Annotated in this window: 105 protein-coding genes, 3 pseudogenes and 2 riboswitches (1 of these 110 running past the window's edge); of the genes and pseudogenes, 18 read left to right on the top strand and 90 right to left on the bottom strand. The window is 33.8% G+C overall.

Translation table 11 applies throughout. The features are described 5' to 3' along the window. The 7 genes from carB to BUB32_RS07330 all read right to left on the bottom strand — a co-directional run. Positions 1 to 1,893: the 5' portion of a carbamoyl-phosphate synthase (glutamine-hydrolyzing) large subunit gene (carB, locus tag BUB32_RS07360; RefSeq protein WP_072968754.1), read on the bottom strand. It extends 1,326 nt beyond the left edge of the window; only the first 1,893 of its 3,219 coding nucleotides appear in the window; it begins with the start codon at positions 1,891 to 1,893; the stop codon falls past the left edge of the window. Continuing rightward, positions 1,880 to 2,950 carry a glutamine-hydrolyzing carbamoyl-phosphate synthase small subunit gene (gene carA / locus BUB32_RS07355; protein ID WP_072968890.1) on the bottom strand — a complete coding sequence of 357 codons (1,071 nt, stop codon included), beginning with the start codon at positions 2,948 to 2,950 and terminating at the stop codon, positions 1,880 to 1,882. The genes carB and carA overlap by 14 nt, the downstream gene beginning before the upstream one ends. Position 2,951: 1 nt before the next feature. After that, positions 2,952 to 4,136, bottom strand: a complete 1,185-nt coding sequence (locus BUB32_RS07350; RefSeq protein ID WP_072968751.1) for an acetylornithine transaminase — start codon at positions 4,134 to 4,136, stop codon at positions 2,952 to 2,954. Next, positions 4,123 to 5,022: an acetylglutamate kinase gene (gene argB / locus BUB32_RS07345; RefSeq protein ID WP_072968749.1), complete on the bottom strand. Its 900-nt coding sequence runs from the start codon at positions 5,020 to 5,022 to the stop codon at positions 4,123 to 4,125. Before argB ends, BUB32_RS07350 begins: the two co-directional genes overlap by 14 nt. Beyond that, the gene (gene argJ / locus BUB32_RS07340; RefSeq protein WP_072968746.1) at positions 5,019 to 6,239 is read right to left on the bottom strand and encodes a bifunctional glutamate N-acetyltransferase/amino-acid acetyltransferase ArgJ; all 1,221 of its coding nucleotides are present in this window, start codon (positions 6,237 to 6,239) and stop codon (positions 5,019 to 5,021) included. Before argJ ends, argB begins: the two co-directional genes overlap by 4 nt. Before the next feature lie 44 nt (positions 6,240 to 6,283). Beyond that, a complete protein-coding gene (argC, locus tag BUB32_RS07335) occupies positions 6,284 to 7,318 on the bottom strand; it encodes an N-acetyl-gamma-glutamyl-phosphate reductase (RefSeq protein ID WP_072968744.1) in 1,035 nt (344 codons plus the stop codon). A gap of 212 nt (positions 7,319 to 7,530) precedes the next feature. Further along, positions 7,531 to 8,679, bottom strand: a complete 1,149-nt coding sequence (locus tag BUB32_RS07330; protein ID WP_072968742.1) for an MFS transporter — start codon at positions 8,677 to 8,679, stop codon at positions 7,531 to 7,533. A gap of 146 nt (positions 8,680 to 8,825) precedes the next feature. On the opposite strand from BUB32_RS07330, the gene BUB32_RS07325 reads away from it, so the two are divergent. From BUB32_RS07325 to BUB32_RS07315, 3 genes are read left to right on the top strand one after another with little or no spacing between them, the layout of a single operon-like run. Continuing rightward, positions 8,826 to 9,020, top strand: a complete 195-nt coding sequence (locus BUB32_RS07325; protein WP_042834607.1) for a hypothetical protein — start codon at positions 8,826 to 8,828, stop codon at positions 9,018 to 9,020. Between the two features lie 14 nt (positions 9,021 to 9,034). Then, positions 9,035 to 9,259, top strand: a complete 225-nt coding sequence (locus tag BUB32_RS07320; protein ID WP_072968739.1) for a hypothetical protein — start codon at positions 9,035 to 9,037, stop codon at positions 9,257 to 9,259. Position 9,260: 1 nt separating this feature from the next. Beyond that, positions 9,261 to 9,605: an ArsR/SmtB family transcription factor gene (locus tag BUB32_RS07315; protein ID WP_072968737.1), complete on the top strand. Its 345-nt coding sequence runs from the start codon at positions 9,261 to 9,263 to the stop codon at positions 9,603 to 9,605. A 96-nt stretch (positions 9,606 to 9,701) separates the two neighbouring features. Here the strand turns inward: BUB32_RS07315 and BUB32_RS07310 are convergent, their stop codons facing one another. From BUB32_RS07310 to sigY, 9 genes and pseudogenes are all read right to left on the bottom strand, one after another. Further along, positions 9,702 to 10,325, bottom strand: coding sequence for a hypothetical protein (locus BUB32_RS07310; protein ID WP_072968735.1), 624 nt, complete (start codon positions 10,323 to 10,325; stop codon positions 9,702 to 9,704). Between the two features lie 29 nt (positions 10,326 to 10,354). Beyond that, the gene (locus BUB32_RS07305) at positions 10,355 to 10,918 is read right to left on the bottom strand and encodes a hypothetical protein (protein ID WP_234949246.1); all 564 of its coding nucleotides are present in this window, start codon (positions 10,916 to 10,918) and stop codon (positions 10,355 to 10,357) included. Between the two features lie 308 nt (positions 10,919 to 11,226). Continuing rightward, a pseudogene (locus BUB32_RS07300) lies at positions 11,227 to 11,563 on the bottom strand (group II intron reverse transcriptase/maturase); the annotation flags it as partial. A 90-nt stretch (positions 11,564 to 11,653) separates the two neighbouring features. Then, the gene (locus BUB32_RS07295) at positions 11,654 to 12,409 is read right to left on the bottom strand and encodes an ABC transporter permease (RefSeq protein WP_072968733.1); all 756 of its coding nucleotides are present in this window, start codon (positions 12,407 to 12,409) and stop codon (positions 11,654 to 11,656) included. Then, a complete protein-coding gene (locus BUB32_RS07290) occupies positions 12,396 to 13,322 on the bottom strand; it encodes an ABC transporter ATP-binding protein (protein ID WP_072968731.1) in 927 nt (308 codons plus the stop codon). The genes BUB32_RS07295 and BUB32_RS07290 overlap by 14 nt, the downstream gene beginning before the upstream one ends. Before the next feature lies 1 nt (position 13,323). Beyond that, positions 13,324 to 13,530 (bottom strand): PLDc N-terminal domain-containing protein, encoded by a 207-nt coding sequence (locus tag BUB32_RS07285; RefSeq protein ID WP_003868125.1) that lies wholly within the window; start codon positions 13,528 to 13,530, stop codon positions 13,324 to 13,326. A 19-nt stretch (positions 13,531 to 13,549) separates the two neighbouring features. Next, positions 13,550 to 13,882: a zinc ribbon domain-containing protein gene (locus BUB32_RS07280; RefSeq protein ID WP_003868124.1), complete on the bottom strand. Its 333-nt coding sequence runs from the start codon at positions 13,880 to 13,882 to the stop codon at positions 13,550 to 13,552. A gap of 4 nt (positions 13,883 to 13,886) precedes the next feature. Next, positions 13,887 to 14,303 (bottom strand): zf-HC2 domain-containing protein, encoded by a 417-nt coding sequence (locus BUB32_RS07275; protein WP_072968730.1) that lies wholly within the window; start codon positions 14,301 to 14,303, stop codon positions 13,887 to 13,889. Continuing rightward, positions 14,300 to 14,830 carry an RNA polymerase sigma factor SigY gene (gene sigY, locus BUB32_RS07270; protein ID WP_072968727.1) on the bottom strand — a complete coding sequence of 177 codons (531 nt, stop codon included), beginning with the start codon at positions 14,828 to 14,830 and terminating at the stop codon, positions 14,300 to 14,302. Before sigY ends, BUB32_RS07275 begins: the two co-directional genes overlap by 4 nt. Before the next feature lie 175 nt (positions 14,831 to 15,005). Between sigY and BUB32_RS07265 the strand changes: the two genes are divergently transcribed. Further along, positions 15,006 to 15,584: a YdcF family protein gene (locus BUB32_RS07265; protein WP_072968725.1), complete on the top strand. Its 579-nt coding sequence runs from the start codon at positions 15,006 to 15,008 to the stop codon at positions 15,582 to 15,584. Between the two features lie 46 nt (positions 15,585 to 15,630). Here BUB32_RS07265 and BUB32_RS07260 read toward each other — a convergent pair whose 3' ends face one another. From BUB32_RS07260 to BUB32_RS07210, 10 genes are all read right to left on the bottom strand, one after another. Further along, positions 15,631 to 16,815 carry a hypothetical protein gene (locus BUB32_RS07260; RefSeq protein WP_072968723.1) on the bottom strand — a complete coding sequence of 395 codons (1,185 nt, stop codon included), beginning with the start codon at positions 16,813 to 16,815 and terminating at the stop codon, positions 15,631 to 15,633. Between the two features lie 308 nt (positions 16,816 to 17,123). Further along, positions 17,124 to 19,811 (bottom strand): magnesium-translocating P-type ATPase, encoded by a 2,688-nt coding sequence (gene mgtA / locus BUB32_RS07255; protein ID WP_072968721.1) that lies wholly within the window; start codon positions 19,809 to 19,811, stop codon positions 17,124 to 17,126. Between the two features lie 380 nt (positions 19,812 to 20,191). Continuing rightward, a riboswitch (M-box (ykoK) riboswitch) is annotated at positions 20,192 to 20,354 on the bottom strand. Positions 20,355 to 20,417: 63 nt separating this feature from the next. Beyond that, complete coding sequence (locus tag BUB32_RS07245) at positions 20,418 to 20,954, bottom strand: phosphatase PAP2 family protein (RefSeq protein ID WP_072968888.1); 537 nt, start codon at positions 20,952 to 20,954, stop codon at positions 20,418 to 20,420. Between the two features lie 410 nt (positions 20,955 to 21,364). Next, complete coding sequence (gene thiT / locus BUB32_RS07240) at positions 21,365 to 22,003, bottom strand: energy-coupled thiamine transporter ThiT (protein WP_072968717.1); 639 nt, start codon at positions 22,001 to 22,003, stop codon at positions 21,365 to 21,367. Positions 22,004 to 22,065: 62 nt separating this feature from the next. Beyond that, positions 22,066 to 22,168: riboswitch (TPP riboswitch) on the bottom strand. A 122-nt stretch (positions 22,169 to 22,290) separates the two neighbouring features. Then, entirely contained in the window at positions 22,291 to 24,174 is a 1,884-nt protein-coding gene (locus tag BUB32_RS07235; RefSeq protein ID WP_072968714.1) for an ABC transporter ATP-binding protein, read from the bottom strand. Beyond that, positions 24,171 to 26,396 (bottom strand): ABC transporter ATP-binding protein, encoded by a 2,226-nt coding sequence (locus tag BUB32_RS07230; RefSeq protein ID WP_072968712.1) that lies wholly within the window; start codon positions 26,394 to 26,396, stop codon positions 24,171 to 24,173. The genes BUB32_RS07235 and BUB32_RS07230 overlap by 4 nt, the downstream gene beginning before the upstream one ends. 130 nt (positions 26,397 to 26,526) lie before the next feature. After that, on the bottom strand, positions 26,527 to 26,967 hold the full coding sequence (locus tag BUB32_RS07225) for a MarR family winged helix-turn-helix transcriptional regulator (protein WP_072968709.1): 441 nt from the start codon (positions 26,965 to 26,967) through the stop codon (positions 26,527 to 26,529). A gap of 359 nt (positions 26,968 to 27,326) precedes the next feature. Then, a complete protein-coding gene (locus BUB32_RS13110) occupies positions 27,327 to 27,560 on the bottom strand; it encodes a nucleotidyltransferase domain-containing protein (RefSeq protein ID WP_234949245.1) in 234 nt (77 codons plus the stop codon). A gap of 46 nt (positions 27,561 to 27,606) precedes the next feature. After that, positions 27,607 to 28,302 carry a hypothetical protein gene (locus tag BUB32_RS07215; protein WP_234949244.1) on the bottom strand — a complete coding sequence of 232 codons (696 nt, stop codon included), beginning with the start codon at positions 28,300 to 28,302 and terminating at the stop codon, positions 27,607 to 27,609. Between the two features lie 14 nt (positions 28,303 to 28,316). Continuing rightward, entirely contained in the window at positions 28,317 to 28,919 is a 603-nt protein-coding gene (locus tag BUB32_RS07210) for an amidase domain-containing protein (RefSeq protein WP_084726997.1), read from the bottom strand. A gap of 199 nt (positions 28,920 to 29,118) precedes the next feature. On the opposite strand from BUB32_RS07210, the pseudogene BUB32_RS12555 reads away from it, so the two are divergent. Further along, positions 29,119 to 29,511, top strand: a pseudogene (locus BUB32_RS12555) (bifunctional acetaldehyde-CoA/alcohol dehydrogenase); the annotation flags it as partial. Positions 29,512 to 29,824: 313 nt separating this feature from the next. On the opposite strand, the gene polX reads toward BUB32_RS12555, so the two are convergent. From polX to BUB32_RS07175, 4 genes are all read right to left on the bottom strand, one after another. Then, positions 29,825 to 31,537 (bottom strand): DNA polymerase/3'-5' exonuclease PolX, encoded by a 1,713-nt coding sequence (gene polX / locus BUB32_RS07190; RefSeq protein WP_072968703.1) that lies wholly within the window; start codon positions 31,535 to 31,537, stop codon positions 29,825 to 29,827. 17 nt (positions 31,538 to 31,554) lie between these two features. Continuing rightward, on the bottom strand, positions 31,555 to 31,983 hold the full coding sequence (hepT, locus tag BUB32_RS07185; RefSeq protein ID WP_072968701.1) for a type VII toxin-antitoxin system HepT family RNase toxin: 429 nt from the start codon (positions 31,981 to 31,983) through the stop codon (positions 31,555 to 31,557). Next, positions 31,976 to 32,365: a type VII toxin-antitoxin system MntA family adenylyltransferase antitoxin gene (mntA, locus tag BUB32_RS07180; protein ID WP_003869665.1), complete on the bottom strand. Its 390-nt coding sequence runs from the start codon at positions 32,363 to 32,365 to the stop codon at positions 31,976 to 31,978. Before mntA ends, hepT begins: the two co-directional genes overlap by 8 nt. A gap of 96 nt (positions 32,366 to 32,461) precedes the next feature. Beyond that, a complete protein-coding gene (locus BUB32_RS07175; RefSeq protein WP_072968699.1) occupies positions 32,462 to 32,929 on the bottom strand; it encodes a methylated-DNA--[protein]-cysteine S-methyltransferase in 468 nt (155 codons plus the stop codon). Between the two features lie 310 nt (positions 32,930 to 33,239). Here BUB32_RS07175 and adhE point away from each other — a divergent pair, with 310 nt between their 5' ends. Next, the gene (gene adhE, locus BUB32_RS07170; RefSeq protein WP_072968697.1) at positions 33,240 to 35,858 is read left to right on the top strand and encodes a bifunctional acetaldehyde-CoA/alcohol dehydrogenase; all 2,619 of its coding nucleotides are present in this window, start codon (positions 33,240 to 33,242) and stop codon (positions 35,856 to 35,858) included. A 21-nt stretch (positions 35,859 to 35,879) separates the two neighbouring features. On the opposite strand, the gene BUB32_RS07165 is transcribed toward adhE, so the two are convergent. Further along, positions 35,880 to 37,163: an SH3 domain-containing protein gene (locus BUB32_RS07165; RefSeq protein WP_072968695.1), complete on the bottom strand. Its 1,284-nt coding sequence runs from the start codon at positions 37,161 to 37,163 to the stop codon at positions 35,880 to 35,882. Between the two features lie 277 nt (positions 37,164 to 37,440). Beyond that, entirely contained in the window at positions 37,441 to 38,574 is a 1,134-nt protein-coding gene (locus BUB32_RS07160) for an aldo/keto reductase (RefSeq protein ID WP_072968693.1), read from the bottom strand. Between the two features lie 201 nt (positions 38,575 to 38,775). Here BUB32_RS07160 and BUB32_RS07155 point away from each other — a divergent pair, with 201 nt between their 5' ends. The 3 genes from BUB32_RS07155 to BUB32_RS07145 are packed head-to-tail and all read left to right on the top strand — an operon-like array spanning position 38,776 to position 40,609. Next, positions 38,776 to 39,147: a GntR family transcriptional regulator gene (locus BUB32_RS07155; RefSeq protein WP_084726995.1), complete on the top strand. Its 372-nt coding sequence runs from the start codon at positions 38,776 to 38,778 to the stop codon at positions 39,145 to 39,147. Further along, complete coding sequence (locus BUB32_RS07150) at positions 39,148 to 39,849, top strand: ABC transporter ATP-binding protein (protein ID WP_072968691.1); 702 nt, start codon at positions 39,148 to 39,150, stop codon at positions 39,847 to 39,849. Next, positions 39,842 to 40,609, top strand: a complete 768-nt coding sequence (locus BUB32_RS07145; RefSeq protein WP_072968689.1) for an ABC transporter permease — start codon at positions 39,842 to 39,844, stop codon at positions 40,607 to 40,609. Before BUB32_RS07150 ends, BUB32_RS07145 begins: the two co-directional genes overlap by 8 nt. Before the next feature lie 29 nt (positions 40,610 to 40,638). Here the strand turns inward: BUB32_RS07145 and BUB32_RS07140 are convergent, their stop codons facing one another. After that, the gene (locus tag BUB32_RS07140; protein WP_042834584.1) at positions 40,639 to 41,313 is read right to left on the bottom strand and encodes a beta/alpha barrel domain-containing protein; all 675 of its coding nucleotides are present in this window, start codon (positions 41,311 to 41,313) and stop codon (positions 40,639 to 40,641) included. Positions 41,314 to 41,968: 655 nt separating this feature from the next. Between BUB32_RS07140 and BUB32_RS07135 the strand changes: the two genes are divergently transcribed. The 5 genes from BUB32_RS07135 to BUB32_RS07115 are packed head-to-tail and all read left to right on the top strand — an operon-like array spanning position 41,969 to position 47,630. Further along, positions 41,969 to 43,711 (top strand): ABC transporter substrate-binding protein, encoded by a 1,743-nt coding sequence (locus tag BUB32_RS07135; RefSeq protein ID WP_072968687.1) that lies wholly within the window; start codon positions 41,969 to 41,971, stop codon positions 43,709 to 43,711. A gap of 60 nt (positions 43,712 to 43,771) precedes the next feature. Further along, on the top strand, positions 43,772 to 44,737 hold the full coding sequence (locus BUB32_RS07130) for an ABC transporter permease (RefSeq protein WP_072968685.1): 966 nt from the start codon (positions 43,772 to 43,774) through the stop codon (positions 44,735 to 44,737). A 12-nt stretch (positions 44,738 to 44,749) separates the two neighbouring features. Then, a complete protein-coding gene (gene opp4C / locus BUB32_RS07125; RefSeq protein WP_072968683.1) occupies positions 44,750 to 45,673 on the top strand; it encodes an oligopeptide ABC transporter permease in 924 nt (307 codons plus the stop codon). Positions 45,674 to 45,684: 11 nt separating this feature from the next. Next, a complete protein-coding gene (locus BUB32_RS07120; RefSeq protein ID WP_072968681.1) occupies positions 45,685 to 46,659 on the top strand; it encodes an ABC transporter ATP-binding protein in 975 nt (324 codons plus the stop codon). A 5-nt stretch (positions 46,660 to 46,664) separates the two neighbouring features. Further along, complete coding sequence (locus tag BUB32_RS07115) at positions 46,665 to 47,630, top strand: ABC transporter ATP-binding protein (RefSeq protein ID WP_072968679.1); 966 nt, start codon at positions 46,665 to 46,667, stop codon at positions 47,628 to 47,630. Here BUB32_RS07115 and BUB32_RS07110 read toward each other — a convergent pair whose 3' ends face one another. The 36 genes from BUB32_RS07110 to purR all read right to left on the bottom strand — a co-directional run bounded on the left by BUB32_RS07110 (position 47,631) and on the right by purR (position 87,291). Next, positions 47,631 to 48,902, bottom strand: a complete 1,272-nt coding sequence (locus BUB32_RS07110) for an MFS transporter (protein ID WP_072968677.1) — start codon at positions 48,900 to 48,902, stop codon at positions 47,631 to 47,633. 78 nt (positions 48,903 to 48,980) lie between these two features. Further along, positions 48,981 to 51,410, bottom strand: a complete 2,430-nt coding sequence (locus tag BUB32_RS07105; protein ID WP_072968675.1) for a plasma-membrane proton-efflux P-type ATPase — start codon at positions 51,408 to 51,410, stop codon at positions 48,981 to 48,983. Between the two features lie 139 nt (positions 51,411 to 51,549). Continuing rightward, positions 51,550 to 51,738: a response regulator transcription factor gene (locus BUB32_RS07100; protein WP_268807553.1), complete on the bottom strand. Its 189-nt coding sequence runs from the start codon at positions 51,736 to 51,738 to the stop codon at positions 51,550 to 51,552. A 236-nt stretch (positions 51,739 to 51,974) separates the two neighbouring features. Further along, the gene (locus BUB32_RS07095; protein ID WP_072968674.1) at positions 51,975 to 53,432 is read right to left on the bottom strand and encodes a TolB family protein; all 1,458 of its coding nucleotides are present in this window, start codon (positions 53,430 to 53,432) and stop codon (positions 51,975 to 51,977) included. Positions 53,433 to 54,117: 685 nt separating this feature from the next. Beyond that, positions 54,118 to 54,762, bottom strand: coding sequence for an MBL fold metallo-hydrolase (locus BUB32_RS07090; RefSeq protein ID WP_014063676.1), 645 nt, complete (start codon positions 54,760 to 54,762; stop codon positions 54,118 to 54,120). Positions 54,763 to 54,817: 55 nt separating this feature from the next. Next, on the bottom strand, positions 54,818 to 56,506 hold the full coding sequence (gene argS / locus BUB32_RS07085; RefSeq protein WP_072968672.1) for an arginine--tRNA ligase: 1,689 nt from the start codon (positions 56,504 to 56,506) through the stop codon (positions 54,818 to 54,820). Between the two features lies 1 nt (position 56,507). Continuing rightward, positions 56,508 to 56,930: a YwiB family protein gene (locus BUB32_RS07080; protein WP_072968670.1), complete on the bottom strand. Its 423-nt coding sequence runs from the start codon at positions 56,928 to 56,930 to the stop codon at positions 56,508 to 56,510. A gap of 27 nt (positions 56,931 to 56,957) precedes the next feature. Beyond that, on the bottom strand, positions 56,958 to 58,037 hold the full coding sequence (locus BUB32_RS07075) for a D-alanine--D-alanine ligase family protein (protein WP_072968668.1): 1,080 nt from the start codon (positions 58,035 to 58,037) through the stop codon (positions 56,958 to 56,960). Between the two features lie 135 nt (positions 58,038 to 58,172). Beyond that, positions 58,173 to 58,370 (bottom strand): small, acid-soluble spore protein, alpha/beta type, encoded by a 198-nt coding sequence (locus BUB32_RS07070; RefSeq protein WP_072968666.1) that lies wholly within the window; start codon positions 58,368 to 58,370, stop codon positions 58,173 to 58,175. A gap of 67 nt (positions 58,371 to 58,437) precedes the next feature. After that, a complete protein-coding gene (gene ypeB, locus BUB32_RS07065; protein ID WP_072968664.1) occupies positions 58,438 to 59,772 on the bottom strand; it encodes a germination protein YpeB in 1,335 nt (444 codons plus the stop codon). 9 nt (positions 59,773 to 59,781) lie between these two features. Then, positions 59,782 to 60,492 carry a spore cortex-lytic enzyme gene (gene sleB / locus BUB32_RS07060; RefSeq protein WP_072968662.1) on the bottom strand — a complete coding sequence of 237 codons (711 nt, stop codon included), beginning with the start codon at positions 60,490 to 60,492 and terminating at the stop codon, positions 59,782 to 59,784. A 92-nt stretch (positions 60,493 to 60,584) separates the two neighbouring features. Continuing rightward, positions 60,585 to 61,220 carry a stage II sporulation protein R gene (gene spoIIR, locus BUB32_RS07055; RefSeq protein WP_072968660.1) on the bottom strand — a complete coding sequence of 212 codons (636 nt, stop codon included), beginning with the start codon at positions 61,218 to 61,220 and terminating at the stop codon, positions 60,585 to 60,587. Positions 61,221 to 61,290: 70 nt separating this feature from the next. Further along, positions 61,291 to 62,442, bottom strand: coding sequence for a Ger(x)C family spore germination protein (locus BUB32_RS07050; protein WP_072968658.1), 1,152 nt, complete (start codon positions 62,440 to 62,442; stop codon positions 61,291 to 61,293). Next, complete coding sequence (locus BUB32_RS07045) at positions 62,426 to 63,535, bottom strand: GerAB/ArcD/ProY family transporter (RefSeq protein WP_072968656.1); 1,110 nt, start codon at positions 63,533 to 63,535, stop codon at positions 62,426 to 62,428. The genes BUB32_RS07050 and BUB32_RS07045 overlap by 17 nt, the downstream gene beginning before the upstream one ends. Continuing rightward, on the bottom strand, positions 63,519 to 65,123 hold the full coding sequence (locus BUB32_RS07040) for a spore germination protein (protein ID WP_072968654.1): 1,605 nt from the start codon (positions 65,121 to 65,123) through the stop codon (positions 63,519 to 63,521). Before BUB32_RS07040 ends, BUB32_RS07045 begins: the two co-directional genes overlap by 17 nt. 10 nt (positions 65,124 to 65,133) lie before the next feature. Beyond that, positions 65,134 to 65,346: a CLC_0170 family protein gene (locus BUB32_RS07035; RefSeq protein WP_072968652.1), complete on the bottom strand. Its 213-nt coding sequence runs from the start codon at positions 65,344 to 65,346 to the stop codon at positions 65,134 to 65,136. Positions 65,347 to 65,412: 66 nt separating this feature from the next. Next, positions 65,413 to 66,141, bottom strand: a complete 729-nt coding sequence (locus BUB32_RS07030) for a nucleotidyltransferase family protein (protein ID WP_042834559.1) — start codon at positions 66,139 to 66,141, stop codon at positions 65,413 to 65,415. 5 nt (positions 66,142 to 66,146) lie between these two features. After that, the gene (locus tag BUB32_RS07025; RefSeq protein WP_072968650.1) at positions 66,147 to 66,824 is read right to left on the bottom strand and encodes a GntR family transcriptional regulator; all 678 of its coding nucleotides are present in this window, start codon (positions 66,822 to 66,824) and stop codon (positions 66,147 to 66,149) included. Further along, entirely contained in the window at positions 66,817 to 67,686 is an 870-nt protein-coding gene (ispE, locus tag BUB32_RS07020; protein ID WP_072968648.1) for a 4-(cytidine 5'-diphospho)-2-C-methyl-D-erythritol kinase, read from the bottom strand. Before ispE ends, BUB32_RS07025 begins: the two co-directional genes overlap by 8 nt. A 95-nt stretch (positions 67,687 to 67,781) precedes the next feature. Further along, complete coding sequence (locus BUB32_RS07015) at positions 67,782 to 69,308, bottom strand: DUF3794 and LysM peptidoglycan-binding domain-containing protein (protein ID WP_072968646.1); 1,527 nt, start codon at positions 69,306 to 69,308, stop codon at positions 67,782 to 67,784. 106 nt (positions 69,309 to 69,414) lie between these two features. After that, a complete protein-coding gene (locus BUB32_RS07010) occupies positions 69,415 to 69,684 on the bottom strand; it encodes a Veg family protein (protein ID WP_003867615.1) in 270 nt (89 codons plus the stop codon). A 188-nt stretch (positions 69,685 to 69,872) separates the two neighbouring features. Continuing rightward, positions 69,873 to 70,727 carry a sporulation peptidase YabG gene (gene yabG / locus BUB32_RS07005; RefSeq protein WP_072968644.1) on the bottom strand — a complete coding sequence of 285 codons (855 nt, stop codon included), beginning with the start codon at positions 70,725 to 70,727 and terminating at the stop codon, positions 69,873 to 69,875. A gap of 72 nt (positions 70,728 to 70,799) precedes the next feature. After that, entirely contained in the window at positions 70,800 to 71,351 is a 552-nt protein-coding gene (gene spoVT / locus BUB32_RS07000; protein ID WP_072968641.1) for a stage V sporulation protein T, read from the bottom strand. Between the two features lie 101 nt (positions 71,352 to 71,452). After that, positions 71,453 to 72,358 (bottom strand): peptidylprolyl isomerase, encoded by a 906-nt coding sequence (locus tag BUB32_RS06995; protein ID WP_072968639.1) that lies wholly within the window; start codon positions 72,356 to 72,358, stop codon positions 71,453 to 71,455. A gap of 53 nt (positions 72,359 to 72,411) precedes the next feature. Then, positions 72,412 to 75,921, bottom strand: a complete 3,510-nt coding sequence (mfd, locus tag BUB32_RS06990; RefSeq protein ID WP_072968637.1) for a transcription-repair coupling factor — start codon at positions 75,919 to 75,921, stop codon at positions 72,412 to 72,414. 5 nt (positions 75,922 to 75,926) lie between these two features. Continuing rightward, entirely contained in the window at positions 75,927 to 76,295 is a 369-nt protein-coding gene (locus tag BUB32_RS06985) for a hypothetical protein (RefSeq protein WP_072968635.1), read from the bottom strand. 31 nt (positions 76,296 to 76,326) lie between these two features. Beyond that, positions 76,327 to 76,881 (bottom strand): aminoacyl-tRNA hydrolase, encoded by a 555-nt coding sequence (gene pth / locus BUB32_RS06980; protein ID WP_072968633.1) that lies wholly within the window; start codon positions 76,879 to 76,881, stop codon positions 76,327 to 76,329. Positions 76,882 to 77,008: 127 nt separating this feature from the next. Next, on the bottom strand, positions 77,009 to 78,382 hold the full coding sequence (locus BUB32_RS06975) for a S1C family serine protease (RefSeq protein ID WP_072968631.1): 1,374 nt from the start codon (positions 78,380 to 78,382) through the stop codon (positions 77,009 to 77,011). 264 nt (positions 78,383 to 78,646) lie between these two features. Continuing rightward, positions 78,647 to 80,059: a sensor histidine kinase gene (locus BUB32_RS06970; RefSeq protein ID WP_072968628.1), complete on the bottom strand. Its 1,413-nt coding sequence runs from the start codon at positions 80,057 to 80,059 to the stop codon at positions 78,647 to 78,649. Between the two features lie 2 nt (positions 80,060 to 80,061). Continuing rightward, positions 80,062 to 80,745 carry a response regulator transcription factor gene (locus BUB32_RS06965; protein WP_072968626.1) on the bottom strand — a complete coding sequence of 228 codons (684 nt, stop codon included), beginning with the start codon at positions 80,743 to 80,745 and terminating at the stop codon, positions 80,062 to 80,064. Positions 80,746 to 80,913: 168 nt separating this feature from the next. After that, complete coding sequence (locus BUB32_RS06960) at positions 80,914 to 82,923, bottom strand: GGDEF domain-containing response regulator (RefSeq protein WP_072968624.1); 2,010 nt, start codon at positions 82,921 to 82,923, stop codon at positions 80,914 to 80,916. 115 nt (positions 82,924 to 83,038) lie between these two features. Further along, positions 83,039 to 83,254, bottom strand: a complete 216-nt coding sequence (locus tag BUB32_RS06955; protein WP_072968621.1) for a DUF3006 domain-containing protein — start codon at positions 83,252 to 83,254, stop codon at positions 83,039 to 83,041. 359 nt (positions 83,255 to 83,613) lie between these two features. Next, on the bottom strand, positions 83,614 to 84,564 hold the full coding sequence (locus BUB32_RS06950; RefSeq protein WP_072968619.1) for a ribose-phosphate diphosphokinase: 951 nt from the start codon (positions 84,562 to 84,564) through the stop codon (positions 83,614 to 83,616). Between the two features lie 5 nt (positions 84,565 to 84,569). Further along, positions 84,570 to 85,943 carry a bifunctional UDP-N-acetylglucosamine diphosphorylase/glucosamine-1-phosphate N-acetyltransferase GlmU gene (gene glmU, locus BUB32_RS06945; protein ID WP_072968618.1) on the bottom strand — a complete coding sequence of 458 codons (1,374 nt, stop codon included), beginning with the start codon at positions 85,941 to 85,943 and terminating at the stop codon, positions 84,570 to 84,572. 105 nt (positions 85,944 to 86,048) lie between these two features. After that, on the bottom strand, positions 86,049 to 86,327 hold the full coding sequence (gene spoVG / locus BUB32_RS06940) for a septation regulator SpoVG (protein ID WP_042834540.1): 279 nt from the start codon (positions 86,325 to 86,327) through the stop codon (positions 86,049 to 86,051). 139 nt (positions 86,328 to 86,466) lie between these two features. After that, positions 86,467 to 87,291: a pur operon repressor gene (gene purR / locus BUB32_RS06935; RefSeq protein ID WP_042834539.1), complete on the bottom strand. Its 825-nt coding sequence runs from the start codon at positions 87,289 to 87,291 to the stop codon at positions 86,467 to 86,469. Positions 87,292 to 87,465: 174 nt separating this feature from the next. On the opposite strand from purR, the gene murC reads away from it, so the two are divergent. Then, the gene (murC, locus tag BUB32_RS06930) at positions 87,466 to 88,860 is read left to right on the top strand and encodes a UDP-N-acetylmuramate--L-alanine ligase (protein ID WP_072968616.1); all 1,395 of its coding nucleotides are present in this window, start codon (positions 87,466 to 87,468) and stop codon (positions 88,858 to 88,860) included. A gap of 14 nt (positions 88,861 to 88,874) precedes the next feature. Here the strand turns inward: murC and BUB32_RS06925 are convergent, their stop codons facing one another. After that, complete coding sequence (locus BUB32_RS06925) at positions 88,875 to 89,888, bottom strand: LacI family DNA-binding transcriptional regulator (RefSeq protein WP_072968613.1); 1,014 nt, start codon at positions 89,886 to 89,888, stop codon at positions 88,875 to 88,877. A gap of 105 nt (positions 89,889 to 89,993) precedes the next feature. Continuing rightward, positions 89,994 to 90,902 carry a CPBP family intramembrane glutamic endopeptidase gene (locus BUB32_RS06920; RefSeq protein ID WP_072968611.1) on the bottom strand — a complete coding sequence of 303 codons (909 nt, stop codon included), beginning with the start codon at positions 90,900 to 90,902 and terminating at the stop codon, positions 89,994 to 89,996. A gap of 163 nt (positions 90,903 to 91,065) precedes the next feature. Here BUB32_RS06920 and BUB32_RS06915 point away from each other — a divergent pair, with 163 nt between their 5' ends. Then, a complete protein-coding gene (locus BUB32_RS06915) occupies positions 91,066 to 91,503 on the top strand; it encodes an Hsp20/alpha crystallin family protein (protein ID WP_072968609.1) in 438 nt (145 codons plus the stop codon). 49 nt (positions 91,504 to 91,552) lie between these two features. Here BUB32_RS06915 and BUB32_RS06910 read toward each other — a convergent pair whose 3' ends face one another. From BUB32_RS06910 to BUB32_RS06875, 8 genes are all read right to left on the bottom strand, one after another. After that, on the bottom strand, positions 91,553 to 91,921 hold the full coding sequence (locus BUB32_RS06910; RefSeq protein ID WP_072968607.1) for a PIN domain-containing protein: 369 nt from the start codon (positions 91,919 to 91,921) through the stop codon (positions 91,553 to 91,555). Beyond that, positions 91,908 to 92,132: a hypothetical protein gene (locus BUB32_RS06905; protein ID WP_003870452.1), complete on the bottom strand. Its 225-nt coding sequence runs from the start codon at positions 92,130 to 92,132 to the stop codon at positions 91,908 to 91,910. Before BUB32_RS06905 ends, BUB32_RS06910 begins: the two co-directional genes overlap by 14 nt. Before the next feature lie 165 nt (positions 92,133 to 92,297). Continuing rightward, positions 92,298 to 93,656 carry a PTS fructose transporter subunit IIC gene (locus BUB32_RS06900; protein ID WP_072968605.1) on the bottom strand — a complete coding sequence of 453 codons (1,359 nt, stop codon included), beginning with the start codon at positions 93,654 to 93,656 and terminating at the stop codon, positions 92,298 to 92,300. A 23-nt stretch (positions 93,657 to 93,679) separates the two neighbouring features. Further along, positions 93,680 to 94,126 (bottom strand): PTS sugar transporter subunit IIA, encoded by a 447-nt coding sequence (locus tag BUB32_RS06895; protein WP_072968603.1) that lies wholly within the window; start codon positions 94,124 to 94,126, stop codon positions 93,680 to 93,682. A 5-nt stretch (positions 94,127 to 94,131) separates the two neighbouring features. Further along, positions 94,132 to 95,073 (bottom strand): 1-phosphofructokinase, encoded by a 942-nt coding sequence (pfkB, locus tag BUB32_RS06890; RefSeq protein ID WP_072968600.1) that lies wholly within the window; start codon positions 95,071 to 95,073, stop codon positions 94,132 to 94,134. Further along, positions 95,039 to 95,869, bottom strand: a complete 831-nt coding sequence (locus BUB32_RS06885) for a DeoR/GlpR family DNA-binding transcription regulator (RefSeq protein WP_072968598.1) — start codon at positions 95,867 to 95,869, stop codon at positions 95,039 to 95,041. Before BUB32_RS06885 ends, pfkB begins: the two co-directional genes overlap by 35 nt. A 170-nt stretch (positions 95,870 to 96,039) precedes the next feature. Continuing rightward, complete coding sequence (locus BUB32_RS06880) at positions 96,040 to 98,457, bottom strand: S-layer homology domain-containing protein (protein WP_072968596.1); 2,418 nt, start codon at positions 98,455 to 98,457, stop codon at positions 96,040 to 96,042. A gap of 212 nt (positions 98,458 to 98,669) precedes the next feature. Further along, positions 98,670 to 100,256, bottom strand: a complete 1,587-nt coding sequence (locus BUB32_RS06875) for a DUF4127 family protein (protein ID WP_072968594.1) — start codon at positions 100,254 to 100,256, stop codon at positions 98,670 to 98,672. A gap of 253 nt (positions 100,257 to 100,509) precedes the next feature. Between BUB32_RS06875 and BUB32_RS06870 the strand changes: the two genes are divergently transcribed. Beyond that, complete coding sequence (locus BUB32_RS06870; RefSeq protein WP_072968592.1) at positions 100,510 to 101,943, top strand: S-layer homology domain-containing protein; 1,434 nt, start codon at positions 100,510 to 100,512, stop codon at positions 101,941 to 101,943. A gap of 22 nt (positions 101,944 to 101,965) precedes the next feature. On the opposite strand, the gene BUB32_RS06865 is transcribed toward BUB32_RS06870, so the two are convergent. From BUB32_RS06865 to BUB32_RS06850, 4 genes are all read right to left on the bottom strand, one after another. Further along, positions 101,966 to 103,936 (bottom strand): stalk domain-containing protein, encoded by a 1,971-nt coding sequence (locus tag BUB32_RS06865; RefSeq protein ID WP_072968590.1) that lies wholly within the window; start codon positions 103,934 to 103,936, stop codon positions 101,966 to 101,968. An 80-nt stretch (positions 103,937 to 104,016) separates the two neighbouring features. Continuing rightward, positions 104,017 to 104,430: a putative toxin-antitoxin system toxin component, PIN family gene (locus tag BUB32_RS06860; protein ID WP_072968588.1), complete on the bottom strand. Its 414-nt coding sequence runs from the start codon at positions 104,428 to 104,430 to the stop codon at positions 104,017 to 104,019. Beyond that, the gene (locus BUB32_RS06855; RefSeq protein ID WP_003870462.1) at positions 104,418 to 104,699 is read right to left on the bottom strand and encodes a type II toxin-antitoxin system Phd/YefM family antitoxin; all 282 of its coding nucleotides are present in this window, start codon (positions 104,697 to 104,699) and stop codon (positions 104,418 to 104,420) included. The genes BUB32_RS06860 and BUB32_RS06855 overlap by 13 nt, the downstream gene beginning before the upstream one ends. A 105-nt stretch (positions 104,700 to 104,804) precedes the next feature. Next, entirely contained in the window at positions 104,805 to 106,406 is a 1,602-nt protein-coding gene (locus tag BUB32_RS06850) for a CTP synthase (RefSeq protein ID WP_072968586.1), read from the bottom strand. A 355-nt stretch (positions 106,407 to 106,761) separates the two neighbouring features. On the opposite strand from BUB32_RS06850, the gene BUB32_RS06845 reads away from it, so the two are divergent. Continuing rightward, on the top strand, positions 106,762 to 107,580 hold the full coding sequence (locus BUB32_RS06845) for a histidinol-phosphatase (RefSeq protein WP_072968584.1): 819 nt from the start codon (positions 106,762 to 106,764) through the stop codon (positions 107,578 to 107,580). Positions 107,581 to 107,613: 33 nt separating this feature from the next. Here the strand turns inward: BUB32_RS06845 and BUB32_RS06840 are convergent, their stop codons facing one another. The 7 genes and pseudogenes from BUB32_RS06840 to BUB32_RS06805 form a co-directional block, all read right to left on the bottom strand. Then, complete coding sequence (locus tag BUB32_RS06840; protein ID WP_072968582.1) at positions 107,614 to 107,868, bottom strand: type II toxin-antitoxin system RelE family toxin; 255 nt, start codon at positions 107,866 to 107,868, stop codon at positions 107,614 to 107,616. After that, positions 107,858 to 108,124: a hypothetical protein gene (locus BUB32_RS12695; protein ID WP_143152795.1), complete on the bottom strand. Its 267-nt coding sequence runs from the start codon at positions 108,122 to 108,124 to the stop codon at positions 107,858 to 107,860. The genes BUB32_RS06840 and BUB32_RS12695 overlap by 11 nt, the downstream gene beginning before the upstream one ends. 74 nt (positions 108,125 to 108,198) lie before the next feature. After that, positions 108,199 to 109,800, bottom strand: a complete 1,602-nt coding sequence (serA, locus tag BUB32_RS06835) for a phosphoglycerate dehydrogenase (protein ID WP_072968580.1) — start codon at positions 109,798 to 109,800, stop codon at positions 108,199 to 108,201. A 13-nt stretch (positions 109,801 to 109,813) separates the two neighbouring features. Next, positions 109,814 to 110,896, bottom strand: coding sequence for a pyridoxal-phosphate-dependent aminotransferase family protein (locus tag BUB32_RS06830; protein WP_072968577.1), 1,083 nt, complete (start codon positions 110,894 to 110,896; stop codon positions 109,814 to 109,816). Positions 110,897 to 111,292: 396 nt separating this feature from the next. Next, positions 111,293 to 112,150 (bottom strand): SH3 domain-containing protein, encoded by an 858-nt coding sequence (locus BUB32_RS13355; protein ID WP_407702964.1) that lies wholly within the window; start codon positions 112,148 to 112,150, stop codon positions 111,293 to 111,295. A gap of 657 nt (positions 112,151 to 112,807) precedes the next feature. After that, positions 112,808 to 113,851, bottom strand: a pseudogene (locus BUB32_RS13350) (tyrosine-protein phosphatase); the annotation flags it as partial. 1,372 nt (positions 113,852 to 115,223) lie between these two features. Then, the coding region (locus BUB32_RS06805) for an S-layer homology domain-containing protein (RefSeq protein ID WP_143152794.1) at positions 115,224 to 115,343 on the bottom strand (120 nt) is incomplete at its 5' end.

The following is a 115,343-nucleotide window of genomic DNA, read 5'->3' as shown; positions in this document are numbered from 1 at the left end:
CATTACACCAAGTGGCTTTTCTTTTTCATATATGTTTAAAACATCCTCCAATGTAATAGGCTCAAAGTACAACCTGTCTCCCGTGTCAAAGTCTGTGCTGACAGTTTCAGGGTTGTTGTTTATTATGATAGATTTAATTCCAGCTTCTCTTAAAGCCCACAAGGCTTTAACAGAACAGTAATCAAACTCAATTCCCTGACCAATTCTTATAGGACCAGAACCTATTACAATTACTTTTGGTATGTCATGGATCTCAACTTCGTCTTCTTCGCCATAAGTTGAATATATATATTGTGTAACTGATTCAAATTCCGCTGCACAAGTATCTACCATTTTATAGGAAGGATATATGCTATATTCTTTTCTTAAGGCTCTCACATCTTCTTCTTTAATTCCCTTTATTGTTGCAATTTCTCTGTCTGAAAATCCCATTCTCTTTGCTTTTTTAAGAATCTCTTCCCTTAACTCATTTTTCTCTATTTCCCTCTCCATATTTATAATATTTAAAAGCTTGTTCAAAAACCATTTGTCTATTTTTGTAACGTCATTAATATAATCAATGTCTATATCGCGGCGAAGAGCTTCTGCTATATAAAATAGTCTCATGTCATTAGGCACTGATATGCTCTTTAGTATTTCTTCTGTTTTCATGCCTTTTATATTGTTTAATTGAAGGCCGTAAGCTTTTATCTCTAATGACCTTACGGCCTTCAAAAGGGAGGCTTCAAAAGACCTTTCTATTGCCATTACTTCTCCTGTCGCCTTCATCTGTGTACCTATTTTTCTATCAGTAGTATAAAATTTGTCAAAAGGCCATCTCGGTATTTTTGTCACAACATAATCCAGTGCAGGTTCAAAAAATGCAGTAGTTTTACCTGTTACAGGATTTTTTATTTCATCAAGTCTAAGCCCTATTGCAATTTTTGCAGCAATCTTTGCAATAGGATATCCCGTTGCTTTTGATGCCAGTGCACTTGAACGACTAACCCTTGGGTTTACTTCTATAACATAGTATTTGTGGCTTTGGGGATCTAAAGCAAATTGGATATTACATCCTCCCTCAATTTCTAAAGCCTTGATTATTTTAATGCTTGCACTTCTTAACATTTGATATTCGTAATCTGACAAAGTTTGCACTGGCGCTACAACTATACTATCTCCTGTATGAACTCCTACTGGATCAAAATTTTCCATGCTGCAAATAGTAATACAATTATCATCAGCATCTCTCATTACCTCAAACTCTATTTCTTTCCATCCGTACAGAGATTTTTCAACAAGCACTTCTTGAGCCATGCTTTTTTTAAGGCCTAAATCTACAATCGATATAAGTTCCTCATCATTGTTGGCTATACCACCGCCTGTACCTCCGAGTGTATATGCAGGCCTTATTATCAAAGGATAACCGCAATTTTTAGCAAATTTTAAGGCATCCTCTACATTTGTGACTGTGATACTTTCAGCAACTGGCTCCCCTATTTCCTGCATTTTTCTTTTAAAAAGTTCTCTGTCTTCTGCAGTTTTTATTGACTCAAAAGAAGTTCCCAAAAGTTTTACATTGTATTTGTCTAAAATTCCTTCTTCTTTAAGTTTAACAGCAAGATTAAGCCCTGTCTGTCCTCCTAAGGTAGCAAGAATTCCATCGGGTTTTTCTTTAGCTATTATTTTTTCAACTACAGAAACAGTAGGATTTTCAATATAAACAATATCTGCTATATCAGTATCAGTCATTATGGTAGCTGGATTGTTGTTTACCAGAACAACTTGTACGCCTTCTTCTTTTAGGGATTTACAGGCTTGGGTTCCTGAATAATCAAACTCCGCTGCTTGCCCTATTATAATAGGGCCCGAGCCTATTACCAGAACCTTACTAATATCCTTATACTTCGGCAAAATAAGACCTCCTTTTGTAAACCATGACTATATCCATGAATTTATCAAAAATCTCTGTTGAATCACGGGGTCCAGGACATGCCTCAGGATGATACTGTACAGAAAAAACTGGCAGAAATTTATGCATAATGCCTTCTACTGTTCCATCGTTTAAGTTTATGTGGGTTACAGTTATCTTGTCTTTATCTATTGACTCCTCTTCAACAGCGTATCCGTGGTTTTGAGAAGTTATATAGTCTTTATTTGTCAGCAAATCTTTAACAGGTTGATTTGCACCTCTGTGGCCAAATTTCATCTTTACTGTATTGCATCCAAGAGCAAGGGCTATTATTTGATGCCCTAAGCATATTCCAAGCACAGGTTTTATACCCATAAAGTGTTTAGTAAGTTCTATTGCATAAACTGCATCTTTAGGGTCACCCGGTCCATTTGAAAGAAATATTGCATTGGGATTTATTTGCATAACATCATCATAACTTGCATTATAAGGAAACACATAAATGTCAAATCCAACTGAATTTAGCATTTTTAAAATGCTCTTTTTTGTACCAAGGTCAATAAAAGCAAGTTTTGGACCAATACCTGCTATACGATACGGCTTTTTCGTAGAAACTTCTTCTAAAAGATTTGCTTGGTCAAATTCTATGTTGTCATCAGGGCTACAAGTTATAATCCCTCTCATAGTTCCATTTTCTCTAAGCTTTTTTGTCAAAGCCCTTGTATCAATTCCCGATAATACTGGTATGTTGTGCTTATCAAGATAGCTCAAAAGTGACTCCTCACTTTGAAAATTGCTAGGCTTATCGCAATATTCCCGTATCACAAATCCCCTTATATGAGGCTTTTCTGATTGAAAGTCGTATTTGTTGATGCCATAATTTCCTATTAAAGGATATGTCATGACAACTATTTGGCCTGCGTAGGAAGGATCTGTTATGGCTTCTTGATAGCCTGTCATCCCTGTGGTAAAAACAACTTCTCCATATCCTTTTTGGTTTTTGCTTATTAACTCACCTTCAAATATGCTTCCATCCTCAAGTTTCAAATAACCTTTCATGCTAAAACCCCATTTCACAAAGTACATCCTCCAGTATTATTAACGCCGTATCTATTTCCTCTTCTGTCACAGTAAGAGGAGGAACAAACCTTAAAACATTGTGGCTGATACAATTTATAAGTAAGCCTTTTTCCATTGCCTTTGTCACCATATTCGAAGCCTCTTCCATATCCATTTCGCAGCCTATCATAAGGCCCTTTCCTCTCACTTCTTTTATGACACTGTATTTCTCCTTTAAATTTTCAAGTTTCTCCTTAAAATACTCACCTTTTTGAGCCACACTATCTAAAAAACCTTCCTTTGTTATTTCATTCATCACTGCAATTCCTGCGGCGCAAGCTAAAGGACTTCCGCCAAATGTGGAGGCATGGTCTCCCGGTTGAAAAACAGCTTTATCCTCTTTTGCGACAATAGCTCCTATTGGGAAGCCTCCTCCCAATCCCTTTGCCAAAGTCATAATGTCAGGAGTTATGCCATAATGCTCATATCCAAAAAGTTTTCCCGTCCTTCCTATACCTGTCTGCACTTCGTCTATTATAAAGAGAATGTCATTTTTATCACATATTTCTCTTGCCGCCTTTATATATTCCGGTGTGGCTTCATGGATACCACCTTCGCCTTGCACTACTTCCAGCATAATTGCACATACTTCATCATCAATTGCATTATAAAGAGCATCAATATCATTAAAAGGTACATATTTAAAACCAGAAAGAAGTGGGCCAAAACCTTTGTGATATTTCTCTTGACCTGTCGCAGTAAGTGCCCCAAAAGTTCTTCCATGAAAAGAATTTTGGGCAGATATAACTTTGTACCTTTTACTACCGTATTTTAAGGATGCATATTTTCTGGTAAGTTTTATTGCGCCTTCATTTGCTTCTGCACCGCTATTTGCAAAAAATACCTTATCCCCAAAGGAGTTTTCTGCGATTATCTTTGCAAGTTCTATCTGGTTCTCATTCCAATAAAGATTAGAACAGTGTATAAGTTTTTCGGATTGGTTCTTTATGGCATTAACTAATGCCTGATGACAATGCCCCAGTGAATTTACTGCAATGCCTGCAACAAAATCGAGATAAACATTCCCTTTGTCATCCCACACTTTTGTCCCTTTTCCCTCTGCTAGGGTAATAGGGTATCTGCTGTAAGTATTCATTAGATATTTCTTATCCTCAGAGGTTATCATCGTCAAAACATTCCTTTCCTATCATAGTACCTATTCCTTCATCAGTAAAAATTTCAAGAAGCAGTGAATGAGTAAGTCTTCCATCGATAATATGAGCTCTTTTTACACCATTTTCAACAGCTTTTATGCAACATTCAAGTTTTGGTATCATTCCACCGTTTATCCGTCCCGAATTCATAAATTCTTTTGCATGCTCTAAGTCCATTCGGGATATTAGGCTGCTTTTATCATTTATATTTGATAGAATTCCTTCAACATCTGTAAGTAAAATTAGTTTTTCAGCCTTTAATGCTTCTGCGATTTTTCCTGCTGCAGTATCCGCATTTACATTGTATGTTTTGCCGTCATCTCCGAAAGAAACTGGTGCAATAACAGGTATATAGCCTTTTTCCAGCATCATCGTTATTACATCTATGTTTACATCTACAATTTTTCCGACGTATCCTATGTCCCCATTCGATATGTCCTTTTCCGCCTTTAAAAGTTTGCCATCTTTTCCACTTATGCCAATCGCCTGGCCACCTAGTTCATTAATTAAAGACACAATTTCTTTATTAATGCGACCCATCAGTACCATTTCAACAATTTCCATAGTGGCTTCGTCAGTAACTCGCAGTCCATTTACAAATTTTGACTCTATCCCTAACTTTTCTAACATCTTATTTATTTCTGGTCCACCGCCATGTACAATTACAGGATTTAATCCTACAAATTTCATCAATACAATGTCCTGCATTACCATTCTTTTTAAATTGCAGTCTAACATTGCGCTTCCACCGTATTTTATTACAACTGTCTTGCCGGAGAACTTTTTAATATAAGGGAGTGCTTCTATTAAAACATGGGCTTTTGCGATTTCGTCACCATATTTTTGCTTTCTAATCATGTTCTATAACTCCCGTTAATTTTTACATAATCATAACTTAAGTCGCACCCCCACGAAGTCGCACTATATTCCCCGGCCTTCATATCTACGGTTATAGTAATTTCTTTTTCTTTTAAAATTTCTTTGGCTAAAGCCTCATCAAAAAAGATGTAACCTCCATTTTCACAAACTTTAATTTCTCCTTTCACGCTTTTTAAATATATATCTACTTCATTTACGTCAAAATCTGCCCCTGAATACCCCACTGCCGCGAGAATCCTTCCCCAGTTGGCATCTTCACCAAATATAGCTGTTTTTACAAGATTTGAGTTTACGATAGACTTTGCAGCTAATCTTGCATCTTCTTCAGTTTTTGCATTTACAATATTTACTTCCATGAACTTAGTTGCTCCTTCTCCATCCTTCACAATAAGTTTTGCAAGGGTTTTATTCACATACTCTAAGGCTTTATAAAACACATCAAATTCATGAGCCCCTTCTTCTATTGTTTTGTTTTGCGCTTCCCCATTTGCAAGTATTATCGCTGTATCATTTGTGCTCATATCCCCATCAACAGAAATCATGTTATAAGTTTTGTCTACAGTTTCTTTAAAAGCTTTATTTAATGCAACCTTAGTTATATTAGCATCTGTAAGTATAAAAGAAAGCATTGTGGCCATATTTGGATGTATCATACCTGATCCTTTTGCAAACCCTGTCATTGTAACAATTTTGCCTTCTATTACAAACTTAGTTGTCACACCTTTTAAAAAAGTATCTGTTGTCATTATAGCTTCAGCCGCCTGGTACCCACCCTCTGTTGAAAGATTTTCTGCCGCAGTCTCAATCCCTTTTAAAACTTTTTCCATAGGAAGAGGTGCACCAATAACCCCTGTAGAACATACCAGCACATTTTCTTCATCTATTTTAAGAAGTTGTGACACTTTTTTTGCCATGTTAACAGCATCCCCAAAACCTTTTTCTCCTGTGCAGGCATTGGCATTGCCACTGTTTATAATGATCGCCTGTGTTGTACCTTTTTCTATTCTTTTCATATCAAGAAGGACTGGCGCCGCTTTAACCTTATTCGTTGTAAATACTGCTGCTGCATTTGCCACTTTTTCTGAATATATTAATGCAATATCCTTTTTACTTTTTTTTATCCCTGCAAAAATGCCTGAAGCTAAAAAGCCTTTTGGCAGTTCAATGCTTCCTTCTAAAATCTCCAACTCTTCCATTATCAAATCCTCCAAATCCCTTTATTTTTTATTTGTGTTTTTATCTAAGGATATATTGGAACTATATCAAGTCCAGTATTTTCATTTATTCCAAACATAATATTCATATTTTGCACTGCCTGGCCTGACGCCCCTTTAACAAGATTATCAATTGCAGACATCACTATTAAAGTATTAGTATGTTTATCAACTTCAAACCCTATGTGACAAAAATTCGACCCATAAACATTTTTTGTTGCGGGGTAATTACCAGGTTGTAACACTTTTACAAAATACTCATTTTTATAAAAATCTGTGTAAACATTATAAACAGTGTTTATATCCATATCTTTTTTTAGTTTGCAATACATAGTACTTAAAATTCCTCTTGTCATTGGCGTAAGGTGGGGAGTAAACACAACAGATACTTTTTCTCCGAAAGCTTTTGAAAGTTCTTGCTCCATTTCTGGAACATGTCTATGCTTTGCAACATTATACGCTTTTATGTTTTCATTGCATTCTGCATACATATTGTTATGGGAGGGATTGTGACCTGCCCCTGATACACCTGACTTTGAATCAACAATTACCTCCCCCTCTATTATGCCATTTTTCAAAAGAGGCATAAGCCCTAATATAACGCTTGTAGGATAACATCCCGGATTTCCTACTACTTCAGCCTCTTTTATAGTTTCTCTGTAAACTTCCGGAAGACCATATACCCTTTTAATACCTTCATAATTTTCATAATCTCCGCCATACCATTTTTTGTAGACGGAATAATCGTCAAATCTAAAGTCAGCTCCTAAGTCAATCACCTTTACTCCTTTTTTCACAGCTTCTCTGGCAATTTTTGAAGCATGACCTGAAGGCAAAGCCGTAAATATGACATCGCATTCTGACATTGCCTTTTCTAGGTTTAAATCTTCCAACTCTTTGTCGCAAAAACCAATGAGAGATGAATAAACATCCGAAATTGCTTTGGTATTATAACTTTGAGAAGAAAGATATTTTATTTCTACTTTTTCATGCTTTGAAAGTATTCTTATAAGTTCGACCCCCGTATAACCCGTTGCCCCAAATATTCCTACCCTCACCATTTAAAGTGCCTCCCTCTTTTACATCCTCTGTCATTTATTAATATATATACGATTTAATTTATATTTATGCATAGAACGTTAAAAAAATATTTCTGCGCATAAATACAATATTTAATTTATAATTATACAACTTTTATTTTACATTATACCACCATACAAAATTTTTTCAAGAGTTTTTCATAAAAAAATTTTGCCTTTTTAAATTCACAAAATTATCTTCCTATCTTCCTAAAAAAGATATACCCAAAGATTAAACCTATGGCAAAAGCCAAAAGAGAATTATAAAAAAACACTGCCTTTATTCCATAAGCGTCACTCAAAAATCCCCCCAGTAAGCTTCCCACAATCCTTGAAATACCCATACCTATTAAATTATTCATGGTCTGTCCCGACGCCCTTAATTCTTTTGGAACTTCTTGATTAATATAAGTTGCCATAGAGTAATATAAAACTATAAAAATTAAACCGTGCAAAAGTTGAAATGGCAAAACCAAATATGCGTTTTGAAAAAGCGATATGATAAGCCATCTTATTGCTGCCACAAAGCTTGCTCCTATAAGCGCTCCTCTTGTGCCTATTTTCTCAAGTATCTTATCGGCATACAGCAAAAAAGGTATCTCGCTCATTGCAGAAATAAAATAAGCCCAGCCCAAAAGCTCATTGTTTCCACCTATTTGTCTAAAATAAATAGGAAAATAAGTATAGTAAAATCCTAACGTAATCTGTACTAAAAAATTGAATACCATCAGCAAAACGAGATTTTTATCTGAAAAAAGCTTCCATATAGAAACCTTTTCCTTTCCAAATTGATGACCTTTTACAACAGGAAGTTTAAATACAATCATAAAGGCTAAAAACAATACTACAATGTTTAAAATAAAAATGCTTCCGATATACCTTTGCACAAACCAGCCAGCTATAACTGACATCACTGCGTATCCAATTGTTCCTGCCATTCTTATTGGACCAAATTTTTGATTTGTTTCACTTAAATACTCTAGTGTTATGGCATCACTTATCGGACCAGTAGAAGTTTGAAAAAATGTGAAAAGAGTTATAACTGCTATGAGATAATAAAAATTGCGGGACAAAGGAAACAATGCCATAGTAAAAATGCTAGCTAAAAATAAAATTTGCAAAACAAAATTTTTAGACCTCGCTCTATCGCTTGTAATCCCCCAAAACGGCTGAGCTATTATAGCGACAAAAGGACCTAAAGACATCAAAATTCCAATTTCACTCTTACTATAACCTATGTAGTCCAGATAAACCGGCACAAAAGTGCCATAAATCGCTCCCCCCATAAAAAATACTGCGTAAAAGATTATAAAAAAATAATAGATAATAGTTGCATATCCCATTTATCTCCCTCTTTCTTTTGTGGATGAAATTTGATTTTACATAATTATAAAAGAACTTACTCCAAATAGCAAATGCATATTGACAAATTATTTCATATGTAATATAATTATTACATGTGAAATAAAAAAATGAGGAGGCTTTTAAAATGGGATTTGTTTATCTTATACTCGCCCTTTCTATCACTTCAATAATTTTTTTAACAGCAATTGTTCTTGAAATAACAAAGCTTCAAGCGCAATATAAGGCTTTTTCTAAATTAACTCAAGAGACACAAGAAAAACTGTCATCTTTACGTCAAAAAGCAGAATCTATTGAGAAATTACTTGAAAATATAGAATAAAAAGGAGGATTAATATGAATACATCGGGCATATACTTATTTGCAATTATCACACTTTTTACGCCTTTTATTTTAGCAGTTATCTTTGCCGTTTTCTCAATATTCGTCTTTGTAAAAGTATCAAATATGCGAAAACAAAATGAGTTGTATATAAAAATGTCAAACGATCTATTAAATGAAATAGATGGAGTAAAAAGTGCACTGGAGAAAATAGAAAAGCTGTTAAAGGAAGTTGATTAAAATGGCTGAACACAACCCCTCACCAGAATATTTAGATCCGGCAAAGATTATAAAAATTTTTGATGCTCTATCCCACCCTGTAAGAATAAAAATATTAGGCATTCTGTATGAAAATAGGCAGTATATAAGCGAACTTGCAAGAATAATGGGCATAAGCAGACCTCTTCTATACATCCATCTTCGCAAATTAGAAGAAGCAGGGCTTGTAAAATCGAGTATGGAAATCTCCAGTGATGGAAAAGCCACAAAATATTATGAATTAACTCATTTTGATATGAGACTAACACCTCAAATGCTTCATGAAATCTCTAAAGAAATTAATTTAGAAGATGAAAAATCTCAATAACGAAAACCCTCAGACAAAAGGAACCGTCCCCTTTGTCTGAGGGTTTTTACTCGTTTCTACATACTGATCTAAAATAGAAATTTAGCCTTAACAGTTTTAAGTTCGCACCATAATAAATCTTTTACTCAAAATAGCAGCTAAATAAATTATTATAACCAGCATACTAACTTTTTCTAATACTCCGAAATATGAAGCGAAAAATACCAATATTATGACAGACATGCTGCCAAATATATTCACCCATGTATCTTTTATGACTTCATATATACTATTCTTTTCTATCGGTATATCAAAGGCTACGTTGTACATACCTATTTCTATTTCTATAATGCTTCGCAACACCTTAGAAAATTTTTCGCCTTTCAAAGATTTTTTATACTTATAGAAGTAAATTTGCTTTAAAACATTTGTGAACATTACAGTTGTAAAAATTACATAAGTTCCAATCTCACCGCCTCTTCCTTTAGCATGAACATAAAATAATATCCCAACTATAAACCACACAAATGTCCTAACTTTTGACCTGCCAATCATTTTATATATAATCCCATCGTCTAGAGGAACTTTGCGCCATCTACTAAAAAACATTTTTCGCTTTTCTACAAAATTGATTGTTAAAGGAGGAATTTTATCTCTATCAGACAATTTGTAAATATAAAGTACCACTTGATATAAAGATTCGAGTAGAATTAAAATGGCATTAAACCATACCACTAACATAATAATAATCTCCTCATAGATATTCTCCTTTAGTAATAATATTCAACTGTAGTCCCGTATTCCCTTCCAATCTCTAATGTTTGGACTTTTATAGGTTTTGTATAAGTTCCATCAGAATAATGTACTAATGTCACATAAATTACATAAACATTCTCATAATTGCTCCAGGCTTTCCACATCCACGCTCCCGTATAAGTATCTTGTAAATAGTTATTATTAAACCATGATATTAATGTGTTTGTAAAGCGATCTATAACAAAGCTCGTAGGGAATCCTAATTTATATTGATAAGCCAGAGAAGCTACAATAAAATCAACTGATAATTTAGCTACATATCTTGCCAATTCATTATTGTTGTGCCTTTTTATTTCTTCCGAAAGTAAAATACCTCCACCAATGTCAGCATTATAATTAGGTAAATAAATAAAATCCATACTAGAAAGTTTAGTATTTTCTACCACACTCATTTCGATGCTACTACCTTCAAAAATCGCAGCTGGTTCATTTTCTAATACGTTATCCGTCGCTCCAAATACAACTGTTGTTGAAAATATTAATATCAAAGTAAGTAATACTGTCACTATCCTTTTCATTTAATTCCATCAACCTACCTTAAAATTAGTCGTAAGCAAAAAGCATTTCTCAAATTCCTTCTCTCTCTTAACATTTTCACTCCTTCCCCAATAATTCTAAGGACTACCGGTAATTCCTTCTATATCCATGGTATCTTATTTCCAGCATCTTGTCAATTGACAAAAGTATAAATTTTCACTAAAATAGCCTTTTCTTTTGCATTTTAGTATAAAAACCGAGTTTCTTTCCTTATATGCTCCTTATTGTAATATTTCTCCATTAACCTCCAAATTCCTTCTTTGATTGCCAAATTGTAATATTTCTGTAAAAAGAACTTTTCTAAGTCCATATCTACAACCCACGCGTATACTTTATTTATATATGCTTCTGCGGCTTTTATTGCGTCTTTTGCACTGCGTCCTGGTCTGAATCCATAACTGCTATCAGAAAATGTATGTTGTGGTTTGTATTTCCCCTCCAGCAGTTGTTGTTTTATGGTTTAAAGTTTTCTTTGAGATACGGTAGAAGTTCATCTACTTCCATCCCATCTACTCCATGGCTTCCTTTATTTGCAACAACGCGCTTGTATGCTTCTTCCATGTTCCCTCCTTCTACTATCATTTCAAGCTCTTGCTGGTATATCTTTGTACTTCGTTTCTTCCATCTATAACATTTCTTTATAAAAGACAAGGGGACGGTTCTTTTGTCTCATTCCAATATGAAACAAAAAAACCGTCTCCTTGTTCGGGAAGAAGTTATATTATTTCAATTTTGTTCATTATTTTCATTGTAAATATGGACAATATTATGCAATATAGTATTGCCGATATAATTGTAGTTAAAATATTTTCTGTACTAAAGGAATTCGCAAGTGAAATTAAGTTGTAGGGAATAAATTTAGCTATTTTATCAATATTTACTAATATTGATGAGACTATATGAAGTATTAATACTAATAATGCAGCTATTATACCTTTTTTCAAAATGCTACTCAAAAATATAAGCAATGTTATTATGAAAATATAATAAATTGACATTAAGATAGATGATATTAATATTTTATTGAAAGCTATGACGTTGTTATGGAAAAGTGTTGTTGCGTAATAGTAATTAATAGCAAATCCAGTTATTATGAAAATTGACAAAGTAACAGAATAATGAAGTATTTTTGATATGACAATAGCTGAAAGGTTAGCACCTTTAGAATAAGGAAACACTAATTTTTGTGAAGACACTTCTTCACTTAGGATTCCCATGAGTGTTAAAAGCACTATAAGTAATGATATTTGATTTAAATCCTTTATATAATTTTGTACTGCAGATTTCATATCAATTTGTATTAAAGAAGCTAAATCACCATTTATTTTATTTTTAAGCATTTCTGGAAGCAATTTAAGGATTATAGGATCAAGTATAGCAAATAGAACAATGCCAATTAGAAGTATTAGATATTTATATTGCCTCCACGATTCTATTATTTCTTTTTTCAAATATGCTTTAAAGGTGTTCATTTTGCTTCACCATCCTTATAAATATGTCCTCTAGAGTATTTTCTCTTCTTTGCAGTGATATAACAGGTATACCAAGTTTTGATATTTCATTGAGGATATTCTTTTTTGCTGCTTCAATGTCATTTACGTAAATACTTATAATATCATTCTCTATTTTAATATCATCAATCCATTTTACATTATTAAGTTTTTCTTCGGCATTGGTAGGTAAATTTTCAAAGACAACATCATACACAGGCTGAATATATTTTTGCTTTAATTCTTTTAATCTTCCTGAAAAGATAATTTTACCTTTATCAAGTATGCCAACATAGTCGCAAACTCTCTCAGCATCACTTAATATATGGGTAGATAAGAATATAGTTTTCCCATTTTTCTTCATTTCCAATATTTGGTTAAGTATATCATATCTGCTTTCTGGATCTAAAGCAGATGTAGGTTCATCTAAAAAAATTATTTCAGGGTTATCTAAAAGAGCCACTGCCAGTCCTAATTTTTGCTTCATTCCTCTTGAATAACCTTGTATTTTTTTGTTGGCAACTTCTTTTAACTTTACTATATTAAGGAGTTCTTCCACTTCTGTGTTAGCTTTTTGATGAGGAATACCTCTTATTTTGCTTATAAAATACAGGTATTCGCTGCCAGTCATGTAGTTATAAAAAGTAGGATTTTCAGGAAGGTATCCTATTTCGTCAATTAGTTTCCTATTATTTCTATTTAACATTTTACCATTTATATATATTTCTCCCTCATCATAATCAATAAGCCCTGTTAAAATGTTCATTGTGGTAGTTTTACCAGCACCATTTCGCCCTAATAAGCCGTAAATATTCCCTTTTTCAATCTCAAAACTTATCCCTTTTAAAACTTCATGTTTACCGTATTTTTTTGTTAGATTAAAAACTTTTATCATGTTATTCTCTCTCCCTGCCTATAGTTAAAAATATCAAGCAACCTAATATTTCTCCAAAGATTATAATTAAAAACCATGCCCATTTTGGAAGATATTTAACTTTGTCTTTTGAAAGTCTGTAAATTGAAAATACAGTAAGTCCTAACTGGATTATAGCTAAAGGAAGAAGTAGTTTTATTAATTCAGGATTGCTTAATTTATCAATCATTAATTTAAACCTCCTCAGATTATTTTAATTTTGTTGAACATTCAGGGCAGTATTTCCAATCATCTTTTATTTCGGCTCCACATTTTGGACATGTTTTCTTTAAAGAAGTACCACAATAAGGACAGAATTTGTAATCATTTCTTACTGTTTTTCCACAATTAGGACATTTAAGATATCCATACCTTGTTACAAAAAGGTATATGATTAAAGAGGTAGGTATATTTAGGAGTCCAAAAATCCCCCATGCCCAGTAGTATTTTTCACCACGTTTTTTTGCATCCATAAAAATCCATAAAGCTTGAAGAAATAATAGGGGTATTACAATTATTAAAATTAATGTGTTTTTGGACATTTTATCATCTCCTTGAAGTCTTTAATTTGTAAAAGGGTATTAAGATTAATGGCAGATTGAAATAAAGGAAAATTTGCGTGTATAGGAGAAACCTAACATCCAAATTTGCCATAAATAATACTGATGATATTAAGAAAATTATTGATGTGGTTATAAAAATAAGCAATTCAAGCCTATCTTTTCGTTTATTTCTTATTTGCTCTGCCTTTTCTATAATTTCTGCGATATTTACTTGCAAGTCTGACATATCAATTTTAACTTCTAAGGTATCCATGTAACTTAATGTTAGTTTTAAATTTTTTTTGAATGTATAACAGTCACTGCAATTTTCAATATGTGAAATTACTTCTGTATTGTCAGTAAGTTCATTGTAGTGAATATCAATTATTTTGTCTTGTATTTTTTTACATTCTCTTTTCACAATATACCCCTTCTTCCCATTTCTGACATTATTTCTTTTATAGCGTTGTGTAAACGTGACCGTACTGTGCCAACAGGGCAGTCCATTATTTTCGCAATTTCTTGGTATTTATATCCATAATAGTGTTTTAAAATGAATACTGCTCTTTTCTCATAAGGCAGTTTCATTAAAATATTCATTAGTTCGCTGTATTGAATATTTGTCATAGCGGTCTCTTCTACATCTTCTTCAGTATTTGAAAATATTTCTTCTACAAGTTCAATATTTTTGTGTTTTCTTAAATAATCTTTAAATGTATTAGTTGCGATTTTTAAAAGCCATGTTGAGAACTTGACTTCAGGAGTAAAATTTTTAATATTTAAAATAGCTTTGAGCATTGTTTCCTGTACTATATCCTGGGCAAGTATCGGATTACCTGTTATTTTCATGCAATATCCTAATAAAGTATTATAGTTTTGGGAGAGTAATTCATTTAGAGCATATTTATTACCATTTTTTGCTTTATATATTAGTTCTTTCTCTTCCATCACCTGCCCACCCTTCTACAAATTAAACGCGTAACTAAGTAAAAAGTTCATAATTTCATTTTATCAAACATTGGTTATTTATAAGTGTATTGTTAAGAATTGTTTTAATAATATAATATATGTTGTATAATGATATAAAGGGTTTTATTATAATAATTTTCTGGAGGAAATTTTAATGAAATTATTATTGAGGTTTATAGGGGTTTTAATAGTAATTTTTGTTACAGTGGTAATAACATTAGAATATCAGATAATTTCTTTTGCACTTTATGAAAAACCAAAAAAATCTGATGTGATAATAGTTTTAGGCTGTGCAGTATATGGAAAGACGCCAAGTCCTTTTTTCAAAGAAAGGCTTGATGAGGCTTTGAGACTTTATAAAGAAGGGTATGGTAAGTATATAATAGTATCTGGAGGGAAAGGTCCTGGAGAGAATATTTCGGAAGCTGAGGCAGGGAAAGAATATCTTTTAAAAAATGGCATACCTGAAAAGATTATTTTAACTGATAATAAATCTTTTTCTACATATGAAAATTTACTTTTTTCCAAGGAAATTATGGATAAAAATTTATTAAAAACAGCGATAATTATTTCAAATAAATTTCATTTAAAAAGAGCAAGTGTAATAGCAAAGCGTGTTGGAATAGATGCAAGTTATTCTGGCGTCTTCTTAAAAAAATATATGTTAAGTGATGAAGCTTATGGTTTTTTACGTGAAATACCTGCACTTTTATATACATATTTAAAGAAATGAGGGATATATTTGTCTTTTATTGCATCAAAATTAACCGCTAATTAGATTACTTTAGCTGCTGCTCAGCAATTGTTTTTAAAACTTTGTTATCCGCATCCACTAATATAAGCTTTACACTATTTTCTTGTTTTTTAAGCTGTACAATTTTGTTAAAACCAATGATTTGATTCTCGTAAATGTTAAAGCCAAATTCCATATTTGAATTGGGAAACACATATTTTTCAAAATTTTTTAAAGCCATTCTATTTCCGTTTTTTGTATCAATCATTTCGGCTTTCCCTTCTTTGTAGAAAATTACGGCAATATTGCCTCTCTTATAAAAGAGCGGAATGTCATAATTTAAGTTTTCCGAAGCATTTGATATTACGGTGTGCTTTGACGTTTTCAAATTGATTAAATCCATATCATATGACTTAAACTCTTTATCGTTGGCCGTGATAAAAGCAGCCACATCCCCGTTTTTCCTCACCAATAAGCTGGGCTTATCTAATGAAGCTATCTCTTTTTCATTATTATTTTTATCTATTTTATATACTTTTGTCGTCTTTATATTTATGTTCCTGTACAAATATATATTTCCATTTTCATCCACATATAGCAAATACCCATTTGCGATGAAGGTGGGTTTTCCCTCATTAAGCTTTTTGTATACTTTTCCTAAGCTTTCAAAATATATCTGATAACCACTATCATTTTTTACTGCTATAACATTTGTAACAGGCATATCTACTTTCACATCATAAGTTTTAAAAGCAGTCAAATCCACCATCTTGATCGTCATATCGCTGTCCTTTTCATCTTTATTAACATATGCAAAATATTGCTCATTTGGCAGCAGCGAATATTGGCTTGAAATCATATACTTAACAGCTGAATACTCTACTTCCAGCTTATTCCCTTTTATTAAATTTACAATGTTTACGTCATAAAACTTGTTTTTGTCAATTTTCCCTGTCAAAGCATAATTCCCTTCTGTGCTTAACAATATTATGATTTCACCTTTTTTTAAATCAAGTTTTGTGGGAAGTTTGTAAAAATTCCCTTTTGACTCTAAAACTAGGTTTTCTCCATCTTCAATGATGACTTTCTTCTCATCTGCATAAACCAACTTGAGGTCAGAATTTTTAGTGAATTGATACTTCTCCAAATTTGCGTATTCATTAGAGCAGGATGCCAAAATCAATGACCCTACCATTAACACTGTCAATAAAAAATACCTCATCCTTTTCATAACCTCACCTCATCAAAATACTTTGCAGACAAAGGGGATGGTTCCTTTTGTTTGATAATTTTTGTAATTATTTTTTCTCCTCATCAATTTTCATTCCATTGTTTTAACTTTTGTGCGCTATTAATTCTAAGGACTACCGATAGTTCCTTCTATATCCATGGTAGAACATTTCCATAATCATGTCAAGCACCTAAAAGAAAATCTCAATTCACTTAAAAACAAAAGCCCAGACATTGTTTTTTGTCCGGGCTTTTTACAGGCTTTTTATAATTTCAGACAAAGGGAACCGTCCCCTTTGTCTGATAAAATTACAGCAAACTTCCAAATTTTTTTACAAATCTTGTTTTAACGTATTGTGCCAAAGTCAAGTATGCAAGAAGCGTAGCCATTAAGAATAAGAAATATATAGGCGGTAGAGGCATCATTCCAATGTCTTTTCCAAATGAAGTAAATGGAATAATTGTCCCTACTGTAACGGCTGCTGATGTAAAAAGTAATAGCGGCCATGAAGCAATGCTTTGTATAAAAGGAATCTTCTCGGTTCTAAGCATATGAACTACCATTGTTTGCGTCCACAAGCTTTCTACAAACCAGCCTGTTTGGAAAAGCGAAACAAATTGAAGTTTAGATGCTTCAGGCAACAAGAAGTAAGAGCCACCTATAACTATTGGACCAATTACAAAAAACATCAAGGCATAAGTTGTAATATCAAAAATAGAACTTGTAGGTCCAAACCATACCATAAAATTGCCTATATTTGTGGCATCCCATTTTCTTGGCTTTTGTATATACTCTTTATCCATTGTATCCCAAGGCACTGATGTCATAGATAAATCATAAGTCAAGTTAAGGAAGAGAAGTTGCAATGGTTGCATTGGTAAAAATGGCAAAAATGCGCTTGCCACTAAAACAGAAAATACATTTCCAAAATTAGAGCTTGATGTAATTGCAATATATTTCATAATATTTCCAAAAATTCTACGCCCTTCTACAACTCCTTCCTCTAAGACCGTAAGGCTTTTTTCTAAAAGTATTATATCCGCAGATTCTTTAGCGATATCTACTGCAGAGTCAACAGAAATTCCAACGTCTGCTTCTCTTAAAGCAGGAGCATCATTAATTCCATCCCCCATATATCCAACAATGTGGCCTTTACTTTGTAAAGCCTTTATTATTCTTGATTTTTGCATAGGAGAAAGTTTTGCAAAAATTGTCGTTTTTTCTGCTACTTCTGCTAATTCTTCATCTGTCATATTTTCTATTTCATTACCTAATAGAATGTTCTCTATAGAAAGTCCAACTTCTTTACAGATTTTCTTTGTCACTATTTCATTGTCACCAGTGAGAATTTTTACATCCACACCATGCTCTTTAAGTGCTTTTATCGCATAAGGTGCAGATTCTTTTGGCGGGTCAAGAAAACCTATATAACCCATAAGAACCATTTTAGTCTCATCTGCTACACCAAAAACTCCTTCTGGTGGAACATCATTTTTTTGTGCTACTGCCAGCACTCTCATTCCATCTTCATTTAACTTCCTTACCATTTCTTTTACTTCCTGGCGTATTTCATCTGTTAAAGGAACTACTTCACCTTTGTATTCAGCGTATTCACAGATAGAAAGCACCTCTTCAACGGCACCTTTCGTTACAAGCTGTCTCTTCCCACCTTCGCTTTCTAAAACTACAGACATTCTCCGCCTTACAAAATCAAAAGGTATCTCATCAATTTTTTTATATATTTTTTCTAAGCCATTAAAACCCTTTTCAGCTCCATACTCTAAAATAGCTACATCCATCAAGTTTCTTAAACCTGTTTGATAGAAACTATTTAAATACGCATGCCTTAAAACTCTGTCATCTTCATTCCCATGTATGTCAAGATGTTTTTCTACGACTATTTTGTTTAATGTCAAAGTGCCAGTCTTATCAGTACATAGCACATCCATCGCTCCAAAATTTTGGATAGCATCTAATCTCTTAACAATTGTTTTGCGCTTTGCCATTGTCACAGCACCTTTAGCAAGGTTGGTAGTGACTATCATTGGAAGCATTTCGGGAGTAAGTCCAACAGCCACAGCCAAGGCAAAAAGCAATGCATCCAACCAATTACCCTTTGTAAGACCATTTATCACAAACACAATCGGAAACATTACTGCCATAAATTTGATAAGTACTTTGCTTACATTGTTAATACCTTTTTCAAAACTTGTCATTGCCCTATGCCCTACAAGGGATTTTGCCATTGAACCAAAATAAGTACGGTCACCGGTTGAAAGAACTACAGCAATTGCAGACCCACTTACTACATTGGTACCCATAAAGCATATATTTTCTAAATCTGAAAGGTTTAAATCCTTAGCTTTTCTTTTTTCTTCTTTCAAATCTGGATATTTCTCCACAGGTTCGGATTCTCCCGTCAAAGTTGCTTGGTTTATAAATAGGTCTTTAGAAGTAATAACCCTAACATCCGCAGGTACCATGTCACCTGCTGCCAAATGTATCATGTCACCCGGCACTATTTCTTCTATTTTAATTTCTCTTTCACCTGTATCTTTGCGAATAACTGCAGCAGTTGTGTGAACAAGAGCTTTTAGTTTTTCTGCCTCTGCATTAGAACGATACTCTTGAACAAAACGAAGTAGTCCACTAACCGTTACCATTATAGAAATAATAATTATAGTGCTCCAATCTCTGTCTTGAGGTGCAGTAAAAAGTACATCAGTTATATACGACACAATTGCTAAAAATACTAATATACCTATAAAGGGATTGATAAAAGCTTTAATCAATTGAATATACCAAGGAGCCGACTTTTCATGAGCTACCTCATTTAACCCATACATTTCAAGCCTATCTTCTGCTTCCTCAGAAGTCAGCCCTTCTCTATCTGTACCTAATTGTGCCAAAATTTCATCAACATCTTTTCTGGCAAAATCAATTAATTGAGCAAGTATCGTATCTGTGAAACCATTTTTCTTTGCAATTTTGATCATTACCATACACCTCCAAAACACAATAATAGACTAGGGATGCTGAGTCTTTTGCAACCTTACAGTTACAGTATTTGTTTTTTTGTGAAAAACTTTCGCGTTTAGACGATGGAATTAAATGGAGTTAGTCTAAAAATTGTTTTGGAGGCATATGTAATAGGACATCAAAAGAAGGGATAAATGGGCAATCATACCAAGAACAAAATTTATAGAAAGGCCACGTGTGAGAAGAATGGACACGGCCTCAAACTATGCCCATCCTTCTTCAATGTCATATTACATATACCTTTATAGTTTTTACTACTACCTCCACCGTCCATTCTTCTCACCTCCGTTTTTCTCAAATTAAAAAACCTCTCAACGAATGAAAGAGGTTTTTTAGACATTTCAATTCGTTGAGCTTTGGCACTATACAGCTTTGGAACATCCTCCAGCTGCATTAAGTAAAACCTTAATTCGGTAATACTTGTTGACCCGTTAGCATCTCTCGATGTTTCCGGGCAGCAGCGTATATCTGTATAGGAGCCTCACCTAACGATTGTATTAACTTGTGTCCTTCTACATTATATTCTTCTATTTACAATCTGTCAATCTATTTTGAAAAATTTTTTACAAAAACAACTTTGTAGCCATAAAATGGGTTAGATAAGAAAAAGTAATACCTATCGTTGAGCCCATTAATACATCTGAAGGATAATGCAGTCCAATGTATATCCTTGAAATCCCTACAAGCATTGCCAGCGAAATAAAGAACACTGCAAGGCTTGGAAAAAACATCGAAAAAGTCATAGCAAGTGAAAAACTGGCAGTAGCATGACCTGAAGGAAAAGAATAATCTTTTAAAAGATGTTTAAAAGTGTTCGTATTAGTTAATACCATATAAGGCCTTGGTCTTGTATATTTTCTTTTTAAGAGCTGAACAAACAAATGGCTGCTTGTAAGCGCAGTTAAAGCTTCTAAAGCCGAGGCTTTTACATCGTTTTTTCCAAAAAAAATTAAAAATAAACAAGAAAATATTGTAAAAAAAGGACCGCCTATATGAGTTATTTTGGGCATTATTTTGTCCAATATATTACATTTTATCCTTTCGTTTATATAGAAAAAAATGTTTTTGTCTTTGTCAAGAAGCACTCTTTTTATTTGCATCTGCAAAATTTCCCTCCCTACAATTCCTCACGAATGCTTTTTATTGAAATATTTAAGTACAAATTCACACACTTTATTAACAGGATTTTTGTAAACAAATTTTTCTATTCTTTTTTTCATTGCCTTAAGTTTATCAAGGTCTTCAAACAACAATTCTCTTGATTTTAAATTTTATATTCTTTATATATTATCGTACTTTTCAAAAGCTTTTTCAACAGCCTTTGCTACTCTTTTATGGCATATTCCTATTTATCCACGGGCTTTCACATAACCTTTGATTAAATTATCTTATGATAACATTAAAAAAACATTATAAGGAAGTTAATTTTATGTTAAATTTTTTCTTACAAAATATTATACCATTAATTTTAGCTATCCATTGAAAAAAATAAAAAAGGGGAAATACCCCTTTAAGCAATTGCTTTCTTTTTAATTTCCTCGATAGCATTTCTAACTTGTGGAATTAATGAAACTGCAAAACATATTGCCACTTCTACACCTACTATACTTCCGTTAACTAGAAGTGAATAAACTATGGGACTCATTCCTTTTGGCGCATAGCTTGCAAAAAAGAATACTCCGGATAAAAAGTGAGAAAAAAATCGTCCAAATCCACCAACTAAAATTCCCAAACTCAGGTTTTTTCTAAAAAAGCCAGCAAGTCCTAAAGCACCAAAGGCCAACGGATAGTCGAGAAGTACTTGCACCCATTGGACTATAAATGGATCTTGAATAAGTTGTAAAAGTCCATACGCCATTCCTACAATCACACCAGGACCTGGTCCATAATAATAAGCAAAGATAAAAAGCGGCAACATGCTGGCAGGTGTAATAGAACCACCTTGAGGCCAGTGGTAAAATCTTATATAAGACAGCACGAAAGAAATAGCGATTGAAAGTGCTCCGTAGACAAGCATTTTTGTGTCAAATTTGACACTTCTTCGCATCAGATATAAGAGAAAAGCTGCCAATAAAATTGCCAATATAACCGATAACGTCACTGGCTTTATTTTGGCAAAATCAGAAAAAACACTTAAAAGGTAGGACATAAACAAAAACACCTCCATTTTTCAAGGAGGCTATGTTCGCTGAAAAAAATACCGCGAAATGCGGTATTTTTGAGCCGCATTCCCTACGGAGGCATTACCCTCATCAGGTTCCAAGGGTTTGGCATCAATGCCATCTCAGCCGTTAAAGCTCCCCCAGCGGACATAACCACCTATTTTGTTTTCACCTTTAATTTATCATTTTCTGTAATCTGTGTCAAGAATAATTATCAAATGCGGATGGTCAAGCTTTGTAGGTTGCTTATGTTTTGCACACACATCAAATGGTATTAACTTGCCATCTCTTCCTCTTTTTCAAACTGGCTGTTATAGAGGCTTGCATAAAAACCGCCTTTTTTAAGAAGTTCTTCATGGGTACCTTGCTCTACAATATCTCCATGGTTCATAACAAGTATCAAGTCAGCATCCCGTATTGTAGAAAGCCTATGAGCGATTATAAAGCTTGTGCGCCCTTTCATGAGATAATCCATCGCTTTTTGTATTTGTATTTCTGTAAGGGTATCTACAGAGCTTGTAGCCTCATCGAGTATGAGAATTTTTGGATCTTTCAAAATAGCTCTTGCTATAGTTAGTAACTGTTTTTGCCCTTGAGAAATATTTGTGGTCTCTTCATTTAATACCATGTTATAGCCCCCTGGCAATGTCCTTACAAAACTGTCAACATGAGCTGCCTTAGCAGCTTTTATAACTTCCTCATCAGTAGCATCAAGACGACCATATCTGATATTGTCCATAATAGTACCATTGTAAAGCCATGTATCCTGAAGCACCATGCCAAAAAGTGAACGCAAATCCTCCCTCGTAAAATCTCTTATATCATGGCCGTCAATCAAAATAGCTCCTTCATTCACATCGTAAAAGCGCATTAAAAGTTTCACTATAGTGGTTTTTCCAGCACCAGTAGGACCAACAATTGCAACTTTTTGTCCTGCCTTAATAGAAGCTGAAAAGTTATTTATCACCATTTTATCAGGTCTATATCCAAAACGAACATTTCTAAATTCAACATTGCCTTTTATATCTTCAACTTTTACAGGCTGTGGATTATCTGAAACTTCCTCTTCTTCCTCCAAAAACTCAAATACTCTTTCTGCACAGGCAGCAGTTTGTTGCAGTATATTGGAAATATTTGCAATCTGGGCAATAGGCTGTGTAAAAGATCGGATGTACTGTATAAATGCCTGAATATCCCCTACTTCTATTGCATTTTTTATGACCAACCAACTGCCCAAAACTGTAACCGCCACATAACCCAAGTTTCCTATTACATTCATAAGTGGCATCATAATGCCTGTTAAAAACTGTGACTTCCAAGCTGTTCCGTACAAAGTGTTATTTAATACGTCAAACTTTTCAATGCTCTTTTTCTCTCCATTAAAAGCCTTTACTATATTATGGCCTCCATACATTTCCTCTACATGACCATTTACATGCCCTAAATAATCCTGCTGCTCTCTAAAATACCTTTGTGAATGTTTGACAATAAAGGCAATTACCAAAGAAGATAAAGGAATTATCAAAAGCGCTACTAAAGTCATAAGCCAGTTTATGGTAAACATCATAATCAAAACGCCAACTACTGTCGTCACAGAAGTAATTATCTGAGTCAAGCTTTGATTGAGAGTCTGAGTAATTGTATCCACGTCATTTGTAATACGAGACAATATTTCCCCTTGATTTGTACTTTCAAAATATTTCAAAGGCAGGCGGTTAATTTTTTCAGAAATTTCTTTTCTAAACCTATAGGTAACTTTCATCGCAACCCCAGACATTATCCATCCTTGCAAGTATCCAAATAAAGCACTTAAACCATATAAGCCTATGAGAATTAGAATTATCTTTCCTACATATTCAAAGTCTATGCCACTGCCTTGCCCTGTTATTTTATTCATTACACCTTCAAATATTTTGGTTATGGCTTTACTGAGTATTTTAGGACCCGCAATGGAGAAGGAAGCACTGAGCGCTGCTAATATAAATACACTTATTATAGAAAATTTATAAGCTGATAAATATTTTATCAACTTTTTCATTGTGCCTTTAAAATCTCGCGCTTTTTCTCCACCGCGAACCATGCCATGGGGACCGCCTCCCATTCCTGGCCGGCGAAGTCTGGGAATCTGTTTGGGGTCTATTCTTCTATTTTCACTCATGCCAATTCCTCCTCCGACAGCTGTGATAAAGCTATTTCTCTGTAAGTTTGACAGTTTGCAAGTAGATCTTTGTGTTTTCCTATGCCTACAATTTTACCTTCTTCAAGCACTATTATTTGGTCTACATTTAAAAGTGTTGACACCCTTTGTGACACCATTATAACAGTGCTTGATTTTAACCTTTCTCTTAAGGCTTTCCTTAAAATTGACTCTGTTTTAAAGTCAAGAGCTGAAAAACTTTCATCAAAAATGTATATTTCAGGTTTTTTAACAAGAGCACGGGCAATAGAAAGCCTCTGTTTTTGTCCTCCTGATACATTGGTTCCTCCTTGTGCAATCTCAGAATCAAATTTCTTGGTCTTTTCATTTATAAATTCTATTGCCTGTGCAATTTCTGCCGCTTCTTTTACTTCTTCGTCTGTAGCCTGATCATTCCCATATTTTAAATTTGATTTAATTGTACCGCTGAAAAGCCAACTTTTTTGAGGTACATATCCTATTCTTCTACGTAAATCTTCCTGCCTTACTTCTCTTACATCTACACCATCAACCAAAACCTGTCCTTCTGTCACATCGTAAAATCTCAAGATCAAATTCACTAAGGTACTCTTTCCAGAACCTGTTCTTCCTATTATGCCTACTGTCTGACCTGGCAAAACCTTGAAGTTTATATCCTTTAAAGCGTATTCTTCAGCACCTGGATATTTAAAAGATACATTCCTAAATTCTACAGTTCCAGCCATATTTTCATTAAATTGTTTTGGATTTTCTGGGTCTTTTATAGAAGGCTCTGTAGCCAAAACCTCAGCAATACGCTCTGCCGATACTGATGCTCTTGGTATCATTATAAACAGCATTGAGAACATCAAAAATGCAAAGATAATCTGTATAGCGTATTGCATAAATGCCATCATGTCTCCAACTTGCATGCTGGAATTTTGGATTTGGTGAGCTCCTACCCATACTATCAAAAGAGTAATACCATTCATTACAAGCATCATAGATGGAAACATAACTGCCATTGCTCGATTTACAAAAAGTCCTACTTTTGTAATATCTTGATTGGCTTTGTCAAAGCGTTCTTCTTCAAATTTTTGATTATTAAAAGCTCTTACCACCATTATTCCTGACAAATTTTCACGAGTAACTAAGTTCAATCTATCAATCAATTTTTGCATTAGCATAAACTTGGGCATCGCAATAGAGTACAATATTGATATTATGCCTAAAAGTACTATTACTGCTAAAGCTATAATCCAAGACATTGAAACACTTTTACTAAGTGCTCTAAATACTCCACCTATACCCATTATAGGAGCATAGAAAACCATTCTTATCATAATTACAAGAAGCATCTGTATTTGTGTAATATCGTTTGTAGTTCTTGTTATCAAAGAAGCCGTAGAAAATTTGTCAAATTCAGCATTAGAGAAGTTCTCTACTTGTGTAAATAAATCTTTTCTCAAATCTCTCGCTACTCCGGCTGCTATTCTTGAGCCAAAAAATGCTACCATAATAGTGCTTAAGGCACTAAGTCCTGTTATCAATAGCATTATAAGGCCAGTATGAAGAATGTACCTAGTTTGAATCCTGTCAGTATTAATTCCAATTGCCTTATACTCATTTTTTACAGCCATTGTAGCAGCCTGTATAATCATGTTATCTCCTAAAGAAGCAAATTTTTTATTCATTTCATCTCTTATTTGAATAAGCTGCTCTTCTGGCAGTTGAGACATCATAGCAAAGAGGTCTACATTTGCCGGTATTTTCTTCCCATTAAATTCTATACTTCCGTTTTTTGCACTGGCTTTAGCTTTTTCTACACCTGTAACAGCTAAAAAGGCTTTTCCCAGAGGTAAATTTATTTTGTCAATTTCCGATTTATCTACGCTTTTAAGGACATATACAGGCTCTTTTGAAAGAATAGGATATTTCTTTACATATTTATCATAATCAGTACTGGATTTGTCTACTAATGTATAACCCTTTAAAATCTCTTCCCTTTCTTCAGGTGTAACAAATAGTAAAAGTTTATCCATTTCCCTTTTTCTTATAGCCTCAGGCACTGCATTTACTATGCCACCTTGTTGTATTCCATTATTAACTATTTTTGACATATAGTCAGGCAATGACAAATCACTCATTGCTTGAACAAATATGAAAAACACTGCTAAAAAAAGCAACAGAATATAGGGTTTTAAATATTTCGCCAGTTTTACCATACCAACACCTTCTCCTCCTAAAAATTTGCCTTGATTTCTTCTGTAATAGTTACTTCTTTTTAAATTTTTATTTTTTGGCTCTATCTATTTAATTTAATTCTTTTATTTATTTTTACTTAGATTCCCAGTGTTAATTATCTTGTTTTTCCAATATTTCCTTAAGTGCTTCTAATCCTTCAATTATTTTATTAAGGTCTTGTGGGCTTGCTCTTTCTATTAATTTTTCAAACTTCTCTTCAGCTTCTTTGAAATGTTTTTGAAAAGTATCTTTAAACTTAGGAGTCACACTGACATAAACAACTCTTCTATCTTCAGTGCTTCTCGTCCTCTCTACCAAACCTTGCTTTTCTAATCTGTCAATAATGCCAGAAACAGTGCTATTGGAAAGCCCTAATCTCTGACTTAAGTCACTTACTTTCATTTCACCATAACGGGCTAAAATACCCATAAGCATTCCTTGTGGTCCTGTAATGTCAAAATCTTTACACTCGTATTTCATAGAATGCTTTATAATATTCATTATTTGTTTTAAAAGCTTAAGTATTTTCAATCCACTGTTTATCTCTTCCATTTTCACCACCGCATTTTAAATTATTTCGCATGCGAATATTTTGTATTCAAATATTTCTGATACAAAATATATTGTACTCTTCTCATAATAGTATGTCAAGATTTCTTAAAGCTTTTCAAAAAAATAAAATAAAAAAACCGCTCAAATTTTTATAGCGGCTTAAATCTCTAATTAACCTCTATATATGAATTAACAGCCTTTTTCCCTTTTCTCTTACCTGAGTTTATATATATCAAAAACTATTTCTCTAAAATTCTCAGCTTCCATAGAGACTTCAAGCATGTAGTTTATATAAAAAATTCTGATCATTGATTATAATTTCTTCCCTCTCAATGCTTCCCATACAACGGTAGCATTCGCTATATACAAAACAACAAGGTCAACATCTCTTTTAGACAAATCTTCCAATTCGTTCCATAAAGTATAAACAAACTTTTCATCATATTATTTAATGTATACTGCAATATCAATATCTGATTCCTTTGTTTTTTCCCTTTAGCAACAGAGCCAAATAAAAAAGCTATCACTATATTGTCCTTACCTTTAAAAAACTCTTTTAAAATTTTCAAACAATCATTTTTATGAATCTTCATAAAACACACTTCCAAAATGGTTTGATCATCTTTTGTCTATCATTGTCTATGGCCCTTGCCCGGGTAAATAGTCGCCTCTTCTTGAAGTTATTTTCCATACTCCATCTTCTTTTGCTAAATTATAGTAAAATCTCATTGTACCTTGTGGAGTAAATGTAACCAATTTTTGGGGAGCATTCTTTATGTCTTCTTCCAATTTTGCTTTCATTTCTGGTTTCATTTCTTCTTTTTTATTATTGGTCTTATATTTATTTATATCAATACCTTGTGGAACTAATCCTACAGCTGTTACTTGCTCCGTTACATCAGCTATTACAGTTGCTGTATCACCATTTACATCTATAGTAATAAAATCAATTTTTTTAATTATACTACTCTTATCTCTATAGTTCTTACTATTTATTTCGGCTTTGACACCTTTTTGTAAAATCTGAATTCTATCAGCTAAAATCCCAGATTTCGCACTATAGTATTTTTTCGCTTCTTCAACAATCCTTTTATACATTGCATCTTCAACTTCTGGTGGAACATCTTTATCTGGTGAAGAGGTGTATGCTTCCGGCAAAATACATACAGTAGCTTCCATTTCTTCAACATTCCAAATTAACTTTTTTATTTCATTTATCTCATCATTTTTATTTTTGCTTTGCAAGCCCATTAAAGATATAACTGCAATAACTGCAATCAACAATATTACTAAACTTATAAGTATACTTTCTTTAGTTACTAACTTTTTATTCATCAATTTAGCCCCCTTTAATTCGGTCTTATTACCCCTATAGTAGTTGTCTTCCAATTTTTATTATAAGGCTTTAGATGCCAAATTGCCCATTTTCTATCAGTTGTATGCTGATCCTGTAAATTACCATAATAAGTGGAGTTTGGATCTTGTCCAAAATCGGCAACTATAGCAGCGTGTGACCAGCCATCCCCCGTACCCCAGTCATAGATTAGTACATCTCCAAAACGTATCATATTATTATTGTCAGGTTGATAATCTGGTCCCCAATTGCCAACATATGTTGCTCCTTGATAATTTTCTCCCTCATAATATAGTAACCATGACCTCAATTCACTAGCTACTGACCACGCTCTACCCCAGTAAAATCCAGTTAAATTTTTGTAAACATACCAATCATGTATATCGTCAAATGGTAATCCTCCACCTTCATGGAGACATTGTGAAACAAAGTTTGCACAATCTGAGGTAAAATTCGGATAATTACTATTTCTGCTTAATGCCCAATTGTCAGCGTAAACTGTCGCACTAATATAACTATAAGAAGCATATGCATTATAAGTCATGACTGATAATATTAGCATTATAATAAAAGAAACTAAAATTCTAACACGAATCATTTTTTCACCTTCTTTTTTATTTGTGGTCAAAAATTATGTGCACTGCTAGCAATTCTAAAGCCCCAAGCTAAAATTGAAAAATATTATACAACATTTTCACCTCCTACTTTTTTATTTCCCTTCTACAATATATAAAAGCTAAAATTTCAAAAAAATATTCCGCAAGTTAAAATTTATTTTTATTCATTTTTGAATAAAACAATTCATCTTACAATATGGAAGAGCAAATACGATACTTCTGCCATATGTCATAGAATACAACGCTGAATTACCTAAGAAATTTGCAGCATTTCCACAATATGAATATCCAAAAGCGGCCGAGAAATATGCAGAAATTGCAAAATTCTTAGGACTTCCTGCATCAACCATTGAAGAAGGAGTAAAAAGCCTCATTGAAGCAATAAAAAATCTTATGAAAGAGCTTAATCTTCCTTTGACACTTAAAGAGGCAGGCATAAATAAAGAAGAATTCGAAAAACAAATAATGGAAATGTCTGATATAGCCTTTAATGACCAGTGTACCGGTTCAAACCCAAGAATGCCATTGGTATCTGAAATTGCAGAAATATATAGAAAAGCCTACAGAGAATAAGGGTTAAATTTTTAGTTTACCCTCAAACTGTAGGCAAACTTTCGTAAAGGAGATATTTTGCATAAGGAGCGACTTGTTACAAAGTGGTAACAAAACTTAGCAAGACCGAGGGTGGAGGCAGGGCCGAAGCCAAGGATGGCGGATGCGGGCACTAAGACAAGGAGGTCGAATGTGCCCGGTACCCTGCCGGAGCTCGAAGGGGAAGCTTATGTTTTGTCGCTTTGGAACATCGGAACGACGATGCAAAATATCTCCTTTGAAAATTTTTTGACTTTGTCAACAAACTGAACCGCTAATAAAATTAAAAGCGGTTTTACATATTAGAAAAAATCTCTAACACTGCCTCCAGTTTATAAGTATTTACAACATCTTTTGCTTCAAGCCACCCCTTTCTTGCAATACCAATGCCATATTTTACATCTTCCAACCCTTCTACACTGTGGGCATCTGGACAGATGGCAAATTTTACACCTTTATCTTTTGCATATTTTATATATCTCCAGTCGAGGTCTAATCTATAGGGACTGGCATTTATCTCAATTATTTTGCCGTATTCTTTTGCCGCCTCAATTACCTGATAGACGTCAATTTCATAGCTGTCTCTTGCCAGTAAAAGCCTTCCAGTCAAATGGCCTATTATCTTTGTGTATTTATTTTTAATAGCGTTTATCACTCTTTTTGTCATCTCTTCTTTAGTCATTCTAAAATGAGAATGTATAGAAGCTATAACCAAATCGAATCTTTTTAAAATTTCTTCATCGTAGTCCAATGACCCATCCGGCAAAATATCCGATTCAATACCTTTTAATATGACTATATCATTGTATTTTTTGTTTAACTCTTCTATTTCTTCCCACTGTTTTAATAGCATTTCCTCTGCCAATCCACCGGCATAAAAAGCAGATTTACTGTGGTCAGTAATCGCTATGTATTTATATCCTAGCTTTCTCGCTCTCTCTACCATATCAATAAGAGAATTTCTACCGTCGCTATAAGTAGTGTGTACATGAAATATGCCTTTTAAATCTTTTTCTTCTATCAAGACAGGTATTTCTCCTCTTTCTGCCGCCTCAATTTCTCCCATGTTCTCTCTAAGTTCTGGAGGAATATAAGACAAATTAAGTTTATTAAAAATTTCCTCTTCAGAGTTGCATTTAATAAGGACATCCCCTTTAAAAAGCCCGTATTCGTTCATTTTTATGCCCATCTCTTTTGCTCTATGCCTCATAGCTGTGTTGTGCTCTTTACTTCCTGTAAAATGGTGAAGAGCATAAGGGAATTCCTCATCTTTTACTACTCTTAAATCTGCATTTATTCCCGAGTTTAGTGTTACGCTTGTCTTTGTATCCCCTTTTGCTATCACATCCTGTACCTCTTCATAGGAAGCAAACAAGTCCATAAGTTTTTCGGGATTATCAGAAGTAGCCAGTATGTCAATGTCTTTTACGATTTCCTTTTTGCGCCTTAGACTTCCCGCAATCTCACATCTTATAGTAAGCCCTGTCCCTTCCAAATACTTTTTAAGTTTGACTGCTTCTTGATAGGCTTCAAAATATAGGTGCTGTCCTGTAAACTGCTTTATAAACTGTATTCCTTCAAAAATCTTCTTCTGTGTTTTTTCACCAAAACCAGGAAGGTCCACAAGCCTATTTTCAACACAGGCGTATTCTAATTCACCAATTGTCGTAATCCCCAGTTTTTCATGCAATGTCTTTATCTTTTTAGGCCCTAATCCCGGGATTTTTAACATCTCTATGAGGCCAGGAGGCACTGATTCCTTTAATTTTTCGTAATACTCAAGTCTTCCTGTTGTTATAAACTCTGTAAGTTTTTTACTCAACGCTTCTCCTATGCCTTTTACATCTTTTAACCTATCTTCTTTCACAAGAGTCTCTATATCTTCATCAAGAACTTCTATAGTGCGAGCCGCATTGTAATAAGCCCTTGCCTTAAAGGGATTTTCTCCTTTCAACTCGAGTAAAAGCCCAATCTCATTCAATATATCCACAACCGTTTTTTTATCCATAATTCACCACTTCTTTTTTAGTTATTGATATATAACTCAATAGCCCTCAAAAATTCATAAACACCGTCAATTTTCTTTGTCAAAAAATTTCTTATATAACTCCACTTTATATCAAGATATTGATAGGCAAGGACATTTCTAAGTCTTGCTATTTCTGCTATGGATTTGGCAAGCTCTATATCTATTACTTTTATTTCCCCTAATTTTAATATTATCTCTCTATAAGAATCGGGTATTTCAACATTTTCATTGGCAATCAAAATTTTTGAAATGTCAATAAGTGCATTGGCTATATTTTCAATCATCCTTTCAACATTTCTTCTAACTATCCTATTGGCATTGTATTCTTGAAAGCTCAACTCTTTATGCTCTTTTAAATCTTCCAATTCAATTTGTATAAATTCAATCCTTTTTATCACATTAATTTTATCAGAATCTTTAAGCATTTTTCTCCCTTCTTTCCTGTCTGTATCTATATATATCAAGAACAGTTTTTCTAAAATCTTCTGCCTCCATAGACACTTCAAGCATGTAGTTTATATAAAAATCATGGTCATTTATTATAATCTTTTTTCCTCTCAAAGCTTCCCAAGCAACAGTAGCATTGGCTATATTCAAAACAATAAGGTCAACATCTCTTTTAAGCAAATCCTCCAATTCATTCCATAAGCCATAGACAAATTTCTCATCATATTCTTTAAGGTAAACTGCTATGTCAATGTCTGATTCCTTTGTAGCTTTTCCTTTGGCAACAGAGCCAAACAAAAAAGCCATAACTATATTTTCTTTATTTTTAAAAAACTCTTTTAAAGTTTCCAAATAATCCATTCTATCACCTGCTCTTTATCTCCATTATACCATAAAAAGTTAAAAAAATAATGGCACAATTGACAAAATTACTACCAATTGCACCATTGTAGCTAGTTAAATCTTTACCCCCTCAAGACTTAATAAAAACTTTTTTATCTCAATTCCCCCTCCAAAGCCTGTCAAATTGCCATCCTTTCCTATAACTCTGTGACAAGGAATTATAATAGGAATAGGATTTTTATTAAGAGCCTGCCCTACCGCTCTTGCTGCCTTTGGCTTGCCAATCAATTTAGCAATTTCTCCATATGTTTTAACTTTCCCATAGGGAATTTTTGAAATTTCACGCCACACAGCTTTTTGAAAATTTGTACCTTGCAAATCCAACCGCACATCAAAATTTTTTAATTTCTTTTGAAAATATAGGTCAAGCTGCTTAATACACTCTTCAATATAAAAATCGCTGTCTTCTTTAAAGCCTTCTAATGAAGATTTCTTATTTTCAAAGTCAATACGACATATGCCTTTACCCGAAGAAAATATTGTAAGCATGCCAATAGGCGATAAGAATTTTTTATACAGCACCTTCTCATCTCCTTAAAAATTTAAAAACTGGTAATTTGATTATATCACAATATAATCTGCAAAAACATAATGTAAAATTTTTTGAGTAATCGTTTCAGGCTATTTTAACTCTATTGACAAGATTCAATCGTTGTTGTACTATAAAAGTGTAGAGAGATTGTTAAATGAATAACAATTAGAATATAGAGCAAACTATTGTTAACTTCTAATTTTTATAGAAAAATACTTAAATTTTTCGAAGTACACTTTGACAATCTCTTTATTTAAATAAAATATTTTGTTAAATTATTATCAATATGGAGGTGTTCTTATGCCTAACTTATTACAAGAAAGAAGAGAAGTAAAAGAAAAAACAGAAGTGAAAGAAACGCTGGATGTTAAAAGACAAATAGACCAATTAGTAGAAAAAGCACAAAGAGCACAGGAAAAATTCATGTCTTATACCCAAGAACAAATAGATAAAATAGTTAAAGCTATGGCTTTGGCTGGTATTGAAAATCATGTGAGATTGGCAAAATTAGCCCATGAAGAAACAAAAATGGGTGTTTATGAAGACAAAATAACGAAAAATCTTTTTGCAGTAGAATATGTGTACAATTATATAAAAGACAAAAAGACTGTCGGCGTCCTTAGTAAAAACTTAGAAGAAAATTATATGGAAGTGGCAGAGCCTATAGGAGTTATAGCCGGTGTAACACCTGTCACAAACCCTACTTCTACAACAATGTTCAAATGCTTAATCGCTATTAAAACAAGAAATCCAATAATTTTTAGTTTCCACCCAAAAGCATTAAAATGTAGTATAGAAACAGCAAAGACCATGTATGAGGCAGCATTAAAAGCAGGTGCACCAGAAGGATGCATAGGATGGATTGAGACACCCTCAATTGAAGCAACACAACTTCTCATGACACATCCCGGCGTCTCCCTTATCCTCGCAACAGGCGGCGCTGGAATGGTAAAAGCCGCTTACAGCTCAGGAAAACCCGCCCTTGGCGTAGGTCCTGGCAATGTCCCCTGCTACATTGAAAAAACTGCAAATATTAAAAGAGCAGTCTCAGACCTAATACTTAGCAAAACTTTTGACAATGGTACAGTATGTGCCTCGGAGCAAGCCGTAATAATAGATGAAGAAATAACCGATGAAGTGAAAAAATTAATGAAAGAATATGGTTGCTATTTTCTCAATAAAGAAGAGACTAAAATGCTAGAAGAATTCGCTATAGACAAAAACACCGGTTTAATGAATCCAGCAGTTGTAGGTCAACCGGCAACAAAAATTGCTGAAATGGCTGGATTTAAAGTACCTGAAAACACAAAAATACTTGTAGCTGAATATCCTGCTGTAGGACCAGAATATCCCCTCTCCAGAGAAAAGCTAAGTCCAATACTTGCTTTATACACAGTCAAAGATTACAACGAAGGCATAAAAAGATGTGAAGAAATGACAGAATTCGGCGGACTCGGTCACTCTGCTGTAATACATTCTGAAAACCAACAAATTATTAATGAATTTGCAAAGAGAGTACAAGCAGGAAGAATCCTCGTAAACGCCCCTGCCTCACAAGGAGCTATTGGAGATATTTATAACACAGCTATCCCATCTTTGACTTTGGGTTGCGGTACAATGGGTGGAAATTCAACAACAGATAATGTAAGTGTTTATAACCTTATAAACATAAAACGAGTTTTTATAAGAAAAGAGAGAATGAAATGGTTCAGAGTTCCACCACAAATTTATTTTGAAAGAGGATCAATACAATATCTGTCACAAGTAAAAGGTAAAAAAGCCTTCATTGTAACAGACACTGTGATGGTTAAATTAGGTTTCGTAGATAAAGTGACGTATCAATTAGACAAAGCAAATATTAAATATGAAGTATTCTCTGAAGTAGAACCAGACCCATCAGTTGACACTGTAGAAAAAGGGATAAAAATAATGAAAGAGTTCGAGCCTGATTTAATAATAGCAGTGGGCGGTGGCTCTGCAATAGATGCAGCAAAGGGAATGTGGCTTTTCTACGAATACCCTGACGCAAAATTCGAAGACTTAAGGTTAAAATTTATGGACATAAGAAAAAGAACTTATAGATTCCCTGAACTCGGCAAAAAAGCTCTATTTATCGCAGTACCAACCACCAGCGGTACAGGTTCTGAAGTTACAGCCTTTGCAGTCATAACTGACAAAAAGAAAAATATAAAGTACCCTCTGGCAGATTACGAATTGACACCAGATATTGCTATAATAGACCCTGACTTTGTCATGACAATTCCACCCTCTGTCACAGCAGACACTGGTATGGACGCTTTAACCCATGCTATTGAAGCCTATGTATCTGTAATGGCATCAGACTATACAGACGCTCTCGCCGAAAAAGCCATAAAACTGATATTTGAATATCTACCCAAAGCGTACAAAAACGGACAAGACAAAGTCGCCCGCGAAAAGATGCACAACGCCTCAACCATAGCAGGAATGGCCTTCACAAACGCATTTTTAGGAATAAATCACAGCATGGCTCATATACTTGGCGCTAAATTCCACCTTCCCCATGGAAGAGCAAACGCGATACTTCTGCCATATGTCATAGAATACAACGCTGAATTACCTAAGAAATTTGCAGCATTTCCACAATATGAATATCCAAAAGCGGCCGAGAAATATGCAGAAATTGCAAAATTCTTAGGACTTCCTGCATCAACCATTGAAGAAGGAGTAAAAAGCCTCATTGAAGCAATAAAAAATCTTATGAAAGAGCTTAATCTTCCTTTGACACTTAAAGAGGCAGGCATAAATAAAGAAGAATTCGAAAAACAAATAATGGAAATGTCTGATATAGCCTTTAATGACCAGTGCACCGGTTCAAACCCAAGAATGCCATTGGTATCCGAAATTGCAGAAATATATAGAAAAGCCTATGGAGAATAAGGGTAAATTTTTAGTTTACCCTTATTCTATTTCCAAAACAGAAGTGAATTTTTCTATATAAGATACTCCTGAAGTTGTCGGCAGAAAAGTAGAGGTTACCATAACTTCATTTATAGGAACAAATTCATATTTATCTTCCTTTTTCTCTCCATACCCATGAAAATTATGTATTATATAAGGAATGCCTTTTTCTTTTCCAATGTAAATCATAGCATGCCCTGGCATATAGACTAATGCTCCTGGCTTTACATTGTCGAACACTTTTATTCTTTCTCCATTTGACATTTCCTCAATAAATTTATAGGATTTGTCCGCTACTGCTTCTTGCTCATTAGCATTCCTAGGAAGCCTTATGCCAAAAGTTTTAAAAACATACATTATATAGCTTGAACAATCTCTTCCTCCTAAACTATCCCCCCAACCGTATCTATCACCTATAAGTTTGAAAGCCTGCTTCAAAATGTTTTCTCTTGTATAGGGAAGATATCCAACATTTACATCTTCTTTTTTTGAAATTAAAGCATATCTAAAATCAAGATTTCCCTCTTCATTTCTAACAGGCAACTTTACAAGATAATTCCCAATAACTGATTGATTGCCAATTTGATGTAAAATATTTTCTTTTTCTAGATATATTTTCGTACCCATTGTAAATTCCAATTTAGAAACATTTTTATCAAAGGGATTGCTTTGAGTCTTTATATAGTTTCCTGTGACCAGTAAAAAACTTAGTGAGTTTATATAGTCAAATAACTCTTTTTTGTCTTTCGCAATTGCAATATCTTCTGCTTTAATCCATCCTCTGTAATTGTACATCTGTATAAAAAACCATTTTCTATCTTTACTTCTGTGTAAAATAACTACAGGCTCTAAAGCTTGACATCCCGTCTCTTGAAACCTATCAAATTCTATATCTCCTTGTTTGTCAAAAACAGCTTCCTCCGTGGGAAAACTTCTTATATAAGTATTTCGAATTGTTATACCGTATTTTACTGGCGTTACATCCTCAATTTTTTCTAAATTTGTATTTTCTATTACATCGTCATAAAAGTCTTCTTCTATGAGGTTGCCGTACCTATTGTACATAGGCTTTTTGGGTATCTCATAACTTTTGATTAACTTAATAAGCTCGTCTTTTTTTAAACTTTTTTTGTATGTCTCAAGGTCATATATTGTAGCTACCTTATTTATTACCTTTCTGTTAAAGTTTTCAATCTCTTGTGGTGTCATAATAACTCTGTCGGCACTGTCTATTTTCCTAATCCAATATTCTGGACTTAACATATCTTCAAAAACTTCAAACATGAAAATTCTCCCCTCATAAACAATAAAAGTAGACAAAAATTTATAGAAAGAATTTTAAAAAAATGAAACTAAAAGTGAAGTTTTTCGTCTATACTATAGAGATATGTTTTTAAAAGGGGCGGTATACTAAATGGAGAAAAAATTTTATTTAGTCATCATTTTAATACTAAGTCTGATATGTCTTCTTCTTGGAATAACAATATTTTTAACTGCTTTTCATCATGGTATTACATAAAAATGAGAAGGAGCGAAATGTAAAACTCCTTCTCATTTTTCGTTATACTCTTTCAAAATAATCTGCAACTTCTTTAAGATAATCAATTATTGTAAGATGTTGTGGACATACGCTCTCACAGGTACCACATTCAATGCAGGAACTCGCTTTTGCATCTCCCAAGTTTTCATAATCCCTGCGGTTAGCTTCATAGGTGTTATACATATGAGCTTCGTTGTAAAGTTCAAAGTTCCTTGGTATATTTACACCATTTGGACAAGGCATACAATAGTTACACCCTGTACACGCAATTGGCGAAAGCTCTTTGTATTTGTTTCTAACTTTACTCACAATCTCAAGTTCTTCTTTCGTTAAGGTATTTATTCCTGACATTTTTGCGCTTTCAATATTTTCTTTTAACTGTTCAAACGTGCTCATGCCACTTAAAACAACCGAAACTTCCGGCTGATTCCACAGCCATTGAAGTGCCCACTCTGCAGGGGTACGCTTAACCTTTGCAGTACCCCATATATCCATCACAGCTTTTGGAGGATTAGCAAGTCTGCCTCCCCTTATAGGCTCCATTATTACAACCCCTAAACCTTTTGAAGCTGCGTATTTTAGTCCCTTTTCTCCTGCTTGTACGTCTATGTCCATATAGTTGTACTGTATTTGACAGAAATCCCATTTGTCATAATAATCTACAATCTCTTGGAATACAGGATACTCATCGTGAAAAGAAAATCCTATGTATCTTATCTTCCCTTCTTGCTTTTTCTTTTCAGCCCAGCTTAAAGCATCAACCCTTTTCATGTTTTCCCATTTGCTTTTATCTAAAGCATGTAAAAGATAAAAATCTATGTGGTCTGTCTGAAGTTTTTTAAGCTGTTCATTTAAATATTTGTCCATGTCTTCTTTTTCGTTGATTAGCCATGTAGGAAGCTTTGTGGCAAGAAAGGTCTTCTCTCTGTATCCATCTTTTAAAGCTTTACCTGCAACTATCTCGCTGTTACCTCCATGATATGGCCATGCTGTATCAATATAATTCACGCCATTGTCAATGGCATACCTTATCATCTTTATTGCTTCAGCTTCATCTATTTTATTGTTGTCCTTATCAATAACAGGAAGTCTCATTAAGCCAAATCCCAGTGCAGATACTGCAATATCTAATTTACCAAATTTTCTATATTGCATTTCAATCTCTCCCCTTTATAAAATGTTTTAAGTTAATTATAACATAGAAAATTTTATAAACAAAAATTACTTTAAACTATTGACATTAAGAAAAAATAGTGTATTATATAATTAGTACACTAATACAATAATAACTATTGAACAGCCACGGAAACGCTTCTCGGCACGAATTTTAATCGATTTCCATATGGAGGTGTTGCTTTGAAAATTGAATTTGATGAAAAAAGGCCCATTTACCTACAAATAATGAAAGCAATAAAGCAAGAGATAGCTACAGCAAACTTAAAGAAAGGGGATAAATTACCTTCTGTCAGAGAAATGGCAGAGATTTTAAAAGTAAATCCCAATACAGTCCAAAGAGCATATCAGGAACTTGAAAGAGAACAAATCACCTATACACAAAGAGGAATGGGAACATTTATTACAAACGATGTGCAAAAACTAAAGTCATTGAAAAAAGAAATGGCAATAGAATTAGTTACATTCTTTGTAAATGAAATCAAAAATTTGGGTTTTAAAACAGAAGAAATAATAGAAATTGTAAAAGAATCTTTAGAAAGGGAGGTTAAGTAATTGGAAACAATTTTAAAAATCTCTAATTTAACAAAAAATTATTACACTACCCAAGCCTTGAAAGGCATAGACTTAGAAGTTGAAAGAGGAAAAATCTTAGGACTTTTAGGTCCTAATGGCAGTGGTAAAACTACATTAATGAAAATCATAGCTGGAATCCTAAAACCTACTTCAGGAGAAGTTCTAATTGAAGGTAAAAATCCGGGAATTTATACGAAGAAAATTATATCTTATTTGCCTGATGTAAATCCTATTTATAAGTGGATGAGGGTAAAAGATGCTGTAAATTTTTTTAAAGATTTTTACAATGATTTTGATGAAGAAAAGGCTAAATCAAATTTAGGTTTTATGGAGCTCAAAGAAAACCAAAAAGTTTCTTCTCTTTCAAAAGGTATGTTAGAAAGGCTTCTTTTAACACTTTACTTGTCAAGAAATGCAAAACTTTATATTTTAGACGAACCTTTAGGCGGTGTAGACCCCAGTGCAAGAGACAAAATAATAGATACCATAATAAAAAACATTAATGAAGATAGCTCAATTGTTATTTCTACTCATATTATAAGTGATATAGAAAAAGTTTTTGATGAAGTTGTTTTTATCTCTGAAGGAAAAATAATTTTAAAAGAAAATGCAGAAGAATTAAGAGCCAAAAAGGGAAAATCAATTGATGAAATTTTTAGGGAGGTATATGCCAATGTTTAAACTCATAAAATATGAATTACAGGGAAAATCCAAATATTACATTGCAGCTTTAATAGGCATGCTTTTTATGTTTTTTTATATAAATACAAGAGTTACTCCCAATGATTTTACAGTTTCGTTAGCTTTTTCATTTTTAGAAACTTACTTAATCTATATTGTTCTAATAATATCAGGTATAATACTCTATGCTAAAGATGTTTTTAGAAACTCTGGATATTTAATTTTTACAATTCCCAAAAAAGGAGAAATAATATTGGGGGCAAAATTAATAGTTGCTATTGTTGAATTCCTAATATTTATGTTCACTGTTATTTTTCTATCCTATTTGAATCTATCAGTAAATTACCCTGTGGAAACAGTAAACAATTTTATTTTAGAATATAAAAATATTCTAATAACAGCTTTTACACTTATAACATTTTTCTTTATCTATTTAATTCTTCTGTCATATTTTAGCATAACTCTTACAAAAACAATTTTTTACTCAAACAAATACGCCATATTGATTTCTTTCATGTTGATGTGGTTAATTTATTTCATAACAAATAAACTTATTACCCTTATATTAAAATTATTCCCTTATTCCATTCATATTGGAACTGGCAGTATAATCACAAAAGCTGCTAACACTAATTCTAATATAACATTTAATCTTATACCAGGAGATTTAAATATCGCTGCTTTGACTTTTGAAACATTTATGCTCTTTATTCTCTTTTTTATAACCTCATATCTGATTGACAACAAAATGAACTTATAATAACTAAAAGGGCTTAAAAGCCCTTTTAGTTATTCCCTTTCTTTTCTGTATTTGTCCATTATTTCTGAGAAAATCTCTGCATTTGTAGGAGGAGTATAGGATATGGCATTAGCACCCGCTTCTATCGTCTTTAAAATAGTCTCCTCAGTGGGACCTCCTGTCGCAATAATAGGTATTTCAGGACAAATGTCTCTTACCCGTTTCACCAAATCAGGGGTCTTTTGCGCACCAGATATGTTAAGTATTGTAGCACCAGCTTCTACTCTGCCTTTTATGTCCTCTTTCTCCGACACTATAGTTACAACAATAGGTATATCTATTGTCGCTCTCATTTTTTTGATTATATCATTGGCAGTAGGGGCATTTACAACAACTCCCATTGCTCCAGAAAATTCCGCATCAAGAGCTAGGTTTACAACTCTCTTCCCTTGTGTAAGTCCTCCACCTACACCGCAAAATACCGGAATATCTGCTGCCATCATAAGAGCATGGGTAATAACCGGTTGAGGAGTAAAAGGATATACAGCTAAAACAGCATGAGCATTAGTATTTCTAATAAGCGCAATATCTGTAGTAAAAACAAGAGACTTTATTAATTTTCCATAAACTTTTATGCCTGAAGCTTTTTGATGAATGACTTCAGGAACTAAAACCATCTTTTGTCTTAAAGGTGAAGTTATCTCGGGAACAAAATTACTTGACATTTTATCACCATCTTTTACTCTTATTTTATAAAAATATTATACCAATAATTGCTTATAAATCAACACCCATATTTTTCAAAATCTATTTTTTCGCGATTAAATTATCTAGCTACATACCTTCCACATCTTTTTGAATTTCTTCTTCAAAAGAAAATTTGCCATTCTTTAGCTTCTCAAGAAAAATAGGCTTAATGAATACAAACAAATAGATAAAAGGGGCTGTTCTCTTTGTTTGATCTAAAAGCTTTTGAAAAATTCAGTCGTATGGAATCGTTCCTTTCTTTTTTAGTTTAATATATTTAAATTATAATTTCTAAAAACTATTTTTATAGTAATAAAAATACAAAAAACTCGATTAATACACAGGAGTTACTTTTTAAAAGTATCATTCTTTATAAATTTATAAAATTTATATCAAAGAGTACTAAACTTCCATGATACAACATAAAAATTTAAATAAATAATTTAAAAATTGTCAGAATTACTCCTCATTTTTATGTTTCTAATTCTATGTTCTAAAAAAATAAATCAATTCACAAATCTTTTACATTTTTAACAACTATATTGCCAGTCAATATTAAATATGCTATAATAGTAATCGTCTACAATATAAAATAATTATAGTCAAAAATAAAAGATAAGGGGGATTTAAAAAATGCTAAGAAAAAAATGGCTTCCTCTAGTTGTGACCCTAATTTTTATCCTATCTGTTTTTTTAACCTCCTGTGGTAAGACAGAAACTCAAACGCCACAACAATCTCAAGAACAAAAAACAACACCTACAGCTTCAGTTCAAGATAGTAGCAACTGGATTAAAGCAAAAGACACTTCAAAAATACCAGAAGCATCTAAAACTCGCACCGACACAATTATAATAGGTCTGTATGAACCGAAAGGAGTTTTTAATCCTCTCTATTCTGAAACATCATATGACAATTATGTAAATAGTGCCATGTTTGATAATTTACTAGATGTTGACTTCGATGGAACATACATTCCATCTCTTGCAAAGAGTTGGGATATAGACAAAGATAACAATACTATCACCTTCCATTTACGCGATGATGTAAAATTTAGTGATGGAACACCTTTGACGAGTAAGGATGTAGAATTTTCTTATTATATACTATCTGATCCTACTTATGATGGTCCAATTGCTTTATCTTCAGCAGGAATTAAAGGATTCAAAGAATATAATGAAGGAAATGCAGATAAGATTGAAGGAATAAAAATAATAGATGACCATACAATACAGATTCAATTAGAAAAAGTTTTAGGGACTTCTTTATCAGACCTTAATATCCCAGTTATCCCACAACATTATTATGGAAAAGACTTTGCTAAAGGCAAATTAGACGGGGTAAAGGCTTTAGAACAGCAGCCACTTGGCTCAGGTCCTTATGTATTTGAAAAATTTGTTCCTGGTCAAGAAGTTCGTTTAGTAGCAAATGAGAATTACTGGAAAGGTACTCCAAAAATTAAACACTTAATTTACAAAACTACAACAGATGAAACAGCTGTTCAAATGTTACAAACCGGTGAAACAGATTATGAAACCTCAAATATCTCAGCAAAGAAAGATAACGTAGAGTTATTGGAAAATCTTGGATTTGTTGATTATAGTCTGCTTCCAACTAATGGTTATGGTTATATAGCTTTTAATCACAAACTTCCAAAATTTCAGGATGTAAGAGTTCGTAAAGCATTAGCTTATGGTCTTAACCGTAAAGCTATAGTTGATGCTGTATATCAGGGTTTAGCAGAAGTAAGAGATGTACCCCAGTCCAAAGTATCATGGGCATATCCTGATGAAAAAGACATAATACATTATGACTATAATCCAGAAAAAGCAAAGCAGCTTTTAGATGAAGCTGGTTGGAAGCTGGGACCAGATGGCTATCGTTATAAAGATGGCCAAAAATTTACAATACACTTTTTAGCTTCGTCACCTAATGCAGTAAACGACGCTTTGGTGCCAATGGCAGTAGAAAACTACAAAGACTTAGGTATAGAATTCGTTGCAGAGCCTCTTGATTTTAATGCGATAATTGACAAGGTCAACAAAGGTGATTTTGAAATGTATTTCATGGCTTGGTCATTAACTCCCGAACCAGATCCTTATACCATATTCTTCTCAAAAGGTTCCCAGAATAGAATAGGATATGCAACTCCAAAAGTTGATGAACTCATACTAAAGGGCCGTGAAGAATTAGATATGAACAAACGCAAAGAAATTTATCATGAACTTTACAAAGTATTAAATGACGACTTACCATATATCTTCCTGTACCAAAGAAATGACCTTAATGCAAAAAATGCGAGGGTAGTGGGATTCCAAATTTCATCTTTTAGAGATTTTACTTATTCACTGTATCAAGCAGAAATTCTTGCGTATTAATTTAAATTTAAAAGCCCGGACTCAATAGGGCCGGGCTTTTCATCTATTAGGAGGGATAGAATGACACAGTTTATTATACGCAGACTACTACAGAGTATTCCTACATTAATCGGGGCATCCATTATAATATTTCTAATTTTTGCATTAGCACCTGGTGACTACGTCACCTCTCAACTTCAAAACCCTAAGATGACCGAGGAAAGGGCAGCACAATTGAGATCACTTTATGGATTGGACAAACCACTTCCTGAAAGGTATATTTCTTGGGCAAACGGTGTCCTAAAGGGTGATTTGGGCGACTCTTTAATGTTTAAAAAACCTGTTATACAAGTAATAAACGATTTTATATGGAATTCATTTATATTAGGAGTTGCCATAATGTTCTTTGAATGGTTAATTGCCTCTATAGTCGGTATCTATTCTGCTGTACGGCAGTATTCCGTATTCGATACCATAGCTACCTTGCTTGTGTTTATCCTTTACTCTTTACCCTCTTTCTTCTTAGGCCTTGTTATGCTTAAAGTTTTTGCAGTAGACCTCAAATGGTTTCCATTAGGTGGAATGATAACGACAGCATCCAATTATACTGGTTGGGTCCATATAGTTGATGTTGCAAAGCACATGGTGCTTCCTGTTGCTACTTTAACTTTAATAAGTGTAGGGGGCTTAAGCCGCTATTTTAGGGCAAATATGCTAGAAGTCATAAAGCAAGACTATATAAGGACTGCCAGAGCTAAAGGCTTAAAGGAAAGAACTGTTATTTTTAAACATGCTTTAAGAAATGCTCTTCTACCTTTGATCACTTTATTTACTTTAGAATTACCTAGCTTATTTGCAGGTGCAATGATAACTGAGAGGATATTCAACTGGCCAGGCATTGGTAAAGTCGTTCTAGAAGGAATTTATATAAGAGATTATCCCTTATTTTTGGGATACACGATGCTCATCACTGTTCTTACAATTTTAGCAAATATTTTAGCTGACGTTTTGTATGGCGTTGCTGATCCGCGTGTAAGACTTAAATAGGGGGGATAAAGATTGGATCAACTTAGTCAACCTCTTGATCATAAAAAGAAAAATAATCAGAAAAAAGCACCTTCAATTTGGAGAGACGCTTTTCATCGATTTTTAAAAAATAAATACGCTATATTGGGATTGGTAATTTTGATTTTTATGCTCCTTTTCTCTTTTATAGGGCCTTATTTTTCACCTTACATGGATGCAAAAATAGATGTATCAAATGGAAATCAACCACCAAGTAGGGATCACTGGCTTGGTACAGATAATCTAGGAAGAGATGTACTTTTAAGACTGATGCTTGCAGGTAGAATCTCCCTTACAGTAGGAATTGCAGCTACTTTAATAATCATTTTAATCGGTGGTGCATTAGGTTCTATCGCAGGATATTACGGTGGCTGGTTAGATGTCATAATAATGAGGTTAGCAGATATCATTTACGCTATGCCTGGTCTTCCTATCCTAATCATGTTAGGTGCAATAATGTCTGATTTAAAAATTCCTCCACCTCAAAGGATATATTATGTCATGTTTATCTTAGGGTTTATATCTTGGGTAGGTCTTGCTAGACTTGTAAGAAGCCAGATATTAAGTTTAAAAGAACAGGAATTCATGCTGGCAACAGAAGTCTTAGGTTTAAGAGATAGTAAAAAAATCATAAAACACCTTTTCCCCAACGTATTACCCACTGTCATAGTTTCCGCAACTTTGGGAGTTGCTGGTGCAATATTATCAGAATCTGCTTTAAGCTTTTTAGGATTAGGTGTGATCCCTCCAACACCTTCTTGGGGATATATGCTGTCTGCTGCAAATAATATGATCGATTTTACAAAGCGTCCATGGCTTTGGATTCCGCCAGGTGTCGCCATAATGTTAACTGTTGTAGCTATCAATTTCATTGGTGATGCTTTAAGAGACGCTTTTGATCCTAGGCAAAAAATTTAGGAGGAATCAAAATGGCAAGAAATCTTGTGGAATTTCGCAACTTAAAGACCTATTTTTATACAGAAGAAGGTGTTGTAAAAGCAGTAAATGATGTAAGTTTCTCTATACGAGAAGGGGAAACAGTGTGTGTAGTTGGTGAATCAGGTTGTGGCAAAAGCGTAACTGCTTTATCCCTAATGAGATTAATTCAGTCTCCTCCTGGGAAAATTGAAGGTGGCGAAATAATCTTTGATGGGCGAGATATCCTTAAATTAAGTGAGGCAGAAATGAGAAGAATACGAGGCAATGAAATAGGTATGATATTTCAGGAACCAATGACTTCTTTAAATCCTGTTTTAACAATTGGTGATCAACTAATGGAACCCTTAATGGTACACAAACTTATGACAAAAAAAGAAGCCTGGAATAAAGCAATTGAACTTATAAAGCAGGTAGGTATACCAAGAGCAGAGCAAATAATGACAAGCTATCCCCATGAACTAAGTGGTGGAATGAGGCAGCGTATAATGATTGCAATTGCTCTAAGTTGCGATCCAAAACTTTTAATAGCAGATGAACCAACAACGGCCTTGGATGTAACAATTCAAGCTCAAATTCTTGACCTTTTAAAAAAAATAAAACAGGAAAGAAACATGGCTTTAATGCTTATAACCCATGACCTTGGAATTGTTGCTGAAATGGCAGATTATGTAATAGTAATGTATGCTGGAAAAGTAATTGAAGAAGCTCCTGTAAAAGAACTTTTTAAAAATCCTAAGCACCCGTACACAAGAGGTCTTTTGAAGGCAAAACCAATAATTGGGCAAAGACAAGAAAGACTATACACAATCCCAGGGCAAGTACCTAACCCTATTGGTTTGGGAAACTATTGTTATTTTAGCGATAGGTGTGAATATGCAATGGACATTTGCCGCCAAAAAATGCCTCAGCTTACTGCTGACAAAAGTGGACACAAAGCTGCCTGTTGGCTCTATGAAGGAGAGTGAAAAAAATGAGTGAACCTTTAATAGAAGTAAAAAACCTAAAAAAATATTTTCCAATACGAGGCGGTGTCCTACAAAGAACAATAGGATATGTAAAAGCAGTAGATGGAGTAACATTCACTATAAATAAAGGTGAAACTTTAAGTCTTGTTGGCGAATCTGGTTGTGGAAAAAGCACAGTCGGACGCACTATAATAAGGTTGTATGATAAAACTGACGGAGAAGTTTTTTATAAATCTATTCCTATTCACAGTCTCAAAAAAAGCGAGCTTAGAAAATTAAGACCTAAAATACAATTAGTTTTCCAGGACCCCTTTAGCTCTTTAAATCCCCGCCTTAGGGTAGGAGATGCCATAGGAGAAGCTCTTTTGGATCATGGTCTTATTTCTAAAAATGAATTGCGGGATAAAGTTATAGAAACAATGGAAATATGCGGATTAGCTCCGTATCATATAGACCGCTATCCTCATGAATTTTCTGGTGGTCAGCGGCAAAGAATAGGAATAGCTCGTGCACTCATTTTAGATCCTGAATTTATTGTATTAGACGAACCTGTATCTTCTCTTGACGTATCAATACAAGCCCAAATAATCAACCTGCTTATGGATTTGCAAGAGCAAAAAGGATTAACTTATTTGTTTATTTCTCACGATTTAAGTGTAGTAGAACACATAAGTACAAGAGTTGCAGTAATGTATCTTGGATCTATAGTTGAAATGGCAGCACGAGATGAGCTTTTTGCTCATCCACTTCACCCCTATACACAAGCCCTTTTGTCTGCCGTTCCAATTCCAGATCCAGATTTAAAAAGAGAAAGAATAATCTTAGAAGGAGACATACCAAGCCCTGCAAATCCACCAAAAGGATGTAAATTCCACACAAGATGCCCACTTGCTAAAGACATTTGTAGAGAACAAATACCAGAATACAAAGATATAGGAGGAAGGCATTTCGTAGCTTGCCATTTGGTATAGCTACATACCTTCCACATCTTTTTGAATTTCTTCTTCAAAAGAAAATTTGCCATTCTTTATCTTCTCAAGAAAAATAGGCTTAATGAATACAACAAAGTACAAAAGGCTTACTAAAAGTATTATAAAAGTAATCAAGAAAGGATATGTATAATTCTTGTTTTCCAATATATAGCCAGCTAAATAGCTGGCTATTGCTGATCCTATGCTCCTTAAAAGCGATTTTACTCCAGCAAAAAAATCCCTTTTTTCTTCCTCTACAACAGACATTGTTTGACTTTCCATCATATTATTTAAAAGCGTAAAACTACCACTTCTTAGTAAAAATATTGTTGAAAACATCATTACAGAAATATTATTAAAGGCTAATATAAATGCAAACAATAAATTCATCCCATATACATAGTAATAAGCTTTAATGGTTCCAAATTTATTTATTATCCATGGCATTATCATGGAAGCAAAAAACAAAATTAACCCATTTACTGTTAGCAAATAGGAAACATACTCATCGCTCCAACCCATTCGAAATTTCACAATCACGTTTTGAAAAGGAACTATTGTAGAAAAAGCCATTCCAGCCAAAAAAAGATAAAAAGTAATTAAAAGAATTTTTTTATCAAAAACTTGGTAAATTCTAATATTTAACAATAACAACTTACTCTTACCCTTATCAAAACTATTATTTACGCATGGCAACAAAATCCCTCTCAATAAAGCCGCCACTAAAATTAACGTGGCTGATATATACACAGAACTTTGATATTTTGTATTTCCATATGGAAACCAATTGGGTATAAAGCCTCCCAAAAGCGTACCTATTCCACTAAATAGAGTAAAAATAGCAAATAAAAGGCTATAACTTACAGTTTCCAATTCATTTGTTTTAGCATAGGAAAAAAGAAGCTGTACTTCTGTTGTAATCAAAAAGGAAATTCCTATAAATTGTATAATCTGTGCCAAATAAAAAACTCCTATAGATTTCCCTAATCCAAAAAGCCAATATCCTATCCCTGTAAGAGTTATTCCTGATATAAAAATTCGTTTTCTCCCAATATAATTAGCAAAAAAACCTGCCGGAATAGCAGCTGCCCCCATCACTAAAGTTCCTACAGAATTAAGAGCTCCTATTTGTTCAGGAGAAACGTTTAAAGCAAGCAAGTGCAAATTCAATACCAAGCCAAAAATCCCCATTCCTATACCCAATAAAGCTTCAGTTGCTATAAAACGTTTTACTTCCTTAGGCAAAAACTTAATCTGGTCGATGAACAACATATATGTTCTCCTTTCCTCCCATACATATCCTCCAAAAAAGCCGCTTTAAAAGGCGGCTTTAAAATATTATGCGTCCTTTCATTTTTTCCCTTTTAACAAAAGGTACTTGAACCAATCATTTATTCCAAAGGAAAATATGGCGGATAATCCAATCACAACCATAGTATCAACAATTGGAATTGGCTTCACACCTGGTATGCCCAAAGTCACTAAAAGAGTAACTATAACTATATCTGCTAATACAATATAAAGCAAAGATTTGCTAGGTACTGATTCCCAAAAATGTCCTCTTTCTCTTACAACAAATACCGTAAACATTCCAAAATAGAATAATATTGAGAAAGAGTAAGTCCTAATCAAATTGTAATCGCTTTTAAGTCCTAAAGGCCCTAACCCTATATACAAAATAGCAAGGGACTCTAAAACCACTAATATCCCCAATATCATAGAAGACTTTACAATGCCACTTACATTCCAAGTGTCTGGCTCTTTTGACCATCTTGCATTATCTGTAGAAATGGATAGCGTAACAAAATCTACCACAAACAAGAGTAAAACCACATCAAATGCTGATACTATAAATTTTTTTGTAAGCAAAAACGCCACAACTACAAATACGACAATTTGAAAGGTCTTCACAACCTTATTAAATATCCATGTCAATAACCTTTGGTATATCATTCTACCTACTTTTACTAAATCTACAATGTTAGAAAGCCCTTCTCCTGTCAAAACAACACTGGCAGCTCCTTTAGCCACATCTGTTGCAGTGCTTACAGCTATGCCTACCTCTGCTTGTTTAAGTGACGGTGCATCATTTACTCCATCCCCTGTCATGCCCACAATATGCCCTTTTTTCTGCAAACTTTTAACAATAGAATATTTGTCCTGTGGATACACTTCTGCAAAACCATCACTTTGTTCTGCAATTTCAGCTGCTTTATCAAGGTCTTTCCCAACTATATCCCTAAACTGCGATGCATCAGTTATTTTCTCCCCTATTCCTACTTGCCTTGCTGTCTCCTTGGCAATAGGTAGTGCGTCTCCCGTTAGCATTTTGACTGCTACTCCAAGGTTCTTTAACTCTTCTATAAACTTTTTTGCATCGGGTCTTGGCATATCATAAAGAGCAGCTAATCCAACGACTCTTAAAGAATTATCATCTTCTCCCACCGCTACTGCAAGAGTTCTATATCCCTTTTCTGCAAAATCCATTGCCTTTTCGTTAAAAATATTTTCATCTTCTTTTGTAAGGTCTGCTATTACATTTACAGCACCCTTTACAACTTTAAAAGTCTTTCCATCCTTTTCTACAATAGCTTCTGTTCTTCTTGTCTTAGGGTCAAAGGGATAAAAAGCCTTTTGCACATAATCCTCTAAAAAAATATTTTTTTCTTGTGCTGCAGATAAAAAAGCTAAATCTATAGGGTCATGGTTAGCCTCTTGAGAAGCCAAAGCACCATATAATAAAACGTCATTTTCACTAAAACCTTTTAAGGGGATGACATCTGTTAAAGAAAGTTTATTCATTGTAATTGTCCCCGTTTTATCTAAGCAAATTGTATTCATAGTAGCTGCATCTTCTGCTGCACTTAACCTTGTTACCAAAACTCCCTTTTTTACTAATTCCATAGATCCTATTGCCATGCTTATTGTGAACATAGCTGGAAGTGCAACAGGAACAGAAGATGCCAAAAGCACAAGAGCAAGTGGTACAACTTCTATAAGCTTTATGCCTATGAAATAAGACACCATAAAAGCCGAAACCAATGCAACCCCTACTATTATAAGAAGCCATTTTATAACTTGCGATGTAACTTCTTCAGCATGAAGCTTAGGTCGTGCTAATTGTACCAATTCAGTGGTTTTTCCAAAATATGTTTGATTGCCTGTTAAAACGACTACAGCATTTGCTTCCCCGGATTTTATAATAGAACCCGAAAAAAGCATATTTGATTTTTCTTTTGATACAGTCAAAGACTCACCTGTAAGGGCTGACTGGTCAACTTCTAATTGTCCTTCTAACAGTTTTAAATCAGCAGGTACAAAATCTCCTGCCCTTATCCTTACTACGTCTCCTGGTACCAATTCTCTTGCCGGTATCATCTGCCATTTTCCATCTCTCAAAGTTCTAGCATTTATTCTAAGTTTTTGCTTTAAAGTTTCAACAGCTTGAGAAGCTCTTTCCTCCTGTAAAAATCCTATAACAGCATTTAAAATTAAAAGGGCTAAAATAATATACATATCAAGATATTTATGAAGTATATAAGAAAGAACAATCACAGCTTCTAACATCCATGCTGTAAGTCCCCAAAACTTTTTTGCAAACTTCAAATAGGGATTTTCTTTCTTTTCAGGTATTTCATTATAGCCATAGGTTTTTAATCTTTTTGCAACTTCTTCTCTTGTTAAACCATTGTCTACATCAACTTTTAAATTGTGTATCACTTCTTCAATACTCATCTTTTCATAAATAATTTTTTTTACTTCATCCTCTTTGCCTTCCATCATTTATCCCCTTCCATATGACTTTGCCCTACTTTTTACTCCAACTCTTTCTTTATACTTTCATTATACTTTTAGTTTTTATAAATTTCAATCAATCTAAACAATCCAGACAAAGGGGACGGTTCCTTTTGTCTGATCCTTATGTAAGTCCACTTTTTGAAAAATAAACAGCAATTTGAGTTCTGTGTTTAAAACCTGTTTTATTAAGAATAGAAGTGACATAATTTTTTACCGTTCCCTCAGAAATAAATAACTTTTCAGCTATCTCTCTATTAGATAATCCTTCACATATAAGTTTAATTATTTCTTTTTCTCTCTCGGAAAAAATTGAAAGCTCTATTTGCCTTTCCCTATCTGGCTATAACATCACCAAACCTTTTTATTACATCCTTCATTTTAACTATCTTCATGAAATACCCTCCCCTTACAAAATAAATTTTCAGACGAAAGGGAAATTCCCCTTTGTATCTTTGTCTGAAATTAATTTGTCTTTCTTAAGAATATAATAAAGGAAATGGTGGAAATTTTGTAGTATACAAAGTCACCATTTCCTCATGACTAAAGTCACATTGTATTTAAATTTTTCATAATGTATTCCATATCCCTTAAAGCATCATTTATAGCTTTTACATCATCTTTAAATGGTCCAAGCCATATGCAGTAAGCTAAATCACTGTCCGCAATTGGAATAATCCCAAAAATCTCAATATATGTTTTATGGTCATTAGAAGCAGCAGGAGGGCTTCTCCTCAAAACGGCAACTTTCCCTTCTCCAATAGGTGTTTTTATATTTTCTTCTTTTAAAACTTCACTGTGATTTGGAAGAAAGCCCCCAAAATATTGATCTTTGTAATAACTTATAACATATATTTCACCTTTAACCTCATCTTTTGTATTTAAAATACAAATTTCATTTCCGCCTGTAAATTTCTCCTTCCACCCATTTGGCAGAGCAATTTTGAGTTTTTTTAAATAACCAATTTCGTTATAGCGGCAAAGCACCATCTCCATATATGGCATGTCTTGAGGTCTATTTAAATCATAAAAAAATACTTTCTCATCTCCAGTCACACCAGCCAGTTTGCTTTCACAAACAAATTTTACTGAATTCCATTCTAACTTATTGCTTTCCTTTAATTCTTTCACATTCCCATTTAAGTCAAAACTTACTATAGGAGCATCTATAAAATTACCTTTATCATCATATTTATAAATCTTGAATATAACATGTTCACCAGCCGGAAATGTCATACTATCAAGAGAATAAAATTTGTATTTTAAAATGTCTTTATAGCTTTTTATTATTTTAAAGTTATCTCCATCCAAAACATCTAAGCTGTTTTTCTCATCATTTAGAACAAATATAGTTCTACTTTTATCTAAACTCTCATACGTTACATTTTCCTTAAAACTGTAAACCGGTTTCACGACCTTGTTTTCAAAATTTAGATAGTTTATTTTGCTATCACAAATAAACAGCACACCTTTATTATCAAAATACGGCTTAATTTTGCCACAAGAATTTATTTTACCTTCTAAAGGATACTTTTCAAATGTCCCCTTATCCACATCATAAGAAAATATATACCCACTTTTAGCATTTAAAGAATCCGGTGAAATGCCATAGATATACTCCCCATCATTACTCCACACTGGATTTATTCCATCTATTACAGGAAGAGTAAGTCTTTTTGGGTCACTGCCATCAATGTTTATCACATAGTATTCAAATGAAGCAGCATCATAATGGATTCCCACAATAATTCTATCTTGTTTTGGTGATAATTTATAATATCCAATGCGTTTATTTTTTAAAAATTCACCTGCTATTTTGTTAGAATTGCCATCGTATAAAAGGACTGTATAAAGGGTATTATCAAAATCTTCTCCTGAATTAGGAAGAGAAAATACCAGCCTTATAGGTTGTTCTTGCCTAGTTGTGGATGATTCTTTTAGTTTTACTACATCACAGGAAGTTAAAACAAACATCACTAAAGCAAGAAGTAAAAATAATCTTTTCATTTGCTATCCCTCAATTTTATATTTTTTTCTTCTTTAAAACAATTATATAATAATAAAATAAAAATCTCCACATAATATATTTTTATAAATTTAAACAAATAAAATAAAAACAAGACAAAGGGGACGGTTCCTCTTGTCCGTTTATTTTGATTTTCAGACAAAAGGAACCGTCCCCAGTGTTTGAAAAAAGTAAGGCTCGTAATGGTCTTCGCTTCAGCCAGTACAAATCTCTTTATACCTCACTTAAAAGGTAAAGTATTGCAAAACCTGTACTGACCTATGCTCGACTATTATAGATACCTTAGAAACCTTATGCACTTTGCATAAGACCTCCAGTCTAAGTACATGACGTACTTCGACCTGCGGCACCTATAATAGTCTTAGCTCGACTATAATACATCCTTTTTAGCCTTAAAATTAAGGCTCTACATGGACATATTATAATCTGCCCGCCGACTAGCATCCGACCTTTTGGTCGAATACCAATCTTTGGCCGGCCATTACAGAACTTGCGTCCTGTGATGACCTTGGCTCGACCATTACGAACCTTACACTATTATATTGCCCTTTTTGTCTTTTTATATTCATTTGTTTTTAAAAAAATTTAAAAAGGAATGAGATACCCACTTTTTTGGTTTAAGCTAAAGCTCTTAGTGAAAACAAAGGAACTGTACTTCATTTTAAATTATACAGAATATTGATAATTTAAAGCAATTACTTTTGGCTCACTTTCTAGATCTTTCTTAGTAATACCCATTTCTGTGGATAAAATCTTTTTGCCACCTGTCATATCCAAAAAGTTATCCACAGTATCAATAGGGAAATTAATAAACTCCGTTTTATAGTGCATTGGTATGGTTATTTTAGGCTTTAACTGGTTCATCACTTCTACCGCTTGTTTTGCATCAATTGTATAATAGCCTCCAACAGGAATGAGTAGAACATCAACTGGTCCTATTTCTTCAACTTGCTTTTCTGTTAAAACATGTCCCAAATCTCCCATGTGACAGACTCTGATTCCATCAATATCAAAAACAAAAACTATATTTTTACCTCTTTTTGCACCATGTTCGTCATCGTGAAATGTATTTACACCTTTTATGTTGATACCTTTTATATTATGTTCTCCTACTGTGTCAACAATATCAAAGTTTCCCTTTACTGCTTTAAAATAATTGTGGTCAAAATGGGAATGAGAAGATGTCACAATGTCTGCCTTCACATTTGGCATAGGGTACCCAACTGATTCATCAAAAGGGTCTGTAACAATAACCGTGCCTTTTTCAGATGTCAACTTAAAGCTCGAATGTCCCAACCATTTTATATTCATAATAAACACCTCCTAACCATATTATACCACAAAATAAAGGCGGAAAAACCGCCTTTTACATTCTCTCTGGTGATGTTATTTTCAATATATCTAAAGCGTTCTTTATAACAGTCTTTACTGCTAATATGAGCACATACCTTGCTTTCATCAAATCTTCTTTTACGCCTTTTACTCTGTGACTGTTATAAAAAGAATGGAAAAGCGATGCTACATCAAGTACATATCTCGTAATCCTATGGGGTGCCAATGTCTTTGCTGCAATGGTAATTTCTTCAGGGAAATATGCCAATTTTTTAATTAATTCTTTTTCCTCTTCTTCTTTTAAAAGGCTTAAATCTACTTCATCTATATTATCTATCTTTACTCCAGTTTCTTCCAACTGTCTAATAATTGAGCAAATCCTTGCATGGGCATACTGGACATAAAAGACAGGGTTTTCATTTGACTGTTCTTTAGCTAGGTCAAGGTCAAAATCAATGGGACTGTCTGCAGACCTCATGTTGAAGAAAAACCGCGCTGCATCTTTCCCTACTTCATCTATCAGGTCTCGTAGTGTCACCATTCTGCCTGTCCTTTTGGACATTCTGACAACTTGACCGCCTTCTATAAGTTTCACAAGCTGCATTAAAACAACGTCAAGCCTGTCAGGATCTATGCCAAGTGCTTGCATCGCTCCTTTCATAGGAGCAACATGACCATGGTGATCCGCACCCCAAACATTTATAACCCAATCAAATCCGCGAGTTATAAATTTATTTTTGTGATAGGCTATGTCAGAAGCCAAATAGGTAGGAAACCCATTGGCCCTTACTAATACATCGTCTTTTTCCGCGCCGAATAATGTCATTTTAAACCACAAAGCTCCGTCTTTTTCATAAGTGTATCCTTTTTGCTTAAGTTCTTCAATTACTTTATATACTTCTCCACTGTCATAAAGAGATTGCTCAGAAAACCACACGTCATATTCTATACCGTAAAGAGCTAAATCCTCTTTTATTTTTTCTAAATTCTTCTTAAGTCCATATTCTATGAGTGCTTTTCTTCTCTCTTCTGATGGCACATCTTTATATTTATCTCCGTATATTTCTAAAAACTCTCTCGCTCTATCTATTATGTCCTCCCCGTGGTAGCCGCCTTCAGGCACTTCAGCAGGTATACCCAATAATTGCAGGTATCTTGCCTCAAGGGAATATCCAAATTTTTCTATTTGATTTCCTGCGTCGTTTATATAAAATTCCCTTGTAACATCGTATCCTGCATAGTCAAGTACTGACGCCAAGGCATCTCCCAAAGCACCGCCTCTTGCATTTCCCATATGCATAGGACCCGTCGGATTTGCCGATACAAATTCCACTTGCACTTTCTTATCATTCCCAATGTTTACTCGTCCATAATCTTTCCCTCGTTCATAAACGAGCTTTAAAGTTTCTTCCAAAAATTTATCCTTCAAAAAGAAATTGATAAAGCCAGGTCCTGCGATTTCAATTCTTTCTATAAAAGTATTTGAAGTGTCCATTTTTGAAACAATAATTTCTGCAATTTTTTTAGGAGGCATTTTAGCCCGCTTTGCCATCACCATCGCCGTGTTTATTGCAAGGTCCCCGTGCTGCCTTTCCTTTGGTTCTTCTATTTCTATTTCTGGAATAACCTCTATATTTATCAAACCTTCTTTTAGAGAATTCTTAATAGCGGTAGTCACCATGTCTTTTATTTCATCTTTTACCTTTTGTATAATGTTCTCCAAGTCAATTTACCTCCCGCACTTTTAAGTATAGTTCATTATTGCTCACAGTCTTGTTATTAAGGTCAAGAGCATATTTTATAGTAATCTCACCGCCAGTTTCCGACATAGTTACTTTTACGTCTTTCGGCAGTATTCCTAAAAGAATTTTTCCATAAGGGGTATCATAGCCAGACTCGTATCTTTTGTTTTTCTCAAAAACCATTTTAGATTTGTTAGTACCAAATCGCAATAATGTAACTTTGTCTTCTGTAATTTTTAAAGTAGTAGTAGTTCCATCCATTCCTGATAGTTCACTTTCTTCATATACTACATAAAAGGTATTGCCTTTAATATAGAAACTGCCCTCTGTAATAAGTTCTATTGTATCAGATTCATTTTGATCGTTTTTTTGAGTACCTTTTACAGATATAATCGCTTTTTTCAATTACCTCTCCCCTTCTTCCCTTATTTCTCACCATTCTCTACATTTTTCATTATAGCTCTCTATCGCTAAGTTTATAAGTTCGTCCAATAATATTGAATACGGCTTCCCACTTACTTCCCACAGTTTAGGATACATGCTTATTTTCGTAAACCCGGGAATGGTATTAACTTCATTTAGATAAATGGTACCTGTGTTTCTATCCATCAAAAAGTCTACTCTCGCCATACCTCTCAAATCCAACGCCTTATATGCTTTTATAGCCAATTGTCTTACTTCTTCCATTTTTTCATCTGGAAGTGGTGCAGGTATTAAGAGAAGAGATTTACCCCCATCAAAATATTTAGCATTATAATCATAGAATTCATTAGAAGGAACAATTTCTCCTGCAATAGAAGATTGCGGATTTTCGTTACCTAGCACAGAACATTCAATTTCCCTAGCATCTATTCCTCTTTCTATCAACAATTTTCTATCATATTTTGCAGCTAATTTCAAGGCCCCAGGAAGTTCTTCCTCATTGTGGACTTTGGTAATACCAACACTAGAGCCTAAATTAGCAGGTTTTACAAAGCATGGATATCCCAAGTGTTCAACTTTTTTCTTTATAACTTCTAAGTCTTCAATCTCTTTTCTATATACTACCACAAAATCAGGTGTAGGTAGCCCCTCTTCCTTAAAAATCCTTTTTGTAAAAACTTTATCCATGCATAAAGCAGAAGAAAGCACATTAGCTCCTACATAAGGTATATCTAATAATTCTAAAAGCCCTTGTATAGTTCCATCTTCTCCATTCGGTCCATGCAAAACAGGAAATACCACGTCTATAGGATAAAAACCATTTTTTCCGTCTTCGAAAGTTATTATTCCTCTATACTTCGTAGAAGCTCCCATAGTTGCAGGAATTCCTTCTTCTTCCCATTCTCCGGTTTCTATTTTTTCTACATCTCCTCTATGTAAATACCATTCTCCTTTTTTTGTAATACCTATCATGTAAATCTCATATTTATCTTTATCAAGGTTGTTTATTATAGACTTTGCAGACATTAAAGAGACTTCATGTTCTCCTGATTGTCCACCAAATAAAACAGCTATTTTCTTCTTCGCCATTCTCTCACACTCCACAAATTTTTCTTACATTATCTTTATTCTACTCTTTTAAGAATATGTATTCAAGAAAAATTTTATTTTATAGATTTAAAGCCGGGAAAGAAGAAGATGTTCCTTTCCCGGCTTGGTGGGCATTTAGAAGGTGGTATTTCCGTTGTTATAATTTTCTACAAGCATTTTTTCTGCTTTTTCGATTGCAAGTTTTACAAGATTACCGCAATTTCTAGAAGAAACACTTCCCCAACCTTCCCTCATGACTGTATCGTAAACGCCGAGTTCTTTAGCCAACTCATATTTAAGCTGGTCTGACATCAAGCCTCTGCGTCTACCCATTTTTTATCCCCTCCTTCTTTTGCCCTACACTTATTTTGCGCCTTTAAAAGCACTTTTATGTTATGGACTACATGGTCAAATCTCCATGTTCTGTTTTTATAACCTTTAAAATTTTTTCTTCATTTCCATTTAATGCATTTATATACACGTAAAATGTATCACCTCTGTATGTTCCTTTAAATTCGTAAGCCAATACTTCTTTCCCGCCCTCCAAAGGAATGAGTGTTAATTTTGTTCCTTCTATTTTTAAGTTTTTATTTACTTTTTGCTCCGCTTCTTTTTCCGTAAGTTTTGGCTTTTCTAATTTTCTTTCCGTATGATTCATGTAGTAAGCTGTAGCGTCGAATCCGATTATATCACCATTGTCAAGTGCCACTTTAACTTTGACAATGTCCGGATACAAATATACCTCATCTTGTACAGGAACAAAATTAAGCTGTACATTACCATCCGCCTTCATAGAATAAGTGCTTTCCACGTTTTTGAAACCGTGTTTTTCTAAAAATTTTTTAGCATACTGCAAAGCTTGTGATTGAGAAATATTTATTTTATTCACACTTCTCTGGTCCATCATCCATACAACATATCCACCTTTTTGACTGACATTTATATAAACAGGTAATTTACCTGGAGATTTTAATTCTATCCCATAGGCTTTTATTTTTCCATTGTTAGGACTATACTTGTTTTGCGATTCTACAGGCTTTCCATAAAAATCTTTTGCTATTTGTAAAGCTCTATCGTAAGAAACTTCTTTCCCAACTAAACCTTTAGGTGTAGTTTTTGCTAAACTTTCAGAAAAAGGGCCGTCATATATCAAAGTAGGGTAATTTGTCATAGTCTGATTGACACTACTCATTTTTACATTTAAAATTTTACTATCAATCTCACCCATTTTTTGTGTACCTTTTTGACGTAAGTTCCCTAGTTCATATCCACCTTGAATTTTTTTTCTTAAGTCTTGTAAGTTTTTACCCAAAAATATCGCATAATTTTGTAATTTCGTAAGGGTTGCTAAATCTTGTTGTGATAATTTTTGCCCTGAAGCAACTTTTTTTGTAAGACTGTAAGCGTAATCGCCAATTTGTGTCAAAAACTTTGAAGTATTATCTATTTCAGGCTGCCCTATAGGAAGTTGATTTAAGTGCTCTTGCCCTGAAAAAGCTTCCCTCCATATTTCATCTAAAATAGGAATAGTGGTTTTATCTGAAGAAGCTACCATTAGTTTCCCCATAGAAGTTTCGATGTTCTCTACATTAGACACCAATTGATAAAAAGACCTATCATATTGTGCTTGTAAATACCGGTGATAAGAAATTTTCTCAATATATTGTCTATATCCCCATGCTCCTAAAACTAATATTAAAATTAAAGCAAAAGCCGTCAAGCCTCGTTTTAACATTTTTTCACCTCACCTTGCAAAGATATGGCTGCCTATTTGGGTTATAATTGGCCTGTTAAATATCCAGTAATTTGTCACCCTCATGGCATTGTAATAATACAAAGCACCACCAGTAGGGTCCCATCCAGCAATTGCATCTCTTGCCGCCCTTATGCTGTCGTTCGTAGGAGGTAACCACATTTGACCGTCTTCTACAGCAGAAAAAGCCCCTGGTTGAAATATAACACCGGCAATAGTTTTAGGAAACCTCGGGTCTCTAACTCTATTCATCACCACAGCTCCAACTGCAACTTTTCCAATGTAAGGTTCTCCTCTGGCTTCTCCATTTATAAGCATTGCCAAAAGATAGACATCGTCATTTGTGGTGACAGAAGAAGAAGCCTGATAAGCCGCTAAATCCTGTGCAGTAGTCGTAAAACCTAGAGCTACTTTTGTATCATCATCTACAATTCCAGTAACTCTAAGACCATTATATGCTTGAAATTTTCTAACTGCCAGCCACGTTCTAACCCCAAAAAATCCATCTACAGCTCCCGTATAATATCCCCAGTCTTTAAGCCGTGCTTGAACTTTGGCAACATCACTACCTGTATTCCCCCAATAAAGGTTAGACATAGCTGTTTTAGTCAAATCATAAGCTGCATATTCAAAAACTGCTGTTATAAAAATAGCCAAAACCGCTATTATAATCTTTATGCGGAGAATAAAATCTATTTTCATTTTGAACCTCCTTTTCTTTGGTGTTTGTAAATATTTTTTGTAGTAGTAAAAGTATTATACGCTGTTTTTAATTTAAAAAATTAAAGCGCCCTTTAAGGCGCCTTCCATGCCACTTTAAATTTATTATAATATTCCTCTATAATTTCAACTATTTTGAATTTAACTTTAGGCTTTTCTTTCTCAATAAGTTCCATTTCATCTTGAGAAAGATATTTAGCCACTTCCTCTGCAGTTTTTGTATCTGTAAACCCGTGGGTAGCATCAATAAAACAAAGGGGAGGAAATATTACACACCACCAATTTTTACCTTCGCCGTTTCCGATAACTACTTTAAGCGCATTATAATTCCCCGCAGGAAGAGTAATAGTGCCATAATACCTAGTAGGAAAATCAAAGGTGCCATAGGCAACTTTCACATCATAATTCTTGCCCTCTCTACGAATTACTTTCTCCGCAACCTTTTTAATCTCCTCAATACTTTGCTTTATAATCCTTTCCGAATCTTTTATATCTTTTACTTTTTCAAATTTAGGCGTTAAATCAACAAGTATAGCATCTCTAACCTTAAGTTTTAATTCCTGGTCTTCTTCTGAATCACTATTGGCAATCACATGAAACCTTATTAATTTGCGGGATAGGTCTTCTCTTTGCAAATGAGAAGCTTTAGCTCCATAAAAATTTGCTGCTATAATAATTGCTAATACCATCAATGCAATTAACCTTTTCATAATTTTATCCTCCATCACAATTCTTTAGTTTAACTAAAGTATTACCAAATATATTAAAAAATATACCCTTCTACCTGAAAAGCCCTATCCTTCGTACATGAGAAGTAACATCTACTTTTATCTCTACCTCCGGAAAAATTTTATCCCAATCTTTTCCCACCTTTTCCCATAAATTTAGATGATATTTTTCAATATAATCTCCTATACCCAGCATGTCTACTTTTAATTCTTTTTGAAATCTATTTATAGCTTTTTGTGTCATCTTCTTTATTTCGTCACTAGTTTTTCTTTCTATGACGTTTAACAAATCATCTTCCATCATTTCTCCGTGTCTTTCAAAAGTATATTCCGTTATATCTCCTTCCACCTCCAGTTTAACTCTATAAATAATTTTCCCATTTTCTTCTTTAACATCTCGCCTTCTAATAACATTTGAAATATTAAAAGGAATCTTTATTTCTTCTCCATCTCCTGGCATACTTATAGATATATCTCCTCCCTTCACAAGACCAGTCAGCCACATATATCCCATGTTTTCATCATCTTCCATCCAACCTGCTAATTTATAATTTTTAATAATAGCAGAACCAGCTATTTTAATTTCATCTTTTCCTGCAATTATTTTTGGTATTATCGCATTGCCGTTCGTCTCATGAAGAGACTTAGTAATTTTATTATAGTCAATTGTTGGAAATTTTGATGTCAAATTGTAATGTTTAAATATATCTCTAATATAAGCTCCTGTATTTGGCTCCATCTCGTATTTTTTTAGAAGAATATCCTGAGCTTTTTGTGGAGTTACAAGAAGATAAACTTTACGGCTCAATTCATAACTCCTGTCAAGAGAATCTAAAACTTGCTGAAATTTATCCTTGTTTTCCACTACATCTTTGCCAAAAATAATAGCTTGTGTATGACCTAAATACAGCGCTTTATCAATTCTTGTACTTATATGGCGAGAAGCAGAAAAAATTGTATCAGCAACTTCAGAGACAGCAAAACTTGGCTTCTCACTTCCTCCTCCACCACCACTGGTACCTTTTGCTATTTGAGCAACATTAGGAAATTGAAAAGTCACAACATATTTTTTATTCGAAGAAGATAGATCTATGCCTATTGCCATCACAAAAGCTCTATCTTCTATTTCTATTTTATCCCAACAGCCTGCCAACATGAGAGCAATTAAAACCGATAATATCACTATTTTAAGTTTTCTCTTCATCTTTATCACCTGATCTTTTAACTTTTAAAATGATAAACAATAGTATTGGCAATATAGCTATAAAAAACACTGACATGTACTGAGAAACATAACCCGCATATTTATAAACTGTCACAATAGAATCGGGAATTAAAGCCATTAAATACATTACTGGAACTGCCGGCAAAACAAAATAAGAATGTTCTCTGGCTTTTAAAAGCTTTGTAAGAGTCAAAATAGCAAAATAGTGAAAAGAATAAATAGAAGTAAAGATGGTGAATGTCCATATTCCCATTACAATTCCCTCTACATTTTCAATAAAAAACACAGGAAAATTAAGAGATTTAATGAGGGTCAAAAAAGGCCACAACTGTTCCCTTGTTTCCTTGTATCCAAATATGCTGATTACAAAAAAAGTTATATACATGTAAAACAACATCGTAGAGATTACTGCTGAATTGACACTTCTTTTTAACTTCTCTCTATCAATTACATATGGAAAAAGCAAATACAATACCTCAAAGCCAACAAAACTATAGGTAGTCAAAAGCATTCCTTTAAAAAACTTAATTAGTGAAACTCTCATAAACGGAAGAAAATTGCTTAAGTCTACGTCAGTTAAAGCTGGCAAAAAAAGTAATACAAGGGGTATCACCATTATAGGAAACAAAATTTCTGACATTCGTGCAATTGGTTCAAGTCCATATCGTACTAAATAAGCAGAAGTAAAAAGCATTGTAATAATTATCATTTCAATGGGTGTATTTGGTAAAAGATATATTTTTAAAACTTCCCCAAAAATTCTTACATCAAGGCTTGCAAATATTGTAAAGTAAAAAACAAGTATAATACTTATAACAATAGAAATAGGTCTTGTTATAAGTTTACCAGTATATTCAACAAAAGTTTCTGTAGGAAATTTAGAAGATAAATAAAGTATCAGCCTTGCAAAAAAAAGAGAAGCAATTCCTCCTCCTAAGATAGCTATAAGTCCATTAGGCCCTACCTCTTTTGAAACATCTGCAGGAAGACTTAATATTCCAGCTCCTACCATAGTAGTGAAAAGCAATATTGATACTTGACTAGCAGAGATTTTATCATTGTTTTTTATCATTGTTGTCTCTCCTATCGTCTTCTATGCTTTCTATTTTTTCTCCCCTTAAATCCTTCATCTTTCTTCTATCAGGAGTATTCAAAATTTCTGGCCGATTTTTAAAGTACATTATAGGAGCTTTTATCAATGTATCTGCAAGGTCACTTATATCTATTTCCACAAAAGGTGAAAGATAAGGAACTCCAAAACTTTTTAAAACAACCAAATGAGTTAAAACTACCATAAATCCCAGCATTATACCATATAGACCAAAAACAGCCGCAAGACTCATAAATATAAATCTTAGCATTCTAAAAGCAATAGCAGCACTGTAACTGGGTATTGCAAAAGAAGCTACAGCCGTAACGGCCACCACTATTACCATCAATGGGCTTACAATACCCGCTTGGACAGCAGCTTGTCCTATAATAAGACCACCTACAATGCCAATAGTTTGCCCTATAGGCACAGGGAGTCTAACTCCTGCCTCTCTTAAAAGCTCAAAAGTAGCTTCCATAATAAAAGCTTCAAAAAAAGCAGGAAAAGGGATACCTTGTCGTGTTGCTGCAACATATAAAGTCAATTTAGTAGGTATAAGGCCAGGATGATAGGCTGTAAAAGCTATATAAACAGCTGGTGAAACGAGTGCTACAATTGCCGCAAGAAACCTTAAAATTCTTAATAGGGAAGATATCATCCACCTTTCGTAATAATCTTCAGGCGATTGAAAAAGAGTAGCGAGAGTAGTAGGTATTATAAGAGCAAAAGGAGTATTATCTGTCAAAATTGCCACTCTTCCCTCTAAAAGGGAACCCGCAACTTTGTCAGGCCTTTCTGTACTCAAAACTTGAGGAAATGGTGAGTGCCAATCTTCTTCAATCAATTGTTCTATGAACCCGCTTTCAAGCACTCCATCTATTTTTATGTTTTTAAGCCTTTCCATCACTTTATCCAACACATTTCTATCAACAATATCATCGATATAAAGCACAGCTACATCTGTATGAGTCCTTTCTCCAATCTGTATTTGTTTTATTTTCAAATTTGGGTCTTTAATCCATCTTCTTACAAGGGCAGTATTTACTCTTATTGTTTCTGTAAATCCTTCCCGTGGGCCCCTTATAACTGTCTCTGCTTCGGGAGAAGAAATCGACCTCATTTGCCAGCCTTTACTAGAAATAATGACTATTTCAGGTGAGCCTTCAAACAATAATGCAGTATCTCCACTCAAAATTGACAAAATACACTTGTCTAAATCTGTAATCTCTTTTATATCTCCCCCTGTTATAGTCCCTTTTTTTATAACCTCATATAAATTGCCTTTTATCTTCTCAATAGAAGGGGCTGCTTGTCTTGAATCCAAAAGCAAAGAGTGGAGTACATGGTCATTTATGAGGTTTTTGTCCACAAGCCCATCTATAAATACAATTGCAAGATTATATTGCTGGTTTTCCCCCACCCAAATATCTCTATATATTACATCATCACAATCTTTTAATTTATTTTTTATATAATCTAAATTTACCTTAAGACTGTTTGAAGCTGGTGTACCATTTTTATCTTCCTTTTTATCGTCTTTTTTGCCAAATATCTTATCAAAAAATCTCATATTCTCCTCCTTACATAGGGAAAAAGGTTCGTAAAATAACAGCAACTATTCCAATGAAAATATAAAATAATCCAATCCACCTACACAGCTTAGAATCTCTGTCTAGTCCTTTCCTCTCTAAAAATTTAGGCTCAATAAAAGTCTCATAAATCCCTACAATGAATACATTAGCAAACATATAAACTGTAAAATATTGTATTACAAAATGCAATAAGCTATACATCGCATCACCTTCTGAATATATATTTTGCACTCAGAAAAAAAATATACAAAAAAAATAGGCCTATGCCTATTTTCGACTGAGATATTTAGTTGCCATTACTACATCTTCTTCTTTATCAACATCGTTACCTATTTCTGGATATTTAGATATGATAGCCTTCCCTTTTATGTTAAATAACTCTTCTGCTTTTTTCTCAATATGAGAAATCGAAAGTCTCCCTATTAAAAATAAAAATAATATCTTTCCTCCTAATAATTTTCCTAATTTCCATGGTTTTTTCCTATAAGCTATAAATTGTTTCGCATCTTTTATTAATCTATCTATGATTCCGGGGTTAACATAAAAAATATTGCCTCCTGTAAAAACTCCTTCTTTCACCCGTGCATAAGTCCTTTTAGCCTCAGGAAATTTTTTTAAATTATCTTCTTTTCTAACAATAGGATAACATAAGTCCGCTCCTGTAGCCTCTGACTTTTCAATAAAATCACAAACTGCTTCTTTAGTCAACATAGGAATATCACAAGTAAGAATCAAGACTCTTTTGTCATTTTTAAAAGGCTCCACCCCCTTCAAAACATTGTCCATTATATTGTCAGCTTGTTCAATGATAACATCTATCCCTGCTACTTTTTTAAGCTTTTCGGTATCTCCAACTACTGCAATTTTATCTATTTTATCACAACCTCTTAAAGCCTCAATTACATAAGAGACCATATACTTCCCATTTATTTTAACAAAGGCTTTATCAGGTAATTTGTCCTCTTTAGTACTGCCGGCCAAAATTATGGCATTCACCCAAATCACTCCTTGTAACTAAAATACTTTATGTCTTTTACAACCTCTGTCTGGAAATTGCGTATATGCTTCTCTGCCCATCTTCTTGCAGCATCTGTATCTCTTGCTTCGATAGCTTCTGTAATTTTTTTATGCTCTTGATGTATTTTTTTCGCTTTTTTCTCTTCATTTATATATCTGACTCTAAATCTGTGTACATGTTCTTGTAAATTATTCATTATTTGTATTAATTTGTCATTACGAGAAGCAGCAAAAATTAAGTCATGAAATTCCTTATCCAATTTTATTAATCCTTCATTATCACCTTCTTCTATCTTTTTTTGAAATTCTTCTACAATTCTTTTTAATTTATCAATTTCCTCCTCCGTTATTCTTTCAGCAGCTAGAGAAGCAGCTAATCCTTCTAACGAACTTCTTACTTCTAAAACATTCAAAAGGTCTTTTGCATCCAAATCTGCTACATAAGCTCCCTTTCGAGGAACCATAACAACTAGCCCCTCAAGCTCTAATTTTCTAATCGCCTCTCTCACTGGAGTCCGACTTACTCCCAGCTTTTCTGCCAGTTGAACTTCCATAAGTCTCTCTCCAGGTTTTAACTTACCTGTAATTATGGCATCTTTCATGTAATCAAAAACTACATCTCTTAACGGTTTGTAATTTTCCAATGGAAGAAAATCATTCATACAATTCTAACCCCTTATCTATAGTTTTTGAAAAAAACACAAAACTGTAAACTTCTTTTAAATCCTCATAAGCTCTCTTAAGTCTCTCTAAATCGTCAAAAATTCCATAAACAGTGGGACCACTACCTGACATAGCACATCCTAACGCACCTTTTTTAAGCAATTCCTCTTTTATTTGATTAATAACTTCACATTCCCGAGAAGTTACTAATTCTAAATCGTTTTTTATATTTTCTGCAATTTTATATATGTTTCCTTCTTGTATAGCTTGAACAACTAAAAAAGTAGCATGGTGACTTTTAAAATTAAGCCTGTCCCATTTATCATAAATTTCTTTTGTGGAAATTTCAATATCAGGTTTTGCAAGAAGTAAACTCATAGATGGAACCTTTAAATTTTCAAATATTTCCCCTATGCCTTTCGCAAGCTTTGTCCCACCTTCCAGACAGAAAGGAACATCTGCTCCGACTTTCAGAGCAATTTCTTTTTTTTCTTCTTTTGACATATTCAAATTCCATAATTTATCTAATGCCACAATTGTAGCAGCAGCATCAGCACTTCCCCCAGCAAGGCCGGCAGCTAAAGGGATTTTCTTGTCAAGCTTGACCAACACTCCTTCTTCTATTTGGTATTTTTCTTTTAGAAGGTTGATGACCTTCACTATTAAATTATCTTCTCCCTCTGGTACTCTATGATCACTACAAAAAACCTTGACTATTTCGCTTGTTTCAAACTCCAAAATATCAGCCAAATCAATCGATTGCATCACTGTAGAAATTTCATGATATCCATCTTCTCTTTTTCCTAATACATCTAAAGATAAATTAATTTTAGCATAGGCTTTTGCTTTGATTTTTTTCATTTCTCCATCCACGCTCTTTCAATAATAATTATATTTTATATATTATACATTATACAATAAATTCTCTGTAAAAAAAATACGCAGTCTCCTGCGTATCACTCTTCCATAGGTATTATTAATTTCATTCCCTCTGAAACTTTATCTTCTTCTAAACCATTGGTAGAAATTAATTCTTCAAGGCTTACTCTATACCTTTTAGCTATATCCCACAAGGTTTCAGCTTTTTGAACCATGTAAACAACAATGCTGTGTTTATTATCGATTTCTCTTGGTGCTTCGATTTCCTTAAGGTCTACAATAACCTCTATTTCTTTCTCTGCAAGTAAATCAACTGTATTATCAATTGCAAACTTTAATTCAATCTCTTTCATAGCTATTATTTCATAGGAAACATGAGAAATTTTTATATCAACCAACATGGGTCCTTTAACTTGACTTATCTCGACAAAAGTCTTAAAGGGATATTCATCTCTATAAGACTTTACACTACCTTCTTCAGACAAATATAAAATAGTATAATCTAATATTCCTTCTATAACCAATTTATCGACATCTACACTGTAGTCAGATATAACAGGAATAACCACAACATCTATAAATCTTTTTAAGTAAGAAGGTAATTCTACATTAGTTTTGACTACAAATTGAGATTTAAAAGATTCTAATTTCTCTATCACAGTTAAATTTTCTTTTATAGGTTGAATATAAGCTTTTGTGCCATAGGCATCAACAGGAAGCTCTCTATCCTCCGTTTCCAACACTTGAACTTTTACTCTTATTGTGACTTCTATATCTAAAATAGTATTTTCTCCCTTTTCATCTTCCAGCATGGTTGTAATTATGTCCACGACTTCCTCTTGAGTTTTAGCAGACATATAACTTAAAGCCCCAGGAATATCTACAAAATTTGCATAATTTAAATCTGTCTCTAAATTTCCAAATGTTCCTTCCTGTGAAATGTATAAAATATTACATTGTACACTTCCTTGAACTATTACTTTGTTATCAGTGACTTTAATTTCCTCCGGTTTTACTGCCACATCTGTTTTTATGACTTTTTGAATAGGGGCCTCTCCATCAGGAACTTTTATTTTATCTTTTACAAAGACTTCTACACTATTTTGCCCTACTGTATGCATTAACTTCACTTTTTTCTTTAAGGACTCCACTTTTATCGAATCTTCAGCTCCTATTACTACTTCTTTTTTATCAGATACTACTAACCTGCATTGTATCTTTATTACAGCTCTCATACTTATTTTTCTACTGTTTACCAACTTATAGTCAATATTTTCAACATTTGCAACTAGTATGCATCTGCTCCTCTTATCAATGCCTTCATCCTCAATGACATGGGAATAGTCAATTTCTTTTTCAATCCTTTCAAGCTCTCCATTTTTTTCACCCAAATACAAAATATCTAATGCTAATTTACCTTCAAACTGAACTTTACCTTCTGTCACAAAAACTTCATTAATATATGTCCGAGGATTTAATGCCAAAAGTACCAGCACGTCCGGTTCATTCTCAGGAATAATTATATCACTCTCTACCAGAAGTTGAGTATCATATGTACCCGATACAAAATCAAACTCTAAAATATCTTTATACACCTGTGGCATGCTTTTACCTCCTTAAAATAATTGTCCTTTACAATAAGATAATGCTAATATAATATATAATTATTGAGGTAAAATTATGCCAAAAAATAAGACCGAATATCTTCGGTCATTGGAGACACTGGATTTTTTTGTTTCCTTCCATTACGGTTAGCTCTACTGTATCTGTTAAAATATCTGAATAACTGTAAGAAACCCTACGGGTCGCTCCTTGTCCATCTAATACCACAATAAAAATGCTCGGATATGTCTTTTCTAATAATCCCTCTTTTATTATGGTCTTTTTTCTACCACCATTTGTTTTAAGGCGAACTCGAGCTCCTATATGTTTATCCAATTGTTTTTTTATTTCATCAAGGGTTGATCTATCTGCCACCATTATCAACTCCTTAGCACATGCTGAAAATATTGTACCACAATTTTCAGACAATGTCAAGGATATAATATTATATCAGTGCACCTACCTATTTGTCAATAATGATTTTTATGCAAAAAACAAAAAAAATATGAAAATCTCAGAGATATTTGCATTTAATCACTAATTTTTAGCTTACGGAGTAAATTAATTTAATATTTGCCTTTTGGAACACCATATCTAAATTTTCCCATTGTCTGCAATCCTCCAATTCCTGGTGCTCCAGTTATAGTGTTTTCTATTAATTCTTCAATTTTTACAAGCTCATTTATATGGGAAAAAGCCACTTTTTCACTCACCAGTACCGGATCAAGGCAGTGTATCAAAACCCTTTCTGGAGAGCTAGCATAATTGGCACCCGCTTTTATAATAGCTTCGTAATTTGATTGGCAAGCTCCTGCAAAAATCACCAAATTGTCAAGTGCAGGTTCGTACTTTCTTGCATTTTTAACCGCTTCCACAAAATACTTAGAATTTCTATAGTTGTTTATATCGCCATAATCTCTACTATTGCTTCTTATACTATCATGACCTGTAAGAATCAATATATCCGGCCTATATTTTTCTAAAAGGTCATACACCTTATCTGGTTGTTCTTCTTCCTTTACCACTACTCCTACAACTTCCATACCTACCTTTTTATAAGCATCAAGGCATATATTTAAATATTCTTCATCTCCATCTATGTGAAGAACCTTTCCTGGTCTTCCGTAAAGCTCTTGCCGACTTGCACGTACCATCTCTTTTTTTCGCTGAAGGCTTTTTGAAGAAGCAATTTTTTTTAAAAGGCGTTCTGCCTTTTCTCTATAAGGCCTATCATATTCCGCAATTTTGGCGCGAGAAGCCTCTATAAGGTCATCTTCTGGTGCATCTGCAATTATTCTCATGTTTAAACCGTGCAAAAGATAATGTCTTACTCCTTTATTATCTATAACATTAATGACTCTAAACAAAATGTCAGAGCCATAAGACTTTCTCATTACAATATCATTAATGCGAAAAGCCATAAATTAACCCCCCTGCGCAGCTTAATTCATAGTTTATAATATGCAGAGGGGTATATATATGTGTATATAAATTTATTCTTCCATCTGTTTACCCAAAAAAGTAGCAGCTGTTTCAGCAATTTTTGCTTCAACTTCTGTAACTGCTTCGCCGGCTTCTTTAGTAAAAATCACCACACTTCCTATGGTATCTCCTCTTGAAATAATAGGTACTATAACTTGAGATGTAATGTTAAATTCCTGTCCATCTGCTATTTTAATCGGTCCTTTATCTTTCCCAGTCCCAAGCATTATCGTCTTTTTCTCTTCAAGATATTTCTCAAATTCTTGACTTATTGGTTTATCAATTAATTCTTTTTTTGCTACGCCGGAAACAGCTATTACATTATCTGTATCTGTAATGCATACAGGGTGTTTTGTAGATTGATATATGCTATCAGCGTACTCTTGCGCAAAATCGCTTAATTCACTTATTGGAGAATATTTCTTTAAAATTATCTCTCCTTCTTTATCTGTAAAAATTTCCAAAGGGTCTCCTTCTTTAATTCTTAATGTTCTTCGAATCTCTTTAGGAATAACAACTCTCCCTAAATCATCTATTCTGCGTACAATTCCTGTAGCCTTCAAAGTAAATACCTCCATTTCCTAAAATTTTTAGCTCAAGATTAGTATTTATATTTTTCCATAAATTTATTCGCAAAAAAACCGGCAACTAAATTGCCGGATTTTTATCCCACTGTCACTTTTATATTTTGAGGAAATTTTTGTATCTTTGCTGCTTTCTCAAGTGCGTCATATTTTTCTTTAATAACCTGATTTTTCTTGTCATTTAACAAATAATTTTGTATCGCATCTTTTACTTCATTAAAAGGTTTTATTGTAACACCCTCTGACTTTATTATATGATATCCATAAGCAGTCTTAACAGGTTTTGATATCTCACCTTTTTTAAGTGAGAAAACTACTTGGTCAAACTCAGGAACCATAACGCCATGAGGAAATTCTCCCAGATCTCCTCCTTTGTCTTTTGTAGCCGTATCAATAGAATACTCTTTTGCTAATGTGGCAAAATTTTCTCCTTTCATAAGTCGATTGTATATATCTTCTGCGGTTTTTTCATCAGCTACTAATATATGACTAGCCTTCACCACTTCAAACTGCTCTTTATTATTATCATAATACTTTTTTAACTCTTCTTCTGTTACTTTTACATCTTTTGTATATTTGTCAAAGAGCTTATTTATCAAAAGGTAATTTTTTGCATCTTCTTTTGTGATATCCTTATTAACTTCTTTTTCTTTTTGATACTCATCATTTATTTCTTTATCTGTAACTGTAATATTATTTTTTATGGCCTCTTGCACAAGTATTTTTTGAGCGATTAAACTATCAAGCACATTTTCCTTTACTACATCTAAAAATTTTTTCCCTTGATAATCCTGATTCCATATGTCTTTTGTATATTGTGGGCTACTTTCAATTTGAGCCTTTACTTGGTCAAAAGCTTTTTTGTATTCAGCATTTGTAATATTTTCCCCATTAACAGTTGCAACAACGTCTTTTTTGGCAGAGCAGGATACGGTTAAAAATACTATAAAAACAAAAAATAAAAGTAATGCGATTTTCCTTTTCAAAATAACATCCTCCTGACTTTAAAAAGTTTACATAGAGATAACTTAATTATATATCATTTCTCCACTAACTGCAAACTTTTTATTTTTTCTAACAATTCTATAAGCTCCTTTTGTATAGTCTCTTTTTTATTGAATTTATAAGTAAGGTACGGTTGTACTTGACTTGAAAATACTAAATTGCCTCCATATTCCTTTATTGCCTTTTCTATAGCCTGCATATTTACTGATTTTATATCTTTAAACTTTAAAATTACAATATTTCCTTTTTCAGTTATTTCAGTAATGTTGACCTGAGAAGCAATAGCTTTTAAATAAGCAATTTCTAATAGTGCCTCTACAGGTTTTGGATAATCGCCAAACCTATCTACAAGTTCTTCTGAAATCTCCATCATATCTTCTCTAGATTCTATAGAGGCTATTTTCTTGTACATTTCTAATCTTAAATTTTCGTCTTCAATATAGGAAGAGTCAATATAAGCATTGACTTTTATGTCTATTGTGGTAGTAATCTCTTCTTTGGGAGCTTCTCCCTTTAAATTTCGTATAGCTTCCTCTAAAAGCTTTAAATACAAGTCATAACCAATTGCATCAATATGACCATGTTGTTCTGCTCCAAGGAGATTTCCTGCACCTCTTATCTCCAAATCCCTCATGGCAATTTTGAATCCAGAACCAAATTCAGTAAACTCTTTTATCGCCTCCAACCTCTTTTCTGCCACTTCACTTAAAACTTTATCCTTTCTATAAGTAAAATAAGCATAAGCAAGCCTATTTGACCTCCCTACTCGTCCTCTTAATTGATACAATTGAGAAAGCCCTAACTTATCGGCATCATAAACTATAATAGTATTTACATTTGGTATATCAAGCCCTGTCTCGATTATTGTAGTAGTGACTAACACATCGTACTCTCCATTTAGAAAATCAATCATCACTTTTTCTAATTGGTTTTCTTCCATTTGCCCATGAGCCACAGCTACTCTGCAACTAGGAACTAAATCTTTTACCAAAGAAGCCATTTTTTCTATACCATTTACTCTATTGTAAACAAAATAGACTTGTCCTCCTCTTCCAATTTCCCTTAAAATAGCATCTTTTATTAATTCTTCATTAAATTCCATTACATAGGTTTCTACTGGAAATCTGTCTTCAGGGGGATTCTCCAATATGCTCATATCTCTTATGCCAATCAAGGACATGTGTAAAGTCCTAGGAATGGGAGTTGCTGACAATGTCAAAACGTCAATATTTTCCTTAAGCTTTTTTATTTTTTCTTTATGAACAACCCCAAATCTCTGTTCTTCGTCTATAATTAAAAGTCCTAAATCTTTAAATTTTACATCACTCTGCAAAAGTCTGTGAGTACCAACAATAATATCGATAGTCCCTTCCGCCAGACTTTTAATTATTTGCGCTTGTTCTTTAGGAGTCCTAAAACGACTGAGCATTTCTATCTTTACAGGAAATTCTTTAAATCTTTCTATGAAATTAGTGTAATGCTGATAAGCCAAGATAGTTGTAGGGCACAAAAAAGCCACTTGTTTCCCATCAGCCACTGCTTTAAAAGCAGCCCTTAAAGCTACTTCTGTTTTGCCATATCCCACATCTCCACAGAGAAGTCTATCCATTGGTCTGTCTTTTTCCATATCCTCCTTAATTTCTTTTATACACCTTAACTGGTCTTCCGTCTCTTCATAGGGAAATTGTTCTTCAAACTCTTTTTGCCATGGAGTATCAGGAGAAAAAGCATGCCCTTTAGCTATCTGTCTTTTTGCATAAAGCTTAATTAAGTCTTTTGCGATGTCTTCTACTGCTTTTTTGGCTTTCCTTTTTGCTCTAATCCATTCACTTCCCCCCAATTTATTTAATTTAGGAGGATTGTCTGTCGGTCCTACATATTTTTGCACAAGGTCTAATTGTTCCACTGGTACAAAAAGGGTATCCCCTCCCGCGTAAATTATCTTCAAATAATCCCTTATAATCCCATCTAGTTTTATCTTTTCTATACCTTCATACTTTCCTATACCATAATTTACATGAACAACATATGACCCTACTTCTAATTCAGTAAAGCTCTTTATCTTGTCGGCATTTTTAATTTTTATAGTTTTTTTACTCCTTTTAGTCTGACCAAAAATTTCTCCATCGCTTATAACCGCAAATTTTGCATCCACATACTCAAATCCCTTGCTAACAGAGGCAGGATATATGACCACTTGTCCTTTTTGTATATCGTATTCACTGTCTTTAATCACTACAGTATCAATATTAAAACTTTCAAGCGTATCTTTTAAAATTCTTGCTCTTTCTTGATTCCCACTTAAAAGCAATACTTTATATCCTGTGTTTTTGTAATATTTCAAATCATCTACTAAAATATCCATTTTGCCGTGAAAAGGATGCATAGACCTTGATATAAAATTAACAATCGTTTGGGGCTGTAATTCATTTTCAGGTTTTGCTAAAGTATTCATTATGAGTAAAAAATTATTTTTCACTCTTTTTAATATTTCATCATAATCAAAAAAAAGCTTACTTTGCTCTGGCAAAACCTCCCCTTTTTCTAACAAAACCTTGAAATTTTCATTAAATTCCATTTGAAAGTTATTTACCCTTTGTTTAATACGACTGCTTTCATCTAAAATAATAACTGCTTCTTCTCCCATATAATCAACAATAGAATAGACATCATCATAAAAATAATCTATAAGCTCATGAATATTTTCTACCCTTTTAGCCTCAGTAATCTCCTCCATAATCTCTTCAAATTTTTGCTGTAATTTTTCTGCAATTCCACTTTTCGATTTTTTTATTTTTGACAAATAGGAATTTAAATAGTTCGAAACTGCCGAAATCCCCTTTTTGATGTGCTCTGCCTCTGCGATAAACTCTGTAGCTGGAAAAATATTTATTTTATCAATATTTTCTAAAGACCTTTGGGTAATCACATCAAAAGTCCTTATGGAATCTATTTCATCGTCAAAAAGTTCAATCCTATAAGGATATTCTTCGGTAGGAGAAAAAACGTCAATTATTCCTCCTCTCACACTAAATTGTCCTTTTCCTTCTACCATTTGAACCCTTTCATACCCCATGGTCACCAAATTTTTCATAACTTCTTCTAAATTCACAGTATCACCTAATTTAAAAACAAACTGATACTTTTTAAACAAATCCATAGGTATGAGCTTGCCTACTGCTGCGTCTATAGAAGTAACTACAGCATGGGGACTTCCTTCTGACAATTTTTTAATTACCTGCAATCTCTGAGACACCACTTCTTGACTCGCAGCATCTATTTTATAAAACAAGGCTTCTCTTTTGGGAAATAAAGAAGCATTGCCAAAATTAAAAGAATACAAATCTTCGTATATTTTTCTTGCTTCCACCTCATCAGGAGCAATAACTAACACCTTTTTGTTAAACTTAGTCATTATATAATGGGCAATATGGGCTTTTTGAGAATCTGTAAGCCCATAAGCCAAAATAGGTCCTTTCCTCTGTTGTAGAAATTCTTCTATTGTTCTAATCTCTCTTAATTCTTCTATTTGACGAGTAAACATGTTCATCACCTCAACATAAGCCTATTCCATAAGCCATGTATTAAAGAAGTTACAATAATAGCCAAAAAAATATTTGTTTGCATCACTAATATGTAAGAGGTTATACCAAAAAAGCTGTGGCTTAAGATGCTTAAAATAGAAGCCCTTAAATTGATTTTATAGGAAGCTTTTATGTAATCATTTACTGCTTCTGCAATTCCAAATATCAAATGAGACAAAAGAATAGAGGAAGTCAAATACCCTGCCACTGTCTTACACGTTTCTTCAATGGCTGGTACAAAATAAATTATAGCTCTTCTCTTATATTTAGTTACTGCCATCCTATTTAGAAAATATGCTAAAATTACACCACCAATTCCAGATAATAGCCACATGTATTCTTTTTTCTCCTTTATTGCCTTTTTATCAACCGTTAAATTTGCTCATAGCATGTTCTATCCCATTTTCTATAATATCTATCACTGCATCTGCTGCTTTTATAACAGCTTCATCAATTAGTTTTTTCTCTGATTCTTCAAATTTTCCTAATACATGACTTACTAAATCCTTTTGCGGTTTCCCAATTCCAATTCTAATACGCGGAAATTCTTCGCTATTTAAAAGATATATGATAGAATTCATTCCATTGTGACCGCCCGAACTTCCTTTTTTTCTTATCCTTATTTTGCCCACATCCAAGTCTTTATCGTCATAAATTACAATTACATTTTCAAGTTGAATTTTATAAAAATTTACAGCGTCGTATAAAGCTTCACCGCTTAAATTCATAAATGTCTGAGGCTTTAAAAGAATTATTTTCTCTCCTTTAAAATTCCCTTCACCTACAAGAGATTTAAATTTTAATTTTGTAACATTTATACCTAATTTTTTTGCCAACTCATCTATTACCATAAACCCTATATTATGCCTAGTTTCTTCATATTCTCTACCAGGGTTCCCTAAACCTGCAATTATGTACATACGACCACCCTTCCTTACCAAATTAATTATACATAATTAAACAAAAAAAAGCTATAGTATGTGTAAAAAGGCTACCGGCAAGTGATACTTGCCGGTAGCCTTTGTGCGAGGGAGGCCTTTATTTTATTTATTGAAAGTTTGCACTGCTTTGCAATTTTACAGGAACTGTAAATGTTTTGCCATTTCTCCAAACTGTTACATTTATTACGTCTCCAACTTTGTGGTTATTTAGTATGCTTTGTAAATCTTCGAAGGAAGTAATGGTTTTGCCATCAACCTTTATTATCACATCACCTGGTTGAATGCCAGCTTTTTCTGCTCCACTATTTGGCTGAACTTGGACTACATACACTCCTACAGGCAAATTATATTGGACTGCATCTTGTTGTGTAATAGTTTGAGCACCTATTCCCATCATAGGCCTTTCTACATAGCCGTGTTTTATTATCTGGTCAATTATAGGTTTTGCTTCGTTTATTGGAATTGCAAAACCCATACCCTCAACAGGGGTTCCTTGGCTTCCAAACATTCCAAAAGGATCTTGAATACTTGGTCCTATTGAAGTAAGTTTAACACTTGTGATACCTATAACTTCTGCTTTACTGTTGACAAGAGGTCCGCCGCTGTTGCCAGGATTTATAGCTGCATCTGTTTGTATGAGTTTGACAGGCCCATAATCACTTTGGAGGTTTCTGTTAAGTCCACTTATTATACCCGCTGTGACTGTACCTGCAAAGGAATCTCCAAGAGGATTGCCTATAGCAATTGCCAGCTCACCAGGTTGGAGTTTTGAAGAGTCTCCCAGTTTTACAACGGGTAAATTAGGAAGGTTTATTTTAAGTACTGCGAGGTCTGTCCTATCATCTTTTCCTATAAGCTTCGCATCAGCACTTCTACCATCTAAAAGTTTTACTGTGATTTTTGATGCTCCGTCAATTACATGGTTATTTGTAACAATATATCCATCAGAACTTATTATAAAGCCAGAGCCACTTCCTTTAGGAACATATTCTGTTCTATAGCCGTTTGTATAAGCTGTACTTGTATCAATTTCTACAACGGCTGGACTAACAATCTTATAGATGTTAGGTATCAAATTCAAAATACCACTGTCATTTGAGGAAGTAGCATCTAGAGGTAAATATCTTGTAACAACCTGTGCTGATGCATCGTTTGGAGTCACGTAGTATTTCATCACAGCACCTGTAACTCCTCCGCCAATTAAAGCCGCTACTAGCGCTACTGCAATAAAAGATGCTACCATCTTCCTTCTGAATCTTTTTACCATCTTACCCAGACTCTTTTTGTTGTTTCTGAATTCTACTTTAGGAATTGGTGCAGTATTTTCCAATTCCTCTTGCTCTTGTTCCTCTGCCTTTAATGTTTCGCCATTTAATTCTTCTGTTCGATATAACTCTTCTTTTTCATTTTCTTCTGGAGGAACCACATTCTCCGGGTCATTTTTTTCAATTTTATTTTCAAATTCTTTTTCGTAATCCATCACCACTCACTCCTTTTGTTCTTTCTTGCTTTTAATTATAATCCCTTTTTATTAACAAATTATGAACATGATGTAAAGATTTTAAGTAGTTTTTATTAAAAAATTTTTGTACTGTTTTTTATAAATAAATGTGCGGCCCAAGTATTCACTTGGACCGCTATGATAAGGGAGGTCAAGGAGAGGCATTTGTCGCTCTCAAATATTATTGTATCCTTTATTTATGAATAAAGTGTTAACAAAGTGTAAATATTTTATTGTGATTTTTTAAAATTTTTTCACCGGCAGAGTAAAAGTAAATGCTGTACCTTTGCCGAGTTCACTTTCTACCCATATCTCCTCATTATGAGCATTTATAATGCGCTTTACTATATAAAGTCCAAGGCCTGCTCCATCTTTCCCTCTCGATTTATCCGCTTTATAAAATCTATCCCATATATGCTCTTGGTCTTCTGGAGAAATACCTATTCCATTATCTTTTATAGTAATAAATGCCTTGTCATCTTTTATTTCAGTAAAAACATGGATTATACCCTTTTCTTTAGAAAATTTTATTGCATTGTCTATAAGATTTGTCAAAACTTGTTCTATCTTATCTTTATCAGCTATAACTATTCTCCTGTCTTCTTCAAAATCGACTTTAACAGTTAGATCTTTTTCCACTATCCTTTTTTCAAACTTTATAACAGTCAGTCTTATAAGTTCATTTATATCAAATTCAGTCTTATTAAGTGGAAATTGACCTGACTCAAGCTTAGTCATTTCAAGAAAATCGTCTATGAGTCTAGACATCCTCCTTGTTTCTTTCTGTACTATTTTAAGATAATCACAAGCTTTTTCCTTTGGAATAGTACCGTCTAATATTCCATCTATATATCCTTGTATAGAGGTCAATGGGGACCTCAATTCGTGAGAAACATTTGCCACAAAATCTTTTCTCATATCTTCTAATTGTTCTAATTCTTTTGCCATAATATTAAAGGATTTAGCTAAATCTCCTATCTCATCATCTTCTTTATGTTGCACCCTTGCAGAAAAATTCCCCTTTGCTACCTGCTGAACAGCCAAGCTCATTTCTTTAAGAGGTTGAGATATTCTACTGGAAGTATAAGAAATGAGCACAAAACCTATTATAAGAGCTACTCCTCCAGATAAAAGCATCAAAATAAAAATGTTTATAATGGTTTTATTCATTTCTGTCAAAGGAGCATGCATAAATATAGCCCCTTCAATTCGGCCATTTATAACAAGAGGGACTCCTACTGTCAAAACAGGCTGATTAAATTTACCACCAAAATACCCTTTTTTTACAACAGATTGTCCATCTAAAATGCTTTTTATTTCCTCTTTGTTGAGACTTACACCTGTCCATGCTTTGCCCGGCTGCTGTGATTGACTGTAAATTAGCCCTTCTTTATCTACAATCCATACAGTAGCATTAATCAATCTAGTAACAACATTTAGTTCTTGATTCCATTTATCTATGTTTATGTCTCCTACCGCAAATTCATTTAAAATTGCATTTATTTCTTGAGCCTCTTCTAACATTATTTTTTCTTTGTCGGCAAAATAATAGTTTTGAAACATCAGATAAAACATCCCTGAAAGGATAGACAAAGTAACAAGTATGATAATTATATTACTTATAAAAAGTTTTTTAAAGAGTCTATTTTTACTCAAATTTAGTTCACCTCAAATTTATAGCCTACACCCCATACGGTGGTAAGTTTCCAATTAGGTCCATCTCCCATTTTCTCTCTCAGCCTTTTTATATGAACATCTACTGTACGACTATCTCCCATATAATCATAACCCCATACATTTTCTAACAGCTGGTCTCTCGTGAAAACCCTATTGGGATGTGTACATAAAAAATATAAAAGTTCTAACTCTTTGGGAGTTAAATCTACATTTTGCCCTTTATAAACAACTTTATATTCACTCAAACTTACATAAAGGTCTGGATAAGAAATAGCTTGTTTTTCATCACTTTCCGCTTCATATCTTCTTAAAACCGCTTTAACTCTTGCTACCAATTCTTTCCCGTCAAATGGTTTTACAATATAGTCATCAGCGCCAATCTCTAAAGCCAATACCTTATCAAGTGTATCCCCTTTTGCGGTAAGCATTATTATGGGTACTTTTGAGAATTTTCTGACTTCTCTGCAAAGAGCTATACCATCAATTCCTGGCAACATTATATCAAGTATGACGAGCTTTGGCGGTTTCTCTTGAATTTTCCTTAAGGCCGTTTGCCCATCATATATTTTTTCTACTTCAAACCCATCTTTTTCTAGATACAAAGATACTATTTCACATATATTCTTGTCATCATCCACTACATAAATCTTTCGGTTCTCTCCCACAAAACCACCCTCTATTTCAAGTTTCCTTATTTAAATTATATCATAAAATTTAAAGCAAAATATTGGCGTTAGTATATCATTGTAGCAAAAATTACAAGCAACAAAGCTGCATAAAAGAATTTTTGTAAAATATTTACCCTTCAAAAAGGTTTATAATAATTTCCATTTTTATTCGCTCTTTACACAATTTCTTCCTGCACTCTTTGCTTCATAGAGCATGTTGTCTACCCGAATAAGAACTGTGTCAATGGTATCAGTATCCCTATATTCAGTTACTCCAAAGCTTGCTGTTACCCTGTCTATCCCCTGCAATTCTATTGTACTTATTTGTTCTCTTAGTTCCTCAGCCAGTTCAACTGCATTATTCAAGGAAGTTTCAGGCAGAAGAATTATAAATTCTTCTCCTCCCCAGCGTGCAAAGTAATCTGTTTTCCGTATCCTTCCCTTTACTGTGTCGGCAACACTTTTAAGAACCGTATCTCCTGCAGCATGCCCAAAGCGGTCATTTACGTTTTTAAAGTGATCTAAGTCAAACATAATAAGTGAAAAGAACTTTTTATTTCGTTTTACTCTCTCTATTTCCTGCTCCAGCATCTGCATGAAAAAACGTCTGTTATATATGTTTGTAAGGGGATCAGTAATAGATTGGCGGTAAAGTAATTCCTCAAATCTCTTGCGCTCGCTTATGTCGCGAATTATGCCTATTGCATACCATCCATCTTTAATTCTAACTGCAGAAAGTGAAAGTTCCACATCGATTTCATAGCCGTTTTTGTGCCTTGTCTTCATCTCAACAGTCTTACCTACAACACTTCCTCTACCTGTTGAACGAAATTTTTTAAATGCTTCTCTATAAGCTTCATACAACCGCATATCTTGTATCATAAACATGTGCAAATCTTTACCTATTATTTCTTCTTTTGAATAACCAAGTATGCGTTCCGCTGCAGGATTCCAGAATGTCACTTTGCCACTATCATCGAGCATAATAATAGCATCTCCTGCAGACTCCATTATAGTGCTTAAAACCTCATTCCTTTCTTTTAATTCTCTTTCTATTTTTTGGCGCTCTGTTATGTCAATCACAAATGCTACATACACTTTTTCTTTGTCAAACTCTATAGGTTCTAGATGGATTTCTACTGGATATAAAGAACCGTCTTTTCTGCGGTGCATTGTGTCAAAAATAATTTGCTTCTGTTCACCTTTTAAAAGGGGCTCAAGAAGTTCTTTAAAGCTTTGCAAGGTAAACTCTGGCTTTAAGTCAACAGGAGTCATTTCTTCAAGTTCTTCTTCAGTATACCCCAAATTTCCTTTCGCACCCCGGTTTACTGCAATGAATTTCAGCGTCTCTGGATGAAATACGTAAATTTCATTGAGGGAATCTTCAAAAAGATTTTTATAAAATTCAAGCTCTCTCTTCGCTTTCCATTGCTCGGTAATGTCAAATATAATCAGATGCATCAATGTTTTTCCTTGATAATCTACAGGGGATGAATATATTTCTGCTAGCCTCTTTTCTCCACTAACTAATTGCTGTAAGCAAATGCAGGGATTACAGCCCTTCTTTAAAGCTTCCGAACACCTCTGAGCTCCGTCTATAGTAGAAATTCCAATAATATCTTCTATCTCAATCTGCATCATAGTTTCTTTGGAATAACCGTAGAAATGACAGGCAGCTTTGTTAGCATCAATAATATGGCCAGTTTGTATATCAATAAGTATCATTGCTACATCGTGATTTTCAAACATATTGCGAAATAGCTCTTCTCTCTTTTTTAATTGTATTTTAGTTTCAAAAAGCTTAAAGGCCATTTCTATTTGAGATATGAGTACATACTCGTCTACACCCTTAAGAACATATCCGTAAGCTGAAACTGATTTTATTTTTTCTACTATTTCTCTACTTGCATTAGCAGTAAGAAACAAAACTGGTATATCTTTATGTTGCAGAATTATTTTTGCTGCATCTATACCGTCGATTGCTCCTTTAAGTTCTATGTCCATAAGAATTAAACTTGGAATTTTACTATTATTTAGTACTTTTTCAACGGCCTCTTCTCCAGATGTGACTATCTCTGTCTCGTATCCATACTTATTTAAAATATCTGCCGTTACTTGTGCATTAAGCTTACTGTCTTCTACAATTAGGATTTTATTTCGAAAAGTAATCTCCATTAGCCAGTACCTCCAACTAACAAGACTTTAGCAAATATAAAACCATATGAAAAGGTCTCCCAGTACTTTTAGCTTTTCTAATTATTAAATACTCCTTTTTATGTGAAAATAAATTTTATTCCTCTGTAAATAAATCTTTTGCAAGGTCTTCAATAGCTTTTCTGCGCTTTTCTGTTTCTTCTCTATCCACTGTAATGTCAAGCTTAAGCACATCTCCTTCTTTTGCCTCTTTAGGAAGGAGTTCTTTTGGAAAATTAAAGATTTTGTCCCCATATTCAATTACTGCAAAGTTACCTTCAAAGCGGTCTATTATGCATATTTTTTTAGACATTATGAAAACTCCTTTTCTCGTTTATCTGCTACTATTATATTACAAAATGATGTTCTTGAGGATATAGGAAAAGAGTTAAGTATTGATTTTAGTAAAAAATTTATGAGGCTTGAAGAGATTAAAAAAATTTTGGGTGAGACGAAAAAAGTTATTTTCCACTACAACTTTGAGACAAAATTAAAATGCCCTAAACCCTTTATTTTAAAGGAGTTGATGGCATTTTTTATTCTTTTTTGCTGCAAAAGTCAGGTTAAAAAAGAAAATAAAAGCTCCTAAATCACCTCTGTGAGTCAAACAGGAGGGACGGTTCCTTTTGTCCGAAAAAATCAGACAGAAGGAACCGTCCCCTTTGTCTGCGCTTACACAAACAATTTACTGACAGACATACCTTCGTGGATTCTTAAAATTGCTTCGGCAAATAAAGGAGCAACAGACCTCACTTTAATTTTGTCAATTTTTTTCTCTTCGGGAAGAGGGATTGTATCGGTTATAACCAATTCTTTTATTGGTGATTCTTTTAACCTTTCAATCGCAGGACCTGACAGCACTCCGTGGGTCGCACAAGCATAAACTTCAGTAGCACCATTGTCAAGAAGAGCCTCTGCCCCTTGCACCAAAGTACCAGCAGTATCAATAAGGTCATCTACCAAAATTGCCTTTTTCTCTCTTACGTCCCCTATTATATTCATTATCTCTGCTACATTGGCTTTTGGTCTTCTCTTGTCAATAATAGCAAGAGGAGCATTCAATTTTTCTGCAAAATACCTCGCCCTTGTCACGCTGCCATGGTCAGGGGAAACAACTACTACATCATCTCCCAATTCTTTGTCAATAAAATATTTTGCAAGTATAGGCCCTCCTAACAAATGGTCAACAGGAATGTTAAAGTAGCCCTGTATTTGAGGAGCATGAAGGTCCATTGTAACAACTCTATGAGCTCCTGCTGCAGTTATAAGGTCAGCTACAAGCTTTGCAGTAATTGGGTCCCTTGCTTTTGCTTTTCTGTCTTGTCTTGCATAGCCATAGTAAGGTATAACTGCATTAATTTCAGCCGCAGATGCCCTTTTAAAAGCATCAATCATTATCAATAATTCCATTAAGTTGTTATTTACAGGTGCACAAGTTGACTGTATTACAAAAACGCTTGCACCTCTTACGCTTTCTCCAATCCTTACACTAATCTCCCCATCACTAAAAGTCCCTACTTCTGAATCGCAAAGCTTAAGTCCAAGATGCTCTGCTATTTCACTGGCTAACTTAGGATTTGAATTTCCTGAAAAAATTTTTAGAGAATTAGTATATCTCGCCATTTAATTTAAAGCCTCCCTTTTTTTATTCTTTCCTGTACCCAGCCCTCTTTATTAGTTTGCTTACTTCTGGCTATGGCAAGTGCTCCTTCAGGAACATCCTCTGTTATAGTTGAACCAGCAGCGATATAAGCATTATTTCCAATCTTTACTGGCGCTACAAGATTTACATTACACCCGACGAAAACATTATCTCCTATCACTGTCTTGTACTTTTGTTTACCATCATAATTAACTGTAATAGATCCACATCCCATATTGACATTTTTCCCAACTTCCGCATCTCCAACATACGTAAGATGAGGAACTTTTGTGCCTTCTCCAATGACAGATTTTTTAATTTCCACAAAGTCACCTATTTTTGCTTTATCATGTATCACACTTTCCGGCCGTATTTGCGCAAAAGGTCCAACTTTAATGTCATTCCCCAATTTCGAAGATAATATGACAGAATACATAATATTGCATCCATCACCTATGTGGGAATCGACAATCCTGCAATTAGGACCTATTTCACAATCGCTGCCTATCACAGTTTTGCCTTCTATTACGCACCCTGGAAGTATGACAGTATCAGGTGCAATTTCAACCTCTGCTCCTATATAAGTTGTCTCAGGGTCAATTATTGTTACACCGTTTTCCATATGGCGATAGTTGATTCTTTTTCTCATGACTCTTTCTGCATCAGAAAGTTGGATCCTGGAATTAACCCCCATTATTTCCTCAGCTGAAGCAGTAAAAGCACCAATTTTCCCTCCCATTTTTTTTATAATTTCCACAGCATCCGTCAGATAATATTCACCCTGTGCGTTATTATTTGTTATCAGTCTTAGCGCTTTTTTTAGTTTGGCTATATCCATAACGTACATAGCAGAATTTATCTCATGGATACTTTTTTCTTTTTCCGTTGCATCTTTGTCTTCCACGATTTTTATAACGTTTCCACTTTCATCCCTTATTATTCTCCCATAGCCTGTAGGGTCCTCTAATACTGAAGACAAAATTGTGACACTATTACCTTCTTCAACATGAAATTTTACCAAAGATTTTAATGTCTGCGAAGTAATAAGAGGGGTATCACCTGTTAAAATTAAAACATTGCCCTGCTCTGGCAATAAATCCCGCGCCATCATTACTGCATGGCCTGTACCCAACTGTGTCTGTTGATAAGCATACTTTACTCTGTCTTTTAATACTTCTTTTACCTCTTCCGCTTTATGGCCAATTACAACAACGATATCATTACTGCCCACATCTTTTGCCGCATTTACAACCCATTCTATCATTGTCCTTCCACATATTTTATGGACAACTTTGGGATGTTTAGATTTCATCCTTTTTCCAAGCCCCGCTGCTAAAATAAGCGTCACTAGCCCTTCCAATTTTCCACACCCTCTATACTAAATTTAATTTTCATACCCTATACTATTTTAACTATAATTGCAATAAAGTTCAACAAAAAAAATAAAAAGGAGGCAAGCCCCTTTTTATTCCTTATGTGTAGCTTCTTGTTCTTTTGCCTTTTCATATTCTTTTAAAATAGCGCTTTGTAATTTATTTCTTGTGTCTGAATTTATAGGGTGAGCAATATCTTTAAACTCCCCTTCAGGAGTCTTTCGACTTGGCATAGCAATAAATAACCCATTTTGGCCCTCTATAACCTTTATATCATGAACCACAAATTCATTATCAAAGGTTACAGAAACTACAGCCTTCATTTTGCCTTCCTCATTAAGTTTTCTCACCCTTACGTCTGTAATTTCCATAAGCTCACCACCTTCCTGAAGTTAAACCCTAAGTTAGCATTTGCAAACCCTCTTACACTAATAAATATTCGCCATAAAATCAAAATTTCCTTCAAGAAAAACTAAAATTACGAAAAATTTTTAAAAAATTTTCTTAACTTTAGTCTTTCAATATCCAATTACTTATTTCAATGTCAATTATATTTTTTTCTTCTTCCATATTTTTTAATACAAAAACTGAAATGTAATTATCTACTAATTTATTCTCCGGTTTTTCCGTTGCAATCATAACTCCTGCACCAATTACTTCAGCGTCAAATTCCTCCATAAGTTCCATCATGCCTCTAATCGTTCCACCTGCTTTCATAAAGTCATCTATCAACAATACTTTAGAACCTTTCTGTAAAGACCTTCTAGCCAAAGACATCGATCGTATGTGCCTCTGAGAACCAGAAATATAATTAATAGAAACAAAAGAACCTTCTGTAACTCTACTATCTTTTCTGATTATTACTAGCGGAACATTAAGCGTCCTTGCGCACATCAAGGCAATAGGTATACCTTTGGTCTCCACAGTTACAATTGCCTCAACGTTTTTATCCAAAAAAGGAAATACTAAAATTTCGCCAATTTTTGTTACAATACTGGGAGAATAAATCAAATCGGCAGTGTACAAAAAACCTCCGGGAATTATTCTCGATGGATCCTTTAACTTTTCCTTTATTTCTTGTACAAAAGGCAAATAACTTTTAATATTAGCTATAGGAATGTATTTTACTCCACCACCAGCTCCAGGAAGCGTAATTAATTTACCAAAGTTAAATTTTTCTATTACGCTCTTTAAAATATCAATATCTTCTGAGGCAGTAGATTTAGCTATACCAAAAAAATTCATAAAATACTCCAAATTTATTAATGTATTAGGATTTTCACTAAATATCTTAACGATTGCCGCCAATCGTTCATACCGCTTGTACTTATCCATAAAAAATAACCTCCGCACATACAAACTTTTATACCAAAATTATATTTAAAAGTTCATTTTTCTGCAACATGTGATATAATTTTTTTATAAATATAGTGGCTTTTGACAAGCTTTAATCATATTTTAACCATGAAAAGGCAATAATAACAATAGGAACTGAGAGGAGCGTAAACTATGGATATAAATCTTGAAAACTTTAAAAGAGTGCATTTTATAGGAATTGGCGGTATAAGTATGAGCGGTTTAGCTCATATACTTCTGAATAATGGACATATAGTAACAGGCTCAGATATAAAAAATTCTCATATAATCGAAAGATTAAGACAAGAAGGAGCAGTTATAACAATACCTCACAGCGAAAGCAGTGTCATAGGTGCTGATTTAGTAGTGTACACGGCTGCTATCCATGAAGATAATCCTGAATATCAAAAAGCTAAAGAATTAAATATACCTATTATAGATAGAGCTACCCTTTTAGGTCTCATTATGAAAAAATACAAATACGGCATTGCTGTTGCAGGAAGTCATGGAAAGACAACTACTACTTCTTTAATATCTGTGATATTGGATGGTGTAGGGTTCGATCCAACAGTTTTAGTAGGAGGAGAAGTAGATGTAATAGGAGGGAATGTAAGAGTTGGAAACAGTGAATATTTTGTCACAGAAGCTTGTGAATATACAGACAGTTTTTTAAAGTTTTATCCTTACATAGCCGTTATACTAAATGTCGATTCAGATCACTTAGATTACTTCAAAAATATTGACAACATAAAACAGTCTTTTAGGCAATTTGCTAATTTAGTTCCACCAGATGGATTTGTGGTAGCATGCAAAGATGATGCAAACACCATGTATGTTGTAAATGGGTTAAATAAAAACATTGTGACCTACGGTATTTACCAAGATAGTGATTGGAAAGCAAAAAACATAAGTTTTGATGACAAAGGCTGTGCGATTTTTGACGTTTATTATAAAGAAAAATATATGGGCAATTTTAAATTATCAATACCCGGAAAACACAATGTTTACAACGCCTTAGCTGCTTTGGCAGTAAGTCACCTTGTAGGAGTCGACATAAAAAAAGCTTCCCATTATTTAACTGAATTCAAAGGCACTCATAGAAGATTCGAAGTAAAAGGAATAGTTGACGGCATAACAATTGTGGATGACTATGCTCATCACCCTGCTGAAATTAAAGCAACTTTAGAAGCAGCAAGAAATTATCCTCATAAAAGAATTATTTGTATATTCCAGCCACATACTTACTCAAGAACTAAATCTTTGCTTAATGATTTTGCAGGGTCCTTTGACAATGCGGATAAAATAATAATAGCTGACATATACGCCGCAAGAGAAAAAGATACAGGGATTGTTTCTTCTAAAGATTTAGTGGAACTAATCTCTCAAAGAGGAAAGGATGTTTTATACTTAAAAGATTTTGACTCTATAGTTGAGTATTTAAATAAAAATGCAAAAGCAGGCGATTTAGTATTAACAGTTGGAGCAGGAAATATCTACGAAGTGGGAGAAATGTTTTTAAAAGGTTATAAAAAAGCTGTAGGAATATAAAGCCCTACAGCTTTTTATCTTGCAACACAAGATTTCCTCTCCACAAGCTTTACAGGCACAATGATGTGGTCTGTGTCTACATCCTTTTGCTTTAACCTTGCAATCAAAAGTTCTGCAGACTTAATACCCAAATCAAAGGTAGAAATATCTATTGTCGTAAGGGGTGGATTTGCAAAAGCTGACAAGGGAATGTTGTTAAACCCTACTATTGATATATCCTCAGGAACTCTATATCCTTTATCTATTGCAGCCCTTATAACACCAAATGCCATAACATCATCAGTAACCACAACTGCAGTAGGTTTTTCTCTTTCTAATATTCTCATCATCGCCCTGTATCCACCGTCTTCTGAAAACTCGTCTTGTTCCGCCAACTCTCTCTTAAAAGGTATCCCATTTTCCTCAAGGGCAAGTTTATAACCATCTAACCTATCTAAACTCACTACGTATTCCAATGAACCACTTATAAAAGCAATTTCTCTATGCCCATGTTTAATAAGGTAATTAGTAGCAAGCTTAGAAGCCCCTATATTGTCATTGTCAACCCAATACACACCCTTGGCGTCTAAAGGCTTACCTATAACAACAAAAGGAAATTTCTCATCTCTTAACCAAGGTATAAGCTCATCGGTTGTACGGGAAGATAAAAGAATTATTCCATCTACTCGTTTGCCTTTTACCATATTTATAACCGCTTCTTTTTCCTCTTCTTGATTTCCAGATGTCGACAAAAGCAAATCATACTTTTCTCTATGTGCAACAACACTTATGCCTCTCATAACTTCTGGGAAAAAAGGATTTGAAAAAGCTTCTTCTGTGGAGCGAGGCATTATAAGTCCCAAAGTATTTGTCACTTTACTTGCAAGGCTTCTGGCAATGGCGTTTGGATAATACCCCAATTCCTCCATCGCCTTCCAAACTCTTTCTTTTGTCTCTTTACTTATACGTGGATTATCAGCAATAACCCTCGATACAGTAGAAGGAGCAACATTTGCCCTCTTTGCCACATCTTTAATCGTTACATTCATGTATATCACCACCTTTAAAATGAAACCGATTGCATCTTTTCTATTTATTATTCTATCCTATTCTTTTATTTACGTCAACAGTTTTCATTTTCTTTTAAGCATTCCTTATATAACTCCAGCTATTTTTAATATCTGTTCAGTAATTCTATACAAAAATACTAACACTGATAAAAGTACAGGCCAATGCAAGAAAATATGCAGGTCTTCTTTTAACTTCGTAGTACCGCGGATAACATATGGGTCAGTTACTTTCTTCAAATATCTTAATAGCACATACAAAAGAATAGCAGCAAATAATGCAAAAATCCCATAACCAATGACAACAATAAATGGAATATCTACCTGTTGTAATGGAGTTGCTTTTCCTAAGTTTTGTTGTGCTATAAAATAGGATAACAATACAGAAATAGTATTATTCGTAAAATGAACAATCATTCCTGCAAATATAGAATTAGTCCTATATACTACATATCCCAATAAGCTTCCAAGAAAAAGAATACTTAGAAAGTTTTGCACATTTAAATGAAGCATTGCAAAGAATATAGCGGTTATAAAAATACTCTTTATAGAACCCCTCATTTCAAAACTTCTCATAACAAGTCCCCGCATAAATATTTCTTCACAACAGGCAGCTACAGCTCCAAATATTAGAATTTGCATAAAAAGTTCTTGTATATTGGAAGCTGCAGGTATAGGCATAACCGGAATTTTACCCAATTTAGATAGAAAATAATTTGTCAAAAGTGCAAAAAAACCCGATACTATCCAGCCTAAAATAGCTATTATTATCACTAAAAAAGCTTGATCACCCTTTATAGGATTTAACCTTAAAACATATTTTACATCATATCTTTTAAAAAGAAGGTAAAGAATAACAGGCAGTAAAACAAGAAAAAATTCTGTTATTAGTATACCTATATATAAAGAAGCCTTTTGCACTAAATATCCCACTGTTATGAGAAGCAACATGACAAAAAAATACAACTTACTTACATCTTTTTCATCTGGCCGCATCCAACCACTTCCTTTTTTACATCGTCAATTTCACCCTTATAGATTTTAACATAAAAAGAATAAAAAAGTAAGAATTAAATGTGAGGATTTTGTGAAACCTAATAATTGAAAATTTTAATCAATGTGATATAATAAATAATAGAAAAATATGGAGGTGATGTAAATGAGTCTAATGAGGCGAGGACGTGATTGGTGGGATTGGCCGTTTGACATCAATCTCAAAAATTTGCCAAGTATTTTAGACGTTAACTTTCCATCCTTTTCAGGCCTATTTTCTCGACCAAGAGTGGACATCACCGAATCTGAAACAGAAATAGTGGCAACAGCTGAACTACCGGGCGTTGACAAAAAAGACGTTGAAATAAATGTTTATGACAATATACTGGAAATAAAAGGGCAAACCACAGTAGACGAAGAAAGAGAAGATAAAAATTATTACATGAGAGAAAGATATTATGGAAGCTTTGCCAGAAGAATAGAACTACCCGCAGAAGTAGACCCTGAAAGAACTACTGCTAAATTTGAAAATGGCATCCTCAAAATCACAATGCCAAAATTACATCCAAGTAAGCCAAAGGGAAGGCGAATTAATATTGAATAAAAATTAAGGGGTAAGTTCCGGTTTACCCCTTAATTTTTTCACGTTTGCTTTATTCGTTTAGTAATTTTTGTAGCTGTTTATCGAAAGTATAAACTTCATAATTTTTTACTTTATGATAAGCATAAAGTAGCGTGTCCACAAAATCTAATTTCCTTTTGCTATAAAGCTTTAATGCTTCTTCTATTACTTCAAAATCATCAACTTTTAAATTTTCATACTCAATAAGTTCTCTCAAAGTGTCGCTTATCTCATCATTCTTTACTTTATATACTTTTTCAAGCACATATACAATTTCAGCTATTACTCCAGTTGGAACAAACACTTCATAGTTTTCCAATATCTCCGCAGCTTTTTCCGCTAATTCTTCTGTATCATTTAAAAGATACCTTAAAATTATATTTGCATCAACTATTTTCATACTTTTCCACCACCGTATTTGCCCAAGCTTCATCTTCCTTTTCTTGAAACTCCTCATTTTTATATCTTGCCAACGCTCCCCGTACTATTTTCTTTTTTTGCTCCTCATATGGCAATATGATTATTTCAACTTTTTTGCCTTTTAGCTCTTTTGGAATATCTATTACATTAGCCAAGATATCACTATTTGCGACTTTCCTAACAAATTTCACGATTTCTCACCCCTTTCAACTCAAGTAAAATCTTTATTTAAATATATTATACCATGTAATCTGACATCGCCATACTGGCACCTGCGAATAATTATAATTTTCATCGGTACCTAAACTATCTTTCAAATAAAAAATTAGGGGCAAGCTCTTGCTTACCCCAATTTTTTATTCAACTTTCTTTTTAAGCACTGCTATCATAAGAGCAGTAACTACTGTACCAACTGCTATTACTCCAATGTAAAGAAGAGGATTTGACACAGCTATCGGTATTACAAATATTCCTCCATGAGGAGCTCGAAGTTCAATGTGGAAAAGCATTGAGAGAGCGGCTGTCACAGCAGAGCCCACCATTATAGAAGGTATCACTCTAAAGGGGTCTGCTGCCGCAAATGGTATAGCACCTTCTGTTATAAAGGAAGCACCTAAAACCCATGCTGCCTTACCTGCTTCTATCTCTTCCTTTGTAAATCTATTCTTAAAAAGAACAGTTGCAAGTGCAAGGCCAAGAGGAGGTGTCATACCAGCTGCCATGACCGCTGCCATTGGAGCAAAAACATTTGATGCTAAAAGACCTGTTGCAAAAGTATAAGCTGTCTTGTTTACAGGACCACCCATATCAAAAGCCATCATGAGTCCCAATATTGCTCCAAAAATCACTGCATTTGTAGAACTCATCCCAGTAAGCCAGGCAGTTAAAGATGTCATTATGGCTTTCATTGGAGAACCTATTACATATATCATTAAAAGTCCAACTATCAAAGTTGATAATACCGGCAATATGAGTATTGGCATTAAACCCTCTAATGTTTTAGGAAGCTTTATTAGCCTTTTCAGATAAACTATCGTATATCCTGCCAAAAATCCTGAAATGATACCGCCTAAAAATCCTGCTCCAGTAGATACTGCCAGCATACCGCCTACCATACCGGGGACAAGACCAGGCCTATCTGCTATAGAAAATGCTATATAGCCTGACAAAATCGGCACCATCAATGCAAAAGCTGAACCGCCACCAATTTTCATCAAGGCCCAGGGAAGAGTTCCTTCTACCTCAAAGGCTTTATATCCCCAGAAAAAGGAAAGTGCAATTAAAATACCACCTGCAACTACAAAAGGTATCATGTAGGAAACACCTGTCATAAGGTGTTTGTAGGCACCTGTCCTTTTCGCTGACCTTTCTTTATGAATCTCCTCTACTTTTTCTACATAATCTTTTGGCTTTTCCATCTTAAGAACCTTTTCAATAAGTCCCTTTGCATCCTTTATAGCATCTTCAACTGGTACCTCAAGTACAGGTTTACCGGCAAATCTTGATTTATCAACTTTTGTCGCAGCTGCTATTATGACAGCATCAGCAGCTTTTATATCTTCTTCAGTAAGCTGGTTTTCTGCACCTATTGACCCTTGAGTCTCTACCTTTATGTCTACTCCCATTTCTTTGGCTGCCATCTGAAGATTTTCCGCCGCCATATAGGTATGAGCAATACCTGTAGGGCAGGCTGTAACAGCAACTACCTTTTTCATAATTAATCCCCTCTCTTAAAAATTTACTTATTAAAAGCCTTTATGACTTCCTCAGGTGTTGACGCTTTTTCTAACTCCTCTCTCACCTCCTTATGCATTAAAGACCTTGAAAGTTCAGCCAAAACTTTAAGGTGTAACTCATCAGAGTTGTCTGGCACAGCAATTAAGAAAAATAAATGGGCAGGTTTGCCATCCATTGAGTTATAGTCTATTCCCTGGCGAGACTTCCCAAATACTATTGCTGGCTTTTTCACAAGACTGCTTTTGCCATGAGGTATTGCAACCCCATAGCCTATACCTGTAGAAAACTCTTCTTCTCTTTTTTTCACTACTTCTAAAAAGCCTTCTTCATCATCTACAACTCCATTTTCTTTTAAAACACTTACTAACTCTTCCAATGCTCCATCTTTGTCCTTTGCCTTTAGATCAAAAACCATCATTTTTTCGTTCAACACATCTTTTATCTCCATTTCCCTCACCTTTCTATCCTTTCTATCCTTTCTATTTCAATCTTATCCTTTAATATATTTACCTCCTCAAGAGTGCCTGCTCTTGTGCCTTCTTTCATGACAACTGAGGTAGATAAAGCTGCTGCTATTTTTATTGTCTCCTCAATCGGAAGTCCTTTGTACATTCCATGGGCAAAGCCTGCAACAAAGGCATCTCCTGCTCCAACTGTCCCTTTTACTTCAACTTTTACAGGCATTACCCTATATATTCCTTCTTTTGTTATCACAACACTGCCGCGGCCTCCCATAGAAATCGCAACTATTTCTATGCCTGAATCCTTCAGCTTTTTCCCTTTTTCAATAACCTCTTCTAAACTTTCAAGCTTTTTGCCTACTACATCTTCTAACTCCTGCACATTAGGTTTTATCATGTAAGGCTTTTCTTCTATGCCGTATAAAAGCGCTTCTTTGTCAGCATCGAGAATTATTTTTAAATCACCGCTTTTTACTTCTCTAATTATGTCTTTGTAAAAAGTCTTTGGCACTCCTTGTGGTAAACTTCCTGAAAGCACAAGCACCTTTGACTCTTTAGCATATTTAAATATACTTTGTTTAATTAGCTCTATTTCTTCTTCGCTTACATGAGGGCCATATTCATTCAAATCAGTAACTTCCATCCTTGAAATATCAGAAATCTTTATATTTGTCCTCGTCTCATTTTTTATTTTCACAAAGTCAGTTTTTATGCCTTCATCTTCTAAACAATCGATTATATATTTAGCATTCGGTCCTATGAAGCCAAGAGCAATAACATTGTCTCCAAAATTTTTAAGGTTTTTAGCGACATTTATACCTTTTCCCCCAGCGTCTACTCTTGATCGAATTACCCTATTTACATAACCAAGTTTCAAATCCTCAACAATTATTGTCCTGTCAATTGCTGGATTCGCCGTTACTGTTGTTATCATTATTTTCATCCTTTCCAAAACTTACTATATCTATATTTGCCTGTTCATATTTTCTCACTATCTCATAATCAACCTCATCATCTGTTATTATTGCCGTAATGTCCTTTATATCTGCAAATTTAACAAAAGATTTTTTCCCAAATTTAGTGTGGTCTGCTACTATATAAACTTCACTTGCCACATCACACATCGCCTTTTTTGTATTGGCCTCAATTAAGTCTGGAGTCATAAGCCCATCCTCAAAAGATATAGCATTTGTGCCTATAAAAGCCTTATCCACTTTAAACTGTCTTATTACCATTTCAGCAATAGGACCAACTAAAGCCTTAGTCTTCCACCTCTGTATGCCTCCTGTCATAATAAGCTCAATATCCTCGTGTTTTGAAAGTTCTATCGCAATAAGAGGTGAATTTGTGACAACAGTAAGTTTCATATTCTTAAGATTTCTCGCTATCTCAAGAGTAGTCGTACCAGCATCTAAAATTATAGAATCTCCTTCTTCTATCATTGATGCAGCAATTTTACCTATTTTCCTTTTTGCCTCAAGTTCTACATCTTCTTTTTCAAAAAATGCAGGCTCATAATGAGTGCCAACATTCAATATTGCGCCACCGTGAGTCCTTTGTATGAAACCCTTTTCCTCCAGTACATGCAAATCTCTTCTTATTGTAGATTCAGAAACATTAAAAAGTTTACTAAGCTCAGAAACACTGATACTTTTATCCTTACTTATAATTTCTGCAATCTTTAAGCGTCTCTCCTCACCAAACATCCTATCAGATATGCTCATACTCATTCACATCCATTCAATATTATCCCGCTCAAATGTGATTGATTTTGCTTAATTTTGATTATATATTATCATTTTTGATTTGTCAATAGGCAAAAAAATAAAACAGGCAATGCCTGTTTGAGAGAAAATAAAAGAGTCCCCCAAGGAGGAGGACTCTTTAGTTAAAGTTCAGCTTATTTTACAATCAAGACTACTTTGCCAGTTGTAGAATTGGTATAAAGTTTAACTGTTGTGCTACCTGCAACTATGCTGCTAAGACCAACCTGTGTATTTGTAGCTGAATCAATTACTACCACATTTGGATCAAGTAAGTATGATGTTCCATTTGCAACTATTGCATTATTAGCATAGTCAAATGATACTGTTCCACTGTATGCAGGACCAACTAAAGTAGCCGCTGTCACATTGCCAGAAGCATTTAATGTAAGTGTATATACGTTACCTGCTGTAACATTTAATGTAGTTCCTGCTGGTGCATTATATGTCTTAGCAACGCCATTTTCAAGTACACTTAGCGAAGTATATGATGTTGTTGATGAAGTATATACTGTACTTACGCTGGTCACATAAACCATTGGCTGTACTGAAGTATTTGCAGTTAAGTTTGGATCATTAAATACAACAACTGAAAGTTGCCTTACGCCTGTAGCAGTAGCAAGCAATACATTATGTGTTGATCCATTTGCAACGTCAGTGAACTTCACAGGTGTAATACCTGTTACTTGGCCATTACTAATTGTTGCATTAAAGAATACTGTTGAAGAATTTACATAATATATTGCTCCATTTGTCGCGCTTGCTGAATCATTAGCAAATTTTATAATATTATTTGTTGTATCAACATAAGCATATGCGTCGTTTGCAACCGTGTTAGTAACCACTGACATCGTGTCAATTAAGCCATTTGAATTGACAGTGTAATTTACAATATCTCCCGCCTTAACAGATGCCGGTATAGAAGATGGTATATTATCATATACTACGTTTAATACTGTGCTGCTACCATCAGGTAGTGCCAATGAAACTATAGGGTTATTCCACGTAAATGAAGTGTTATATTTTACTACTGCATATTTTGTTGTTGCGGTAGTAGAAGTTGCAGTCCATTTAACAATTGTGTTATTCTTTGCCACTATAGCAGTACCAGATGAACCCGCAGTAACACTACTTAAATCTGACCCTCCCGGAATCGTAGTGCCTTTATAAAGTGTATAATTTGTTCCATTTATTGTAACAGTTTTTGTTCCATCTGTTGCTTGTGTAAGTTGTGTAACTGTACCAGTTACTGTTTGTCTTACAACATATAGTATTGTATTACCTGCTATCTTTACTTGATATACAACATCGCCTGCTTTAATATCTGTAGCTTTTGTAACAGCTCCTTGAACAGGATATGGATTACCATTGCTATCATTTATAGCAATTCTATTATCAATATAGCTATCTCCAGCTTTTACATCATTTTGTACTACTATCATTTGATCCCAATTACCTGTTGCATCAGTAATAATTGCATAGTCATAACCTGTTGCATTGTCATTATTGATAAGTGTTACTTTTGAACCCGGATCAATATTCTGATATACTGCAGACAAGGTCGTCTTTATTCCATCTATTACAACAGGTATATTCCCCACCGATATTGAATTATCGCCAAAAGTATATGTTGCACCACTTACAGTCACTCCAGGATCTGCAGTAACAGTAAAGGTCTTAATATCTGTTGTCAATGGAGTAGCTGCTATAGGATTACCAGATTTATCAGATATAACCGTAACTACTTCGCCTAAATACTTATTGAAATCTACTAACCCACTGCTGATGTATTGTTGTGCACCAAAATTATATACACCATAATTCAAATTAGCTGGTTTTACTGCCACATATCCAGCTGGTACTGTAGAATCAACATTGTTTGTTGCAACTACTAGATAATTTGCTGAACTGCCAAGTTTTGAAATTAGCGCCTTGCCTGTGTCTACAACATTGCCATTAGTATCATATGTTACTAAGTTTAGATCTAAAGCATTGTTCATAAGTATTGCAAGATTTCCACGATTTATCACATCATTGTAGCCAAGGCTAACGCCAGATGTTAATCCAATTTCTTGGGCTTGAGCAACAACTCCATATGGCCATGAAAGGTTTTTGTAACCAAGAGCATTGAGTAAGAAGCCCAAAGCTTGTGCATATGTTACTTTTCCTTCTGGGTCAAACATGCCATTGCCCACACCATGTGTAAGGCCAAGTTTTGCTGCCAAGTTGATGTCACCAATTGCCCAGTAATTCTTTGGAACATCTTTGAAGGCTGGTGGATCATTCTTAGCCATTTCAGCTAAATCTCTGTAGCCAGACAATCTGTTTATAAAAACAGTCATCATGGCTCTTGTAACTGGCTGATCTACGCCATATGTGCCGTCTGTATTACCGTTTGTAATGTTTAAAGCATACAGACGAGCCACTGCTGATGCATAAGGTGCATCATCTTTCACATCGGTGAAGGGTGTCGTTGCAGCAAAACCTACTGCCATCGCACTGAACACCAATGCGAATGTAAGAACCACTGCTATTAATTTTTTGAGGTTCTTCATACAGTTAATCCTCCTCCTTGTATTTGTATTTTAATTTTTATATTTTTTGTTTTGAAAGGCATAAGCCTTTCAAAAATTTTTTACCTATGTAAGTACATTTTAGAGTATGTAGTATGTTTTGGATAAACAACCTGATTATATTATAGCATCAGGTATTTAATGAGTCAATAAATGTTACCAATTTGTAATATTTCTGTAATATTAATTTAACATTACGAACCCTGCTGTAATATTATTTCAGGTAAAACTTCTATTTCAAACATTCTGTTCCAAGGGTATCTCACTTTCACTTCTATATCTTTTATGCCAACAGAACTATTTCCCGCCTTTACTATTTCTCCAACATATTTTCCCTTTATTGTATTAATAAGTGGTTTCATTTTTATTGAAAGTTCTTCATCTGCAGTTTTTTTGTCTATTTTATCTTTTGCCATGTGGTTTGACTCTGCCCATTTGTACATTTTATTTCTTATATCAGCTTGATAGGCAAAGTCGTCCGCATAACGTATAAAGGAGAAAGCTATAAAATTTTTTATAGCATCTTCTTCTTTGTAAGAAGGAAGTATGCTTTTGTCAAGAACCATTTTTAAAGACATTTCAGATATAACTGTCCCTATTGCGTTGCTGGGAGTATTCCAGCCCGCATAGAGAAAGCTTAAGGGATTTAAGTCAAAGAGCACGTTGATTAGCTTTTTATCCGCCATATTAACATATGCAACATCTGCTATTCCGAAAATTTGTCCTCTATTTTTATATTTTTGTATGTCGTTTTTTATTCCTAAATTTTCATGTGTATGGACATACAATATACATTCGCCACTTGAATCGGTTTTTCCTCCTATAAAATTAATTTTTTCTTCTACAATTTTCTTAAGGTCTGCTCCTTCATAAGGCAAAATAACTTTATCAGGGTCTTTTACGTCATAAACGACATTAAAACGAGGAATTTGCTTGTAGTACTCATTTGCAAGCCTTGCCGTTATCTCCATGCCAATTTCATCAGCGCCATGGAGTACGTATACCTTATTCGATATTTGCTCTGTTTTCGCATATTGGTTAAGTTTTCGTGCCACCATATTTGACATGCTAAACTTCTGTGTGTCATCAATGCCTATTACTAATGTTTTTATATATCCTTCTTTTGTCCAATCAATGAGCTTTTCATTTATTTCTTTATTTAGCTCAAAAAGTTCAATGTACTTAGTAAGCACATCAGGTGGTATGCTTTTTTTTATTTTTTCAAGTCTGGTTTTATCCTTTTCTTGATTAAAAAGGTCCACTTTATCAGTTAACTCTGAAAATTCTTTTAGCCTGTCACTGTATTTTATATACTGGTAGTCAGAAAATTGTGTAGGCGTAAGGCGAGGTATTATTGAAAATATGATTATATTTTTGTTTTCATTCTCTGTCAAAAATTTATAAAGGAGCGAAAGTCTTTCTTCATAATTTTTATAGTTTTTGATATCACGGGATGCTATAAGGCCTCCGTTCAAATACTGTTGCAGTGAGATTACAACAGCATAAACGTTACTTCTAGGAATAACCTCATTAAGCCATTCATTAAGCCCTTTAAAGTTTCCCGGCTTTGTGTAGTCATCAAGTACATTTTGTGGAGGCAAAATTAAATTTTTTCCCCACATATTTGTCAAAAGACTTACATTTTGGGTATTTACAGGCCGGCTGTCAAGAGGTATAAAAATTATGTCGTCTTTAGGCATTGTAAATTTTTCATTGTAAGTAGAAGCTGGCAAGGAAAATATACACAAAGTCAGTACAAACCACAAAGCTTTTTTAAACATATCCTTCTCCTGCTTGTCTTTTTGTATAAATTATACCATAACAAAAGGAATTTTTCATTTTATTGTAATCGTTTTTTGGGGCCTCTGGATTCTTCTGAGTGCTTCGCACTCCTCAGAATGGCAGAAAAAACTTGGCTTAGAATGACAAATATTTCTTTTATAAAAAATTTAATGTTTTGTTAACTTTTTTGTAACATATTTGTGATAATTATGTGATATATTTATGATAAATTTAAGTGAGAGGTCGGAAAACATGAGTAAAAAAGCGTTAATCATCCTTACAATCATGGTAACAATCGTACTTGCTGTATCAATTCCAGTACTACATTCAAGGGCACAATCTAAAAAGCCATTTGTGCCTGTTTTAATGTACCATCATCTTCAAAAAGAAGGTACATTTGATTCTAAAAAATATGGTGGTCTGATAACCGACCCAGAAAGATTTGAAAAGCAAATGCTTTACCTTAAAGCAGCAGGATATCACACTATAACTTTAGAACAGCTCAGAGATTTTGTGCTGTACAACAAGCCTTTACCGCCAAAGCCTATTGTAATAACTTTTGATGATGGATATTTAAGCAATTACACGTATGCATATCCTATACTCAAAAAATTAGGAATGAAAGCTGAAATAAATATTATAGTAAGTTATGTGCCAGATGAAGTAAAAAAGCAAAAGCCAGGCGTATTTGTCCCCCATTTTACATGGGAGCAAGCAAAAGAAATGTCAGATAGCGGAGTAATAGAGATTGAGAGTCACACATATGATTTGCACAGTTACAGATGGAATGGCTTTAAAAAAATTCCAATGGTAATGGGACCTGTAATAATTAATGGACATCTTGAAACAATGGAACAGTATAAAGAAAGGCTTTATCTAGATTTCTTGCGCTCACGAGAAATAATTAAAGAAAAAATAGGTAAAGCGCCTATATGTTTAGCATATCCTTTTGGTTCTGGAAATAAAATAAGCGACGAGATAGCAAAAAAAGTAGGTTTTGAAATGGCATTTGGCATTAAAGAAGGAGTAAATTATTATGGCGATAATATTATGAAGTTAAAACGAATTACTGTGAGGGATTCCGATACAGGTCAAGACATTGTTGAAAAAATAAACAAGTTAAGTAGGGATACAGGGTTTATTCCTTTTTGGGATATTAAAAGTATGTGGTCTGAAAAGAATATACTTAGTTCGGTAATAAAAGGGATTTTTGCAGGATATGAAGACGGATCTTTTAGACCAAACAAAATTATATCTAGAGCAGAATTTGCTTCTTTGATAAATAGAGCATTTTTAAAAGATAAACCGGTATTGCAGCAAGAAGTTTCCTTCAAAGATGTTTCTCAAAATGCATGGTACTATAAACCTATTGCAAATATAGTAAATAACGGAATTATGAATGGATACGAGGATAACACTTTTAGACCTGATAATTCCATAACGCGAGAAGAAGCCATTAGCGTTCTTATGAAATTTTATGAGCCAAAGGAGAATTTTGATTTTGCCTTTTTTGATCCTGCAGACAAAAATGACATTTCATCATGGGCATATGATTTCATTAAAAAAGCTTATGAGAATAATTTAATAGCTGGTACAAATATAGATGGTAAAATATACATTTATCCCAAAAAGCCTTTGACTCGAGAAGAAGCAGCAGTACTATTAGATAAAATAGTGAAGGAGTAGCGAAAAAGCCACTCCTTCATTTTTAATAATTAGCAAATAGGTCTTTTAATTCGTCACTTAGTGTATTCCAGGTATATATAGAATATCCAACTGCATCTTTTGAAGCATCAAGAGCACCCCTTAATTCGTCTACAGAAGGAAGTCCATAGCCCTCATCATAACCGTGCAAAATGACTTCTATGTTGACGTTGTTTCCTGCTAAAAATTGTACTTTTTTAATGGAATCAGATACAAAATTTTTTGCATCATCATAGGTGTAGTTTGCGCTTGATACGTGCCAGTAGTCCATTAAAGCAATCGCATCAAAATATTTTGCCATTGTAACATAGGGGTAGTTAGGTCTATATTGGGGTGGATAAGTGATCGCAATAAAAGGCATTCCTGCAGGTAAATTTTTTAAAGTTTGTGTTGCATAGTCTTCTACCATCTTTGAAGCTGTAACTGGATCTTTTTGGGGCAATTCTTCTATATCTGCAGCAATTCCGTCTACGCGATAACCACTTGGGGTAACATAGTTGGCAACTTGAGCCGTCAAAGATGCATCATATGCCGTATCTTTTAGGTCTGTGTACAACCATGCTATAACCTTTATTCCAGCTCTATGTGCAGCAGGAAGTAAATCATCCAGCCATTTTTTCCACTTGTCTGGAAATCCCGCTTTTGATGTAGCAACTTCAAGGTAAATATGAGTTACTCTGGCAGTTACAAAACGGCTTAAATCATTTGCCGTAGGCATCGCAGAATATATGCTGTACCATACTCCTTTCCCTGCATATGGTAAAGACGTAAGAGGTTGGCCGATATTTCCTCTTGAAGATTGAATGTTAAACGCTGTCAGCGTCCTCCTATCAGAAAGATTATCAGAAGTATCACTCGTTATTTGATTAGGATTGTTATATGCAATTGTAAGCCATCCTGCAATCCAGCCTACTACTCCGTTTTGAAGTTTAACCTTATACCAATCACCTGATTTGTCAATTACACTTAATATGTCCCCGTTATTAACTTGTGTTATAATGTCATACTGTGTACCTGGACCTGTTCGTATATTTACTACATCAGCATTTACCATTAAAGAGGAAGGTAGAGTTGTAATAATCGGTTGTATGTTAACTATCAATTTGCCATCCTGTTGCATTACGGAATAATCAGCATCACTATTCAAGGTGATAATTACTCTCACCGTGGTAGGAGTAAGCTGTGTTGGAATAACACCTTTGACAATTTTATCATCAAGTGCAAACCCATATACTCCATTTTTTAAAACTGCATTGTTTAGATCTACAAAAATTGCATCCTTATTTGGCGATTTTGAAATGTTATAGTTAGAATCTTGAGTTAAAATAATTACACTTTTTACATCATTTATATTAGTAAATCCCATACTATCTACAGTATATGGTTTGACAGAGGTATCTTGTGTATTTTGATTTGTGGAAGTATTGTTTAAATTAGATTGGGAAGTCTGAGTAGTATTTGAACTTTGATCACTCAATTTTGCAGAAGCAATTTGCGTGTCTGTCCTTGTTTTACTGTCTATATACACAGTGTTTGTATTTTCATCCCAATTGACGTTATTTTTGAAAGCTTCACTTATAAATCGCAATGGGACATATGTATAGCCATAGTTTACAAGTTTAACAGATGAGTCAAGTTTTACAGGCTTGTCATTTACATAGGCAGTGTCTTTGTAAAAATAGAGGACGATTTTATCTCCATTGTAAGTAATCCACACTTTAGTGCTGTCATAACCTATTTGCGCCCCCATTTTTTCTGAAATAAACCTTACTGGCACAAATACATGATTGTCAATCATGAGGGGCTTCATATTCGGATTTTGTTTTTCCCCGTTTATGAGGATATTTATAGGTGGGTAATTGTAGAAGATGTTTTTTCCGTCGATGTTATAAGTTTCAGTCGCATATGCAAATGTTCCACTGTAAATTAGAAAAATTAATAAAAAAATGAACAGATACTTTCCCTTTCTTCCCATTGGTCCCCTCCTCTTTTGTTTTTCTACTTCTTATTGAATTTATTGTAATATACTTATGTTACAGTTATATTGCAAAAGGATTACAATATGGTTACAAATTCTTCTGCTTTCACTATTTTAATATTTTTATACTCTTTAAGTTGAAGCAAATGATTGTCACCTGTGACTATGAAGTCACAACTTCCTTCTAAAGCACACTCTAAGAAAATATTATCTTTTGGGTCTTCTTTTATAACCTCTATTTTTTGTTTTGGATATACAAATAAAACCCAATCAAAAGATAAAAGCCTATTTAGCAAGTCAAGTCTTCTCTCAATAGTGCCAAAAACAGCAAACTTATCTCGTGTCAATACATCAGCATATTCTTCCACAATTTCTTTACTTACTACCGGGTTAAATTTATTTAAGACCCAGTAATCGATAACTTTTGCAGGATAGCTTTTTTTGCTAATAAAAGCTGAAATTAAAACATTAGTATCAATTACTGCCCGCATTTTCGTGCTTCCTCTATCTCTTTTTGTACGTCTTCTTCAGATAAGCCTGCTGTTTCGGCTTTACTTCTAAATTCGTTTAAAATTTGCATAATCTCTAATTGTTTTGCCTTCTTTTCAAGTTCTTTTAATTGATTGTACATAGAATAACTTATTATAACTCCTTTGGGTTCAGATCGAGAAGAAACTATTATCACATCGCCTTTTTCTACTTTTTCTAAATATTCACCTAATTTGGGTCTTAATTTGTCTACTCCAATGACTTCTTCCATTTGTTTTCACCTCCAGATTAATTTTAAAATTAATTTCTAGATATATTATAGCTTTTTTGTTCATAACTATCAAGTAAAATTTAAGGGCTGGATATTATCCAACCCTTACTCTTTCTCTTTTAACATTGCTCCTATAAAATCTCTAAATAATGGATGAGGTTTTAAAGGTCTTGACTTGAATTCCGGGTGGAATTGGGATGCCACAAAATAAGGATGGTCTTTTAATTCTATCATTTCAACCAGCCTCTCATCAGGAGAAAGCCCTGAAAGTACAAGGCCTTTTGAGGTTAAAAGTTCCCGATATTGGTTATTGAACTCGTATCTATGCCTATGTCTTTCATAAATTAATTCGTCTTTATAGGCTTCATAAGCTTTTGTCCCTTCAATTACTTTACAAGGATACACCCCCAATCTCATTGTACCGCCTTTTTCATCTATGTCTTTTTGTTCAGGCATGAGGTCTATTACAGGATGGGAAGTATCCGGGTCAAACTCTGTAGAATTAGCTCCTTTTAGTCCTGCTACATTTCTCGCAAATTCTATTACAGCACACTGCATCCCAAGGCACAATCCAAGGTAAGGAATTTTGTTCTCCCTTGCATACTGGATAGCTCTTATTTTGCCTTCAATGCCTCTATCACCAAATCCTCCCGGCACTAATATACCGTCTGCTCCTTTTAAAAGTTTTTCCACTGTCTCATCATTTACATGCTCAGCATTTACCCACCTTATATTCACAGCAGCTCTATGATAAACTCCCGCATGTTTTAATGCTTCTACAACACTTATATAAGCATCATGAAGGTCAACGTATTTTCCCACCAAAGCTACTTCTACCTGTCTTGTGGGGTTCTTTTCTCTTTCCACGTATTCTCTCCATTCTTTTAAGTCCGATTCTCCAATAGGCAAATTCAACCTTTTTAACACGTATTCGTCTACTTTTTGCCTCTCTAGTTCCAAAGGCACTTGATAAATTGATTCTACATCCCTATTTTCTATGACAGCTTCTACGCTTACGTTACAAAAGAGTGCAATTTTTTCTTTTAAATCTTGCGTAAGAGGAAGTTCTGTTCTGCATACAATCATATCGGGTTGAATACCTATTGAACGCAGTTCTTTTACGCTGTGTTGAGTAGGTTTTGTTTTTAATTCTCCCGTCTTTCCGAGATGAGGTACTAATGTCACATGAATAAACATGACATTTTCTCTTCCTTGTTCAATTGCCACTTGTCTTATAGCTTCAAGGAAAGGAAGGCTTTCTATGTCTCCTACTGTACCACCAATTTCTGTTATTACTACGTCCACATTTTTTTCTTTTGCAACTCTGTATACTCTTTCTTTAATTTCGTTCGTTATGTGAGGTATTACTTGAACTGTGGCACCAAGATAATCCCCTTTTCTCTCTTTTGTGATGACAGTCCAGTACACTTTACCTGCAGTTACATTGCTATTTTTGGTAAGGTTAATGTCTATAAACCTCTCATAATGACCAAGGTCTAAGTCTGTCTCCGCCCCATCTTCTGTAACAAAAACTTCACCATGTTGGTATGGACTCATGGTACCAGGGTCTATGTTTATATAAGGGTCAAATTTTTGAACAGCAACTGATATGCCACGACTTTTTAAAAGCCTACCAAGTGATGCAGCAGTTATGCCTTTGCCTAAGGAAGACACAACTCCTCCTGTTACAAAAATATATTTCGCCATCATCTCACCTCTTAAGTGTATTATCGTTTTTTTAAACTGACTTTTAATAGTTTATAACCCATAAAAAAATCTCTATTTTGGAAAAATAGAGACTCGTATCCCTTTAAGTTTAAATAAATTCTTTTAAATTTTTGTCATCCCGCCAGTTCATAAAAAAGCACCTCGTAAAAATAAATACTTATTTATTATATAGGATTTTAAAGTGATTGTAAAGAGGATAAAACATCTCACCTCACAAATTAAATCAATCACTTTAAATTATTATAACACAAATTGCATTAGTTTTTGCAAAATATTATAATGTTGTAAGATATTAAAATTTTAAAGTTTTATATTGTTGAAAAGGAGGAAAAATATGGCTGCAGATTATCACGTCCACATAGAAAACGGCCCTTATACTATAGAATGGCTTAAGAAGTTTATAGATTCTGGTTTAAGTAAAGGTCTAGTTGAGATTGGCATTTCTGAACACGGACATAGATTTAAAGAAGCATATAATGCTTATAAAAGTGATGGTTTTAGAGGAAAATGGATAAAAACTTACATGGACCAAAGCATTTCTAATTATGTTGAATTGATACAGGAAGCAAAAGCAATGGGATTACCTGTAAAATTAGGTATAGAGGCAGACTACTTCCCCGGAAAAGAAAAAGAATTGAAAGAATTTCTTGAACCTTATCCATGGGATTATGTTATAGGGTCTGTTCATTGGCTTGAAGATTGGGGAATAGACCTTGAAGAATCTATAGAAGAATGGAAAAGGCGTGATATTGATGAGGTTTATCTTGAGTATTTTAATATAATTGAAAAAATGGCTAAAACAGGTCTGTTCGATATTATAGCACATATTGACCTTGTAAAAATTTTTGGATTTAGGGCAAAGCCTTATACTTTTGACAAGATAAATCGGAATATTGAGGAAATCTCTAAAACAGGTATAGTAATTGAAGTTTCTACTGCAGGCTTTAGAAAGCCTGTTGGGGAAATATACCCTTCAAAAGAAATAATGGGAATGATCAAGAGATATAATATACCTATTGTAGTAAATTCTGATGCCCATAATCCTTACGATGTGGCAAGAGATTTTGACAAAGCTTATGCTTACGTAAAATCATACGGGATAAATACTCTTTATTATTTTGAAGGGAGAAAAAAACTGCCCTATAATATCTAAAAGGAGCAAGAAAGACCTTGCCCCTTTTTTCATTTATTTATATATACCTCCTCTTGTATCAAAAGCTTTCACTTTAATAGCAAAATCTACGTTGTCAATCTCAAAAATCAATCTATAGTCTCCAACTCTTAACCTATATAAACGCTCCTTTTTAGATGTTTTTAGTTTTTTTATATCTCCCTCAAAAGGCAACTTACTAATAGCGTCTACAATTCTTCTGACTGTTTTCTTATCACGTTTTTTTAACTCTTTTAACACTTTTTTGTCAATTATAATTTTATATCCCATTATCCTCTATCCCTAATGCCTTCTTTGCTTCTTCTAAAGTTATATATTCTCCCTCGCTTTCTTTTAACAATTTTTCCTCTTCATGGGTCATTTGTTCTACTTCTAAAGATTTATCCCAATCGTTAAATTTTTTTATAAGCTCTTTCTTTTTTTTCTCTTTAAGATACTCAGCAAAGTCAATCACTTCAGCAATTTCCTTCTCCGTTAAAGAATCTATAATTTCATTTAATTTTTTTATAATGCTACTATTTTGCATTTTTATCACCTTAATAAAATTTACTTTACATATATTATATCATCTTTATAATATTCTGACAACAACCCATATCTCTATATCAATCCTTTAACCGCTCTTGCTTTTATTATGCTATTTAATTTATTTAGAGACTCTACTGCTTCATCAGGAATTTCTTTGTCTGTGCTTACAATCATTAATGCGGTTCCATCATTTTTATTTGGGCTTACTTGCATGGTAGAAATGTTTATGCCAAAGTCTCCTAACACATTCCCTATGTGACCTATAACCCCCGGTATGTCTTTATTCTTGACAAATAGCATGTACTCCGTAGGTTCAAAATTTACTTTATGTCCCATATACTCTACAATTCTCACTTCTTCTCCATATGTGGTTCCTGCAAATTGTGTTGTTTTGCCATTGGTATCTGTAATCTTGAGAATGATAAGGCTTGAATAGTGGTTTATTTCTTCGATTTTACCCTCTACAACTTCTATTCCCATTTCTTTTGCCCTTAATTTTGCATTTACAACACTCACATCCTCCTCTAATACAGGCTTTAAAAAGCCTTTAAGAGCATAGAGAGTAACAATATCTGTATTAGTTTTTGAAATTTCTCCTCTATATATCACTTCAACCAATCTAACAGGAGTATCATTTATTTGATAATAAAATGCGCCCATGGCTTCAGCCAATTTCATATAAGGTTTGAGCTGTGAAAATTCGTCGGATTTTACCCCGGGTAAATTTACTATATTTCCGTACAGATTACCGTTTAAAGCCGAGATTACTTCTTGAGCAATGGATATGCCTATGTTTTCTTGCGCTTCATAAGTTGAAGCTCCAATATGAGGCGTAAAAACGACATTTGGCAGTTCAAGAAGTGGATTGTTAAAATCTTGTTGTTCTACATTATATTTAGGTTCTACTTCAAGAACGTCTAATCCTGCTGCCGCTACAATGCCCTCTTTAATGGCATTGTAAAGGGCTTTTTCATCAATGATGCCTCCTCGTGCAGCATTTACTATTCTAACTCCCTTTTTCATTTTTTTGAACTCTTTTTCACTGAGCATTTTTTTGGTCTCTTCCGTTTTTGGGAGGTGAATTGTTATAAAGTCTGATTGCTGAAGCAATTCATCTAAAGTAACTTTTTCCACACCGTACTTTTCAAAACGTTCATCTGGCATATAGGGGTCATATGCAATTACTCTCATATTAAATGCTGCAAGTCTAGACGCCACAAGAGAACCAATTCTTCCTAATCCTATTACACCGACAGTTTTTCCGTTCAATTCAACGCCTTTGAATTTATCCCTTCTAAAATCCCCATTAATACCAGCGTGATATGCCTGCGGTATATTTCTGGCTATAGCCAGCATAAGGCCAATGGTCAATTCCGCAGCAGCTACAGTATTTCCAGCAGGAGTATTTACAACAAGAATTCCTTTTTCAGTAGCTGCTGTTACATCAATATTGTCAACGCCATTTCCCGCACGACCTATGACTTTTAATTTTTCACCTTTTTCGATAAGTTCTCTATCTACTTTTGTAGCACTTCTGACAATAATGGCGTCATAATCTTTAATAGTTTCTAAAAGCTCATCTCTTGAAATATTAGTTTTCACGTCCACGTCAGCGTGTTTTTTTAGATATTCAATGCCATTTTCTGATATTTTCTCTGTGACAATTATCCTCAAGTTATATCCCTCCTTACCCCTCTATTGCGTCTTTCAACGCTTCAAGAGTTTTAGCAAGCATTTCTTCAGTAACATAACCCATGTGACCTATTCTTATGATTTTACCTTTTAAAGGTCCTTGTCCTCCTGTTATCAATATTCCATGTTTTTCCTTCATGTGATTTATAATCTCTGATGCTTTGTACTTTTCAGGAACTTTTATAGCAGTTATTAAATCAGAAGCTATGTCCTCTTCCGGCAGCAGTTCTAATCCCAAATTCTTTACGTATTCTCTTACTCTTTTCCCATAGGTGGCTTGCCTTTTGTATACATTATCCAGTCCAAATTCCAAAATTATGTTTGTCGCTTTTGCTACAGCCATTATTGTAGAGACAGCAGGAGTAGCAGGAGTATCAGGATTGGGTTTTAAAACTCCTTCTTTTGCTTTTTTCAAGTTAAAATAATATTTTGGAAGATTAGAAGTTTCCGCTATTTTCCATGCTCTTTCACTTAAAGCGACAAAGCTCAGTCCAGGAGGCGACATAAGGCATTTTTGAGAACAAGTTATTACTGCATCAATACCCCATTCGTCCATTTCAAGTGGTATGCCGCCTAAAGAACTCACAGCATCAACGATGACTACCACGCCATACATATTAGCAATTTTTGCAATTTCTTTTACATTATTTGTAACTCCTGTAGAAGTTTCATTATGAGTAACTAAAAGAGCTTTGTAATTACCATTTCTTAATTTGTCCTCTAATACGTTAAGGTCTACCGCCTTTCCCCAACCAAAATCATAAAGCTCTGCATCAAGGCCATAAGCTTTTGCTATATCATAAAATCTTTCTCCGAAATAACCTATACTGGCTACTAATACTTTATCACCAATGGAAAAAAGATTCGCAATGACAGCTTCCATTCCACCCGTTCCTGATGAGGTCAAAGTTATAACTTCATTTTTAGTTTTAAATATTTCTTTTAAATTTTTATTGAGATTAGAAAATAATTCATAAAATTCTTCTGTTCTATGGTGTAATGGCTGTGCACCAGCTACTTTTTTTACCTCTTCCGGTACCATTGTAGGCCCCGGTGTCATCAATAACATTTCTTTCATCTTATCACTCCCTGTTACTAGATATATATTTAATATGATAAATCAATAAAGTAAAAAATGCAATAGTAAAAAATACATTTGTCCACATAAAGCGGACATTGTTAAAAAAATATCGATTACTGATAGGCAAAAATGAAAATATATATTATCACGAAAGGTAAGAATTATTAAAAATTATCCATAATAATAAAATAAAAAGAAAGCGCCCATTAGGGCGCATCATAAGTTTGTTAACAAAGCAAAAGTTAAGTTTCTTTTTTCTACGTCAGAAAACAGAAACGTATGTATTTAGCTAAAATTTCTTTCAAAATTCCAAATAAAGAAGTCCTTTTTATTATAACGATTCCCTGGCATTTTGTTATAATCTAAAGGGAGTGGAAAACCACTCCCTTTAGATTATTTTGTATATTTTCCATATACATATCCAAATCCGCCATTGTAGAGTACTTGATACCATCCGTTGTACTCTCCAACCACTTTAAGCTTCGTTCCGTATGGCACTGCTCCTATCTTTCTCGCATTGATAGAATTGCTTACTCTTACATTTAGTCCACTCTTAGCAGTGACCTTAACAGCCTTTAGCACAACAACATTTGATGGATTCGGAGTTGCAGCAACATACTTACTGTAAATATATCCTGTTTTTCCATTGTAGTCAATCTTATACCATCCATTTACTTCTTCAAGCAGTGTAACAACTTTACCTGCAGGAAGCACTCCTATTACCTTATATCCAAGCCCTGCGCCTTCTCTCACATTGAGTGTTGATGCTGTGACAATTCCGTAATTGTAAGTTGTTGCCGATGTTTTTTGTGGCTCTGGTTGTGAAGTCGAAGGTACTTTTGTTTTCTCTTGCACTGGTGTTGAAAGATTAACTTTTAGCATATTAATTTGTTCAGGTGTCATACCTGCCGAAATAAGGTAATTGTATGCAGATGCTGCAAGGTCTACTTTATCTAAATTATCAGCTTTTGCAATAATTTTAAGTATCTTAAGTATATTTTGCTGAGCAATTAAATTGTATTTTTCAGTCCCTTTCTGAACACCATAATAGTCGGTAAAACTTTGCATATAGTCATCAACAATCTCGTCCTTTGATGCACCCATTAAAGCTTCAAGTAATGCTGCCACAATACCTGTACGGTCTTTTCCTTCTGTACAATGTATAAGATAAGGTCCTTTGTTTTCTGCCATAAATTCAAGACCTTTAACAAGCTTTACTTTAAAATCATCGCTTGTAACATCAAGTCCCATATTCAGAGCTATAACATGCCCTTCTTTATAAAGATCTGCATAGTATGGACACAGATTTTTTGCAAGGTAAGTATTAATCTCCTGAGGTGAATCAGAAAGATTAATAACCGTATTTATGTTAGCTTCCTTCATGAGTTTGCATGCATATGGAGCACGTCCAAGGACATTGTTTATTGGACTGGAACTACGATAAAGTATACCTTTGGCAATATTACCGACTGCAATATTGCGGAAGTTTGCAAATACCTCATCTGAGGAATAGTCTGCACGGTTATTGGTCCTCGTTAATTTATTGGCCTCGTATTGGGCAAGATAGCCTTTTGGTTGGCTAAGCATAATTGTAAATTTGTCTCCTGCTTTTACATGAGCAATGGTATCTAGTCTTACGTAGTTAAGAGCTATTGTTATATAAGTATCTCCAGGATATGCAATAACGACAGGGTCCCCAATGCTTACAAAGTAACCATCTAAGTAAGGTGCCTCAAGTACAAAACCGTTATCAAATACAACTGTTACCATATCACCAAATTTAAATCCTAATTTATTAAAATCATCAATTGTTATATTGGTAACTGGATGTCCATATTTGTCTATTTTCATAACCACACCTGACACATTTGGAGTTTTATAGATGGGATTACCTGAAAGTTTTGCTTTAATAGCTGCAATTTCATCCGAAGTTAAACCAATTTTTTTAAGATAATTTTCTGAAGCTGTTGCAAGGTCAACCTTTGAAATATCGCTTCCCTTCGGCAGACCACAAACAATTGTAGTTAACTCTGGCACTATAGTACTATTAGCTATTGTTTTATATTGTTCACTATTCTCTTTAACTCCATAATAGTTTTCATAAGAAATCATGTAATCAGCAATTATTTCATCTAACGTCGCTCCCATTAAAGCTTCTAGTACTGCAGATACAAAACCTGTACGGTCTTTGCCTTCCACACAGTGAATGAGATAAGGCCCATCGTTATTTATCATGAAACGAAGTCCTTCAGCTAATTTTTGCTCAAAATCTTTTGCTGAGAAATCGACTCCCATATTTAGAGCTATAACCTTGCCATTATCATAAAGTGATTTGTAATAACTAGCACTATCTCCATCTAATGATAAATAATTTTTAATTTCTTCATCTGAATCAGAAGTATTAATCACTGTATTTATTCCAACAGCCTCAACAAGTCTCTCTGCATAAGCTGCACGACCTATCTCATTATCTATCGGACTACTACTTCTGTACAAAATACCAGGTTTAATTCCAGTAGTTGTAATACTTCGGAAATTAGCAAATATAGAGTCAGTTGCATAGTCAGAACGTACATTTGTGCGCGTCAATTTATGGATTTGATATTGGGCAAGGTATCCCCCTTTTTCTGCTAATGAGAAGGATACTTTATCACCAACTTTGACATTGTATTTAGCAGCAAAGTTACCCATGTTAATTGCTATTATAAGCAAATTATTTGTCTGGTCATCACGTACTAAAGGGTTTCCTACATCCACATCACTATAAGATGTACAGAAAGGCATTTCGATTATATTATCATTCACCGTAACCTTAAGAATATCACCTAATTCGAATCCCGCATCGTAAAGAGCTTTAGGTTTAACATCCATCACAAGATTTCCATATTTTTGAATATCAACAACTGTTGCAACTACTGTATTGCTAATACTATTCTCTGCTTGGGCTATCATTGGTAGTTGGAAAAATACTATAGCAACAATTAAAAGCAGTGAAACAATTTTTTTAATCCGTTCCATATTTTCCCTCCTAATTAATTATATTTTTAGGTCTTTGCAGAATCCCAAAATCCTTATGGATTAAGGGATTCTGCTATATATTTTCAAAGGAATTCCTCCACTTTCGTCGAATCTTTTATAAAGAACCAAGTTATAAAAATGGAGAAACTCCTATGAAAATCAGCACTAAACAACTCAATCTCCAATGTTCAAGATAATGCCCAATTTTTTAAAAAATAACTTCAATTTTATTTTTTATCTGAATTTATTCAGCTTTTTTATGCCCACTACCATTCTCTCTCTTAGGGTATTGTATAGATTCTTCGTAATCTATATCCCCGTCGTCCAATTTTTTACATATATTTTTAAACTATCCTTAATTCCTATGATGATAATTATTATTTAAATTTAAATATTAATACTGCCAAATCTGTTACTTGATTTAAATGTTTACATAACTCTATAACTTCAATTTCCCTTTTATTCAATTGTTAACTTACATTTTTTCGTTGGGGAAAAATGTAGAGCTGCCAGAATCAAATGGCTTTGATTTATACCCAAAAAGTTAAGCTAAATAGTAGAGCTATTTATGTCATTAATTAATGCTATAACCCTTGCACTCCTTAACTCTGTTTCTGTCTTATGTATACACCTTTAAAATGTAATTCCTTTATTTTGTTCTTCTCAATATAACTTTTTTACTTTTTTATTTTGTCTTTTAATAATTTAATATAATATTCCTAAATCTTTTGTAATTTATATGATACATCAGATGTCAGACAATTTCTAATATAATTATATAAACCCTCTTTTTAATCTTCAATATTGATTTAGGACAGTTTCGTTTGCATCCTTGCAGGATTACTTCTATTTCCTCAGTATTTTATACGTTTACTTAATATTGTAAACATTATTAATAAAATATAGTCTTGAAGTAGCCCAAAATTTTCCATGTTTAAAAAACTTCAAAAGCTCTATTATTTAAATACAATAATATAGATAAAAATATTAGAAAAGAAGATTATTAGACGGATGAATTTATTAAAATGTCCTTTCTGTGATCAAACATCCGCAAAAGTTCATTCACGTTATAAAAGAAGTTTTCAAGATTTTCCGATACCAGGTTAAGAAAGTTATAGTTTAATTTGCCAAAAAATATCTTTAAAGCTTAGTACCATAACTCAAGGAATGGAAATCGAGACCTTTACAATAAAAGTTTACGGAATCCCATGGAGCAAAAGGATTCCGTAAACTCACTTATAAGCTGTATTTGAATATATAGCAATGTCTAAAGCGAATATTCCCTAAGTTGTAAATATAGTTATTATTATATATTTCCTGTTTTCTCTAAGATTCTGTAAAGCATAGCTGCTGCCTCTGCTCTTGTAGCGTTGTCTTTTGGCTTGAAAGTGTTATCTTCATATCCTCTTACTATCCCAAGCTTTAC

The sequence above is a fragment of the Thermoanaerobacter uzonensis DSM 18761 genome (assembly GCF_900129115.1).
Lineage (GTDB): Bacteria > Bacillota > Thermoanaerobacteria > Thermoanaerobacterales > Thermoanaerobacteraceae > Thermoanaerobacter > Thermoanaerobacter uzonensis.
The sequence above is the reverse complement of the archived record's forward strand: the minus strand, read 5'-3'. Positions and strand labels throughout refer to the sequence as shown.

Excerpts from the sequence above, each read along its gene's own strand:
- carA (WP_072968890.1), bottom strand. The coding sequence starts at position 2,950 with ATGAAAGGTTATTTGAAACTTGAGGATGGAAGCATATTTGAAGGTGAG.
- BUB32_RS07350 (WP_072968751.1), bottom strand. The coding sequence starts at position 4,136 with ATGATAACCTCTGAGGATAAGAAATATCTAATGAATACTTACAGCAGA.
- argB (WP_072968749.1), bottom strand. The coding sequence starts at position 5,022 with ATGATTAGAAAGCAAAAATATGGTGACGAAATCGCAAAAGCCCATGTT.
- argJ (WP_072968746.1), bottom strand. The coding sequence starts at position 6,239 with ATGGAAGAGTTGGAGATTTTAGAAGGAAGCATTGAACTGCCAAAAGGC.
- argC (WP_072968744.1), bottom strand. The coding sequence starts at position 7,318 with ATGGTGAGGGTAGGAATATTTGGGGCAACGGGTTATACGGGGGTCGAA.
- BUB32_RS07330 (WP_072968742.1), bottom strand. The coding sequence starts at position 8,679 with ATGGGATATGCAACTATTATCTATTATTTTTTTATAATCTTTTACGCA.
- BUB32_RS07325 (WP_042834607.1), top strand. The coding sequence starts at position 8,826 with ATGGGATTTGTTTATCTTATACTCGCCCTTTCTATCACTTCAATAATT.
- BUB32_RS07320 (WP_072968739.1), top strand. The coding sequence starts at position 9,035 with ATGAATACATCGGGCATATACTTATTTGCAATTATCACACTTTTTACG.
- BUB32_RS07315 (WP_072968737.1), top strand. The coding sequence starts at position 9,261 with ATGGCTGAACACAACCCCTCACCAGAATATTTAGATCCGGCAAAGATT.
- BUB32_RS07310 (WP_072968735.1), bottom strand. The coding sequence starts at position 10,325 with ATGTTAGTGGTATGGTTTAATGCCATTTTAATTCTACTCGAATCTTTA.
- BUB32_RS07305 (WP_234949246.1), bottom strand. The coding sequence starts at position 10,918 with ATGAAAAGGATAGTGACAGTATTACTTACTTTGATATTAATATTTTCA.
- BUB32_RS07295 (WP_072968733.1), bottom strand. The coding sequence starts at position 12,409 with ATGAACACCTTTAAAGCATATTTGAAAAAAGAAATAATAGAATCGTGG.
- BUB32_RS07290 (WP_072968731.1), bottom strand. The coding sequence starts at position 13,322 with ATGATAAAAGTTTTTAATCTAACAAAAAAATACGGTAAACATGAAGTT.
- BUB32_RS07285 (WP_003868125.1), bottom strand. The coding sequence starts at position 13,530 with ATGATTGATAAATTAAGCAATCCTGAATTAATAAAACTACTTCTTCCT.
- BUB32_RS07280 (WP_003868124.1), bottom strand. The coding sequence starts at position 13,882 with ATGTCCAAAAACACATTAATTTTAATAATTGTAATACCCCTATTATTT.
- sigY (WP_072968727.1), bottom strand. The coding sequence starts at position 14,830 with ATGGAAGAGAAAGAACTAATATATAAAGCAAAAAATGGTAATAAATAT.
- BUB32_RS07265 (WP_072968725.1), top strand. The coding sequence starts at position 15,006 with ATGAAATTATTATTGAGGTTTATAGGGGTTTTAATAGTAATTTTTGTT.
- BUB32_RS07260 (WP_072968723.1), bottom strand. The coding sequence starts at position 16,815 with ATGAAAAGGATGAGGTATTTTTTATTGACAGTGTTAATGGTAGGGTCA.
- mgtA (WP_072968721.1), bottom strand. The coding sequence starts at position 19,811 with ATGATCAAAATTGCAAAGAAAAATGGTTTCACAGATACGATACTTGCT.
- BUB32_RS07245 (WP_072968888.1), bottom strand. The coding sequence starts at position 20,954 with ATGCAAATAAAAAGAGTGCTTCTTGACAAAGACAAAAACATTTTTTTC.
- thiT (WP_072968717.1), bottom strand. The coding sequence starts at position 22,003 with ATGTCCTACCTTTTAAGTGTTTTTTCTGATTTTGCCAAAATAAAGCCA.
- BUB32_RS07235 (WP_072968714.1), bottom strand. The coding sequence starts at position 24,174 with ATGAGTGAAAATAGAAGAATAGACCCCAAACAGATTCCCAGACTTCGC.
- BUB32_RS07230 (WP_072968712.1), bottom strand. The coding sequence starts at position 26,396 with ATGGTAAAACTGGCGAAATATTTAAAACCCTATATTCTGTTGCTTTTT.
- BUB32_RS07225 (WP_072968709.1), bottom strand. The coding sequence starts at position 26,967 with ATGGAAGAGATAAACAGTGGATTGAAAATACTTAAGCTTTTAAAACAA.
- BUB32_RS13110 (WP_234949245.1), bottom strand. The coding sequence starts at position 27,560 with ATGAAGATTCATAAAAATGATTGTTTGAAAATTTTAAAAGAGTTTTTT.
- BUB32_RS07215 (WP_234949244.1), bottom strand. The coding sequence starts at position 28,302 with ATGAATAAAAAGTTAGTAACTAAAGAAAGTATACTTATAAGTTTAGTA.
- BUB32_RS07210 (WP_084726997.1), bottom strand. The coding sequence starts at position 28,919 with ATGATTCGTGTTAGAATTTTAGTTTCTTTTATTATAATGCTAATATTA.
- polX (WP_072968703.1), bottom strand. The coding sequence starts at position 31,537 with ATGGATAAAAAAACGGTTGTGGATATATTGAATGAGATTGGGCTTTTA.
- hepT (WP_072968701.1), bottom strand. The coding sequence starts at position 31,983 with ATGCTTAAAGATTCTGATAAAATTAATGTGATAAAAAGGATTGAATTT.
- mntA (WP_003869665.1), bottom strand. The coding sequence starts at position 32,365 with ATGGATTATTTGGAAACTTTAAAAGAGTTTTTTAAAAATAAAGAAAAT.
- adhE (WP_072968697.1), top strand. The coding sequence starts at position 33,240 with ATGCCTAACTTATTACAAGAAAGAAGAGAAGTAAAAGAAAAAACAGAA.
- BUB32_RS07165 (WP_072968695.1), bottom strand. The coding sequence starts at position 37,163 with ATGTTTGAAGTTTTTGAAGATATGTTAAGTCCAGAATATTGGATTAGG.
- BUB32_RS07160 (WP_072968693.1), bottom strand. The coding sequence starts at position 38,574 with ATGCAATATAGAAAATTTGGTAAATTAGATATTGCAGTATCTGCACTG.
- BUB32_RS07145 (WP_072968689.1), top strand. The coding sequence starts at position 39,842 with ATGTTTAAACTCATAAAATATGAATTACAGGGAAAATCCAAATATTAC.
- BUB32_RS07140 (WP_042834584.1), bottom strand. The coding sequence starts at position 41,313 with ATGTCAAGTAATTTTGTTCCCGAGATAACTTCACCTTTAAGACAAAAG.
- BUB32_RS07135 (WP_072968687.1), top strand. The coding sequence starts at position 41,969 with ATGCTAAGAAAAAAATGGCTTCCTCTAGTTGTGACCCTAATTTTTATC.
- BUB32_RS07130 (WP_072968685.1), top strand. The coding sequence starts at position 43,772 with ATGACACAGTTTATTATACGCAGACTACTACAGAGTATTCCTACATTA.
- BUB32_RS07120 (WP_072968681.1), top strand. The coding sequence starts at position 45,685 with ATGGCAAGAAATCTTGTGGAATTTCGCAACTTAAAGACCTATTTTTAT.
- BUB32_RS07115 (WP_072968679.1), top strand. The coding sequence starts at position 46,665 with ATGAGTGAACCTTTAATAGAAGTAAAAAACCTAAAAAAATATTTTCCA.
- BUB32_RS07110 (WP_072968677.1), bottom strand. The coding sequence starts at position 48,902 with ATGTTGTTCATCGACCAGATTAAGTTTTTGCCTAAGGAAGTAAAACGT.
- BUB32_RS07105 (WP_072968675.1), bottom strand. The coding sequence starts at position 51,410 with ATGGAAGGCAAAGAGGATGAAGTAAAAAAAATTATTTATGAAAAGATG.
- BUB32_RS07095 (WP_072968674.1), bottom strand. The coding sequence starts at position 53,432 with ATGAAAAGATTATTTTTACTTCTTGCTTTAGTGATGTTTGTTTTAACT.
- BUB32_RS07090 (WP_014063676.1), bottom strand. The coding sequence starts at position 54,762 with ATGAATATAAAATGGTTGGGACATTCGAGCTTTAAGTTGACATCTGAA.
- BUB32_RS07075 (WP_072968668.1), bottom strand. The coding sequence starts at position 58,037 with ATGGCGAAGAAGAAAATAGCTGTTTTATTTGGTGGACAATCAGGAGAA.
- BUB32_RS07070 (WP_072968666.1), bottom strand. The coding sequence starts at position 58,370 with ATGGGTAGACGCAGAGGCTTGATGTCAGACCAGCTTAAATATGAGTTG.
- ypeB (WP_072968664.1), bottom strand. The coding sequence starts at position 59,772 with ATGTTAAAACGAGGCTTGACGGCTTTTGCTTTAATTTTAATATTAGTT.
- sleB (WP_072968662.1), bottom strand. The coding sequence starts at position 60,492 with ATGAAAATAGATTTTATTCTCCGCATAAAGATTATAATAGCGGTTTTG.
- spoIIR (WP_072968660.1), bottom strand. The coding sequence starts at position 61,220 with ATGAAAAGGTTAATTGCATTGATGGTATTAGCAATTATTATAGCAGCA.
- BUB32_RS07050 (WP_072968658.1), bottom strand. The coding sequence starts at position 62,442 with ATGAAGAGAAAACTTAAAATAGTGATATTATCGGTTTTAATTGCTCTC.
- BUB32_RS07045 (WP_072968656.1), bottom strand. The coding sequence starts at position 63,535 with ATGATAAAAAACAATGATAAAATCTCTGCTAGTCAAGTATCAATATTG.
- BUB32_RS07040 (WP_072968654.1), bottom strand. The coding sequence starts at position 65,123 with ATGAGATTTTTTGATAAGATATTTGGCAAAAAAGACGATAAAAAGGAA.
- BUB32_RS07035 (WP_072968652.1), bottom strand. The coding sequence starts at position 65,346 with ATGTATAGCTTATTGCATTTTGTAATACAATATTTTACAGTTTATATG.
- BUB32_RS07025 (WP_072968650.1), bottom strand. The coding sequence starts at position 66,824 with ATGAATGATTTTCTTCCATTGGAAAATTACAAACCGTTAAGAGATGTA.
- ispE (WP_072968648.1), bottom strand. The coding sequence starts at position 67,686 with ATGAAAAAAATCAAAGCAAAAGCCTATGCTAAAATTAATTTATCTTTA.
- BUB32_RS07015 (WP_072968646.1), bottom strand. The coding sequence starts at position 69,308 with ATGCCACAGGTGTATAAAGATATTTTAGAGTTTGATTTTGTATCGGGT.
- BUB32_RS07010 (WP_003867615.1), bottom strand. The coding sequence starts at position 69,684 with ATGGTGGCAGATAGATCAACCCTTGATGAAATAAAAAAACAATTGGAT.
- yabG (WP_072968644.1), bottom strand. The coding sequence starts at position 70,727 with ATGGCTTTTCGCATTAATGATATTGTAATGAGAAAGTCTTATGGCTCT.
- mfd (WP_072968637.1), bottom strand. The coding sequence starts at position 75,921 with ATGTTTACTCGTCAAATAGAAGAATTAAGAGAGATTAGAACAATAGAA.
- BUB32_RS06985 (WP_072968635.1), bottom strand. The coding sequence starts at position 76,295 with ATGTGGCTATTATCTGGAATTGGTGGTGTAATTTTAGCATATTTTCTA.
- pth (WP_072968633.1), bottom strand. The coding sequence starts at position 76,881 with ATGTACATAATTGCAGGTTTAGGGAACCCTGGTAGAGAATATGAAGAA.
- BUB32_RS06975 (WP_072968631.1), bottom strand. The coding sequence starts at position 78,382 with ATGGATTACGAAAAAGAATTTGAAAATAAAATTGAAAAAAATGACCCG.
- BUB32_RS06960 (WP_072968624.1), bottom strand. The coding sequence starts at position 82,923 with ATGGAGATTACTTTTCGAAATAAAATCCTAATTGTAGAAGACAGTAAG.
- BUB32_RS06955 (WP_072968621.1), bottom strand. The coding sequence starts at position 83,254 with ATGTCTAAAAAAATATGCATAATAGACCGCTTTGAAGGTAACTTTGCA.
- BUB32_RS06950 (WP_072968619.1), bottom strand. The coding sequence starts at position 84,564 with ATGGCGAGATATACTAATTCTCTAAAAATTTTTTCAGGAAATTCAAAT.
- spoVG (WP_042834540.1), bottom strand. The coding sequence starts at position 86,327 with ATGGAAATTACAGACGTAAGGGTGAGAAAACTTAATGAGGAAGGCAAA.
- purR (WP_042834539.1), bottom strand. The coding sequence starts at position 87,291 with ATGGATAAGTACAAGCGGTATGAACGATTGGCGGCAATCGTTAAGATA.
- murC (WP_072968616.1), top strand. The coding sequence starts at position 87,466 with ATGGATATAAATCTTGAAAACTTTAAAAGAGTGCATTTTATAGGAATT.
- BUB32_RS06925 (WP_072968613.1), bottom strand. The coding sequence starts at position 89,888 with ATGAATGTAACGATTAAAGATGTGGCAAAGAGGGCAAATGTTGCTCCT.
- BUB32_RS06920 (WP_072968611.1), bottom strand. The coding sequence starts at position 90,902 with ATGCGGCCAGATGAAAAAGATGTAAGTAAGTTGTATTTTTTTGTCATG.
- BUB32_RS06915 (WP_072968609.1), top strand. The coding sequence starts at position 91,066 with ATGAGTCTAATGAGGCGAGGACGTGATTGGTGGGATTGGCCGTTTGAC.
- BUB32_RS06910 (WP_072968607.1), bottom strand. The coding sequence starts at position 91,921 with ATGAAAATAGTTGATGCAAATATAATTTTAAGGTATCTTTTAAATGAT.
- BUB32_RS06900 (WP_072968605.1), bottom strand. The coding sequence starts at position 93,656 with ATGAAAAAGGTAGTTGCTGTTACAGCCTGCCCTACAGGTATTGCTCAT.
- BUB32_RS06895 (WP_072968603.1), bottom strand. The coding sequence starts at position 94,126 with ATGGAGATAAAAGATGTGTTGAACGAAAAAATGATGGTTTTTGATCTA.
- pfkB (WP_072968600.1), bottom strand. The coding sequence starts at position 95,073 with ATGATAACAACAGTAACGGCGAATCCAGCAATTGACAGGACAATAATT.
- BUB32_RS06885 (WP_072968598.1), bottom strand. The coding sequence starts at position 95,869 with ATGAGTATGAGCATATCTGATAGGATGTTTGGTGAGGAGAGACGCTTA.
- BUB32_RS06880 (WP_072968596.1), bottom strand. The coding sequence starts at position 98,457 with ATGAAGAACCTCAAAAAATTAATAGCAGTGGTTCTTACATTCGCATTG.
- BUB32_RS06875 (WP_072968594.1), bottom strand. The coding sequence starts at position 100,256 with ATGTTTAAAAAAGCTTTGTGGTTTGTACTGACTTTGTGTATATTTTCC.
- BUB32_RS06870 (WP_072968592.1), top strand. The coding sequence starts at position 100,510 with ATGAGTAAAAAAGCGTTAATCATCCTTACAATCATGGTAACAATCGTA.
- BUB32_RS06865 (WP_072968590.1), bottom strand. The coding sequence starts at position 103,936 with ATGGGAAGAAAGGGAAAGTATCTGTTCATTTTTTTATTAATTTTTCTA.
- BUB32_RS06860 (WP_072968588.1), bottom strand. The coding sequence starts at position 104,430 with ATGCGGGCAGTAATTGATACTAATGTTTTAATTTCAGCTTTTATTAGC.
- BUB32_RS06855 (WP_003870462.1), bottom strand. The coding sequence starts at position 104,699 with ATGGAAGAAGTCATTGGAGTAGACAAATTAAGACCCAAATTAGGTGAA.
- BUB32_RS06850 (WP_072968586.1), bottom strand. The coding sequence starts at position 106,406 with ATGGCGAAATATATTTTTGTAACAGGAGGAGTTGTGTCTTCCTTAGGC.
- BUB32_RS06845 (WP_072968584.1), top strand. The coding sequence starts at position 106,762 with ATGGCTGCAGATTATCACGTCCACATAGAAAACGGCCCTTATACTATA.
- BUB32_RS06840 (WP_072968582.1), bottom strand. The coding sequence starts at position 107,868 with ATGGGATATAAAATTATAATTGACAAAAAAGTGTTAAAAGAGTTAAAA.
- BUB32_RS12695 (WP_143152795.1), bottom strand. The coding sequence starts at position 108,124 with ATGCAAAATAGTAGCATTATAAAAAAATTAAATGAAATTATAGATTCT.
- BUB32_RS06830 (WP_072968577.1), bottom strand. The coding sequence starts at position 110,896 with ATGAAAGAAATGTTATTGATGACACCGGGGCCTACAATGGTACCGGAA.
- BUB32_RS13355 (WP_407702964.1), bottom strand. The coding sequence starts at position 112,150 with ATGGGACTTGATGTTACAAGCGATGATTTTAAAGTAAAGCTTGTTAAA.